We start from the raw sequence: 111,525 nt of genomic DNA on the forward strand, positions 1-111,525 counted from the left end.
CGGGAATAGCTCAGTTGGTAGAGCACGACCTTGCCAAGGTCGGGGTCGCGAGTTCGAGTCTCGTTTCCCGCTCCAAATTCACAAGAACGCCGCTCATTGAGCGGCGTTTTTGTTTGCCTGCGATTCAACGCTGCAGCCAGTGCCCAGCAAAAAGGCCCGCCAGTACACCTGCGCGGGCCTTTGTCGTTTGCCTTGCCTACAGCGACAGCAGCAACCGCCCGGCGAACAGCAGCAGGATCAGCCCCATGCAGCGCTCGAACCAGTGCCCCAGGCGCATGAACAGCAAGCGCACCCGAGAGCTGGAGAAGAACAGCGCGACGATCACGAACCACAGCGCATTCACCAGGCACATCCAGGCGCCATATAGGGCCTGGATGCTCAGTGGGGTGGTGGCGCTGACCAGGGTGGTGAAGATCGCCAGGAAAAACAGGGTCGCCTTGGGGTTGGTGGCATTGGTCAGAAACCCCGTGGTAAAGGCTCGCAGCAAGGTCTGTTGGGGCTCATCGGTGGGCGCCTCGCCGGGAAGGCTGGTCTTGGCCTTGCTGCGCAGCAGGCTGATACCCAAGTACAGAATGTAGGCGCCGCCCAGCAGCTTGGCCGCGCTCAGCAACCAGGGCGTAGCGTGCATCAGGGCGCCCACCCCCAGCAGGGTGTAGAGCACGTGCACCGAGATGCCGGCGCCGATGCCCAGGGCGGTACAGACCCCGGTCATGCGGCCAAAGCGCACGCTCTGGCGGATGGTCACGGCAAAATCCGGCCCGGGAGCGACCACCGCGAGAAAGTGAACCAGGGCCAGGGCGAGGAACTCGCCAAGATAGTTGGACAGCATGCGGACTCCGCAAAGCAGGGTGGTTGAGTGGCAGGCCGTTTTCAGTCGAGGCTGTAGCTGACCGAAAGGGTGCCTTTCTTGAGTGAGACCGCGGTGATGAGCACCGCGCCCAGTTGCTGCAGGTGGCTGACGTGGGTGCCGCCGCAACCATAGGCCGGCAGTTGGCCAAAGCTGATCTGGCGCGAACCGTCCGCCATTGTGCTATGCCGTTCCAGGTCGGCCTCTATCCACAGCGCAATCGCGTCCTGCACGCTGGCGCCGTCGATCTCCCGGGGCTGCTCTGCCGGTTTGAACGACACCCGGCCTTCACCTGGCCAGTGATGGGCCTTGATCGGTATCCAGCCCTGGCTTTGCACGAAGTGGCCGATCAGGTGCCCGGCGGAGTGCATGCGGCTGTTGAACAGGCGCGCGGCCTCATCGACCCGGGCCTCGAAAATGCCCGGCTCCAGCGGCTGGTCCAGGTAATGCACGATCTGCTCGCCTTCCTGGGCCACCCGCAGAACGGCGGCCTGGCCGATCCAGCCGGTATCGCTGGGCTGGCCGCCACCCTGGGGGTGGAAGGGCGTGGCGTTGAGGGTGACCGCGAATTGCTGTTCGTGGGGGATGCAGCTCAGGACCTCGACGGAGGTCAGTAACTGGTCATTGTCGTAATACAGGCGCCGCGTCATTTCTCTAACCCTGGAATTCAGTGTTTTTTTATTATGCGGCCTGGGCAATTGCGTGATAATCCGTTCGAAACTCAATGGACTATTGCGTCATGAGCATAAATCTACCCCTGCCTTTGCTGGCAGAAATGGCCATTTTCGTCAGGGTCGTGGAGACCGGCAGCTTCTCCGAGGCGGCACGCCAGCTGGGCTCCTCGCCTTCGGCGGTCAGCCGCAGCATCTCGCGCCTGGAAAAGGCCCTGGCCACCCGGTTGTTGCAGCGCACCACACGCAAGTTGCGCTTGAGCGACGGTGGCGAAGAGGTGTTCAAGCGTTGCAGTGAAATGGTCAGTGCGGCCCGTTCGGTGATGGAGGTCAGCGGCCAGTTCACCCACGAAGCCGAAGGCGTGGTGCGGGTCAGCGTGCCCAAGGCGGTGGGGCGTTTCGTGGTGCACCCGCACATGCCGGAGTTTCTGCGGCGCTATCCCCAGGTCGATGTGGAACTGCTGCATGAGGACCGCGATGTCGACCTGATCGACGACAACGTCGACCTGGCGATCCGCATCACCGATCGCCCGCCGCCCGGGTTGATCGGCCGCCAGCTGTTGCGCATCGATCACCTGCTCTGCGCCACCCCGCAGTACCTGGCCGAGCACGGTACGCCGGCCCATCCCCAGGACCTGCGCCAGCACAGTTGCATCTACCTGGGCGAGACCCCCAGCGATGCGCGCTGGAAATTCACCCAGGGCAGCAAGGCGGTCACGGTGGGGGTGCGCGGGCGCTATGCGGCCAACCACACCGGGGTGCGCCTGGATGCGGTGCTGCAACACCTGGGGATCGGCAGCCTGCCGTACTTCACCGCGCGCCATGCCCTGGAGCAGGGGCTGATCGTCCAGGTGCTACCGGAGTGGACCTTCCTGGCCTCCTACCACGGCGGTGCCTGGCTGCTGCATTCACCGACCCGTTACCTGCCGCCCAAGTTGCGGGTTTTCATCGACTACCTGGTGGAGTGCCTGGCCAAGGAGCCGACCCTCAACCGCCCGGGCAAAGCGGAACGCCCGCTGTAGGAGCTGGCTTGCCAGCGAATTCTCTGACAAGCCGGCGCTAAAAGGCGCACATGAAAAAGGCCCGCCGGGCGAACCGTGCGGGCCTTGGCTGCGCCGGGCGCAGTGATCAGTGCTTGCTGTCCTGGGCAGAAAGCGCCAGCAGCTGCTTTTCCTGGTTCCAGTCGAAGGGCTCGTCGTTCTGCTCGGCTTCGAAACGGCGCTCTTCCAGGGCCTGGTACAGGTCGATTTCTTCATCGGGCATGTAGTGCAGGCAGTCACCGGCGAAGAACCACAGCAGGTCACGAGGCACCAGGTGGGCGATCTGCGGGTAGCGCTGCATGATCTGGCACAGCAGGTCCTGGCCCAGGTACTGGCTTTCGATCGGGTCGATCGGCAGCGAGGCGCGCAGTTCGTCGAAGCGCTCCAGGAACAGCGCGTGGCTTTCCTCGGGCACCTGTTCGGCTTCACCTACCGCGACCAGGATGCTGCGCAGGTGGTCCAGCAGGACGAGATGATCGGCGACGATGTTGGACATGACAGGGTCCTCAAGAGCAAAACGGGCGCGGGAGTATATAGCTCCCGCGCCCGGTTTCATAATCGACCTGCCCCGAAGGCGGCCGTCTAGCGGGTCTTGCCTTCGCTCAGGGTCAGCTCCTCCTTGGCAAAATCATCCACATCGATGACCTTGCGCCGCGCCGCCTCGGCCTCGTGCAGGCTCTGGGCCTCGGCGGCCTGCAACACGCCGGCTTCCAGCGCCGCGTCGATGGCCGATTCGCCGGCAGCCGGTTTGACCTGGCCGCTTTTCAGCGCTTCGTGGAGCTTCTTGTGCAACGGGTGCACGGCGCTCAGCAGGTTGCTGGCATGTTGCAGGGCGCCCACCGGGTCGTCCTTGGATTGCGGGCGGTAGCAGCCGGCAAGCACCGCTTCCAGGGCCGGATCGCCCTGGGCACGACCGATGATCGCCGCCACTTCGGCATCCAGCTGGTCCGATGGCCCGGTATGGCGACGGCCGAAGGGGAACACCAGCACCCGCAGCAGGCAACCGAACACCCGGTTGGGGAAGTTGCTGAGCAACTCGTCCAGGGCCCGTTCGGAATGCCCGAGGCTCTCTTCCATGGCCCAGGCGAGCAGGGGGCGCAGGTATTCCGGGGAGTCCAGGTCGTGGTAGCGCTTGAGCGCTGCCGACGCCAGGTACAGGTGGCTGAGTACATCCCCCAGGCGGGCGGAAAGGCGCTCGCGGCGTTTGAGTTCGCCCCCCAGCAGCATCATCGAGAAGTCCGCCAGCAGGGCGAAGGCCGCGGCCTGGCGGTTCAGGGCACGGAAATAGCCCTGGCTGACCTTGTCTCCCGGAACGTGTTCGAAGTGGCCCAGGCCGAGGTTCAGCACCAGGGTGCTGGCGGCGTTGCTCACGGCGAAACCTATGTGCTTGAGCAGCAGGGCGTCGAACTCCTGCAGCGCCTGGTCGTGGTCTTCGCGACCGGCCAGGGCCATTTCCTTGAGCACGAATGGATGGCAGCGGATTGCCCCCTGGCCGAAGATCATCAGGTTGCGCGAAAGGATGTTGGCGCCTTCCACGGTGATGAAGATCGGCGCCCCTTGCCAGCTGCGGCCCAGGTAGTTGTTGGGGCCCATGATGATGCCCTTGCCGCCGTGCACGTCCATGGCGTGGCTGATGCACTCGCGGCCGCGCTCGGTGAGGTGGTACTTGAGGATCGCCGACAGCACCGAGGGTTTTTCCCCCAGGTCCACGGCGTTGGCAGTGAGCATGCGTGCACTGTCCATCAGCCAGGCATTGCCGCCGAGGCGGGCCAGAGCCTCCTGGATGCCCTCGAAGGCGGCCAGGGGCACGTTGAACTGCTCCCGCACCTGGGCGTACTGGCCGGTCACCAGGCTGGTGAATTTGGCGGCGCCGGTGCCCACCGCGGGCAGGGAGATCGAACGGCCCACGGACAGGCAATTCATCAGCATCATCCAGCCCTTGCCGAGCATTTCCTGGCCGCCGATGAGGAAGTCCAGGGGAATGAACACGTCCTTGCCGGAGTTCGGGCCGTTCATGAAGGCCGCGCCCAGGGGCAGGTGGCGGCGGCCGATATCCACGCCGGGGGTGTCGGTGGGGATCAGCGCCAGGCTGATGCCCAGGTCTTCCTGGTCGCCCAGCAGGTGGTCCGGGTCATGGGCCTTGAAGGCCAGGCCCAGCAGGGTGGCCACCGGGCCCAGGGTGATGTAGCGCTTTTCCCAGTTCAGGCGCAGGCCCAGGGTTTCTTCACCCTGCCATTGGCCTTTGCAGATGATCCCGGTGTCGGGCATGGCCCCTGCATCGGAGCCGGCCAGGGGGCCGGTGAGGGCGAAGCAGGGAATGTCGTCGCCCCGGGCCAGCCGCGGCAGGTAATGATTGCGCTGTTCGTCGGTGCCGTAGTGCAGCAGCAGTTCGGCCGGGCCCAGGGAGTTGGGCACCATCACGGTGGAGGCCAGGTCGCCGCTGCGGGTGGCCAGCTTCATGGCCACCTGGGAGTGGGCGTAGGCCGAGAAGCCCTTGCCGCCGAACTCCTTGGGAATGATCAGGGCAAAGAAACCGTGCTCCTTGATGTGGGCCCAGGCTTCGGCCGGCAGGTCCATGTGCTGGCCGATCTGCCAGTCGCTGACCATGGCGCACAGCTCCTCGGTCGGGCCGTCGATGAACGCCTGCTCTTCTTCGGTCAACTGGGCCTTGGGGTAGGCCAGCAAGGTATTCCAGTCGGGGCGGCCACTGAACAGCTCGCCGTCCCACCAGACGGTGCCGGCATCGATGGCATCGCGCTCGGTCTGGGACATCGGGGGCAGAACCTTCTGGAACCAGCTGAACAGCGGCGCACTGAAATACTTGCGCCGCAGATCGGGCAGCAGCAGAGGGGCGGCGACCGCTGCCAGCAGCACCCAGAAAATCAGCAGCAGCCAGCCGGGGGCGCGGCTAAAGGCGCCCATGGCCAAGAGGTAGATGGCGACCACGCCCAGGGCGGGCAGGGGGGCGGTACGGCGATGGGCCAGGTAGGCCACTGCGAGCACCAGAACCAGTATCCACAACAACAGCATATTCAATCCTCCGTGAAACCAGGGGTGAAATCACCCTCAGAGCGTAGTCGGCCTTCGACAGCGCGGGTGAGCAGGGCAGTGCGGGTGCAGCGCAAGTCTGTATCTTGCGGGTCGGGCCCGGTTGATCGTGGGGGCCATGATCTTTGGCCGATACGTCGTTATCACTGGGGCGGACGCCTCGATAGACTCAGGCTTCCTCTCGGAGGTCATGCCCATGCACGAGTACCTGCGTCCCAGCCGCTTCATCGATAGTGACCACCCGGCGGTGGTGGAGTTCGCCGAAATTCATCGCGGTGCCAGCCGCGATCCCCGACAGCAAGCCGTCAGCCTCTATTACGCGGTGCGCGAGGCCGTACGCTACAACTTCTACAGTTTCAGCCGTGATCCCCAGACCTTGCGCGGCAGCCATGCCCTGGCCACCGGCGAGAGCTATTGCGTGCCCAAGGCCACCTTGCTCGCCGGTTGTGCCCGGCATTGCGGGATACCGGCGCGCATCGGCCTGGCCGATGTGCGCAATCACCTGTCCACACCCAGGCTGCTGGAGCTGCTGCGCAGCGATGTGTTCGCCATGCACGGCTACACCGAGTTCTATCTGCAGGGTCGTTGGGTCAAGGCCACGCCGGCGTTCAACCGGCAATTGTGTGAAATGTTCGATGTGGCGCCGCTGGATTTCGACGGCCTGGAGGACAGCGTTTTCCAGCCTTTCAATCGCCAGGGCGAACAGTCGATGGAGTACCTGGTGGACCACGGGCAGTTTGCCGACGTGCCGCAGGAGCTGTTTTTCGGCCACCTGGAAAAATGCTACCCGCACCTGTTCGACGCGCAGCAGCCGCAAGTGCTGGCAGACCTGCGCGGCGATTTGAGTCGCGGCTGATCAGGCGTAGACTGCCCCGGCATTCATTACTGAGGGATGGTCATGCTGAAGATCTGGGGTCGCAAGAACTCGTCGAATGTCAGGAAGGCACTCTGGTGCGCGCAGGAACTGGGGCTCGCCTATGAGTCCCTGGACGCCGGCGGCGCCTTTGGGGTGGTGGACACCCCGGCGTACCGGGCGCTGAACCCCAATGGCCGGATTCCACTGATTGAAGACGGCGACTTCGTGCTCTGGGAGTCCAATACCATCGTGCGCTACCTGGCTGCGCGCTACGCCGCCGATAGCCATTGGTACCCGGCCGACGTGCAACTGCGGGCCAGCGCCGAGAAGTGGATGGACTGGACCACCTCGACCTTCGCTGAACCCTTCCGGCATCTGTTCTGGGGCGTATTGCGCACCCCGGCCGAGCAGCAGGACTGGGCGCAGATCAACGCCGCCAAGACCACGTGTGCCGAGCTGCTGGCGCGAGTCGATCAGGCCCTGGGCGAGCAGCCTTACCTGTCCGGGCAGGAGATCGGCGTGGGCGACATTCCCCTCGGCAGTTTCATCTACGCTTGGTTCGAGATGCCCATCGAGCGTCCTTCCATGCCCCATCTGCAAGCCTGGTATGAGCGCTTGAAACAGCGCCCGGCCTATCGCCAGGCCGTGATGACCGCGTTGACTTAATACCCACTATCGATACGGGTGACTGTACTTGCACGACGCAGGCACGCAACATGGCGGGCGTCCGGCGTCGTTGCAATCGGCTCGGGCCGCCCTTACTTATAAAATTCCCCCTTCTTGGTGCATGAATCCGATATGAGTTCCGCTCTGTCCATCCGGCAGCTAACCAAAACCTACGGCAACGGTTTCCAGGCCCTGAGTGGTATCGATCTGGATGTCGCCGAAGGTGACTTTTTCGCCCTGCTCGGCCCTAACGGGGCCGGCAAATCCACCACCATCGGCATTCTCTCGACCCTGGTGAACAAGACCAGCGGTACGGTGAGCGTCTTCGGCCACGACCTGGATCGTGAGCCGGCGGCGCTCAAGCGTTGCATCGGCGTGGTGCCGCAGGAATTCAACTTCAACCAGTTCGAGAAAACCTTCGACATCGTCGTGACCCAGGCCGGCTACTACGGCATTCCGGCGAAGATCGCCAAGCAGCGCGCCGAGCAGTACCTGACCCAGCTCGGCCTGTGGGACAAGCGCGATGTGCCTTCGCGTTCCCTGTCCGGAGGCATGAAGCGGCGCCTGATGATCGCCCGCGCGCTGGTGCATGAACCGCGCCTGTTGATCCTTGACGAACCTACCGCCGGGGTCGATATCGAGCTGCGCCGTTCCATGTGGAGCTTTCTCACCGAGCTCAACCAGAAAGGCATCACCATCATCCTCACCACCCACTACCTGGAAGAGGCTGAGCAGCTGTGCCGCAACATCGGCATCATCGATCACGGCACCATCGTCGAGAACACCAGCATGCGCCAGTTGCTCAGCCAGCTGCATGTGGAGACTTTCCTCCTCGACCTGAAGAACGACCTGAGCGTGGCGCCGCAACTGGCCGGCTATCCGACCCGGCTGGTGGACAGCCATACCCTGGAGGTCCAGGTGGACAAGGCCGTGGGCATCACCGCGCTGTTCGGCCAACTGGCCCTGCAGAACATCGAGGTGCTGAGCCTGCGTAACAAAACCAACCGTCTTGAGGAGTTGTTCGTGTCCCTGGTGGAGAAGAATCTGTCGAAGGTGGCGGTATGAGTTCGGAGTTCAAACCCAACCTGGTGGCGCTCAACACCATTGTCTATCGCGAAGTCCGGCGCTTCACCCGGATCTGGCCGCAGACCCTGCTGCCCCCGGCCATCACCATGGTCCTGTACTTCGTCATCTTCGGTAACCTGATCGGCCGGCAGATCGGCGACATGGGTGGTTTCACCTACATGGAGTACATCGTCCCGGGGCTGATCATGATGTCGGTGATCACCAACTCCTACGGCAACGTGGTATCGAGCTTCTTCGGCAGCAAGTTCCAGCGCTCCATCGAGGAGTTGATGGTCTCGCCGTTGTCGCCCCATACCATTCTCATCGGCTACACCTTGGGCGGGGTGCTGCGGGGGCTGATGGTGGGGGTCATCGTGACGCTGCTGTCGCTGTTCTTCACCACGCTGCAGGTGCACCACCTGGGCATCACGGTGCTGGTGGTAGTGCTGACCGCGACCATCTTCTCGCTGCTGGGCTTCATCAACGCAGTCTTTGCACGCAACTTCGACGATATCTCGATCATCCCGACCTTCGTGCTGACGCCCCTGACCTACCTGGGCGGGGTGTTCTACTCGATCAACCTGCTGCCGCCGTTCTGGCAGACGGTGTCCCTGGCCAACCCGGTGCTGCACATGGTCAACGCCTTCCGTTTCGGCATCCTCGGGGTGTCGGACATCAAGATCAGCATCGCCATTACCTTCATGCTGGTGGCCACCCTGGTGCTGTATATCGGTTGCGCACGGCTGCTGGTGAGCGGGCGCGGCATGCGTCAGTAAATGCCTTTAGTGCGTCATGCAAACGGCCTCCCTCGGGAGGCCGTTTTCGTTGGTCACTGCCGTTGCTGCTTGCGCCTGGACCATTGGCGCGCGACCCACCAGCGCCAATAGAGCATGGTCAGGCAATAGGCAGTGGCCCCCAGCACCAGCCCGGCCACCACCGAGCCGAGGAGGAAGGGTTGCCACAGGGTTGCCAGCTGGCTGCTGATCCACTCCCAGGTCAGCTCGTCGGGCAGGGTGCGCGGCGGCACGTTCATCAGCCAGGCCCCCAGTTGGTAGGTGCAGAAGAACACCGGCGGCATGGTGATGGGGTTGGTCAACCAGACCAGGCTGACACTGATGGGCATATTGCCGCGCAGCCAGATGGCCAGTACCGCAGCCAGCAACATCTGCATCGGAATGGGAATAAAGGCGGCGAACAGGCCCACGGCCATGGCCCGGGCCACCGAGTGTCGATTGAGGTGCCAGAGGTTGGCGTCATGCAGCAGGGTGCCGAGAAAGCGTAAGGACTTGTGTTCCCGGATGCTGGTCGGATCTGGCATGTAACGTTTGAATAAGCGCCGGGGCATAAGGCTTCTCGGTCGGGTCAGGCGACGATTATGACCGGATTCTAGTCGGCGAAAATTCAGACATTGTGACAAATGATAAAGCCGCACTGCCCATCCTCGACTAAGCCAAGAGTATGAACTCCCAAGGAGGGGCGGGCGGATGCGTAGCGCAATGCTGGCGCTGGCTGCGGGGCTGCTGGCGCTGGGTTTCATGCCGGCCTTGCCCCCAGGCTGGCTGCTGCTGTGTATGGCGATACTGGCCTTGATGCTGTTGCCGTTTCGTACACATCCGGTGGCATTTTTCCTGTTCGGTTTCACCTGGGCCTGTGTCTCCGCGCAGTCGGCCCTTGATGATCGCCTGGCGCCGCGCCTGGAGGCACAGACCCGCTGGCTGGAGGGGCGGGTGAGCGGCCTGCCGGAGCAGGCGGGCGGCGTGGTGCGTTTCGAGCTGGAAGATGCCCAGGCCCGCCGTGAGCGGCTGCCCCGGCGCATGCGCCTGGCCTGGCGTGAGGGCCCGGCGCTCAAGAGTGGCGAGCGCTGGCGGCTGGCGGTCAAGCTTCGCCAACCGATGGGTTTGTTGAATCCCCAGGGCTTCGATTACCAGGCCTGGCTGCTGGCGCGCCGTATCGGCGCCACCGGCACGGTCAAGGCCGGGCAGTTGCTGGCACCGGCCCCACAGGCCTGGCGGCAAGGCTTGCGCCAGCGCTTGCTAGAGGTCGAGGCTCAGGGACGCGGTGCGGGGCTGGCGGCGCTGGTAATGGGCGACGGTTCCGGCCTGACGCGGCAAGACTGGCAGCTGTTGCAGGACACCGGCACCGTCCACCTGATGGTGATTTCCGGGCAGCACATCAGCCTGCTGGCTGGGGTGATCTATTTCGCGGTGGCCGGGCTGGCCCGCCATGGTCTCTGGCCCGAGCGCTTGCCTTGGTTGCCCTGGGCCTGTGCCCTGGCCTGGCTCGGCGCCCTGGGCTACGGCCTGCTGGCGGGGTTCGATGTGCCAGTGCAGCGCGCCTGTGTGATGGTCGCCCTGGTACTGCTCTGGCGCATGCGCTTTCGCCATCTGCGGGCCGGCTGGCCCCTGCTGCTGGCGTTGAATGCGGTGTTGCTAGCCGAGCCGCTGGCCAGCTTGCAGGCGGGGTTCTGGCTGTCCTTTGCCGCAGTGGCAATCCTGATCTTGATCTTTGCCGGGCGCCTGGGGGCGTGGAGCTGGTGGCAGGGCTGGACCCGGGCCCAATGGTTGATCGCCATTGGCCTGCTGCCGCCGTTGCTGGCTCTGGGGCTGCCTATCAGCCTCAGCGGGCCGATGGCCAATTTGCTGGCGGTGCCCTGGGTCAGCTTTCTGGTGTTACCGCCGGCTTTGCTCGGCAGCCTGCTGCTGCCGGTGCCTTATGTGGGGGAGGGCCTGTTGTGGCTGGCCGGTGGATTGCTGGACGGGTTGTTCCACTTGCTCGGATTGATTGCCGGTGGGTGGCCGGCCTGGATGCCGCCGCAGATCCCTCTGTGGCTATGGGGCATGAATGCTCTGGGTTGCCTGTTGCTGCTGTTGCCCAGGGGCGTGCCCATGCGGGTTCTGGGTTGGCCGCTGTTGCTGCTGGCGGTCTGGCCACCCCTGGCGCGCGTGCCCGAAGGCGAGGTGGAGGTCTGGCAGCTGGATGTGGGGCAGGGCCTGTCATTCATCCTGCGTACCCGTGATCACGCCCTGCTGTATGACGCTGGCGCGCGGGTCGCCGAGTTCGACCTGGGAGAGCGAGTGGTAGTGCCGACCCTGCACAGGCTCGGCATCCGGCGGCTGGACCTGATGCTGCTCAGCCATGCCGACAACGACCATGCCGGTGGCGCCCAGGCGGTGCAGCGCGCAATGCCCGTGGGCGAGGTCCGCGGTGGCCAGCCCGACGCCTTGCCCGCGGGCCTGCAGGCAAGGCCTTGCGACAGTGGGCTGAGCTGGGTGTGGAATGGCGTGCGCTTTCGCCAGTGGCAATGGGCAGCGGCGACCGACGGCAATCAGGCTTCGTGCGTGCTCCAGGTCGAGGCTGCCGGCGAGCGCCTGCTGCTCACCGGGGACATCGACGCCCGTGCCGAGCGAGCCTTGCTCGACAGCCCGCTGGCGGTGCGGACCCACTGGCTGCAGGCCCCCCATCACGGCAGCCGCACCTCTTCATCCATGGCCTTGCTGCAACGGCTGGCCCCCGACGCGGTGCTGATTTCCCGTGGGCGGGGCAATGCCTTCGGCCACCCCCATCCTCAAGTGCTGGCACGCTATCGGCGCCTGGACATGGCAATTTATGACAGCGCCGAACAGGGCGCTCTGAGGCTGCAACTGGGGGCTTTCGGGGCGGCGCATGGCCTTCGCGAGCAACAGCGATTCTGGCGTGAGCCGCCCGCAATGCCTTAAATAACCGTGGGTTATTAAAGCCTGTGAGCATGCGACATCACGGTCTTCGGTGCGTCCGGCCCCTATGTTAGAGTGGCGCACTTTTTCGAGGGGGCTGTCACTGTGTGGGAATTGGTCAAATCCGGCGGCTGGATGATGTTGCCGATCATTCTGAGTTCCATTGCTGCCGTGGGCATCATTGCCGAGCGTCTGTGGACCCTGCGGGCCAGCCGTGTCACCCCGCCCCACCTGCTGGGGCAGGTCTGGCGCTGGATCAAGGACAAGCAGCTGAACAAGGAAAAGCTCAAGGAACTGCGCGCCGATTCGCCCCTGGGCGAGATTCTGGCGGCGGGCCTGGCCAACTCCAAGCATGGCCGCGAGATCATGAAGGAATGCATCGAAGAGGCTGCCGCCCGGGTCATCCATGAGCTGGAACGCTACCTCAACGCCCTCGGCACCATTGCCGCCATGGCACCGCTGCTGGGGCTGCTGGGCACCGTGCTGGGCATGATCGACATCTTCAGTTCGTTCATGGGCTCGGGCATGACCACCAACGCGCACATCCTCGCAGGCGGTATTTCCAAAGCCCTGATCACCACCGCCGCCGGCCTGATGGTGGGCATTCCCTCGGTGTTCTTCCACCGCTTCCTGCAACGCCGGGTCGATGAACTGGTGGTGGGCATGGAGCAGGAGGCGATCAAGCTGGTGGAAGTGATCCAGGGCGACCGCGATGTCGATCTGGCCGAGGGCAAAGCGTGAAATTCCGTCGCAAGCCCCGGGAAACCGTGGACATCAACCTGGCGTCGTTGATCGACGTGGTGTTCATCCTGCTGCTGTTCTTTGTTGTCACCACCACCTTCACCCGGGAAACCGAGCTGCGGGTCGACCTGCCGGAAGCGGTCAGCGGCTCGCCGGCCGAAGACCAGCAGGTCAAGCAACTGGATATCGCCATCAGCGCCGACGGCGTGTTTTCGGTGAACAACCAGGTCCTGCCCAAAAATGACCTGGAGACCTTGATCGAGGCCCTGCAGAAGGAGTCGGCGGGCGACACCAACCTGCCGCTGTCCATCAGCGCCGACGGCAAGACCCAGCATCAAGCGGTGATCACAGCCATGGATGCAGCCGGCAAGCTCGGTTTCAGCCACCTGCGCATGACCACCGTCGAGGCGGACCCGGCACCCTGATGGCACTTTCCGATCGCCTGCTCAATGCCTGGTACAACGGCCACCCCGCGCTGAAACTGCTGCGCCCCCTGGAATGCCTGTATCGCCGAGTGGTGACGGGCAAGCGCCAGCGCTTTCTTGCAGGTGAGGGGGCGATCTATCAACCACCTGTGCCGCTGATCGTGGTGGGCAACATCACCGTCGGCGGCACCGGCAAGACGCCGTTGATCCTGTGGCTGGTGGAGCACTGCCAGCGCCTCGGGTTGCGGGTCGGGGTGGTCAGCCGCGGCTACGGTGCCAAGCCGGCGCAACTGCCATGGCGCGTCAGCGCCGAAGATTGCGCCGCGGTGGCCGGTGATGAGCCGCTGCTGATCGTCCAGCGCTGCGGCGTGCCGCTGATGATCGACCCGGATCGCGGCCGCGCCGTACAGGCCCTGCTGGCCGCCGAGCCGCTGGACCTGATCCTCTCCGACGACGGCCTGCAGCACTACCGCCTGGCCCGTGACCTGGAGCTGGTGCTGATCGATGCCGCCCGCGGCCTGGGCAACCGCCGCTGCCTGCCTGCCGGGCCGCTGCGCGAGCCGGCGGAGCGTTTGCAGAGCGTCGACGCGGTGCTCTACAACGGCGCAGTTGATGACCGTGACGACGGGTTCGCCTTTCATCTCAAGCCCTCGGTGCTGGTCAACCTGCGCAGTGGCGAGCGCCGTGCGCTGGAGCATTTCGCCCCCGGCCAGGCGCTGCATGCGGTGGCGGGCATCGGCAATCCCCAGCGTTTCTTCAACACCCTTGAAACGCTACACTGGCGGCCTGTTCCCCATGCATTTGCCGATCACGCTCAATACAGTGCGCCGGCCTTGACCTTCACCCCGTCATTGCCGCTGGTCATGACCGAGAAAGATGCGGTCAAGTGCCGGGCTTTCGCGGCAGACGACTGGTGGTACCTGGCGGTCGATGCCCAGCCTTCGCCGGCCTTCGTCGCCTGGTTCGACACCCAGTTGATGCGCCTGCTGCCTGATCGTCTGCTGCCTTAATTCGCTTTTATCCAGGGAATCCTCATGGACACCAAACTGCTCGACATCCTCGCCTGCCCGATCTGCAAAGGCCCCCTCAAACTCAGCGCCGACAAGACCGAGCTGATCAGCAAGGGCGCGGGCCTTGCCTATCCGATTCGCGATGGCATCCCGGTGATGCTGGAAAGCGAGGCGCGCACCCTGACCACCGAAGAGCGCCTGGACAAATGAGCAGCGCCTTCACCGTTGTCATCCCGGCGCGCTACGCCTCCACTCGCTTGCCAGGCAAGCCGCTGCAACTGATCGCCGGCAAGCCGATGATCCAGTGGGTCTGGGAACAGGCGCGCAAGAGCAGCGCCGAGCGGGTCGTGGTGGCCACCGATGATCAGCGCATCGTCGAGGCCTGCCAGGGCTTTGGCGCCGAGGCGCTGCTGACCCGGGAAGATCACAACTCCGGCACCGACCGGCTGGCGGAAGTCGCCGCCCAGCTGGGCCTGGCCGCGGATGCGATCGTGGTCAACGTACAAGGCGACGAGCCGTTGATCCCGCCGTCGGTGATCGATCAGGTAGCGGCCAACCTGGCAGCCCACACCGAAGCGCGCATGGCCACCCTGGCCGAGCCGATCGAGGATGTGCAGACCCTGTTCAACCCCAATGTGGTCAAGGTGGTCAGCGACCTCAACGGCCTGGCCCTGACCTTCAGCCGCGCCACCTTGCCCTGGGCCCGGGATGCCTTTGCCCAGAGTCGTGAGCAATTGCCCGAAGGCGTGCCTTATCGCCGTCACATCGGCATCTATGCCTACCGCGCCGGCTTTCTTCACGACTTTGTCAGTTGGGGCCCGTGCTGGCTGGAAAACACCGAATCCCTGGAGCAACTGCGTGCTCTGTGGCATGGCGTGCGGATCCACGTGGCCGACGCCCTGGAAGCACCGCCTACCGGCGTCGATACCGCCGAAGACCTTGAGCGCGTTCGGCGCCTGCTGGAGGCCTGATGCGGGTTCTGTTCGTCTGCCTGGGCAATATCTGCCGCTCGCCCACCGCCGAAGGCGTGCTGCGCCGCAAGTTGCACGAGGCCGGCCTGGGTGACCAGGTGCAGGTCGCCTCTGCGGGCACCAGCGACTGGCACATCGGCAAGGCCCCGGACAAGCGCAGCCAGCAGGCTGCCTTGCGGCGCGGCTACGACCTGTCGGCGCAACGGGCGCAGCAGGTCGGCAGCGCCGATTTCGCTGCCTATGACCTGATCTTCGCCATGGACCAGAGCAACCTGCGCAACCTCAAGGCCCTGCAACCGGCCCGGGGCAAGGCCGAGCTGGACCTGTTCCTGCGTCGCTACGAGGCGGCGCTGGATGAAGTGCCGGATCCGTACTACGACGGCGAGCAGGGTTTCGAGCAGGTGCTGGACCTGATCGAGGATGCCTGCGACCGGCTAGTGGTCGAATTGAAGGGGCGGCTATGACCCTGGACATTCAGGCCGATGTGTCCCTCAAGCCGTTCAACAGCTTCGGGGTCGAGGTCAAGGCGAAGTGGTTTGCCCAGGCCCACAGCGATGACGAGGTACGCGAGGCCCTGGCCTATTGCGCTACCCACCAGTTGCCGCTGCTGGTGATCGGCGGCGGCAGCAACCTGCTGCTGACCGCGGATATCCAGGCCCTGGTGCTGCGCATGGCCACTCGTGGCATTCGCCTGCTCAGCGATGACGGGCAGCGGGTGGTGGTCGAGGCCGAGGCCGGGGAAACCTGGCATCCCTTTGTCCAGTGGACCCTGGAGCAGGGCCTGTCCGGGCTGGAGAACCTGAGCCTGATTCCCGGCACCGTCGGCGCCGCACCGATGCAGAACATCGGCGCTTATGGGGTGGAGATCAAGGACGTGTTCGCCGGCCTGACCGCCCTCGATCGGCAGACCGGCGAGCTGCGGGAATTCGACCTGGCGCAGTGTCAGTTCGCGTACCGCGACAGCCTGTTCAAGCATCAGGCCGGTCGCTGGTTGATCCTGCGGGTGCGCTTTGCCCTGAACCGTGTCGATCACCTGCACCTGGAATACGGTCCGGTGCGCCAGCGCCTGAGCGAGCAGGGCATCGAACAGCCGACGGCCAGCGATGTCAGCCGGGCGATCTGCAGCATCCGCAGCGAGAAGCTCCCGGACCCTGCCGTGCTGGGCAATGCCGGCAGCTTCTTCAAGAACCCGGTGGTGCCGGCGGCACTGGCGGCGCAGATCAAGCTGTCGTATCCGGGGCTGGTGGGTTACCCCCAGGCCGATGGGCAGGTGAAGCTGGCGGCCGGTTGGCTGATCGAACAGGCGGGCTGGAAGGGCTTTCGCGAGGCGGATGCCGGGGTCCATCGCTTGCAATCGCTGGTGCTGGTCAACTATGGCGGCGCCAGCGGCCTGCAGTTGCTGGAACTGGCGCGGCGGATCCAGCGCGATATCGCCGAGCGTTTCAGTGTCGAGCTGGAGATGGAGCCCAACCTCTATTAGCGAGAGCCGGCTTGCGGTGGATAGCAAAAAGCCTTGCCTGGCTGACGTTCGGGCAAGGCTTTTTTGTTAATTGCGGCTTAACTTAGCAGGCTAAGAATCAGCTTTCTGCTGTTCCCAAAGGCCCGGTGAAGCCTGTCTTCACAAGAGAGCCCGATTAGCCTGAGCCGATCTGCGTGCACCGTAGCGGCGGTACTGCACGGCGGATGACTCGACCCCATCACTCAGAAAATGCGGGCGTGCCCATGATTACCCTGAAGCTCAACGGTCAAGATCATCAACTGGACGTCACCGAGGACATGCCGCTGCTGTGGGCTATCCGCGACGTGGCGGGCTACAACGGTACCAAGTTCGGCTGCGGCATGGGCCTGTGCGGCGCCTGTACGATTCATATCGACGGCGACCCGGCGCGCAGTTGCATCACGCCGATAGGCTCGGTGCAGGGCAAGAACGTCAGCACCATCGACAACCTGCATACCGACCCGGTAGGGCAGGTGGTGCAGCAGGCCTGGCTGGATACGGCGGTGGCCCAGTGCGGTTACTGCCAGGGCGGGCAGATCATGTCGGCCACTGCCTTGCTCAAGGTCCACCCCAACCCCAGCGACGAGCAGATCGAAGAGGCGATGCTCGGCAATATCTGCCGCTGCGGCACCTACAACCGGATCAAGACCGCGATCCGACAGGCTTCCAGCCATCTGCAGGAGGCCAAGGCATGAACCGCCTACCGCAGGATTTTGCCCTGAGCAACCTCAGCCGCCGGGGCTTTCTCAAAGGTGTGGGGGCCACCGGGGCCCTGGTGCTGGCTGCGAGCTGGGGCTGGCAGGAGGCCTTTGCCGAGGACAAGAAATTCGGTGCCGACGGCATGCCCCACGGCTGGGTCGATGACCCCAAGGTCTACGTGAGCATTGCCAGCGACGGCAGCGTCACGGTGATCTGCAATCGCTCGGAGATGGGCCAGGGCGTGCGCACCAGCCTGAGCATGGTGGTGGCCGATGAACTGGACGCCGACTGGGCGCAGGTCAAGGTTCGCCAGGCGCCGGGTGACGAGGTGCGTTTCGGCAACCAGGACACCGACGGCTCGCGCAGCATGCGTCATTGGTACGAGCCCATGCGCCGCTGTGGCGCGGCTGCGCGAACCATGCTGGAACAGGCCGCCGCTGCGCAGTGGCAGGTGCCATTGGCGCAGTGTCGGGCGCAGTTGCACAAGGTGGTTCACCAGCCCACCGGGCGTGAGCTGGGCTATGGCGCCCTGGCCGCTGCGGCAGGCGCCCTGGCGGTGCCTGCCCGGGATAGCCTGCGCCTGAAGCAGCCCGGGGAGTTCCGCTACATCGGCAAGGAGGCCACCCGGGCCATCGATGGCCAGGACATCGTCAACGGCCGTGCGGTGTACGGCGCCGATGTGCATTTCGACGGCATGCTGTTCGCGGCGATGGCGCGGCCCCGGGTGTATGGCGGCAAGGTCAAGTCGGTGGATGACAGCGCTGCCTTGAAGGTACCGGGGGTGATCAAGGTCGTGCCCATCGACAGCCGCCCCTTGCCTTCGGAGTTCCAGCCCCTGGGCGGCGTGGCTGTGGTGGCGAGCAACACCTGGGCGGCGATCAAGGGCCGCGATGCCTTGAGGATCGAGTGGGAGGATGGTGCCAACGCTGGCTACGACTCCATCCAATACCGCAAGCAACTGGAGGCGGCGGCGCGGCAACCGGGCAAGGTGGTGCGCAGTACCGGCAACCTGGATGAGGCCCTGAAGGGTGCCGAGAGCAGCCTGGAGGCCAGCTATTACCTGCCGCACCTGGCCCAGGCGCCGATGGAGCCGATGGTGGCCGTGGCGCGATTCCAGGACGGTCGCTGCGAGGCGTGGGCACCGAGCCAGGCGCCACAGGTGACCCGCGAGCGAATCGCCGAACGCCTGGGGATCGGCTTCGAGCAGGTCACGGTGAACGTCACGCTGCTGGGCGGCGGCTTCGGGCGCAAGTCCAAGCCCGACTTCATCCTGGAGGCGGCGATCCTGGCCAAGGCCTTTCCCGGCAAGGCGGTGCGGGTGCAGTGGACCCGCGAGGACGATATCCACAACTCCTACTTCCATACCGTGTCGGCGGAATACCTCAAGGCCGGGCTGAACAAGGACGGCCTGCCGGCGGCCTGGCTGCACCGCACCGTGGCGCCGAGCATCACCGCGCTGTTCGCCCCGGGGATGAATCACGAAGGCGCCTTCGAGCTGGGCATGGGCTTTACCAACATGGCCTACGCGATTCCCAATGTGCGCCTGGAAAACCCCGAGGCCGCGGCCCATACCCGGGTCGGCTGGTACCGTTCGGTGTCGAACATTCCCCATGGCTTCGCGATCCAGAGTTTTGTCGACGAACTGGCCCACAAGGCCGGCCAGGATCCGCTGCAGTACCAGCTCAAGCTGCTGGGGCCGGATCGTCAGATCGACCCCCGAACCCTGAGCGAAGAGTGGAACTACGGCGAATCCCCCGAGCGCTACCCCATTGATACCGGGCGCCTGCGCACGGTGCTGGAAACCGCAGCCAAGGCGGCCGGCTGGGGGCGCTCGCTGCCCAAGGGACGCGGTCTGGGGCTGGCCGTGCACTACAGCTTCGTGACCTATGTGGCGGCGGTGATCGAGGTGGAAGTGAAGGACGATGGCACGCTGATCGTGCATCAGGCCGATATCGCCGTGGATTGCGGCCCGCAGATCAACCCCGAGCGTATCCGCTCGCAATTCGAAGGGGCCTGCGTCATGGGCCTGGGCAATGCGGTGCTGGGGGAGATCAGCTTCAAGGAGGGCAAGGTCCAGCAGGACAATTTCCATATGTACGAAGTGGCGCGCATGTCCCTGGCGCCGAAACAGGTGCAGGTGCACCTGGTGACGCCGCCGGGGGACGTGCCCCTGGGCGGGGTGGGAGAGCCCGGTGTGCCGCCGATTGCGCCGGCCCTGTGCAACGCGATCTTCGCCGCCACCGGCAAGCGCATACGCAACCTGCCGGTGCGCTACCAGTTGCAGGGCTGGCAGCAGGCGAGCGCCTGATGGACAGCGTCGACCTGAATGTACTGCGCAGTGTCCTGGAATGGCGGCGCGCCGGGCGCGGCGTGCTGCTGTACAGCGTGGTGCAGACCTGGGGCAGCGCGCCGCGGCCACCCGGCGCCATGCTGGCCTTGCGCGACGACGGAGTGGTGATCGGCTCGGTGTCCGGAGGCTGTATCGAGGATGACCTGATCAGCCGCCAGGGCGATGGGCGCCTGTCTCGCCACGGGCCGCCGGTGCAGCTGGTGACCTACGGCGTGACCCTGGAGGAAGCGGCGCGATTCGGCCTGCCCTGTGGCGGCACCTTGCGCCTCACCGAAGAGCGGGTTGGCGACCCGGCCTGGGTCGCCGAATTGCTCCAGCGCTGCGAGGCACACCAGATCGTGGCCCGGGAGCTGAACCTGGGCACCGGCCAGGTGCTGCTCAAGGCTGCGAACCGTGGCGATGAATTGGCGTTTGACGGGGTCACCCTGCGGGCGATCTATGGACCGCGCTGGCGCTTGCTGCTGATCGGCGCCGGGCAGTTGTCGCGCTATGTGGCGCAGATGGCCCGCTTGCTGGATTTCGAGGTGCTGATCTGCGATCCGCGCCAGGAGTTCGTGCATGGCTGGGAGGGGCAGGATGGACGTTTTGTCGCCGGGATGCCCGACGATGCGGTGCTGAGCATCGAACCCGACGAGCGCACGGCGGTGGTGGCCCTGACCCATGATCCGCGCCTGGATGACATGGCGCTGCTGACGGCGCTCGACTCCCGGGCATTTTACGTCGGCGCCCTGGGGTCCCGGGCCAACAGCCAGAAACGCCGGGACAATCTGGCGCTGCTGGGTCTTTCGGCGCAGGCCATCGAGCGCTTGCACGGGCCGGTCGGATTGCCCATCGGCAGCCATACGCCGGCGGAGATTGCCTTGTCGTTGCTGGCCGAAATCGTCGCGCTGAAAAATGGCGTCGAACCGCAGCAGAAGAAGCTGGCGGTGCGAGTGGCGGAGACGGTGAGGTGAGCCGCAAGCCTTGCGCGATCATCCTGGCGGCGGGGCAGGGCAGGCGTTTTCGCCAGGTGGCCGGGGCCGGGCAGGACAAGCTGCTGGCGCCCTGCCGCGGGCGTGACGGGGTGCAGCGGCCGGTGCTGGAGCAGGTGCTGGTGGGCCTGCCGGTGGACGTTGCCCGGCGAGTGCTGGTGACCACGGCGGATCGACCCCAGGTGGTGGAGCTGGCGCGTGCCTACGGTTGTCAGGTACTGGTGCTGGACTCCGTGGGCATGGGGCATAGCCTGGCCGCGGCAGTGGCTGCCTGCGTCGATGCCCATGGCTGGATGGTCTGGCTGGGGGACATGCCCTTTATCCTGCCCGCCACCGCCAGTCGGGTGATGGAGGCAATGACCGAGGAGGGCATCAGCGTGCCGCGGCTGGGGGATGAGTTGGGTCATCCGGTGGGCTTTGGCCGGTCTTATGGTGCAGCGTTGCAGGGCCTGTCTGGTGATCGGGGAGCCCGGCTACTGTTCGCTTCGGGGCGGGTGGTGGAAGTTCCGGTGACGGATCCGGGGGTGACCTGGGATGTGGACGTTCCGCAGGCGTTGCTGTTTCCGGATTGTCAGGTGCTCCAGGTATAAAAAAGCCCCGCCCGGTTACCCGGGCGGGGCTTTTTCATGGGCTGCTGGAATCAGACGAGAGGTTTAGGCTCGTGCTGTTCTTCCTCGGCATGCGCAGCGTGCTCGACAGCGCGCGGTGCTTGCTCGGCCACAGGGGCCGCTTCTTCCACTGCAGGTTCGGCCACTGGCGCCGGTGCAGTCTCTTCGGCTGGCGCAGGGGCGGCCTCGACCACCTCTGGCGCTTCTACAGGAGCCGGCTCGGCGGTCACCACGGCTTCAGCCGGAGCAGCAGCGGCAGCCAGCTCGGCTTCCTTCTGCAGGCGCTCGGCTTCACGCTTGCGGCGACGCACTTCGCGTGGGTCGTTCGGTGCACGGCCATTGCTGGTCAGGGTGCTGACCGGCGCGGCTTCAGCTTCGACAGCGGGTGCGGGCTCTTCGGCCACCACCGGTGCTGCAACCGGAGCCGGCTCTTCAACCTGGGCAGGCTGCTGGGCCGCTACAGGCTCTTCAACCACCACTGCTGGCTCGGCAACCGGGGCTGGCGCAGGGGCTTCCTGAACCGGCTCGATGGCCTTTTCCTCAACCACTGGCGCCTGGGCTACAGGTTCTGCTGCCGGTTGTTCGGCAACCACAGGCTGGGCTTCGACAACCACGGCCGGTTCGGCAGCCACTTCAACCTGAGCCTGCTCTTCAGCCACTGGAGCCACTTCCACTGCAGGAACCACTGGGGCTTCTACCGGCGTGGTGGCTTCAACCACTGGGGCTTCCGGAGCCTTGTCTTCTACAGCGGCAGTCGCACGTTCGGCTTGCTGGTGAGCTTCGGCTTCAGCGTTGGCGCTGATGGCGGTGCTGGCAACCGCGGCAGTTACCGCAAGGCCGGCAGCCAGATCGGCGCTGCTTGGCTCTTCGGCGTTTTCTTCCGAGCCTTCGATCACATTGCCGTTGGCATCACGTTGACGCTCGCGACGGTTGCTGCGACGACGCTGGCCGCGGGAGCGACGACGTGGACGTTCGCCTTCGGCGTTGTCCTGGCCGTCTTCCTGCAGTTGCTCTTCGTTCGGCAGCGCTTCTTCTTCGCTGGCGGCAACGGCTTGAGCCTGTTCGGCACGTGGTTGGCGCTCTTCACGTGGCGCACGTGGCTGGCGCTCTTCGCGAGGCTGGCGCGCCGGACGTTCTTCGGCAACAACGGCGGCGGTAGCAGCGGCTGCAGCTGGAGCGGCGTCCAGAGGCTCGCGCAGTTCACGCACGCGTTCTTCACGCTCGCCACGTGGCTTGCGCTCTTCACGCGGGGCGCGTGGCTGGCGTTCTTCGCGCGGTGCACGGGGTGCGCGTTCTTCGCGGGCTACCGCTTGAACTTCTTCACGGGCTTCGCGAACTTCGCGTGGCTGACGCTCTTCCCGTGGTGCGCGTTCTTCACGCGGAGCACGTTCTTCGCGCGGCTTGCGCTCTTCATCGCGGCGACCGTTACGGTTGCGGCTCTGCTGGCGGCCATTGCGACGCTGTTCTTCGTTGCTGCGAGCAGGGCGCTCGGTCACTGGCTTCTCGACCACGACCGGTGCGGCTGGCTCTTCCTTGGTAGCGAACAGGCTGACCAGGGACTTCACCAGGCCTTTGAACAGGCTTGGTTCGGCCACTGGAGCCGGTGCAGCTACAGGGGCTGCGACGACTTCGGTCGGAACCGGAGCGTTGGCGCGGGCCGGGGCAGTCTTCACTGCCGCTTCCTGGCGAACCAGGGTGCGGGTGGCGGCGGTTGGCTGGACTTCTTCGGCTTCGGCGGCGGCCGCTGCGATTTCGTAGCTGGACTGGTTGGTGTTGGCTTCCGGGCTGTCATCACGCAGGCGCTGAACTTCGAAGTGTGGCGTTTCGAGGTGATCGTTCGGCAGGATGACGATGCGGGCACGGGTGCGCAGTTCGATCTTGGTGATCGAGTTGCGTTTTTCGTTGAGCAGGAAAGCGGCGACCGGAATCGGCACTTGGGCGCGCACTTCGGCGGTGCGGTCTTTCAGGGCTTCTTCTTCGATCAGGCGCAGGATCGCCAGGGACAGCGACTCGACGTCACGGATGATGCCGGTGCCGTTGCAGCGCGGGCAGACGATGCCGCTGCTTTCGCCCAGGGATGGACGCAGGCGCTGACGGGACATTTCCAGCAGGCCGAAGCGCGAGATGCGGCCGATCTGCACGCGAGCGCGGTCGGCTTCCAGGCATTCGCGGACTTTTTCTTCCACGGCGCGCTGGTTCTTGGCCGGGGTCATGTCGATGAAGTCGATGACGATCAGGCCGCCGATGTCACGCAGGCGCAGTTGGCGAGCGATTTCTTCCGCTGCTTCCAGGTTGGTCTGCAGGGCGGTTTCTTCGATGTCGCTGCCTTTGGTGGCGCGGGCCGAGTTGATGTCGATGGACACCAGGGCTTCGGTCGGATCGATGACGATGGAACCGCCGGAAGGCAGTTCGACCACGCGCTGGAAAGCGGTCTCGATCTGGCTTTCGATCTGGAAACGGTTGAACAGCGGCACGCTGTCTTCGTACAGCTTGATCTTGCTGGCGTACTGCGGCATCACCTGGCGGATGAAGGTCAGGGCTTCGTCCTGGGCTTCAACGCTGTCGATCAGCACTTCGCCGATGTCCTGGCGCAGGTAGTCGCGGATCGCGCGGATGATCACGTTGCTTTCCTGGTAGATCAGGAATGGCGCGGAACGATCCAGGGACGCTTCCTTGATGGCGGTCCAGAGTTGCAGCAGGTAGTCGAGGTCCCACTGCATCTCTTCGCTGCTGCGGCCCAGGCCGGCAGTGCGCACGATCAGGCCCATGTCGGCGGGTGCCACCAGGCCGTTCAGCGCTTCACGCAGTTCGTTGCGCTCTTCGCCTTCGATGCGGCGGGAGATACCGCCGGCACGCGGGTTGTTCGGCATCAGTACCAGGTAACGGCCGGCGAGGCTGATGAAGGTGGTCAGGGCGGCGCCCTTGTTGCCACGCTCTTCTTTCTCGACCTGGACGATGACTTCCTGGCCTTCGCTCAGGACGTCCTTGATGTTGACGCGGCCTTCGGGGGCTTTCTTGAAGTATTCGCGGGAGATTTCTTTGAGGGGCAGGAAGCCGTGGCGCTCAGAGCCGAAATCGACAAAGGCAGCCTCGAGGCTTGGTTCGATGCGAGTGATGCGGCCTTTATAGATGTTGGCCTTTTTCTGCTCGCGGGCTCCGGACTCGATGTCCAGGTCGTAGAGGCGCTGGCCGTCTACCAGAGCAACACGCAACTCTTCGGGTTGAGTTGCGTTAATCAGCATTCTTTTCATGTAGTACCGTCGGTTTCCGGGCTGCCGGAAACGGCGTTCGGCACACACGACTTCTCACGGTCGGTGTCAGGTGCGTCAGGAGTGGTTGACCACTCGAGTGTCTAGCGAGGTTCGTCCGGGTAACTAAGAACGAAGTCGCGACTTACGCGTCCTGCTTGCTGTGGTGACTAAGGCACCGCTTAAGCAAAAGTCTGTCAGGAGGAGGAATCAACCGGCGACTGTGGACGAGATGAAGCGTCTTGATAAAGCCTAATGCTACACAGTCCGACGGTTGTGCATCTCCACCCTACACGTATCCCTGATAATTCGGGTGCTGCCGCGCGCAGAATCCGCAGCGGGTTGGCATTTACCGTGAACTCCGAAAGGGGAGGTCACGCATCATGGCTAAAGGCGTTGTTTCCGCAACTTTCGCTCGGGATCGTTTGTCGCTGACTGCACTTTGTGAACTGGCCGTTAATCGCTGCGTAAAAGGCGAGTAGTCACTCTGCTTTCTACGGGTTTCAGGCCTCATGTCACCTGCGCTTGTTACAACGCCGAACTCTTCCGTTAGATAGTGAAAACTGCGTAGGACGGCCTTGCGTCCTTATGAATTGCGTTGGTCAGGGCCGGCTGTTTGCCGCTGTTCCTCTGCCCAGCCGCTTTTGGCGGCGTTCGCGACTATAGCAGCAATCATTAAGTGCTTCAAATCCATAAAAAATTGTTATCATTCGCGCCATGACGACTACTGCCCCCTCGACTCCAGGCGTTCAATTGCTTGAGGTCTCGCCGGAATATGCCGGCCAACGTATTGATAACTTCCTTCTCGCCCGGCTCAAAGGCGTGCCCAAGACCTTGATTTACCGCATTTTGCGTAAAGGCGAAGTGCGAGTGAACAAGGGGCGGATCAAGCCCGAGTACAAGCTGCAAGCGGGTGATGTGGTGCGCGTGCCTCCCGTGCGGGTGCCCGAGCGCGACGAGCCGGTGCCGCTGGCTCAAGGGTTGCTGCAGCGCCTGGAAGCCTCGATCGTCTTCGAAGACAAGGCCCTGATTGTGATCAACAAGCCTGCCGGGATTGCCGTGCATGGCGGCAGCGGCTTGAATTTCGGGGTGATCGAAGCCTTTCGTCAGTTGCGCCCGGACGCCAAGGAGCTGGAGCTGGTGCATCGCCTCGATCGGGACACCTCCGGCCTGCTGATGATCGCGAAAAAACGCAGCATGCTGCGTCATCTGCATGCCGCGCTGCGGGGCGATGGCGTGGACAAGCGTTACATGGCGCTGGTCCGTGGCCATTGGGCCACGGCGGTGAAGCAGGTGCGTGCGCCGCTGCTCAAGAGCAACCTGCGCTCCGGCGAGCGCATGGTGGAGGTCAACGAAGAGGGCAAGGAGGCCTTGACCGTGTTCAAGGTGCTGCGCCGCTTCGGTGATTTCGCCACCATGGTCGAGGCCAAGCCGGTGACCGGGCGTACTCACCAGATTCGTGTGCACACCCTGCATGCCGGGCACTGTATTGCCGGTGACAGCAAGTACGGCGATGACGATTTCACTCGCGAGATCCGTGAGCTGGGCGGCAAGCGCCTGTTTCTCCATGCCTATATGTTGACTGTGCCGCTGCCCGATGGCGGCGAGCTGAAATTGCAGGCCCCGGTGGATGAGATGTGGGCCAAGACCGTGGAGCGCCTGAGTGCACCCTGATTACAAACTGCTGATCTTCGACTGGGACGGCACTCTGGCCGATTCCATTGGTCGGATTGTCGAGTCGATGCACGCATCTGCTGATCGTTCCGGCTTTCCTCGCCGCGATGACTACGTCGTCAAGGGCATTATCGGTCTGGGATTGCCAGAGGCGATTCGCACACTGTATCCGGAAATAGATGATGGGCAGTTGGTAGCCTTTCGTCAGCATTATGCGGATCACTACATTGCTCTCGAGGCAGAGCCTTCGCCTCTGTTTGCTGGTGTGATGCAGTCTCTCGACGCCTTTCGGGATGAGGGCTATCAGTTGGCTGTCGCCACTGGCAAGGCCCGGCGAGGGCTGGATCGAGTGTTGAAGGCCCATGGTTGGGAGGAGTATTTCGATATCACCCGGGCGGCCGACGAAACTGCCAGCAAGCCTCATCCGTTGATGCTGGAGGAAATCCTTGCTCATTGCGGGGTTGGGCCGCGGCAGGCTTTGATGGTTGGCGATTCGTCCTTTGATCTGTTGATGGCGCGCAATGCCGGAATGGATTCGGTGGCCGTGAGCTACGGTGCTCAGTCCATCGAGGCCTTGCAGGCATTCGAGCCTCGCTTGTCCATCGACCGTTTTCCTCAATTGCACGCCTGGCTGAGCCAGGGTGCCGATTAAGTTTTTGCTGGGGTAGTAGGCATGACCGACGAATGGAAGGCGCCGAGCAAGGCGGGCGCTGAAGGTGGTGATGATAAAGGCTGGAAACTGCTGGAGAAGACGCTGTTGGCCAGTGTCCAGGAACAGCGTCGCTCGCGGCGCTGGGGCATTTTCTTCAAGCTGTTGACCTTTGTTTACCTGTTCGCGGCGCTGGCGTTGTTCACGCCGCTGATGACCATGGAAAAGAATGCCACTCGTGGCGGTAGCTACACCGCGGTGATCGATGTCACGGGGGTGATTGCCGACAAGGAGTCGGCCAGCGCTGACAATATTGTCGGCAGCCTGCGTACTGCGTTCGATGATCCCAAGGTCAAGGGCATTGTGCTGCGTATCAACAGCCCTGGCGGCAGCCCGGTGCAGTCCGGCTACGTCTATGACGAGATTCGTCGTCTGCGGGCTTTGCACAAGGACACCAAGGTCTACGCGGTGATCTCGGATCTCGGGGCGTCGGGTGCTTACTACATCGCCAGCGCTGCTGACGAGATCTATGCCGACAAGGCGAGCCTGGTGGGTTCCATTGGTGTGACGGCGGCCGGCTACGGCTTTGTCGGCACCATGGAGAAGCTGGGGGTTGAGCGTCGCACCTATACCTCGGGCGAGCACAAGTCGTTCCTGGATCCGTTCCAGCCGCAAAAGCCTGAAGAGACCCAGTTCTGGCAGGGCGTGCTGGACACCACTCATCGCCAGTTCATTGCCAGCGTCAAGCAGGGCCGTGGCGATCGCCTGAAGGACAAGGAGCATCCGGAGCTGTTCTCCGGCCTGGTATGGTCGGGCGAGCAGGCGCTGCAATTGGGGTTGATCGATGGCCTGGGCAATACCAGTTCGGTGGCGCGGGATGTGATTGGCGAGAAAGAGGTGGTGGACTTTACCGTCCAGGAATCGCCATTTGATCGCTTCTCGAAGAAGCTCGGTGCCAGCGTGGCTGAGCAGATTGCCATGTGGATGGGCTTTCAGGGCCCAACCTTGCGCTGATCGGGTGTTGCTCAATAAAAAGCCGGCTTGAGTGCCGGCTTTTTTATGGCGGCTCAGGGTGTCTCTACGCCCTCGGCCAGCAGCATGTCCACGAGGCGGATCAGTGGCAGGCCTATAAGGCTGGTGGCGTCGCTGCCGGCGGTGCTCTGGAACAGGCTGACCCCCAGGCCTTCGGCCTTGAAGCTGCCGGCGCAATCATAGGGCTGTTCGGCGTGCAGGTAGCGTTCGATGCGGGTGCTGTCCAGGGTGCGCATGTTGACCGTGAACGGGACGCAGTCGACCTGGCAGTGGCCAGTCTGGCTGTTGAGCAGGGCCAGGCCGGTGAGGAAGGTCACGCTGGCGCCGCTGGCGTCCAGCAGTTGCTGGCGGGCTTTTTCGAAGGTATGGGGTTTGCCGATGATGCGCTCGCCGAGCACCGCGACCTGGTCGGAACCGATGATCAGGTGTGCTGGATGGCTGCTTGCCAGGGCGCGGGCCTTTTCCTCGGCCAGGCGTTTCACCAGGGCCGTGGCAGACTCTCCGGGACGATGGCTTTCGTCGATGTCAGGAGAGCTGCAGGTGAAGGGCAGGCGCAGGCGGGACAGCAATTCCCGGCGGTAGGCCGAGCTTGAGGCGAGTAATAAAGGCAGCATGTGCGTCTCCTGAGGCAGGCCGGGAATTCTAGCGAGGCTTGCAAGTGACGGACAGGGCTGAATTTCCTTTGACATGGCCTGGGGCATCCCTATAATGCTGCGCCTATGTTGAATGACCCGATTCCACCTCACGTTGACCCGCGCAAATTGGCTGACCGTGGCACCACCCTTCAAGGTGAGCTGCTGCTGGCCGATTTGGAGAGACTCTGCGACCCGCTTTCCGACAATGTCGGTACGGTGCAGGCTAAATTCGTTTTCGAGCGTGACGAACGTAAAGCTGTAGTTATCCACAGCTCCATCGACGTCGAAGTCAAAATGGTTTGCCAGCGTTGTCTTGAGCTGGTCACCCTGCCGATCCACAGTGAGTGCAGTTACGCTGTGGTGAAGGAGGGTGCGAATACCCAGTCGTTGCCGAAAGGTTATGACGTGCTGGAACTGGGCGAAGATCCTTTGGATCTGCAGGCGTTGGTCGAGGAAGAGCTTTTGCTTGCCTTGCCAATCGTGCCTGCTCATCATCCGGAAGAATGCCAGCAGCCGGCGGGGCTCGATGAGCCCGAACCGAGCGAGGACGAGGTAACGCGGTCCAACCCGTTCAGTGTATTGGCGCAGTTAAAGCGTGACCCAAACGTTTAGGAGTTAATCAATTATGGCTGTTCAGCAGAACAAAAAATCCCGCTCTGCCCGTGACATGCGTCGTTCCCACGATGCTCTCGAGGCTAGCACCCTGTCCGTAGAAAAGACCACCGGTGAAGTTCACCTGCGTCACCACGTATCGCCAGAAGGCGTATACCGTGGTCGTAAAGTGATCGACAAGGGCGCTGACGAGTAATCCTTGTCCGCTCAAGTCATCGCGATTGACGCAATGGGCGGGGACTTCGGTCCCCGCAGCATTGTTCAGGCGAGTATTGCTTGTCTGTCTGCTACCCCCTCGCTGCACCTGACCTTGGTTGGTCAACCCTCCCTTCTTGAAGAACTGATTTCCGGTCAAACGGCTGTGGATCGCGCGCGCCTGACGATTACCCCTGCAAGCGAGGTGATCACCATGGACGAAAAGCCTTCCCAGGCCCTGCGGGGCAAGCCGGACTCTTCGATGCGGGTGGCCCTTGAGCTGTTGCGCGATGAGAAGGTCCAGGCCTGCGTCAGTGCCGGTAATACCGGTGCGCTGATGGCGCTGTCGCGTTATGTGCTGAAAACCCTGCCCGGAATCGATCGGCCGGCGATGGTGGCTGCCATCCCGACTCAGCGTGGCTATTGCCAATTGCTGGACCTGGGAGCCAACGTCGATTGCAGTGCCGAGCACCTGTTGCAGTTCGCCATCATGGGCTCGGTTGCGGCGGAAACCCTGGGCATCGTGCGGCCGCGGGTGGCCTTGCTGAATATCGGCACCGAGGACATCAAGGGCAACCAGCAGGTCAAGCTGGCGGCGAGCTTGCTGCAGCAGGCCCGCGGCCTCAACTACATCGGTTTCGTCGAGGGCGATGGGTTGTATCGGGGCGAGGCGGACGTGGTGGTGTGCGACGGTTTTGTCGGCAACATCCTGCTCAAGTCCAGCGAGGGGCTGGCGACCATGATTGCCGCTCGTATAGAAGCCTTGTTCAGGCAGAATCTGCTGTCCCGGGCTGTTGGGGCACTGGCCTTGCCGCTGATGCGCAGGTTGCAGGCGGATCTGGCGCCGGCGCGGCACAACGGTGCGAGTTTCCTCGGCTTGCAGGGGATCGTGGTGAAAAGCCATGGTTCTGCAGGCGTTCAAGGTTTCCAGAGTGCCATTCAGCGGGCGTTGATCGAGATCCAGGAAGACCTGCCGCGCCGCTTGCATGGGCGTCTTGAAGACTTGTTGCTTTAGGCGTTTTCCCTGTGGAGTGCTTAAATGTGACCGCTCAGTTCAATTGGCCATCCAACTGTCAGTTTCTTGCGTCCACCACGGTGTGACGTCAATTCTCCGACGACAAGATCATTAGGGGCTTGTTACATGTCTGCATCCCTCGCATTCGTCTTTCCAGGACAGGGCTCGCAGTCCCTCGGCATGTTGGCCGAGCTGGGCGCGCAGTACCCACTGATCCTCGATACGTTCAAAGAAGCCTCCGATGCTCTGGGCTACGACCTCTGGGCTCTGACCCAGGAAGGTCCTGCAGAGCTGCTCAATCAAACCGACAAGACCCAGCCGGCCATCCTTACCGCGTCCATCGCCCTGTGGCGTGTATGGCTGGCCGAAGGTGGCGCGCGCCCGGCTTTCGTCGCCGGTCACAGCCTGGGTGAATACAGTGCCCTGGTCGCCGCTGGCAGCCTGACCCTGGGTGAAGCGGCCAAGCTGGTCGAGCGTCGTGGCCAGTTGATGCAGGAAGCCGTGCCGGCAGGGCAGGGCGGCATGGCTGCAATTCTCGGCCTGGAAGATGCCGATGTGGTCGCCGCCTGTGCTGAAGCCGCGCAGGGCGAGGTGGTCAGCGCCGTGAACTACAATTCCCCTGGCCAGGTGGTGATCGCCGGGGCCAAGGCGGCTGTGGATCGCGCCATCGAGGGCTGCAAGGCGCGGGGCGCCAAGCGCGCCATGCCGCTGCCGGTCAGCGTGCCTTCCCACTGTGAGCTGATGCGCCCGGCCGCCGAGCGCTTTGCCGAGTCGATCGCTGCGATCAACTGGCAGGCACCGCAGATTCCATTGGTACAGAACGTCAGCGCCGCTGTGGCCGCCGACCTGGACACCCTCAAGCGCGACCTGCTGGAGCAGTTGTACAAGCCGGTGCGTTGGGTCGAGTCGGTCCAGACTCTGGCAGCCAATGGCGCCACCGAGCTGGTCGAGTGCGGTCCGGGCAAGGTCCTGGCCGGCCTCAACAAGCGCTGCGCCGAAGGCGTGTCGACCTCTAACCTGAACACCCCAGATGCTTTCGCTGCCGCCCGTGCAGCGTTGGCCTGAACTAGGAGAAGCTTGCATGAGTCTGCAAGGTAAAGTTGCACTGGTGACCGGCGCCAGCCGTGGTATCGGCCAGGCCATCGCGCTTGAGCTGGGGCGTATGGGCGCCACCGTGGTGGGTACCGCCACGTCCGCTTCGGGTGCCGAGCGCATTGCTGCCACCCTCAAGGAAAATGGCATCCAGGGCACTGGCCTTGAGCTGAACGTTACCAGTGACGAGTCCGTGGCTGCAGTCCTGGCCAGCATCACCGAGCAGTTTGGTGCGCCGGCGATCCTGGTGAACAACGCCGGCATCACTCGCGACAACCTGATGATGCGCATGAAAGATGACGAGTGGTACGACGTGGTCGATACCAACCTGAACAGCCTGTATCGCCTGTCCAAGGGCGTTCTGCGTGGCATGACCAAGGCTCGTTGGGGTCGAATTATCAGTATCGGCTCGGTTGTGGGTGCCATGGGCAACGCAGGCCAAGTAAACTACGCGGCCGCCAAGGCCGGTCTCGAAGGTTTCAGCCGTGCCCTGGCCCGTGAAGTGGGTTCGCGGTCGATCACGGTGAACTCGGTTGCTCCAGGTTTTATCGACACCGATATGACCCGCGAACTGCCGCAAGCGCAGCGTGAAGCACTGCTGACGCAAATTCCGCTGGGTCGTCTGGGCCAGGCTCAAGAGATCGCGCAAGTGGTCGCTTTTCTGGCATCCGACGGTGCGGCATACGTTACCGGGGCTACAATCCCGGTCAACGGCGGGATGTATATGTGAGTCAAATGTGACGGATTGCTTCAAAAAAATGTCATACGAGCTGTCTAAAATCCGTTATAAAGCTGCAATCAATTTATAGGCAGATGGCCAAAGGGTTTGAGGGACAAAGCTTTCAGTTGAAAAGCTGAAAAGCCTTTCTATACACTTACCCACTGGCCAGCTGCCTGAATTTGTCCATTAGGAGTGAAAACAAGGTATGAGCACCATCGAAGAGCGCGTCAAGAAAATCGTTGCTGAGCAACTGGGCGTTAAAGAAGAAGAAGTTGTTAACACCGCTTCCTTCGTTGAAGACCTGGGTGCCGACTCCCTTGACACCGTTGAGCTGGTGATGGCTCTGGAAGAGGAATTCGAGACCGAAATCCCTGACGAAGAAGCTGAAAAGATCACTACCGTTCAAGCAGCTATCGACTACGTTACCAGCCACCAGGCTTAATCGTTTGTAGTCGTCTTTTGCTGTCATGGAAAAACCGCACTGCCGTTACGGCGTGCGGTTTTTTCTTTAGGCCTGATACAAAGTGTCGTCATTAGAAAAAGGAGAGTGCTGTGTCGCGTAGACGCGTCGTAGTCACCGGTATGGGTATGTTGTCGCCACTGGGTACGGATGTGCCAAGCAGCTGGCAGGGCATTCTGGCTGGCCAAAGTGGCATCGGTCTGATCGAACACACCGACCTTTCTGCCTATTCCACCCGTTTTGGCGGCTCGGTAAAGGGCTTCAATGTCGAGGAATACCTGTCGGTCAAAGAGGCCCGCAAACTCGACCTGTTCATTCAATACGGCCTGGCAGCCGGTTTCCAGGCGGTACGCAACGCCGGTCTGGAAGTCACCGATGCCAACCGTGAACGCATCGGCGTGGCCATGGGCTCGGGTATTGGCGGTTTGACCAATATCGAGGAAACCAGCCGCATCCTGCACGATTCCGGCCCACGACGGATTTCTCCGTTCTTCGTGCCTGGCTCGATCATCAACATGATTTCCGGTTTCCTGTCCATCCACTTGGGTGCCCAGGGGCCGAACTACGCCATTTCCACTGCGTGCACCACCGGTACCCACTGCATCGGCATGGCTGCGCGCAACATCGCCTACGGCGAAGCCGATGTGATGATCGCCGGCGGTGCTGAAATGGCTGCCTGTGGCCTGGGCATGGGCGGCTTCGGTGCGTCCCGTGCACTGTCGACCCGCAACGACGAGCCGACCCGCGCGAGCCGTCCCTGGGACAAGGGACGTGATGGCTTCGTCCTGTCCGACGGCGCCGGCGCCCTGGTTCTGGAGGAGCTGGAGCACGCCAAGGCTCGTGGGGCCACCATCTATGCGGAGCTGATCGGCTTCGGCATGAGCGGTGACGCCTATCACATGACGTCGCCTCCCGCCGATGGTGCCGGTGCTGCGCGCTGCATCGCCAATGCCCTGCGCGACGCCAAGCTCAACGTGGACCAGGTGCAGTACATCAACGCCCATGGCACTTCGACCCCGGCCGGCGACCTGGCCGAGGCCGAAGCGATCAAGAGCGTGTTCGGCGATCACGCCTACAAGCTGGCGGTCAGTTCCACCAAGTCCATGACGGGTCACCTGTTGGGTGCCGCGGGGGCGATCGAGGCGATCTTCAGTGTGCTGGCAATCAACAGCCAGGCCGCGCCGCCCACCATCAACCTGGATGAGCCGGATGAAGGCTGCGATCTCGATTTCGTGCCGCACACCGCGCGCAGCATGGACATCGACGTAGTGCTGTCCAACTCCTTCGGTTTTGGTGGCACCAACGGCTCCCTGGTGTTCCGCCGGTTCTCCGAGTGATGCACAGCTGGGTCGACGGTCAGCCGGCTGACGCACTGTCGCTCAAGAACCGCGGCCTGGCTTACGGTGATGGTCTGTTCGAGACCATTGCCGTCAAATCCGGGCGCCCGCAGCTGCTGGAGCGGCATCTGCAGCGTCTGGCCGAAGGATGCCGGCGCCTGGCGCTGACGGCGGATCAAGCCCTGATCCGCAGTGAGCTGCAGGCGTATGCGGCGGCTTTGGGGGAGGGTGTGCTCAAGCTGATCCTCACCCGGGGCGACAGTCAGCGCGGCTATGCCGCCGATCCTGCAACCGCTGCACGGCGTATTCTCCAGGGCTCCGCATTGCCGGTGTATCCCCTGGCCCATGCCGAGCAAGGCATTCGTCTGTTTCCCTGTACCACGCGCCTGGCCGAGCAGCCGCTGCTGGCCGGCCTCAAGCACCTCAATCGTCTGGAGCAGGTTCTGGCTCGTGCCGAGTGGCGTGATGCCGAGCATGCCGAAGGCTTGATGCGAGATACCTCTGGGCGAGTTATCGAAGGCGTGTTCAGCAACCTGTTCCTGGTCAGCCAGGGGCGGCTGCTGACGGCTGACCTGGGTCGCTGCGGCGTGGCCGGGGTGATGCGCGCTGAAATATTGTTTCAGGCCGAGTCATTGGGCATCCCCGCGCAAGTCGGGGATATCAGTCTCGATCAACTGCAACAGGCTGATGAAGTCTTTGTCTGCAACAGTGTCTATGGCGTCTGGCCAGTGCTTGGCTGTGCCGGGATGAGCTGGTCGGCGGGTGCGCTCACCCGTAAACTGCAGGGCATTACCCGCGCACTACTGGATGCTTGATTCGTGAGACGTAAATTACTGCTCCTGCTGGAAACCGGACTGGTCCTGGCAGGACTGCTGTTGGGTGCGAGTGCCTGGAAACTGCACTCGGCCCTGGAACAACCGCTGAACCTGAGCCAGGAACAGTTGCTCGATGTTCCCGCCGGCTCGACGCCCACCGGCACCTTCAATCGTCTGCAAGCCGAGGGTGTGCTCGATGATGCCTTCTGGCTGCGCCTGTACTGGCGCTTCAATATGGCGGGCCAGCCTCTGCACAGCGGCGAGTACCGCATGACCCCAGGCATGACCGCCGAAGGCCTGATCGGCCTCTGGCAGCGCGGTGAGGTGGTGCAGTACAGCCTGACCCTGGTGGAAGGCTGGAATTTCCGCCAGGTACGCAGCGCCCTGGCCAAGAGCGAAAAATTGCAGCAGACCCTGACGGGGCTCAGCGACAGCCAGGTGATGGAAAAGCTCGGGCATCCCGGGGTTTTCCCTGAAGGGCGTTTCTTCCCTGACACCTATCGTTTCGTTCGGGGCATGACCGACGCCGAGCTCCTGGAAAAAGCCTACGACCGCCTGGACGATGTGCTGGCCAAGGAGTGGAGCAAGCGTGCCGACGATGCGCCTTACAGCGATCCTTATCAGGCGCTGATCATGGCCTCGCTGGTGGAGAAGGAAACCGGCGTACCCCAGGAGCGTGGGCAGATCGCAGGCGTGTTCGTGCGTCGCATGCAGATTGGCATGCTGCTGCAGACCGATCCTACGGTGATCTACGGCCTCGGTGAGCGTTACACCGGCAAGTTGACCCGGGCTCATCTCAAGGAAGCCACGCCCTATAACACCTACGTGATTGCCGGCCTGCCGCCGACGCCGATCGCCATGGTCGGACGCGAGGCGATTCACGCCGCCCTCAACCCGGTGCCCGGCAAGAGCCTGTATTTTGTCGCGCGGGGCGACGGCAGCCATGTGTTCTCCGATGACCTAGATGCCCACAACAGCGCGGTGCGCGAGTTTCAGCTCAAGCGTCGCGCCGACTACCGTTCCAGCCCGGCCCCAGCCGCCACGCCAGCGGTTCCCGAAGCGGCAGGTCAGGCACCGGAGACGCCTGCAGCCCCTGGCCCGGAGACGGCTCCGGCAAGCGCCCCGCAAGCTGCGCCCGAGCCGGCTGCGACTCCGGCTCCTGCCGAGCCTGTGCCCGAGCCCGCGGCGAAAAGCCCGCAATGACATTGATTAAGGACTGCCCGTGACTGGCTTGTTTATTACCCTGGAAGGCCCGGAAGGCGCGGGCAAAAGCACCAATCGCGAGTACCTCGCCGAGCGCCTGCGCGCTGCGGGGATCGAGGTGCTGTTGACCCGTGAGCCTGGTGGCACGCCGCTGGCCGAGCGGATTCGCGATGTACTGCTGACCCCGGTGGAAGAGGTCATGAATGCCGATACCGAGCTGTTGCTGGTGTTCGCCGCGCGTGCCCAGCACCTGGCAACGGTGATTCGCCCGGCCCTGGAGCGCGGTGCGGTGGTGCTGTGCGACCGTTTCACCGACTCCACCTACGCCTACCAGGGCGCGGGCCGCGGCCTGAGCCTTGCGCGCATTGCTGCGCTGGAGGATTTCGTTCAGGGCGAGTTGCGCCCCGACCTGACCCTGGTCTTCGACCTGCCGGTGGATGTCGGCCTGGCGCGAGCCAGTGCCCGTGGCCGGCTGGATCGCTTCGAGCAGGAAGGCCAGGCCTTCTTCCAGAAGGTTCGCGAAGCCTTCCTGGCCCGCGCCGCAGCGGCGCCGCAGCGTTATGTGCTGGTGGATGCGGCGCAGCCCCTGGCCCAGGTCCAGCAGTCCCTGGACAGCTTGTTGCCGCAGTTGCTGGAGCGCGCCCGTGGCTGAAGTCTTCCCCTGGCAGGACAGCCTCTGGCAGCAATTGGCGGGGCGTACCCAGCATGCCCATGCCTACCTGTTGCATGGCCCGGCGGGTATCGGCAAGCGGGCCCTGGCCGAGCGGCTGATGGCGCGCTTGCTGTGCCAGCGCCCGGAAGGCCTGGACGCCTGTGGTCAATGTAAGTCCTGCCTGTTGCTGCTGGCCGGCAGCCACCCGGACAACTACGTGCTGGAGCCGGAGGAAGCGGACAAGGCGATCAAGGTCGACCAGGTCCGCGAACTGGTGAGCTTCGTGGTCCAGACCGCCCAGTTGGGGGGGCGCAAGGTGGTGCTGATCGAGCCGGTGGAGTCGATGAATATCAACGCCGCCAACGCCCTGCTCAAGAGTCTCGAGGAGCCTTCCGGCAACACTGTGCTGTTGCTGGTAAGCCACCAGCCCAGCCGGTTGTTGCCCACGATCAAGAGCCGTTGCGTGCAGCAGGCCTGTCCGCTGCCCAGCGAGGCCATGAGCCTTGAGTGGCTGGCCCAGGCCCTGCCTGATTGCTCCGAGGAGGAGCGGGTGGAGCTCTTGACCCTGGCTGCCGGTTCGCCGCTGGCAGCGGTCAGCCTGCAGGCCCAGGGTGTTCGCGAGCAGCGGGCGCAAGTGGTGGAAGGGGTGAAGAAGCTGCTGAAACAGCAGCAGTCGCCCACGCAACTGGCCGAATCCTGGAGTGCCATTCCCTTGTTGCTGCTGTTCGACTGGTTCTGCGACTGGTCGAACCTGGTCCTGCGCTATCAACTGACCCAGGATGAGCAGGGACTGGGCCTGCAAGACATGCGCAAGGTGCTGCAATACCTGGCGCAGAAGTCCGCCCAGGCCAAGGTGCTGAACATCCAGGACTGGATCCTCGCCCAGCGCCAGAAGGTCCTGAGCAAGGCCAACCTCAACCGCGTGCTGTTGCTGGAAGCCTTGCTGGTGCAGTGGGCGGCCCTGCCTACCCAGAATTGACCCGCAGCGCCTAGACTCAGCGTTGTTTCCGCCCGGGCGCCACAACCCGGGCCTTTCATTGATCGGATGTAGTTGTAGCCTCCTATGCTCGTAGATTCCCATTGCCACCTTGACCGCCTCGACCTCGCCGCTCATGACGGCTCCCTGGATGCCGCGCTGGCTGCTGCCCGCCAGCGGGGGGTAGGGCACTTCCTGTGCATCGGTGTCAGCGCCGACAACGCGGCGGACGTCAAGGCCCTGGCCGATCGTTATGACGATGTCGACTGCTCGGTGGGCGTGCATCCGCTGGATGTGCAGCCCGGCGCAGCGCCGGCCCTGGACTGGCTGCTGGATGAACTGAATCACCCCCGGGTAGTGGCCATTGGCGAGACTGGCCTGGACTATCACTACGAGCCGGAAGCCGCCGAGCTGCAGCAGGAATCCTTCCGCCTGCACCTGCAGGCCGCCCAGCAGACCGGCAAACCGGTGGTGGTGCACACCCGCGGCGCCCGCGCCGACACCCTGGCACTGCTGCGCGAGGCGGCATTGCCCAATGCCGGTGTGCTGCATTGCTTCACCGAAGACTGGGAAATGGCCAAGGCGGCCCTGGACCTGGGTTTCTATATTTCCCTCTCGGGGATTGTCACCTTCCGCAATGCCGATGCCCTGCGGGACGTGGCCCGACAGGTGCCGGCCGACCGCCTGCTGGTGGAGACCGATTCGCCTTACCTGGCGCCGATCCCCTATCGTGGCAAGCCCAACCTGCCGCAGTACGTGCGCGAGGTGGCGGAGTTCCTGGCGATGCTGCGGGGCGAAAGCTATGAAGCCTTTGCCCAGCAAACCACGGCCAACTTCAAGCGCCTGTTCCCCTTGGCGCGGGTCAAGGGCTGAGCCTGGGTCGTACGGTGCACTGGCGCTGAATGGCGGGCAAAAAAAACCCGGGTTCTGGGGGGTGAATCCGGGTTAAGACCATTAGGAGTAAAACTAAGGCACGCGGTCCTTCGGTACCTTGATCGGCGTTTCACTTGGGGGAGATGTCCCGCCGACAGTTGAAGTATTGATCACTATTGCATTCAGTCCAGTTGCCCCTGCTCGTTTTTTAAACAAATTTGGAATACGCGCGCTTCGCTTGAGTTCTCATTTGGGTTGCCTGTATCGCAATTTTCGACGCGATCGCTGAATATCACCTGATTTTTAGCCGATAAGACTAAAAATAGCCGCATTTTCCTGAAGGTTGCCTACATAATCTGTTGCAGTTTGCGGTACCTGTCCGGCTGGCAGTTATCAACGCCATCGATACTTTCGGATTATTCTTCCGCTCTTCTAGGGCTTCTCTGATGCTGTGGGACGGCAGTTGCATTGGCCCCCGCTGAGCGACGAATCAGCCGGGCAATGATGAAATTGCGACTTATTGAGGTCTTTGCGTCGCACGCAGGGCGTGGGGCAATCCAGGGTGCTGGTTGCGGGAAAAACCAGACTTCGCGGTCTGATCCGGAGCTTGGCGGCTGTGGAAGTTTGCTATTTGAACCCTGGCCCGGCCCCGTATTCACGGGATTTCCCTGGCTTTTGGCGCCTGTCTGGAAGGTTCTGACGGGGCGGCTTTTGCGCCAGAAACACCAGCAACGATGGATGATCCGTGCATTTTGGCGCAAGTTAGGCATAATACGCGGCTTCGATTTTGACCCCGAACAGACCTTTTCTTATGCAGAAAGAACCTCGTAAGGTCCGTGAGTTTCGTCGCCGCGAGCAAGAAATTCTCGATACCGCGCTCAAGCTGTTCCTCGAACAAGGTGAAGACAGTGTCACCGTCGAGATGATTGCGGATGCCGTGGGTATCGGCAAAGGGACCATCTATAAGCATTTCAAGTCCAAGGCGGAGATCTACCTGCGCCTGATGCTCGACTACGAGCGCGACCTGAACGAGCTGCTGCACTCGGCCGACGTCGACAAGGACAAGGAAGCCCTGTCCCGGGCCTACTTCGAATTCCGCATGCGTGACCCGCAGCGCTATCGGTTGTTCGACCGCCTGGAAGAGAAGGTGGTCAAGGGCAACCAGGTGCCGGAGATGGTCGAGGAACTGCACAAGATCCGCGCGTCCAACTTCGAGCGCCTGACCCTGCTGATCAAGGGTCGCATCAGTGAAGGCAAGCTTGAAGACGTGCCGCCGTACTTCCACTACTGTGCCTCGTGGGCGCTGGTGCATGGTGCGGTTGCGCTGTACCACTCGCCGTTCTGGAGCAATGTGCTGGAAGATCAGGAAGGCTTCTTCCAGTTCCTGATGGACATCGGTGTGCGCATGGGCAACAAGCGCAAGCGCGACCCCGACACCTCGAACAGCTAAGGCATTCAGCCGCTGTATTGCGCCATCGACAAACTGTATGGCGCAGTGTCCGAGGAATATACTCAGGCATGGGACTTGCCAAAACCTGATTTTTGGGTCAGGTTTTGCCCGGTTCTCCCTTCCTACGCCGGAGTCATCCATGATCGTTGATCGTCAAGGCAGGCGCTTTCGCAACTTGCGGATCAGTCTGACGTCTGCCTGCAACTACGCCTGTACCTACTGCGTGCCCAACGGCAAGCGGCTGGTGGCTGCCCAGGACGAGTTGTCGGCCGAGGCAATGGCTCGCGGCGTGGCGTACCTGATGGAAGCGGCGGGCATCGAGCGCTTGCGCATCACCGGTGGCGAACCCCTGGTCAGTCCCAAGCTGGAAGCCTTCATGGGCGCGGTGGGGCGCATGGGGCTGGACGACATCAGTCTGACCACCAATGGCCAATTGCTTGCGCGCAAGCTGCCGTTGCTGGTGGAGGCCGGTATCCGCCGGATCAACGTTTCCCTCGATACCCTGGATGCGACGGCTTTTCGCAGCATTGCCCGTGGCGGCGACCTGGCCACGGTGCTCGATGGCATGCAGCAAGCCCGCAGTGCCGGTTTGAAGATCAAGGTCAACATGGTGCCGTTGCGCGGGCAGAACCTGGATCAGGTGATGCCGTTGCTGGATTACTGCCTGGAACGGGGTTACGAGCTGCGTTTCATCGAGCTGATGCGCATGGGCCACCTGGCCAATGATGGCAACGCTTTCCTGCAGCAGTTTGTCAGCCTGCAACAGTTGCTGGACCTGATCGGCCAGCGCTACGAATACCTTCAGGCCGATGCGCCGGTGGATGCTACCGCGGTGCGCTACGCCATTCCCGGGCACGGTCATTTCGGCGTGATCGCCAACGAAAGCGTGCCGTTCTGCCGCACCTGTTCGCGTTTGCGGCTGTCCTCCACGGGCTGGCTGCACGGCTGCCTTTCTTCGAGCAATCGTCACTATGTCGGCAACCTGCTGGACAAGCCGCGCCATCAGGCTCTGCCGGCCTTGCAGCGGCTGCTGGTCAAGGCCTTGGGGGACAAGCAGGAGCTGGCCTTTTCCGGTGGAGCCACGGTGATGAAGATCATTGGCGGCTGAGGCGCTTTGCCGACGAATTCCCTTCCTTGGCGGAGCTGGCGCGGAAGCTGCATCCCGTGGCCATTCGCCGGTTTTCCGTCACCGGATTTTGGAGGGTAGGATGCGTAGCCTGGTTTTGCTGCTGGCCTTTTTGGCACTCGGCGGCTGCATGAATGTCAGTGATATGGGCGAAGGGGTGCGCTATCACCTGAGTGATGCGGGGGTGCTCGATCACAGTGATACACGCCGCACCAGCTCGTTCCGCATTCAACCGGATTCGTTCATTTTCATTGCCCAGGGGCATTTCGTACCGCCGGGTGGCGCTTATCCGCGGCCCAACGTGGTAGCCGAGGAAGCCTTCAACGGCTTTGTCGAGTATTTCCCCATGGTGCGTCGGGCCAAGGCGCCCGAGGGCCTGAATGAAGCCATGGCCGAAGCCCGGGAAGCGGGGGCGCACTATCTGCTCTACGCCCGTTTCGCCAAGGCCGATGACCGTATCGGTAACTCTGACGAGTGGCTGGATCAGGAAGCCGTGGACCGCCTGGGGGTGGATACCAGTACCATCCAGATCATGTTGATCGAAACCAGTACCCAGTACCTGATCGATTCCGCGCGGATTCGCAGCCGTGGCGGTTTACTGACGTTCCACGACAACAAGCCACAGGATCTGCTTGGTCCGCCGTTGCAGCAATACGCGCGCGGCCTGCTGGGCCTGAGCGACTGATTGATTGAGGGAGGAGAGCGGTATGAGTGGTCCAGGCAAGGCCAACGACCTGTTGGCGCAGATTCCCAAGGCTGAAAAAGGCCTGCCGCCGGTCCACCTGTGGAACCCCGACTTCTGCGGCGATATCGACATGCGCATCGCCCGCGACGGCACCTGGTATTACCTGGGGACGCCGATCGGCCGCAAACCCATGGTCAAGCTGTTCTCCACCATCATTCGCCGCGATGGCGATGACTATTTCCTCATCACTCCGGTGGAGAAGGTCGGCATCAAGGTCGACGACGTACCCTTCGTCGCCGTGACCCTGGAGGTCGAAGGGCAGGGCGAGGCTCAGGTGCTGCGCTTTTCTACCAACGTCGAGGAGCAGGTGGTCGCCAATGACGAGCACCCGCTGCGGGTGGTGATCGACCCCCTGACCCAGGAGCCGGCGCCTTACCTCCTGGTTCGACACAATCTTGAAGCGCTGATCCATCGCAACGTCTTCTACCAACTGGTGGAGCTGGCGCAGGCCCGCCAGATCGACGGCCAGAATTGGCTGGGGGTGTGGAGTTGCGGGGTGTTCTTTCCCATTGGTCTTGAACCCTGACGGGCGTTTCAGACGGCTGTAAGAAGATATTTCTTGCTCTGGCTCGGGCCTTTCATGTATCAAGCCGGACATGATCAAACATGTCCGATTCGATAAGAAAACAAGGGTGGTCGACGAGTTGATCCGGCGTATTGAAAGCGGCCTGTTGGAGGACGGCTTTCAACTGCCGGGCGAGCATCAGTTGGCCGAAGAGTTCGGTGTCAGCCGTGGCACCTTGCGCGAGGCCCTGGCCGAGCTCAAGCGGCGCAACTACATCGCCACGCAAAGCGGCGTAGGCTCCATCGTCACCTTCGACGGTGTTGCCCTGGATCAGCATCATGGCTGGGCCCAGGCCCTGGCCGACAGCGGTGCGCTGGTCAACACCGAGGTGCTGCGCCTGGAGGCGATCCAGCGCCCGGACCTCAAGCATCGCCTGGGCACCGACCAGTTCATCGCCCTCGATCGCCGGCGCCGCAGCACCGATGGCCGGGTGCTGTCCCTGGAGCGCTCTCTGATCCCGGCTTCCGGCGAGCTGGAAGGCCTGCCTAGGGTCGGCCTGATCGATGATTCCCTGACCATTACCCTGGCCGCCTACGGTTATATCGGCGAGCGCGGCGATCAGTGGATCGGCGCCGAGCCCTTGAATGCTGAAGATGCCCAATTGCTCGGACGTGCGCCGGGCGAAGTCTTCCTCAAGGCCCTGCGTACCACCTACGACCGCCAGGGGCGCTTTATGGAGCAGGTCGAAAGCCTGCTGGACCCGCAGCATTTTCGCATGCACCTGCAGTTCGGAGAGCCGCGGTGAATGCATTGCAGCGCGCCCTGGGCGCCTTCTACGGGCTGGCCCTGGGCGATGCGCTGGGCATGCCGACCCAATCCTTGAGCCGGGAACAGATCCAGCAGCGCTTCGGCGTCATTCGCACCCTGGAGGACGCCGGCCCGGACCAGCCGATTGCCGCGAACATGCCCCGGGGCTCCATTACCGACGATACCGAGCAGGCGATCCTGGTGGCTCGCCTGTTGGTCCGGGGGCAGGGCCGGATCGCTCCGGCGGCCCTGGCCCAGAGCCTGATCGAGTGGGAGGCGCAGATGCAGGCCAAGGGTTCCCAGGATCTGCTGGGGCCTTCCACCAAACGCGCCATTGAAATGATCCTCGCCGGGGAGTCCGTTGAAGAGGCGGGCCGCTATGGCACCACCAATGGCGCCGCCATGCGCATCACGCCGGTGGGCATCGCCGCCGATGTGGCTCGGCCCGAGACGTTTCTGCAGGCGGTGGTCGAGGCCTGCCAGGTGACGCACAACACCAGCCTGGGCATTGCCAGCGCGGCGGCGGTGGCGGCGGTGGTGTCCGCCGGAATCAACGGCCAGCCTCTGGCCGAAGCCTTGGCACTTGGTGTGCAGGTCGCCCGGCAGGCCCAGGCCCAGGGGCACTGGGTAGCGGGTGCCACCATCGGTGCTCGCTTGGACTGGACCGGCACCCTGCGTGTCGACGGCGACCGGGAAGGCTTTGCGCGGATGCTCTACGAGCTGATCGGCACCTCGGTGGCTTCCCAGGAATCGGTGGTGGTGAGTTTCGCCCTGGCCCGACAAGTGGCCCTGGGGCAATTGCCGGCCTTCGAGGCACTGTGCATGGCCGCGGGCCTTGGGGGCGACACCGACACTATCGCGGCGATTCTCGGTGCCATGCTCGGCGCTTGCCTGGGGATGGAGATCTGGCCTGGCGAACTGATCGGGCAGGTGCGAAAGGTCAATGAGCTGGACCTGCAGCCTCTGGTGGAACAGCTGCTGGCGCTGCGTTGAGCCGCCTTTAAGGTACTGGCCGCGGTGTGCGGCCATGTTGCCGATCGCTATGGAAAGCTATGACACGGCCAGGAATGCCGGGATGTTCTGTGACTTCCGAAATTGCCCAATACCCCTAACAACGGCAACAGGAGTTTTATCATGAGTTCATCCACGGCCGGATCAGGCGCCGGGCAACTGGAAACCCGCGGTATCGAGCCGGTTCCCGAGGCCGAGTGCGACGGGCACCCGCTGCAGCTGTTCTGGGTCTGGTTCGCGGCCAACATCAGTATTCTCGGCCTGCCCCTGGGGGCGACTCTGGTGGCGTTTCGCGGTTTGTCGATCTGGCAGGTGCTGCTGGTGGCCATCCTGGGGTCGGTGGGGTCGTTCGCCGTGGTCGGCCTGATCTCGGTAGCCGGCCGGCGCGGGCGGGCGCCGAGCCTGACCCTGTCCCGGGCAATCTTCGGGGTGCGGGGCAATATCGGCCCGACCCTGGTGTCGATGCTTTCACGGGTTGGCTGGGAGACGGTCAATACCACCACGGCGGCCTTTGTCCTGCTGTCCCTGAGCTCGATCCTGTTCCAGACCCCGGCCTCGGCCAAGGATGCGCCGCTGCTGACCCTGCTGTTCATCGGCATCTTCGTGCTGATGACCCTGAGCGTCTCCGGCCTGGGCCACGCCACCTTGCTGGTCATCCAGAAGTGGGCCACCTACGGCTTTGGTGCCCTGAACGTACTGGTGGGCGGTTTCCTCTGCGCCACCATCGACTGGGCGGCGGTCTTCAATGCCGCGCCGGCCCCCATGAGCGCGATGATCATCGGCGTCGGCACCATGGCCGCCGGGACCGGGATTGGCTGGGCCAGTTCCGGGGCCGATATGTCGCGTTATCAGCACCGTTCGGTAACGGCCGGGCGCCTGGTGGCCTCGGCGGCGTTTGGCGCCGGCATTCCGCTGGTGTTGCTGATTACCCTGGGCGGATTGCTGTCGGTGGGCAACGATCACCTGGCCTCGGCAGTGGACCCGATCATCGCGATCCGCGACATGCTGCCGACCTGGATGGCGGTGCCCTACCTGGTCGCGGCCTTTGGTGGCCTGCTGCTGTCCAACAACCTCTCTGTGTATTCCGCCGGCCTCACCGCGCTGACCCTGGGCCTCAAGGTCAAGCGGGTCTATGCGGTGCTGGTGGATATCGTGGCGATCTTCCTCGGCTCGATCTATTTCATGCTGATTGCCGACAGCTTCTATGGCCCTTTCATCAGCTTCATCTCCCTGCTGGCGGTGCCGATCACCGCCTGGGTGGGGATCTTCGTGGTGGACCTGATCCATCGTCATCACTACAGCGCCGATGATCTGCTCAACGTCGGCCCGAGCAGCGCCTACTGGTACCGGGGCGGCATCGAATGGCGAGCCTTTGGCGCCTGGGTGCTGGCGATTGTGCTGGGCTTCTGTTTCACCACCATCGGCACCACTGCCGAAGACGTCTGGTTCACCGGGCCCCTGGCCGATTCCTGGCTGGGGCATAACGGCCTGGGCTGGATCGTTACCTTCCTGGTGGCCGGCGGCGGTTACGCTCTACTGGGCGGTGCCCGGGACCGGCGCGCGGCCTTTGTCGAGAACGCCAATGCCTAGGTTGCTGCACACCGGCCAGGTGATAGTCGACCTGGTGATGGCGGTAGAGCGCCTGCCGGCCTCCGGAGGCGATGTGCTCGCGCAATCTGCGGGCTTCGAGGTCGGTGGCGGCTTCAACGTGATGGCCGCCGCGGCGCGCAACGGGTTGCCGGTGGTCTACCTCGGGCGCCACGGGCAGGGGCGCTTTGGCGACCTGGCGCGGGCGGCGATGCAGGGCGAAGGCATACAGATGAGCCTGGAGCCCGGCAGGGGGGCTGATACCGGTCTGTGCGTGGCCCTGACCGAAGCCTCTGCTGAACGCACCTTCATTTCCCATATCGGCGCCGAGGGCGAATTGTCGGCCGAGGATCTGGCCCGGGTCCGGGTGGAGGCGGGGGATTACCTCTATGTCAGCGGCTACAGCCTGTTGCAGGAGTGCAAGGCACGGGCCCTGCTGGACTGGTTGCTGGCGCTGCCTCGTTCGATCCCATTGATGTTCGACCCGGGGCCGTTGGCCGGTTCGGCAGATTCACCCTTGATGGCGGCGCTGTTGCCGCGGATCGACATCTGGAGCAGCAACCGCGCCGAGGCATTGCAATTGACCGGTACTTCGCAGATTGCCCAGGCGCTGGCGCAGCTCGAAAGCTGGTTGTCACCTGCGGCGTTGCTGGTGCTGCGTGAGGGCCCCCGCGGCTGTTGGGTCAGCCGCCAGGGGCAGGCGGTGCAGGTGCCGGGGTTCAAGGTGGAGGCGGTGGACAGCAACGGTGCCGGTGATGCCCACGCCGGGGTCTTGGTCGCCGGGCTCGCAGCGGGCCTCGAGCCGCTGATGGCGGCTCGTCGGGCCAACGCCGCGGCGGCGATTGCCGTCACCCGGCGTGGCCCGGCCACCGCTCCGGGCAGTGCCGAAGTGGATGCCTTGCTGGCGCGCGGCTGAGTCAGGGCGAGCAGTTGGCCGCCGGTCAGCCGGCCTTGCTCAAGGCTTCGATCAGCTCCTGCTTGCGCATGCGCGAGCGTCCCGGAATCTTCTTCGCCCGAGCTTCGCGCATCAGGCTGTCCTTGCTCTGGGTGCCCAGGGACGCCGCGCTGTTGCGGGCATGCCCGTGGCGTGTGGCCACCGCGCGCCGGGCCGACTCGCTGCGGGCCCGGGCCTTGTCTGCCGGGCTTTTGTCCCGACCGGAGCCACCCGCCCGTTCACCGCCGCCGGACTGCTTGTTCACCGTGGCCCAGGCCCGTGCTTCGGCCTGCTCCGGCGAGAGCCCGCGTTCTTCGTAGCTGGCTTCGATGGCCGCGGCCTTGCGGCGCTGGGCCAGGGTGTATTTGGCTTTGCTTCCTCGAGTCATGACATCTCTCCTCAAGGCCCTGGCGCACAGGGCCTGCTGGATTGAACCGGCGGTTACTGGCTGCTGCCTTCAGAACCTGAGCCGCCGGTGGTGGTTTTCGAGCCGGTACCGGTCTTGCCACTGTCGGGTGTGCTGGAGTCCATGGTGCCGACACCGCCCTGGCGGCCGTTGTCGTTGCCCTGAATGCGCGGGTCGGTCCCGGTCGCCGGTGGCAATGAGCCTTCGTCCATGGCCGGTGGGTTGATGTTGATCTTCGGCGTGCCCTGGGTGGCCGGGGATTTCGGGCCTTCAACCGGGTTGGTCGGGCCGGTGGCGCCGGCCAGGGCAGCAGTGGACAGCAGCCCGGCCAGGGCCAGGGCGCAGAGTTGGACCTTGATCATGGTGTCGCCTCCATTCGTTAGAGTCGTTACCTGATATTGGTCCGCTGCCGGGGCCGGTTGGTGCCTGATGATCGACGAACGGTGTTATGCACCGGCTGCCATACGCCAGTGGCCCAGGCGCCGCCAGCCCAGGCGACCAAGGCTGATCAGCCAGTTCAGCAAGGCCACGCCGAGCACCGTGAACAGCAGCGCCTGGATGCCGGCTTCGACGATGATCCGCCCGGCCAGCCAGGGAAAACCGAAAACCCCGATGAAGTACGACAGGCTGAACAGCAGCAACGCCTGGGAGGTGCAGCCGGCTGGCGCTTCGTTGGCCGCCAGGCCGTTGATCACCGAGTAGGTCAGGCCATAGCCCACCCCCAGGGTCACGGCAGCCAGCAGGTAGCTGGCGCTGCTGTCGACAGCAAATAAAAAGAGCAGGATCGACACCAGCATCAGCCCCGAGAGCAGGCAGGCAGCACGATAGGGATCGCGCTTGACCACGACCCCGGCGATCAGCAGGCGGCTGGCGATGGCGGCGCTCATGAAGCCGAGGAAGAACAGCGAGTAGTCGACGCCGCGGGAGGGGCCGTAGCTGGTCTGGAAGCTCGACAGGCCGCCGAATACGCAACCTCCCAGGCCCACCATGAGAATCGGCCAGACGGCGCGGGAGGACAGCACCTGCGCGGTGCCAACCCAGGTGATGCCAGCCGCCGCGGTGCCCAGGTGGTTGGCCTGCTGGCGCAGCCGGCCGCCCAGCCGCCAGAAGATCAGCACACCCAGCAGGCTGGCACCGGCGGCGATCAGAAAGGCGCTGGCCAGTGGGTAGCCCAGGGCACTGGCCAGGCGCCCCAGCAAGGGGCCGGAGCCGATGCCGGTCATCATGCTGCCCGACAGCAATGCGAAGTAGCGGGCCCGTTGCGCGGGCTCCACCAGCATCGCCACGATGATCGGCCCCAGGGTATAGAACACCCCCCAGCCCAGGCCCAGGGTCAGGCCGAAGAACAGCAGGCCGGGGCCGACCCCCGGGGTCAGGGCAAAGCCCAGGCTGGCCACCGCCAGCAGGCAGCCGAACACTGCCACCGAGCGCGCGGCGCCGAGGCGGTCCGAGAGGTGCCCGGAGCCGATCACCGCAACGAAGGTGCTGAGCATGGCTGTGGAAATCACCGTGCCGGCATCGTGTTCATTGCCGCCACGGCTGCCGATCAGCAGCGACAGGAGAAAGGTCGAGCCGTAGGACAGCGACAGCAGATAGCTGCCCAGGCAGAACAGGCCGAATAACGGGGCCGAGACCCGGGACTGCTGCGGGGTGCACGCCGACATGAAAGTGCCTCTTTATGCTTGAAGTCATGCCGGGCTTTCTAACATGGCGCCTCCGGGTGTTTGTTGTGTTCCTGCAGGCCTCAGGGTTAGTCGGCAGCGGAGTAAGTGCCGTGCGCAAGGAACTGGGCCGGGGGGCTTGGCATAAATGGTCGTGCATGTATTTCTGCTGCCGTTCTAATATGGCCGCCTGATTCCAACAAGAGAGCCGTCGATGACCGTAGAAATCCGTCCTGCACTGCCCAGCGATGCCCCGCAGATTCTTGCGTTCATCACCGAACTTGCCGATTACGAGCGGGCCCGCCATGAAGTGATCGCCAGCGTCGCCGATATCGAGCGCAGCCTGTTCAGCGAGGGGGCCACGGCCCATGGCCTGATCTGCCTGCGCGAAGGCGTGCCGATCGGCTTTGCGGTGTTCTTCTTCAGTTATTCCACTTGGCTGGGCAGCAACTGCCTGTACCTGGAGGACCTTTACATCACTCCGGAACAACGGGGCGGCGGGGCGGGCAAGCAACTGCTGCGGCATCTGGCGCAGATCGCCTGTGACAATGATTGCGGGCGCTTCGAATGGAGCGTGCTGGAGTGGAACGAGCCGGCGATCCAGTTCTACAAGTCCCTGGGCGCCCAGCCTCAGGAGGAATGGGTCAAGTACCGCATGGATGGCGAAGTGCTGCGCGCCTTTGCTCGCGGCTGACGCCAGCTTGCTCGTGGAGGAGCCGGCGTGCCGACGAAGGCGCACGCCATCGGCGCCCCCGGCGACCAGCCATGCTTTGACGGTGTCGAGAATCAGCCTTTCAAGGTTGCCATGTCGATCACGAAGCGGTACTTCACGTCACCCTTGATCATGCGCTCATAGGCTTGATTGATCTGGCGGATGTCGAGCATTTCGATATCGCAGGTGATGCCGTGCTCGGCGCAGAAGTCCAGTACTTCCTGGGTCTCGGCAATGCCGCCGATCAGCGAGCCGGCCAGCACCCGGCGGCTCATCACCAGCTTGCCGGCATGCAGCGCCGGGTCCACCGGTTCGATCAGGCCCACCAGGATATGCACGCCATCGAAGCGCAGGGTGTCGAGGTAGGGGTTGAGGTCGTGGGGCACTGGGATGGTGTCCAGGAGAAAGTCGAAGTGCCCGGCCACCGACTGCATCTGCGCCACGTCGGTGGATACGATCACATGGTCGGCACCCTGGCGGCGGGCTTCTTCGGCCTTGCTCGCGGAGCGGGTGAACAGGGTCACTTCGGCGCCCAGGGCCTTGGCGAACTTGATGCCCATGTGGCCCAGGCCGCCCATGCCGAGAATCCCCACCTTGTCACCGGGCTTGACTCCGTAATGCTTGAGTGGCGAGTAGGTGGTGATGCCGGCGCAGAGGATTGGCGCAGCGCTGGCCAAGTCGAGTTTCTCCGGAATGCGCACCACAAAGTGCTCGCTGACCACGATGCTGTCGGAGTAGCCGCCCATGGTGTTGCTGCCATCGACCCGGTCCGGGGTGGCGTAGGTCATGGTCGGGCCTTGCAGGCAGTATTGCTCCAGGTCGGCGGCGCAGGCCTCGCAGTGGCGGCAGGAATCCACCATGCAACCGACGCCCACCAGGTCGCCGACCTTGTGCTTGCTGACGTTGGTGCCGACGGCTGTGACCTTGCCGACGATCTCGTGGCCCGGCATCAGCGGGTACACGGCGATGCCCCATTCGTTGCGGGCCTGGTGGATATCGGAGTGGCAGACGCCGCAGTAGAGGATCTCGATGGCGACGTCGTCCGCACGCGGACTGCGGCGCTGGAAGCTCATGGGGGCGAGGGGAGTGGTGGCCGATTGGGCGGCATAACCGATGGCGGTGTACATGGTGGACCTCGCAAAAGCATTGACGATTGAGGCGTGGCATTCTCGGCGCCGGGCCCTGGGCCAACCATGGCGATTCCTCGGCATGTCATGCCTATTCCTCCGGCATTGGCGGTTTTCACGCGGCATTGGCGTACAGACCTGCGATGATGTTTTCGTCCCTTTTTCCGTGAAGTTTTCCCCATGCTGCTGACCCGCCATCTGGACGCCAACGCCACCCTGGTCTCGCTGATCCAGCCCCTTGCCAGCCGTGACGGTTTCGTTGCCACCGCCTTGCCCGGGGTCCAGGTGCTGCGGGCCAGTTGCGACGTGGCGCGGGGCCCGCAGATCTATGAGCCGAGCCTGATGATCATTGCCCAGGGCAGCAAGCTGGCCTACCTGGGCACGCGAACCCTGGAGTACGGTGCCGGGCATTACCTGATCCAGGCCCTGTCGGTGCCCTTCGAGTGCGAAACCTTCGCCTTGCCCGATGCGCCGCTGCTGGGGGTTTCCATCGCCATCGACCGGGCGGTGTTGAGCGAGCTGGTGCTGGCCATGGGCGTCACCGAAGGCCGGGCGGCTTCGGCGCAGACCCTGGAGTCGATGACCTCGGCTGTGCTCGACGACGCCATGCGTGGTTGCGTGGAACGCCTGTTGCGCTGCCTGCACGATCCTCTGGAGTGCAAGGTCATGGGCCCTTCACGGGTGCGCGAGTTGCTCTTTGCCGCTTTGCGCGGGCCCCAGGCCGATGCGCTGCGGGCACTGGTGGAGCAGCAGGGTCAGTTCGCCCGGGTTGCGGCTTCGCTCAATCACCTGCACGAGCACTACACCGAGCCGTTGAACGTCGAGACCCTGGCCCGCTGTGCCAACATGAGCACCTCGACCTTCCACGAGCATTTCAAGCGCAGCACCCTGCTGTCGCCGGTGCAGTACCTCAAGCGCCTGCGCCTGCTCAAGGCCCAGCAGTTGCTGCTGGGAGAGGGGCTGGGCGTGGCCCAGGTGGCTCATCGGGTGGGGTATCAAAGCACTTCGCAGTTCAGTCGCGAGTACAAGCGCTACTTCGAACGCAACCCGGGCGAAGAACGCGCCGCTTGAAAACATCGCCCCCCTTGTAGGAGCTGGCTTGCCAGCGAATGCGCCCTGGGCCGGAGCAAGGCTTGGGGGGCGCTTCGCCGGCAAGCCGGCTCCTACAGGTGGCGGTGTCGCTGAATCTCGGGCATGAAAAAGGCCCCCATAAAGGGGGCCTTCTTTTATCGCACCGGCTTACATGTTCGGGTAAGTCGGGCCGCCGGCGCCTTCCGGAGTGACCCAGGTAATGTTCTGGGCCGGGTCCTTGATGTCGCAAGTCTTGCAGTGCACGCAGTTCTGCGCGTTGATCTGGAAGCGCTTCTCGCCATCTTCCTGGGTGATCACCTCATACACGCCGGCCGGGCAGTAACGCTGGGCAGGTTCGTCGTACAGCGGCAGGTTGCGGCTCAGCGGGATGCTCGGGTCGGTCAGCTTCAGGTGGCAAGGCTGTTCTTCTTCATGGTTGGTGCCGGAGATGAACACCGAGCTCAACTTGTCGAAGCTGAGTTTGCCGTCGGGTTTCGGATAGTCGATCTTCACGCAGTCCTTGGCCAGCTTCAGGCAGGCGTAGTCCGGCTTGGTGTCGTGTAGGGTGAACGGCAGTTTGCCGCCGAAGATATTCTGGTCCATCCAGTTGAAGCCCGCGCCGATGATCGGGCCGAACTTGTGCATGGCCGGGCCGAAGTTGCGGCTGGCGAACAGCTCTTCATACAGCCAGCTGGCCTTGAACGAATCGACGTAGCTCTTGAGTTCGTCGGCGCCTTCGGAACCGGCGAACAGCGAGTCGGCTACCGCATCGGCGGCCAGCATGCCGGACTTCATGGCGGTGTGGCTGCCCTTGATCTTGGCGAAGTTCAGGGTGCCAAGGTCGCAGCCGATCAGCGCGCCACCCTTGAACACCATCTTCGGCAGCGAGTTCAGGCCGCCCTTGCAGATGGCGCGAGCGCCGTAGCTGACGCGCTTGCCGCCTTCCAGGTACTGCTTGAGCACCGGGTGATGCTTGAGGCGCTGGAACTCGTCGAACGGCGACAGGTAAGTGTTGGCGTAGGACAGGTCGACGATCAGGCCCACTACTACCTGGTTGTTTTCCAGGTGATAGAGGAAGGAGCCGCCAGTGTTCTCGTTGCTCATGATGTCCAGCGGCCAGCCGGCGGTGTGCACCACCAGGCCAGGCTGGTGCTTGGCCGGGTCGATCTCCCAGATTTCCTTGAGGCCGATGCCGTAGTGCTGGGCGTCGGCGTCGCTGTCCAGGTTGAACTGCTTGATCAGTTGCTTGCCGATATGGCCACGGCAGCCTTCGGCGAACAGGGTGTATTTGCCGCGCAGTTCCATGCCGGGGGTGTACATGCCCTCTTTCGGCTGGCCTTCACGGTCGACACCCATGTCGCCGGTAAGAATCCCGCGCACTACGCCGTTTTCGTCGATCAGGGCTTCCTGGGCGGCAAAGCCCGGGTAGATTTCCACGCCCAGGTTCTCGGCCTGCTGGGCCAGCCAGCGGCACAGATTGCCCAGGGAAATGATGTAGTTGCCTTCGTTGTGCATGGTCTTGGGCACAAAGAAGTCTGGAACCTTGGTGGAGGTTTCGCCGCTGCGCAGGACGTAGATGTCGTCGCGGGTGACCGGGGTGTTGAGCGGGGCGCCCAGTTCCTTCCAGTCCGGGAACAATTCATTCAGGGCCCGTGGTTCGAACACGGCACCGGAAAGGATGTGAGCACCGACTTCGGAGCCTTTTTCAACCACGCAGACGCTGATTTCCTTCCCGGCTTCAGCGGCCTTCTGCTTAAGGCGGCAAGCGGCGGACAAGCCTGCGGGGCCGGCACCGACGATGACCACGTCGAATTCCATGTATTCGCGTTCCACTAGGCTATCTCCTACTCAAGGCTCAACGGTTTTTTCTAATTGGAGGTTTGGCGTTGCATCCCCGCTTTCTCCCATCGCGCATGGGGGGGAGAAGGGGAGGACGGCCGACCTTTCTCTCTGGGCGGCGCATTATATCTACACCACTCTCAGCGTCCAATACAAACGTTTGTTTGAATTGGACGCAGCCCAGATAAATCAAAGAAGCGCGGCTTATAAACGGCTATTTTGCCGTATTGACCGGAAAAGGCGTTCCGGTCAAGATACGGTCGGTTTTGCGCTCGCCGTAGGCTGACTGTTGGTTTCAAGAGCACCTCTAAAGACAGGGCAAAGGCAGTAAAGGTGACGCGCGCGCAGCTTGAAAGTGCGCAGTCTACACGCCGCGATAATGAATGACTCGTCGGTCACCACTGACGAACGGTCATCACCCCGTGAGCAAGGTCAACCTTTTTGTGCGCCAGCGTTTTTGGAGGTGCCCTTGTGCCGATGAGCATCAACCGCCAGGTTCTCGCCTAGGCGACTTTCTTTTCACCGGAGAGTAACGAGGAATCCATGAAGGTTCTTGTAGCTGTCAAACGAGTGGTCGACTATAACGTCAAGGTTCGCGTCAAAGCGGACAACTCCGGCGTCGACCTCGCCAACGTCAAGATGTCGATGAACCCTTTCTGCGAAATCGCAGTGGAAGAAGCCGTACGCCTGAAAGAGAAAGGTGTAGCGACTGAAATCGTCGTCGTCTCCATCGGTCCTGCTACTGCTCAAGAGCAACTGCGTACCGCCCTGGCACTGGGTGCCGATCGCGCGATCCTCGTCGAGTCCGCTGAAGAGTTGAACTCCCTGGCCGTGGCCAAGCTGCTCAAGGCCGTGGTCGACAAGGAACAGCCACAGCTGGTGATCCTCGGCAAACAGGCCATCGATAGCGACAACAACCAGACCGGCCAGATGCTGGCAGCCCTGAGCGGCTACGCTCAAGGCACCTTCGCCTCCAAGGTCGAAGTGTCCGGCGACAAGGTCAACGTCACCCGTGAAATCGACGGCGGCCTGCAGACCGTTGCGCTGAACCTGCCAGCCATCGTCACCACCGACCTGCGTTTGAACGAGCCGCGCTACGCGTCTCTGCCAAACATCATGAAAGCCAAGAAGAAGCCGCTTGAAACGCTGACTCCTGATGCTTTGGGCGTTTCCACCGCCTCCACCAACAAGACCCTGAAAGTCGAAGCGCCGGCTGCACGCAGCGCGGGCATCAAGGTCAAGTCGGTGGCTGAACTGGTCGAGAAACTGAAAAACGAAGCGAAGGTAATCTGATCATGACTATCTTGGTAATCGCCGAACACGATAACAAGGCGCTGGCTCCGGCCACCCTGAACACCGTTGCCGCCGCCGCCAAAATCGGTGGTGACGTGCATGTACTGGTAGCCGGCCAGGGCGTTGGCGCCGTGGCTGAAGCCGCGGCCAAGATCGCTGGCGTGGCCAAAGTGCTGGTGGCCGACAACGCCGCCTACGCTCACCAACTGCCGGAAAACGTTGCGCCGCTGGTGGCCGAACTGGGCGCTGGCTACAGCCACATCCTGGCAGCCGCTACTTCCAACGGCAAAAACATCCTGCCGCGGGTTGCCGCTCAGCTGGACGTTGACCAGATCTCCGAAATCATCTCGGTAGAAAGCGCTGATACCTTCAAGCGTCCGATCTATGCCGGTAACGCCATCGCTACCGTGCAGTCCTCGGCTGCCGTAAAAGTCATCACCGTACGTGCCACCGGTTTCGACGCCGTTGCCGCTGAAGGTGGTTCGGCTGCAGTCGAAACCGTGGGCGCCGCTCACGATGCCGGCAAGTCGAGCTTCGTTGGCGAAGAACTGGCCAAGTCCGATCGCCCTGAACTGACCGCAGCCAAGATCGTCGTTTCCGGCGGCCGCGGCATGCAGAACGGCGACAACTTCAAGCACCTGTATGCCCTGGCCGACAAGCTGGGCGCTGCTGTCGGCGCGTCCCGCGCTGCGGTGGACGCAGGTTTTGTGCCCAACGACATGCAGGTCGGCCAGACCGGCAAGATCGTTGCGCCACAGCTGTACATCGCCGTCGGTATCTCCGGCGCGATCCAGCACCTGGCGGGCATGAAGGACTCCAAAGTGATCGTCGCGATCAACAAGGACGAAGAAGCGCCAATCTTCCAGGTAGCCGACTACGGCCTGGTCGCGGACTTGTTCGAAGCCGTACCTGAGTTGGAGAAGCTGGTCTAATCCGGCGTCTTCACTTATAAAGAGCCCGGCCTTTTGGCCGGGTTTTTTTATGTGTGTTTTTTGCCGGGGGAGGGTTTCGCCATGGATCTGCGCCGCATGAGTGGCTGGCCAGTGCTGTTGGGCCTGACGTTGTTGCCATCGTTGTCGATGGCAGCGGGCAAGTGCGAGCGTCTGGTGGTCACTGGCAGTCCCGATGCACCGCCTTACCTGTGGCGTGACCCTCAGGACCCCAAGCACTTGATGGGTGCCAGCGCCGACCTGCTGCTGCAGGTGGCCGGGGAGCTGGGGCTGAAGGTCGAGGTGCTGTATGCCGGCAAGCGCTCCGAGGCGCTGGACGAGGTACGCACCGGGCGCATGGACCTGCTCGCCGATGCACCGCTGACCTTCAATGAGCTGGAATCGCTGGACTACATCCACCCGGCGCTGGTGCAGAACGACTATCTGGTCTGGACCCGCAAGGATTCGACTCTCAGTTACACCCAGCCGGGAGACCTGGCAGGCCATCCCGGCGCCATGTCGGAAAAGGCCCGGCTGACTCAGCCCTTTGTCGCCATGGCCAAGGAGCATCTGCAACTCAAGCGCCTGCCGAATCTGACCCAGGTCTTCCAGACCTTGCTCCTGGGGGAGGTGGACTATGTGCTGGCGCCTCGCTACGCAGGCATGGCCATGGCCCAGACCCTGGGCATGACGGCGGATCTGGCGGCGTTTCCCCAGCCCATCGACAAACCGGGGCTGTTCCTTGCGCTGTCCCATAACTCCGCCTGCAATGACCCATGGTTGCGCGGACAGTTGGCCAAAAAGATGACAGAATTGCCCGCGTCCGGTCTGACGGAGACCTTGCTGCAGCGCAATTTGGAGCGCTGGAAGGCCCAGTTGCAGCAACCCGTCAGCAGCCCAAAACAGTAGGAATCTTGTGTGACTATTCGACCTCTTTTCGCCGCCATGGCTGTTCTCGCCCTGGCGGGTTGTGCAACCGATCCGGCGCCCATCGAGCAGATGCGCCTCACCGCGCAGACGCTGGAGCAGGCCAAGGCCGTGGGGGCTTCTGCCGAGGACATGCCCGAGTTGAAACTGGCCGAAGACAAGTTCTCCCGGGCGCAGGGCAACATGCAGGATGAGTCCTACAAGAAAGCGCGGATGCGCGCCGAACAGGCCGAACTGGATGCGCGCCTGGCCGAAGCCAAGGTCCTGACCCGCAAGAGCCAGGAACAGGTGAATGCACTCAATACCCGCATCACTCGCCTGCGCAAGCAACTGGGAGATGCCCAATGAATCTGTCTACCCGGATCATCGGCAGTGCAGTGCTCCTGGCATGCGCCGGACTCTATGGCTGCGCTGGCCAGCACAGCGAAGAAGCCCTGCAGCAGGCCAGTAACGACTTCCAGAAGGTCAAGGAAGACTCCAACGTGCTGCGTATCGCGCCCAAGGACGTGATCCGTGCCGGGGAGTCCCTGGCACGTGCCGATCGCCTCTCCACCTATTGGGGCAGCGGTGGCGATGTGGAGCATTACGCTTACCTGAGTCGGCGCTACAGCGAAATCGCCCGTGAGCATACCGAACAGGCACTCAACAACGAGCGTGCGGCCAAGCTCGAGCTGGAGCGCCAGCGCCTGCAACTGGCCCTGCGCGAAGCCAAGTTGCTCAGCGTGCAGCAGCAGGGCAAATGGCTGGAAGAACAGATCATCAGCCTGGCCACCACCCAGACCGATCGCGGTCTGGTGATGACTCTGGGGGACGTGCTGTTCGATACCGGCGAAGCGGAACTGAAGAACTCGGCGAACCGCACTGTGCTCAAGGTGGTGCAGTTCCTCCAGTTGAACCCCAAGCGCGTGGTGCGCATCGAGGGTTACACCGACAACACCGGCGAGCGCCAGAGCAATCTGCAGTTGTCCAAGGACCGCGCCCAAGCCGTGGCGGATGTGCTGGTGGACCTGGGTATCGATGAAAAACGCATCCAGGTCGAAGGCTATGGCGACGACTATCCGGTGGAGGCCAATGCTTCCGAGCGGGGAAGGGCGCAGAACCGTCGGGTAGAGATCGTGTTCTCCGACGAAAAAGGCCAGTTGGGCGCTTCTCGCTGAAGCTGCGCCAGTGCCACGGAAAAACCCGACGCCTTGCCCGCGTCGGGTTTTTTTATGCCTGCCAAGAGGTTCACAAAAACCCTACAGTTATGCTTTTCACTGCCCCGTGTCCTCGACTATTGTAGAAACTGTCCCAGTACACTTCTAAACTGTGCCGGTATTGTTTCACACAAGAATAAAACGCCGTGAAATCGAGTGCTGCGCCATGACCAATCTCTTGCTCTATCAACGTATCGCTCAGCAACTGGCTGAGGATATTCGCCGTGGTGTCTACCAGCCGGGGGAGCGCGTACCGTCGGTACGCAAGATGAGCTCGCAGCTCAATGTCAGCCACGCCACGGTACTCCAGGCCTACGCCAACCTCGAAGACCAGGGGCTGATTCGCGCGCGCCCGCAGTCGGGCTACTACGTGCACCAGACGCCGGCGCTGACCGCGCCAACGCCGGATATCGCCCGGGTCGAGCGCCCGGGGCTGGTGACCCGCAGCAGCATCATTCAGCAGGTGCTGGTGGAGTCCCGTCGCGAAGGTGTGTTTCCGTTGGGGGCCGCAGTGCCCAGCGTTGACTATCTGCCAGTACGGGCGCTGCACCAGCAGTTGGCCAAGGTCACCCGGTTCCACAGCCCCCGGGCATTCAGTTACATGTTTAGCCCGGGCTTCGAGCCACTGCGGCGTCAGGTGGCCATTCGCATGCGCGATGCCGGGGTGGTGGTCGACCCGTCGGAAGTGGTGATCACCCACGGCTGCGTCGATGCCCTGCAGATGTCATTGCGGGTACTGACCCGGCCCGGGGACCTGATTGCTGCGGAGTCGCCGACCTACTACGGCCTGCTGCAACTGGCGGACTTGCTGGGGCTCAAGGTCATCGAGATTCCCAGTGATCCGTCCACCGGCATGAGCCTGGAAGCCCTGCAACTGGCGGCCAACCAATGGTCGATCAAGGCCCTGGCGCTGACCACACGCCTGAGCAATCCCCTGGGTGGCACCATGCCCGAGGAGCGGCAGAAGCAGTTGCTGCGCCTGGCATCGGATTTCGATATCCAGGTGGTCGAGGACGATATCTATGGCGAGTTGATGTTCGAGGTGGGGCGTACCAAGGCCCTCAAGGCCTATGACCGCCTGGATCGGGTGATCTACTGTTCGAGCTTCTCCAAGACCCTGTCTCCCGGCGTGCGCATCGGCTGGATGATTGCCGGCAAGTACCAGCAGGAGATCCAGCGCCTGCAGACCTTCAGCACCCATTCAGCGTGCAGCGTGACCCAGATGGGGGTTGCGGCCTACCTGGAAAACGGCGGTTATGACCGGCATTTACGGTACATCCGCCAGGAATACCGGAAGAATCTCAGCGCCTTTCAGCTGGCGGTGCAGCAGTACTTCCCTGAGGGCACGCAGATCACCCGGCCCAACGGGGGCTTCATTCTCTGGGTCAGCCTGCCGGGGCGGGTCAACACCCAGGAGCTTCATGTGCGAGCCTTGCAGCAGGGCATCAGCATCGCCCCGGGGCTGATCTTCAGCAACACCGAGCAGTTCAACCACTGTGTGCGGCTCAATTGCGGTACGCCCTGGAATCGCGAGGCCGAGCGGGCCCTGATGACTTTGGGAATGCTTGCCAGCCAGTTGTGCCAGGAGGCGGCGGGCGGATTTTAATCAGTGTGGCCCTGTGCTTGTCATGGGGCCTGCAACAAGCGAGCATAGAGGACCTTTTGTCGATCTACCTGTCTTTCATGAAAGCCTTTCTACCTGCCCTCTGGTTAAGTGTCTGTCTGTTGGGAACCGCCTTCATGGCTCCTGTCCAGGCGGCTTCCTCCCAGGACAAGCCGGCTGCGGGGGCGGTCCACGCCACTAAGGCGGCCCCTGCCAAGAAGGCTCCGGCCAGCAAGGCCAAGCCTTCGGCCAGTGCCAGCAAGAGCAAGTCCGCGGCGAAGAAGGCGCCCGTCAAGCCCAAGTCCAAATGGGCCTATCAGGACATCAAGACACCGTTGCCCAGTGCCAAGGTGGACTTGAGCCTGCCGCCGGAAATGGTCAAGCACCTGCAGCCGGTGGGCAGTGTGCCGCTACCCAAGCGCGAGCCGCTGCTGCCGCAGATGTTTGGCGAGAAGCCCAAGGAAAGTAGCCCGTTCCAGCTCAACGGCCGCTTGCTCAGCAATGAAATGCAATTGCAGCTGCGCAACGAGGAACGTCGGGATATCGAAGGCGCGGCCCTGGATTTCGAGTTCAAGCAGTAAATTCTTCATCCTCTTCTGTGACGGGTTGGCTCGACACTTTGTCGGAGACTGATCAGTCACGCACGGTTGTGCGTCAAATCCGTTCTTTGAGTAATTTTAAACGGCTGTTTTAGCGGTTACTCTTGGCGGGCGTCATTCAACACTCAGCTTGTCGCAAGGAGCTTTTCCTCATGAACTGCCGTGAAGGTTGTGGCGCCTGCTGCATCGCCCCTTCCATCAGCACCCCGATTCCCGGAATGCCCCAGGGCAAGCCGGCGGGAGAACGTTGCCTGCATCTTTCTGTCGAACACCTGTGCGGGCTGTTCGGCCTGCCGGAGCGGCCGGCGGTGTGTGGGGCGTTCCTGGCGGATCCCGAGGTGTGTGGCGAAAGCCGCGAAGAAGCCATCCGCCTGATTGGCTGGTGGGAACAAGTGACCGCGGCATAGAGTGTTCTCAATGAACGGAACTTCAACAATAAGGAATAAGACAATGGGTTCGCTGCAACGAATGGCTGTGCTCTGTGGTTTAACCGTGCTGTTGTCGGCAACGGCCCACGCCGAAGACTGGCAAACCGCCAAGGATGAAGACGGCATCAAGGTCTCCTTGAGTGAAGTGGCCGGCTCCAAATACAAGGCCTACCGTGGTGTGACCACCATGAAGACCTCCATCGCCAAGCTCCGCGCGCTTCAGGAGGACGTGGCGGGCGCCTGCTCCTGGATCCACGAGTGCAAGACCCAGAAGCTGCTCAAGCACGAGGGCGATCAAAGCTGGACCTACACCCAGTTCAACACCCCGTGGCCAGTCACTGCCCGTGACTCGGTGCTGCATATCACTACCAGCGAAGCGGCCGACGGTAGCCTGACCCGCAAACTGGAGGGCGTGCCCACCTACATCCCTGAAGAGAAAGGCTTCGTGCGGGTGGCCCAGGTCGAGGGCTACTGGAAGTTCGTACCCAAAGGCGCCGACCAGGTGGAAGTGACTTACCAGGTGCACACCGAGCCGGGTGGCAGCGTGCCGTCCTGGCTGGCCAACAAGTTCGTGGTGGATGCGCCGTTCAACACCCTGAAGGCACTCAAGGCTCGCGCCGAAAAGCCTTGATCGGCTGAGTTTTGCCAGCATTATCAGGGCCGCCTTCGGGCGGCCTTGTCATTGATGTGTTCCGGCAGCGCGGTGGAACGATTGCCCGTTGCTCAGGGTCGAGATGTTGTCAGCCCACTCATGGGGCTATCGAGGAGGCACTGATGCAAAAGTGGCAAGTCACTTTCGTTGACGATCATGGTGTCCAGTCCGTCGAGCATTTCGACTGCGACCAGCAACCGACGATGGAACGTGCCGCACAACTGGTGCGGGCCAAGTTGTTGCCAGTGAGTGCCGAACTGGACCTGAACGATCTGGACGGGCGCACCGAGGATCCCACCCTCAAGAGCCTGAAAGAACAGAACAGCATTCAGATTCTCAGTATCACGCCGATCTAGAGAGGGTAGAGCGCGCTTCGCAGCAATTTCTGGCGACGTCCAGAGCAAGGCGCTAATCTGCAAACGAGATCAGCGAATTCTTCGCTAGGCTCTGATCTTGTCAGCTCCATGCTTGTTTCCTGACGACCCGCCCCGGGTCGTGATGCCGGTCCCTTTGGCCTGCGGTTCGGGAAACACGGAAAGTCTATCCATCGGTTTGAGGAGGACGTTTCATGAGCACAGCCGTTCAAGAAGACATCAGCAGCAGTGTGCTGCGCCGCATGAAAGAAGGCGGTTTCGACTTTTCACGATTCCATCCCATCGAGTTCTACGCCATTTTTCCGGATGAGGAGCGGGCACGCAGGGCGGCAGGACATTTTCGCGGTGAATCCTTGAATGCCCAGGTCAGCGTGCGTGACGACGGCGCCTGGTACCTGGAACTGAGCAAGGTGATGTACGCCACCTATGGCGGCATCGGGGATTTTGAACAGGACTTCGAGGCGGTGGTCGAGCCCCTGGGCGGCATCATTGAGGGCTGGGGAGTGAAACAGGAGATCCGTGGACGGCTGGTATAGCCTGCGCTAGATATACCGAGACAGACAATTGGCTGGCCCCTGGGCCGGCCAATTGTGTTTTCGGGGCCCGCACAAGGTAAAAAAAAGCCACCCGAGAGGGTGGCTAAAAGGGAAGACCGGTCAGGAGAGGGAACCGGTCGGGAGAGCCCGGACCCGGTTGTCATCGGCGTCATCAAGGTTGCAGCAGCGACTTCATCAGGCTTGGCGAAGTGTTTGCTCGATAGGCGCGATTATCCCCAGCGGCCAGCGGGCAGTGAAATCAACTCTGACTATGCTGGTGATAGCCAAGACCGATGCCAGCCATGGCCGGGGCAGGGGCGGTCCGCATGCATCGGTTATGCGGGCATCGGCCTTGGGCTGCAACGGACTGATTTTGGGGCGCTTGTGCCGAAGGCACAGGGCTGGCGAAGCCCGGGTGTGCAGGTGACAGGGAGTACGGCATGAACCACAGCGCTGTTGATGAAATGCATGGGGCCGACGGCCAGGTTCGCGAGCATTACCGCGAGTTCGCCCGCTGGCTGGCCAATACCCCCGACGAACTCCTGGCCCGCCGCCGTCGCGAGGCCGACCTGCTGTTCCACCGTGCCGGCATCACCTTTACCCTGTACGGCGATGAGCAGGGCACCGAGCGGCTGATTCCCTTCGACACCATTCCCCGCATCATCCCGGCCCGGGAATGGCGGATCATCGAACAAGGGTGCATCCAGCGGGTACGGGCGCTGAACCTGTTTCTGGCCGATCTCTACCACCAGCAACGAATCATCCGCGCCGGGATCATTCCCGCCGAGCAGGTCCTGGCCAATCAGCAGTACCAGCTGGCCATGCAGGGCCTGGACCTGCACGGTGATGTCTATGCCCATGTCTGCGGAGTTGATCTGGTACGCGACGGCGGCGGCCGCTACTGCGTGCTCGAGGACAACCTGCGCACCCCCAGCGGCGTCAGCTACATGCTCGAAGACCGCAAGATGATGATGCGCCTGTTTCCCGAGCTGTTCGCCGCCCAGCGCATCGCCCCCATCGACCATTACCCGAACCTGTTGCTCGATACTCTGAAAAGCTCCAGCCCCCTGGACAATCCGACGGTGGTGGTACTGACCCCGGGGCGCTTCAACAGCGCATTTTTCGAGCATGCGTTCCTGGCTCGGGAGATGGGAGTGGAGCTGGTGGAAGGTGCCGACCTGTTCGTGCGTGACGACCGGGTGTTCATGCGCACCACCGCCGGCCCGCAGGCGGTGGATGTGATCTACCGTCGTCTCGACGATGCCTTCCTCGACCCCCTGGCGTTCAACCCCGATTCCCTGCTCGGCGTGCCCGGCCTGTTGGCAGCCTACCGCTCGGGCACTGTGGTACTGGCCAACGCCATCGGCACCGGGGTGGCCGATGACAAGTCGGTGTACCCCTATGTCACCGAGATGATCCGCTTCTACCTGGACGAAGAGCCGATTCTGCAGAACGTGCCGACCTGGCAGTGCCGCCGGCCCGCCGAGTTGTCCCATGTGCTGGCCAACCTGGCGCAACTGGTGGTCAAGGAAACCCAGGGTTCCGGCGGCTACGGCATGCTGGTGGGGCCGGCGGCCACGGCGGCGCAGATCGAGGAGTTCCGCGTACGGATCAAGGCCCGGCCCGAGGCGTACATCGCCCAACCAACCCTGGCGCTGTCCACCTGCCCGACCTTTGTCGAAAGCGGCATCGCCCCGCGGCATATCGATCTGCGGCCCTTTGTCCTTTCTGGTGGTGAAACCCGTGTGGTGCCCGGTGGTCTTACCCGTGTGGCCCTGCGTGAAGGTTCGTTGGTGGTGAATTCCTCACAGGGCGGCGGGACCAAGGACACTTGGGTGGTCGAGGATTAAGGAAGCCTGCCATGTTGAGTCGAACCGCTTCGGACCTGTACTGGATGTCACGCTACCTGGAGCGCGCGGAAAACCTGGCGCGGATGCTCGATGTCAGCTATTCCCTGTCGCTGATGCCCCAGGACGGGCGCGGCGATGGCCTGCACGAGCTGGCCATGCCACTGCTGATCACCGGCACCCTGGAGGATTACCACGCCCGCCACCAGGCCTTGCACGCCGAGCAGCTATTGCAGTTCTTCGCCCTGGACCCGGCCAACCCCGCCAGTATCTACAGTTGCCTGGGATCGGCCCGGGCCTGTGCCCATGCCGTACGCGGGCGGATCACCGCCGACATGTGGGAAAACGTCAATGCCACCTGGCTGGACATCCACCAGATCGCCAGCCAGGGCCTCAGTGCCTATGGCATGAACCGCTTCTGCGAATGGATCAAGGAGCGCTCCCATCTGTTTCGTGGCGCCTCCTACGGCACCATCATGCGCAACGACGCCTTTCGCTTTATCCGCCTGGGAACCTTCATCGAGCGCGCCGACAACACCCTGCGCCTGCTGGACGCACGCTACGAGATGGCCGGCGACCAGGCCGATGCGGTGTGCGACGGCACCGCCCATGCCTATTACCAGTGGAGTGCGTTGCTGCGGGCCTTGTCTTCCTTCGAGGCCTACACCGAGGTCTATCGCGAGGCCCCCGGCGCCCGGCATGTGGCCGAGCTGCTGTTGTTGCGCGCCGACGTGCCGCGCTCGCTGCGGGCCTGTACCGAGGAGATCGACCAGATCCTCGCCAGCCTGCCCGGCGACAACGGGCGCCCGGCCCAGCGTCTGGCGGCGCAGATGGATGCACGCCTGCGCTACATCGGTATCGATCAGATTCTCGACGAAGGCCTGCACGCCTGGCTGACCGACTTCATCCCCCTGGTGCGCCAGTTGGGCAACGCGATTCACCGCTCTTATCTGGAGGCGGCATGAGACTGTCCGTGAGCCATGAAACCACCTATCGCTACGCCGATCCGTTAGGCGCCAGCATCCAGTACCTGCGCCTGACACCCCATGACAGCGAGCGCCAGCAAGTGCTCTGCTGGCAGCTGGATCTGCCACGACCGGTGCGTGCGCAACGGGACCCCTTCGGCAACATCCTGCACGTACTGACCCTGGACGAGCCCCACGAAGCGGTGATCATCGGCGCCCGTGGCCAAGTGGATATCGATGAGCTGCGCGAGGCCGAGCATGAATGCCAGTCGCCCTTGCCATTCCTGCGTTTCACCAGCCTGACCGAGGCGGATGCGCAGTTGCGCGAGTTCGCCGGCCGGCAATGCGCAAGGCGGCGTGATCGCACAGGGTTGATCGACCTGATGCTTGGGCTGCACCAGCTCATGGCCTACACGCCTGGGGCAACGGACGTGGCCACCAGTGCGGCGCAGGCTTTCGCCGGGCGCGCCGGGGTCTGCCAGGACCACACCCACGCCTTCCTTGCCTGTGCCCGTAGCCTGGGCGTTCCGGCACGTTTTGTTTCCGGTTATCTGTACCGCGAGGACAGCGGGCAATTACTTGGCCACGCCTGGGCCGAAGCCTGGCTGGAAGGCGCCTGGTACAGCTTCGATGTGACCCACCAACTGGCGCGGCCCGAGCGCCACCTCAAGCTGGCGGTGGGCCTGGACTACCTGGATGCCTGCCCGGTGCGCGGCATGCACCGGGGCGCCGCCGGTGAGCAGATGCACGCCAGGGTGCTCCAGCAGTAACACGCGTTTTCGCTAGGAGCCGGCTGCCGGCGAAGGTGCCAGAGGTGGCAAAGGCGATGTCACAAGGCTCAGGGAACCTGCTTGCGCCCCGCCATATGCCTGAGATACCCCAGCAGCAGGTCCAGCTCCTGATCCGGCAGCACGTTGTTGTTGAACCCGGGCATCTTCGCCTGGGGCCAGCGCCTCATGCTTTGCGGATCGCGGATATAGCGCTTGAGGAAATCGCCGCTGAAATACTCGGTGGGGCTGTAGGGGATATTCAGGTCCGGACCGAACTGTGAATCGCCGGCACCGTTGAGCCGGTGGCAGGCCAGGCAGTTTTTCTGGAACAGGGCAAAGCCCTGGTTGATCGGATCGGTGGCCGCCAACTGCGGATCCGGAAGCAGGGTCGGGAAGCGCTGCGCCACTGGCTCCAGGCGCTGGATGCGCGCCACCTGGAACGGCCATTGCTCCGGGCTGATATGCCCGGCGGCAGGGTCGGTCCACACCAGATAGAAAGGCCCGGCGCTGGGTTTGTCGGCAGCCAGCGCAGGCCAGGGCCGGCTCGGGTCCTCCACGGCCAGCCAGGCCTGGGCGCCCTGGCGTTCAAGCAGCGGCGCGGCGCTGAGCTCCGCGGCAAAGCCGTCCAGGGCCACGGCTTGAAGATGGTCTTCGGCCTTCAGGCCCTTGAGCAGGGTCGCCATGGGCACGGCGCGGTACTGCATGTCGCGCTTGTAGGACACATCGTCCTTGATGGTAATGGTCTGGGCCTGGGGGTGCCTTAGCAGTTCTTCGGTCTGCCAGGGGTGGCTGGCGGAGCCCAGGTCGATCAGCAGTTGCGCGGCGTGCAGCGGGCTGCTCAGCAGCAGGGCAGCGCCAAGGAGGAATACTTTCAATTGATGGCCGTCGGGTCGTCGTCAGTGGGTTCGTCGCCGGGAAGCACGTCGTCCGGTCGCGACACATGGTCGAACAGGGCGTCCCGGAGCTCTTCGTAGTTGCCGCCGTTCACGATACCGAAATAGCCGTGCTTGACCAGCGTGTCTTCGGCTTCAAGGGCGTGCTGGTTGGTGTCGCTGTAGATCACCACGGTGGCGTTTGGGTCCAGCACCACTTTGCGCAACTGATAGGCCAGGCCCTCGGCGCTGATGCCGGTGCCATCCTCCAGTTCGAGATTGACCTGCAGCGAGTTGTGCACATTGCCGGCGGCAAAGTCGCTCTCGTTGCGCAGATCGAGGATCAACGCTCCATCATTGATTTCGTCCACCGCGCGGTTGACGTCGATGATTCCGGCGTGAGCGTGAAAGGCGCTCAGGAGTGTGGCGAGTGCAATCCAATGGCGCATGAGTCTTCCCCTTGGTGTTCCTCAGGAAGACTGGCACACAAGTCCGGGCCCCGGTAGGAACCGGGGACAATTTTCCGTCTCGTTGATCGAGCAGCCACAGATCAGCCGATCACTTTGGTGAGATTCGGCAAGATCAACAGCAGTGTGGTTGCGAAAAGAATGAGCCCCGCCTGACGTACTTTCGAATGCTTGAACATGGCTGAATGCCTTTTGTTGTTATTCCTGAGCGTCAATGCATGCCGGTGGGTGAACTCCATTACGAGTCACTATGAACCGGCTATGTGTCCTTTTTCTTACTTGCCCCAGTGCAGAATCCGTCTGGAACTTCCTACAGTTTCTACCTTAGGGGCCTTGAATCCTCTGGCTTAGATCCAATTCATATGAATTTATATTTCTGATTTATTAAAAGGCTATATATCGGCCCGGGCGTGCCTTGGCCGCCCTCTGGCTAGACAGCTCGCGACCCTTCATCGGCAGAGCCCTTAGCTGCCTACCGTTCGTCTGAGCGTCGGCGTCAAGGCGGCTGAGCGCATCGGTCATTGAATCCGACGCTGCCGCGCCTAAGGTGGGAGCTCGACATTTTCCCCTGCACAGCGGTTCGAGGACGTCATGACCCAAGCTTTGATATTCGATGCGTTACGCACGCCCCGCGGCAAAGGCAAGGCCGATGGCGCCCTGCACAGCGTGAAACCGGTGAACCTGGCCGCGGGCCTGTTGCGCGCCCTGCAGCAGCGCTGCGAGCTGGACACCAGCCAGGTGGACGACGTGGTCCTGGGCTGTGTGACGCCGATCGGTGATCAGGGCGCCGATATCGCCAAGACCGCGGTCCAGGCTGCGGATTGGGACGTAAGCGTGGCCGGGGTGCAGATCAATCGCTTCTGCGCTTCCGGGTTGGAGGCAGTCAACCTGGGGGCGATGAAGGTGCGTTCCGGGTTCGAGGAACTGGTGGTGGTTGGCGGCGTCGAGTCCATGTCGCGGGTGCCCATGGGCAGCGACGGCGGGGCCTGGGTGCTGGACCCGGAGACCAACCTGCACAGCCATTTCACCCCCCAGGGGATTGGCGCCGACCTGATCGCGACCCTGGAAGGCTTCTCCCGGGAGGACGTCGACCGCTTCGCCCTGCACTCCCAGCAGAAGGCCGCCCGCGCCCGGGCTGGCGGGGCCTTTGCCAAATCCCTGGTGCCGGTGCAGGACCAGAACGGCATCGTGCTGCTGGACCATGACGAGTTCATTCGCGCCGATTCGACCCTGGAGGGCCTGGGCAAGCTCAAGCCGAGTTTCGAGATGATGGGGCAGATGGGCTTCGATGCCACGGCGCTACGGGTCTACAGCCATGTGGAGCGGATCGACCATGTGCATACCCCCGGCAACAGCTCGGGCATCGTCGACGGCGCGGCGCTGATGCTGATCGGCTCCGAAGCCAAGGGCCGCGAGCTGGGGCTCAAGCCCCGGGCGCGGATCGTGGCCACGGCGGTCACCAGCACCGACCCCACCATCATGCTCACCGGCCCGGCGCCGGCCACCCGCAAGGCCCTGGCCAAGGCCGGGCTGCGGGTCGAGGACATCGACCTGTTCGAAGTCAATGAAGCCTTCGCCTCGGTGGTGCTCAAGTTCATCAAGGACATGGCCATCGACCCGGCCAAGGTCAATGTCAACGGCGGCTCCATCGCCATGGGCCACCCGTTGGGGGCCACCGGCTGCGCGATCCTCGGCACCTTGCTCGATGAGTTGGAAACCCGGCGCCAGCGCTATGGCCTGGCAACCCTCTGTGTCGGCGGCGGCATGGGTATCGCCACCATCATCGAACGCCTCTGAGCCCCGACTTCAAGGAATCCCTTTCATGACCGATGCCATCCGTTACGAAAAAGGCCAGGACCAGATCGTCGTCCTGACCATCGATATGCCGGGCCAGAGCGCCAACACCATGAATGCCCTGTACCGCGACGCCATGGCCGGTGCCGTGGCGCGCTTGCAGGCCGAGCAGGAATCGATTGCCGGGGTGATCATCACCTCGGCGAAAAAGACCTTCTTCGCCGGCGGTGACCTCAATGAGCTGATCAAGGTCGGCAGGCCCGAGGCCAAGGCTTTCTACGACATGGTGCTGGCCCTCAAGGACCAGCTGCGAGCCCTGGAAACCCTGGGCAAGCCGGTGGTCGCTGCAATCAATGGCGCGGCCCTGGGCGGCGGCTGGGAAATCTGCCTGGCCTGCCATCATCGCGTTGCCCTGGACGATAAATCGGTACAGGTCGGCCTGCCGGAAGTCACCCTGGGCCTGTTGCCCGGCGGCGGCGGGGTGGTGCGCATGGTGCGCATGCTGGGCCTGGAAAAGGCTCTGCCCTATCTGCTGGAAGGCAAGAAAGTGCGCCCGCAGCAGGCGTTGCAAGCAGGCCTGATCGATGCCCTGGCGACGGACCGCGACGACCTGCTGGCCAAGGCTCGGGCCTGGATCCTCGCCAACCCGGGCGCGCAGCAGCCCTGGGATGTGCGCGGCTACCAGATCCCTGGTGGCACGCCGTCGAACCCGAAGGTTGCGCAGATGCTGGCCATCGCCCCATCGATTCTGCGGACCAAGACCCAGGGTTGCTTCCCCGCGCCGGAAAAGATCCTCTGCGCTGCCGTCGAAGGCGCCCAGGTGGATTTCGACACCGCGCAACTGATCGAGACCCGTTACTTCACCGAGCTGACCACAGGCCAGGTGGCGAAGAACATGATCGGCACCTTCTGGTTCCAGCTCAACCAGATCAATGCCGGCAGCTCACGGCCACAGGGCATGCCGCCGCAGGTCACGAAAAAACTCGGGGTGCTTGGCGCCGGCATGATGGGCGCGGGCATTGCCTATGTCAGTGCGGTGGCGGGTATCGAGGTGGTGCTCAAGGACATCAGCTCCGAGGCGGCCGAGAAGGGCAAGGCCCACTCGGCGGCGCTGCTGGAGAAAAAGGTGGCTCGCGGGCAGTTGAGCCGCGAGCAGCGGGACGCCACCCTGGCGCGGATCCGCACCACCGCCGAGGATGCCGACCTGGCCGGTTGCGACCTGATCATCGAGGCGGTGTTCGAGGATCGCGAGCTCAAGGCCAAGGTCTCCCGGGCTGCGCAGCAGGTGGTCGGCGGTGACGCGGTGATCGCCTCCAACACTTCGACCCTGCCCATCACCGGTCTGGCTACGGCAGTGCCGAACCCGGACAAGTTCATCGGCCTGCATTTCTTCAGTCCGGTGGAAAAGATGCCCCTGGTGGAAATCATCAAGGGTGCGAAAACCAGCGATGAAACCCTGGCCCGGGGCTTCGACTTTGTCTTGCAGATCAAGAAGACCCCGATCGTGGTCAATGACAGCCGCGGCTTCTTCACCTCCCGGGTGTTCGGCACTTTCACCAACGAAGGCATCGCCATGCTCGGCGAGGGCATCGCGGCGCCGATGATCGAGACCGAAGCGCGCAAGGCCGGGATGCCGGTGGGGCCGCTGGCGATTTCCGACGAGGTTTCCCTGAGCCTGATGAGCCATATCCGCCAGCAGACCGCCAAGGACCTGCAGGCCGAGGGCAAGCCGGCCATCGAACATCCGGCATTTGCCGTGATCGACCTGCTGCTCAACGAATACAAGCGCCCGGGCAAGGCGGCCGGTGGCGGTTTCTACGATTATCCGGCTGGTGCCCAGAAGCATTTGTGGCCGCAGTTGCGCACGCGCTTCTACAAGGCCGACGGGCAGATCTCGCCCCAGGATGTGCGGGATCGCCTGCTGTTCGTCCAGGCCATCGAGACCGTGCGTTGTGTGGAGGAGGGAGTGTTGCACTCCACGGCGGACGCCAACATCGGCTCGATCTTCGGCATCGGCTTTGCCGCCTGGAGCGGGGGCGCCCTGCAGTTCATCAATCAGTACGGGATGCAGGATTTTGTCGCCCGTGCGCAGTACCTGGCCGAGCAATATGGCGAACGTTTCCGGCCGCCGACGCTGCTTCTGGAAAAGGCTCGCCTGGGCCAGTTGTTCTGACACCGACAGGCGCTCAATGAGCTGATCCGGGGCTTGCCTTGCCGTGGTATTTCAAGGCAGGCTCTGGACTGTTCATTATTGCCATCGCCTTGTCAGGAATTTTTTATGTCGCTACGCATCTGCATTCTTGAAACCGATATCCTGCGTCCCGAACTGGTCGATCAATATCAGGGTTACGGGCAGATGTTCCAGCGCCTGTTTTCCCAGCAGCCCATCGCTGCCCAATTCAGCGTCTACAACGTGGTCCAGGGGGAGTACCCCAGCGATGACCTGGAATTCGACGCCTATCTGGTGACGGGCAGCAAGGCCGATTCGTTCGGCACCGATCCCTGGATCCAGACCCTCAAGACCTACCTGCTGGGGCGCTACGAGCGTGGCGACAAGCTGTTGGGCATCTGCTTCGGCCATCAGTTGCTGGCATTGCTGCTGGGGGGCAAGAGCGAGCGCGCGAGCCAGGGCTGGGGTGTCGGTACCCACAGCTACAAGCTGGCGGCCAAGGCGCCGTGGATGAGCCCGGTGGTGGAGGAGCTGACGCTGCTGATCAGCCATCAGGACCAGGTTACCGCCTTGCCGGAGAACGCCACGGTGATCGCCTCCAGCGATTTCTGTCCGTTCGCGGCCTACCATATCAATGATCAGGTGCTGTGCTTCCAGGGCCACCCCGAGTTCATCCACGACTATTCCCGCGCCTTGCTGGACCTGCGCCAGGAGTTTCTCGGCGAGCAGATCTACCAGAAGGGCGTGGCCAGCCTTGAGCACGACCATCACGGCACCACTGTGGCGGAGTGGATGATGCGTTTCGTCGCTCACAAGCCCGAGGCTGCCTGAACCCGGCCATGGCCCTGCCGCAAGGCGCAGGGCCGTCGCCCCTTCAGAGCCAGCCGGAACGCTTGAAGCTGGCCCAGAGGCCGACGCAACCCACGCTGATAAAACCCAGGACGCCAAAGTAGCCGTAGTGCCAACTCAGCTCCGGCATGTTCTGGAAGTTCATCCCGTAGATCCCCGCCACCGCCGTCGGAAACGCCAGGATCGCGGCCCAGGCGGCGAACTTGCGTTGCACGATGCTTTGCCGTGAAGCCTCCAGCAGTACGCCGATCTCGATGGTCTGGCTGGCGATATCGCGCAGGGTCGAGAGGTCTTCCATCTGCCGGGTGACGTGAATCTGCACATCCCGGAAGTACGGCCGCATGTTCTTGTCGATAAAGGGAAAGCTGAGCTTCTGCAGTTCTTCGCTGATCTCCACCATGGGCGCTACATGCCGGCGCAGGCGCAGCACGTCGCGGCGCAGGCCGTGCAGGTGCTGGATGTCCCGTTCGTTCAGCGAGTCGCAGAGGACGTTGCGCTCCAGCTCGTCAATTTCCGCGTGGATGGCTTCGCTGACCGGCTGGTAGTTCTCGGTAACGAAGTCCAGCAGGGCATAGAGCACGAAGTCTTCACCGTGCTCCAGCAGCAGCGGGCGCGCCTCGCAGCGCTGGCGCACGTAGCCATAGGAGGCCGAGTGGCCGTTGCGCGCGGTGATGATGTAGCCGTTGCCGGCAAAGATGTGGGTTTCGATGAACTCCAGCTTGCCCTGCTCGCGCACCGGCGAATAGGTGACGATGAACAGCGCGTCGCCGAAGGTTTCCAGCTTCGGCCGGCTGTGCTTTTCCAGGGCATCCTCGATGGCCAGTTCATGCAGGTTGAACTGGCGCTGCAGATTGGCCAGCTCGTGGGCGTTGGGTTCCTCCAGGCCGATCCAGACGAAGTGGCCGGGCTTGGCGGCCCAGGCGGCCCCTTCGTCGAGGCTGATATCCGTGACTTTCTTTCCGCCGCTGTAGACGGCGGCAGCAACAACTCTACCCATGGTTCCGGTTCACTTCTTCTTATCAAGGGGCGGTGACAGATCAGGTGCAGCTTAGCCTGCAATGCTCCATCAGAGTCACTGGCCGCGAGGGAGTTCGCGGACAAATAAAAGCCCGCGCAAGGCGGGCTTTTTGTGGCGCCGGGGTCAGGCGGCCTGCAGTTGGCGGTCCATGCTGGCGATGCACTCGCGCATCTGTTCGCGGCACTGGGCGATCAGCAGGGGCATGTCGTCCAGGGTCAGCCCGGCCGTGGGGATGGCGGGCAGCGAGCGGATCAGGATTTTGCCGCTGTTCCAGCGATCCAGGCGCATGTGCTTGATGTAGCTGCTGACGCACACCGGGACTATGGGCACGCCTGCGGCGATGGCCATCTGGAATGCACCTTTCTTGAAGGGCAGCAGCTCTTCCCCGAGGTTGCGGGTGCCTTCCGGGAAGACCCAGATCGAGGTGTCCTTGTGCTGCAAGGTGTGGGTGGTGGTGAGCATCGAGCGCCGGGCCTTGTGCGGGTTGCCACGGTCGATCAGCACGTTGCCTGCCAGCCAGAACAGCTGGCCGAACAGCGGCACCCATTTCAGGCTCTTCTTGCCGATGCACACGGTCCTTCGCGGTACCACGTTGCCGAATACGAACAGGTCGTAGTTGGACTGGTGGTTGGCGATGATCACGCAGCCCTGGGGTTTGTCCATCAGCGGGCCGACCTCGGCCTTGACCCGCAGGCGCAGGATGCACATCGCCGGCCAGGCGTAGAGGCGGGCGCACAGGCGGCTGTTGTCCGGGTTGAATGGGCGGCACAGGCCGAGCAGCAGGCCCAGGCTGCCTGCCAGAATAAAGTGCAAGCCCATCAACGACATACGAAGCAGATACAGCATCTAAACGGCCCACCCGGGGACAAAAGGTGGCGCAGTGTACGGATGTGCACTGTTTTCGGCAATTACCGTTCTCAGCCGGGAGATGGGCGATGTTTAAGTACATGTTTCCAGCAATGGCTGGCGATGGTGATCTAGAGCGGTCGCGGCTTGTTGGCAAGGCATGCAGTAAAAAGCCCGGCGCGAAGGCCGGGCTGGTTCAGGTAGCAAATCCGCGGGTTTCAGCCCAGGTGCTCCTGGTCCTGGATGATCGCGTTGTCCAGGGCATCCAGCAGTGCCTTGCGCACCTTCAGCTTGGTGTTCTTGTGCGCCACCATGTTGATCTTCTTCAACTGGCGTGCAGCGGCCAGGGCGGCGCCTTGCAGTTCATCGGGCGCTACCACCTTGTCGAGGAAGCCGGCATCTACCGCGCTTTGCGGGTCGAACATCTCGCCATTGATTACCGAGCGATGCAAAGCCGAGCGACGCAGGCGGTCACGGGCCAGCTCGATACCCGCGTGGTGCATGGTCATGCCGATCTGCACTTCATTAAGGCCGATGCTGAAGGGGCCTTGGACACCGATGCGATAGTCCGCCGACAGCAGCAGGAACGCGCCCTTGGCCACCGCGTGCCCCGGGCAAGCGACGATCACCGGGTAGGGGTGGGAAAGCAGGCGGCGGGCCAGGGTCGAACCCAGGGTTACCAGAGCCACGGCCTCCTTGGGGCCGGCAGTCATGACCTTGAGGTCATAGCCGCCGGAGAGAATCCCCGGCTGGCCGGTGATGATTACCACCGCGCGATCGGCAGTAGCCTGATCCAGCGCCGCATTAAAGGCGGCAATCACGTCCGGGGAGATGGCATTGACCTTGCCATTGCTCAAGGTCAGGGTCGCGATACCGTCTTCGAGATGGTAGGAAATCAACTCACTCATGACGCAATTCCTTGTATTGAAGTGCTGCAGAAGTTACCCACCACGGTAGCTGCGGTAAAGCGCCATGACTGACTGGTGAGTCAGCCCCAAGGCCGCTAAGGGCCCTGCATCACACAGCAGGTAACGCATGGTTTCTTCTATAGGGTTGTGGGCAAGGCTGAAGAATGGCCGGTTTGCCTTATTGCATGGGGGGCTGCATTGCCCTTGGCCGGGGATCGAGCTTAAGCGCATGAAAATTCTGAAAAAAAAGTTTGCCATCTGAAAAGCTATCGACTACATTAGCGCGCCTCGACAGACTGAATCGGTTTGAAGAGATACGGTGAAGTGTCCGAGTGGCTTAAGGAGCACGCCTGGAAAGTGTGTATACAGGAAACTGTATCGAGAGTTCGAATCTCTCCTTCACCGCCACATTCTACAAACACAAACCCCTGATTTTCTTAGAGAAAGTCGGGGGTTTGTGGTTTTTGGTGTCTGAAAAATGTCCCGATGGAACGGGTAGGGGGAGTTGTGTTGGGTTGACCCGGGGCAGCCTGTTGCAGGCTCTGGTGCGCGCTCATTCGGCAAGCCACGCACCAGCTACGTCTGAAGGGTTACCACTGGCCGCTTATGAGGCAGCCGACGATTTCCCAACCGCTGTATTCCCACCAGGAATATCGGCTATCGGAGCAGCTTCTGGCCAGGCTGGCCATCTGGATTTCGCTCGCTGCTTTTTGGGTTCCGAAAGGGGTGTCAGTAGAAACTGTCACCTGATTGACGGTCTGCGGAGCCATGATCGGGGTTGGATGTACGGAAGCGTTCGCGACAGTTGCGGTGAAAGCGATCGTCGCGGATACGGCCAGAGCAGTTATGGACTTTTTCATGTGCGAATCCTTTCAGTCATCTGACAAGCGGCTTATACCTGAGCCTGACCTGCCTTTATCAATAGCCTGAACAGATCGGGCGCTCGCATGGTGTGACGCCAGGAAAGCCTAGCACCGCGCTATCTCTCGCACAGTCGCTCAACGGCACTATTGACAAAAATATAAAAAACTGCGTTTTTTAGATGATGGTGGCTGGTGAAGTAACGAAGAGCTTGAGTGCATGCTTCTAGACTGGTTTTTAAAGCTGTATTGCCAGCTGTAGTAACCCGATGACAACCGGCCCATTTTCAGCCTTTGCGTGCGGTTGGGAGGTGGAGCGATCCATTGTCGCCCATGGCATGCAGCCACTCGTCGGCGTCTGCCTGCTTTGAACAGCGGGTCGGCAAATGACTGTCTAGTCTGAAATGCCGTGACGAGCAGTATTTTCCAGGCAATCAGGAGCTTGCCGGTACTGGTCGGTTGTTGGAGGGAGCTGGGTATGAGGAGTCTTGCTTATATTGAAGACAACGGGGATGAGTTCCCAATCAACAACTTGGTGCGTTGCGGTCAGGCTGCATTCGAAGCAGAGGTTGAGTCTTCTGGCACAGTTGTCAGCAAGAGAAAGGCGGCGGCGGTGCCTGTAGCCAGCAACAAGATGTTTTTCCCCAGGGCGTTGCCGAAGAGAAGGTAACGCAGGATGCAGGCGGCCCCGCTTTATGCGGGGTTTTTTATTGCCTGGAGATTTTTCAGGGGAAAGGTCGGCGGGGGCCCATTGTTCGGTGGGGAGCTTTATGGATTATTTATTAAGATTTTTTTCTATATGTTTAGGAATTTTCTTATCTCAATTTGTTATAAGTGACGATATGTTCCTTATCCCGATTCAAACGGGGCTGCGCATCCAGCGATGATGCCTTTTATATGAAACGCGATAAGGAAATAAACGTGAAAGCCATTTTCAAACTCCTCGCATTGTCCACTCTCGTTGCCACCGCCGCAGGTTGCACCAGCTACAACATCAGCCAGCCATCTTCGCCAATCGACAGTCAGGTCAAGGCTGACCTGAAGGCGGATGTAGCAGTGGGCGAAGCGATTTCCGGTCAATCGTCGGTCAACATCCTGTTTGGTTTCCTGAAGTTCGGTGGCGATAGCCAGTTTGCCGACGGTGTGGCTTACGGTGGTGACGGCGGTGGTGCACTGGGTGGCCTGGGCCTCGATCCGGTCAGTGCGGTCAAGTCCGCTGCGGCTTTCAAGGCAGTCAAATCTTCGGGCGCCGACCTGATCGTTGCTCCGCGTTATGAAGTGAACGAAGAAAACTACTTCGTCTTCAAGAAAGTCTCGGTCACGGTCAAAGGCAATAAAGGCAGCATCCGCAGCATTCGTTGAGTGCAACTGCGTTCGAGCCTCTGTGGCGGAGATCGGGGCGTTGCACTGGCAACGTTCCAAGGCGTTGCCTGCCAGCGGCCCGGTCTGAACATTTTCGGTAAGGTGAGCTGAAGATGCCTCGGGATGGATGAAGCCCAAGGTCTGTTGGTGTTGCTCCCACTGACAGGCGCTTTTCACATAATCTTCACATCTGCCTGAGTAGGCTCGAACCATCCGTTAAAAGCAGCATCCCTAGCCCGTTCCCCAGCGGGCTTTTTTTTGCGCGGGGATAAAACTCTTTTAAAATCAGCTGTCCAAGGCACCTGGGAGCAACCCGGGTGCGGCCGCGATAGCTCGAATTGGCCAGCGTGGCACTGGGCTTTCTTGTCAGTCCGACAGTCTTTCTTTGAGGTTCAAGTCATGCGTTTAACTCTACCTGCCCTGGTTGTGGGGCTTCTGCTGGCTCAAGGCGCTATGGCCGGCGATGGCACTGCGGCCATTGGTGGCGGGCTTGGCGGCGCGTTGGGCAATGTGGTCGGGCAGAAGCTCGGTGGCAGTACCGGTGCGGCAATCGGCGCGGGTGTTGCCGGTGCGGCAGGCAGTGCGGCCGGGGCGCGCAAAGGCAGCCGGGCCAAGGCGGCCATCGGTGGTGGCCTGGGTTCGGCCGGTGGCTCGCTGATCGGTAATCGCCTGGGCGGTAGCACCGGCTCGACCGTCGGTGCCGGTATCGGCGGCGCGGCCGGTGGCGCCCTGGGTAGCAGCATGGGTCACAAGAAGCGTCACTGATTCTGCCTTGCCTGAAGAAAACCCGGCCCTGCGCCGGGTTTTTTGTGTGGCTTGCCCCAGGCTTCGCCATACTCATGGCTCTGAGTCCCGATGTTCAAGGAGACGATCATGCCCCGCGAGACGCCAGGCCAGGCACAGCCCGCTTCCGACGAGCCGGAGGTGATCAACGACCCCGGGAATGAAGACCCCGGTTCATTGCAGGACGATGCACGCGTACCTCTGCAAGAGGCGCCGGAAGGCGACAAGAGCCCGCCTGGTGCAGCCGACTAAGGTCCGCAGCAACCGCCGTCCAGCCCCCTCGGTTGCTCCCGACCCAAGCCCACCGCTATGCTGCTGAATCCTTTAATTGATGAATTGCCAAGAATAACTGGCCGTACCTGAGCCGCTCCCTGGAATGTACTTTTGCTAACGGATCAGATGCGATGAATGCACAGTTGAACGATTTGGGGCCGATCAAGGCCGTCATTTTCGACATGGACGGCTTGCTCCTGGATACCGAGGGCATCTACACCGAGATCACCCAGTTGATCGCCGAGCGTTATGGCCGCACCTACGATTGGACCATCAAGCAGAACATCATCGGCCGGGGAGCCGGCGACCTGGCGCGTTATGTGGTCCAGGCCCTGGACCTGCCCATCAGCGCCGAAGTGTTCCTGGTGATGCGCGAACCGTTGATGCGTGAGCGCTTTCCCCGCGCCCAGGCCATGCCCGGGGCCCAAGAGCTGGTGCGGCACTTGAAGGAACACCAGATCCCCATTGCCGTGGGCACCAGTTCGTCGCAGATGTCGTTCGGCGAGAAAACCACCCGCCATGGCGACTGGTTCGCGCTGTTCGACACCATCGTCACCGCCGACGATCCGGAAGTGACGGCGGCCAAGCCGGCGCCGGATATCTTCCTCACGGCTGCCCGTCGCCTGGGGGTGGCCCCGGCCGAGTGTCTGGTGTTCGAGGATTCGCCATTTGGCGTGACCGCTGCCAGGGCCGCGGGCATGAGCGTGATCGCAGTGCCCGATCCGGCCATGGCCGATAGCAAGTTTGCCCACGCAGATGCGATCCTGCGATCGTTGAAGGCCTTTCAGCCCGCAGCGTGTGGCTTGCCCAGGCTGGATTGGCCAGCATAAACCCGTGCCTGCCCAGGCGCTGCGCTGGAGCTCCTGGGCCGTTCTACCTTAATGGCTGCGTGCTGCAGACAGGTCGATTTCCAGGGCCATGATGCTCAGCCCCTCACTGAGCCTGGAGGGGCCGAGGCGCCGAATATTGAACTTTCTCTTGATCAGCAGGCGTGCGATTGCACTCGGCGAAACCGTCAGTAGTTTGCGTGCCCCCAGAGACTTGGCGTACTCGAAGGCTTCAAGTAGCAGCGACATTGACTGGGAGGAAGAGTAGGCATTCAGAACATCGGTCTCTTTATCGAGCGATACAGCGGCGAACCTGGACAACTCCCAGACATGAGTTTGAGAGGGCGGCTGATCTGAACCCAGCAGGTCGGGAAATACTTCCGATAATAGATAAGGGCGGGTTGTGGGTAGTAGGCGTGCTGTACCCACAATGGCACCTGTTTCATCTTTGGCCGCGAGGTAAAGTGTGTCATCCCGGTCAAACTCGTCGAGTTCCAACTGGTCGGGGCAATCCAATGGCCAGCCGAGCTTTTCGACAAATACCTTATAACGATAAGAAGCAATGTCCTGCTTCAGCTGCGAGCCTAATGCTTTACCATTTCCGGAAAAAATACGCATCATAGATCCTCGGCGTTCAAGTCGAGCGTGATCGTAAATTAGCCAGTAAAGCCGGGTACCTACCATTATTGGTAGGTAGGTGGCTTTTTTTGTCGGGCAAAGGCTTTGCGGTATTAGTGCTGGTCGCCGGACAGGAGGTATGGGCAGCCGGCGCCAGCATGGCTCAAGAGCAGAAGGGTTCCTGAGGCTGAGGTGCAAAAGGGGAATGTGAAGGCAGAGAAAGTTTTCGGTTTGGGTTTGTTTTATTATTTTCTATTATTGTTATTTAGATCAGTAGTCCTGTGAGGAAGGCTTGGACAACGGCCGCAGTTTTATTGGCAGCACTTAGTTTTAGAATGGAGTTCTTGATATGAAAGTTTACCGTGTTTTCTGAAATGGCCAGCAAACAGGATATTTCAAATGAGGTCTTCCCGCTGCCGGTCCACTTTAGAACTTCTTTCTCACGGGAGGTCAGCTTAACTTCGTAGGGGTTGGCAAGACGTGTGCTGATCCGGTTTGAAAGTGTGATGTGAGCCACACTTACCAGCCAGCGCATTTTTATTTCGTTGGCATCCAGTTCCTGGCGGGTGATGGGTTGTGACGATCGACTGAGTGATAGCATGCTGGCTGCACCGGCAGCATTGGTACTTGACTGCGACCATCCAACTTTAAGTCCAGCTGCCCGTGCTTCTTCCCAAAATACAGGTGCTTCGCGAAACACCGCGTCCTCCCATATGATCGGTGCCTGGGATTGTCTACCTTGCGCCACTACTGGATCAGTGGCCAGGTAGTTTTCAGTGTCGTAGCGCCTCTGCCATTGGCGAGGATAGTTGTTGAACATCACGACTTTCTCCTCGGGAAAAATCACCTGTAGCCCGTAAGCACAGTACTCGAACTCAAGCGTTGTAGCCGCATCTTGAATCCGCTTGACTATTTGAGCTTCGGAAAGTTTCAGGTCCGTTATCATCAGTAAGTCATCTTGCCAGCTTTTCATAAATACCCTCCTTGTATAGTCACCTTTCGTACTGCGGTGACATCGAGTTGCGTCGCGAATCTGACCAGTTCTACGATGGAAATCAAGTTTATAAATATGAAACATGCGTAGATGTAAGTTTGGCGTCAGAAAAAAGATGTGGCAATGGGCGCTTGCCAGCAACTTGTTCGATGGCGTCTTGCCGGAATAGAAAGAGTAAAGACTTCGTCTCGCTGAGTACCTACCAATAGTGGTAGTTACAGATGAGCGGTAATGTCTCTAGATTGTTGAAGGACGGACGGGCTGCGCTGTTTGAACGCGCCGGCAGTCTAGATGAGCTCCACAGGGAATATAAAAATCAATGGAGAGAACTGCCCGTGCTTAAGAAGGTACTTGTCAATGTTGAGGCAACGCCATCGTGCCCAGCAGCATGCAGTATGTGCCCCCGCTCAGTGATCAAGGACTATGGTTTTATTTCGCTGGAGACCATGGATAAGATAGTTTCGCAGATAGACCCTTCCTACGTCTGGGAACTGGACTTGGCGGGCAGAGGGGAGCCGACCATTCATCCAGAGTTTCATGAGCTCTTGCGAATGATGCGTCGCTCCGGAGTCTTGACTGACGTGACAACAACGGCAGTCACTTTCAATCAGCGCAATATAGATGCCTGTGTACAAAACGTTGATGTCATCAGGCTGTCTGTCAGTTCTATTCAGAAAGAGGTTTTCGATAAGGTTCACATTGGCCTGAACCACGAGAAAATCTGGCGCAACATTGCCGCGTTGGCCGAGGCCGCGGCGGATAAGGTCATTGTCCATTTGACTGGCGGCCCGGCAATCTATAGCACATTGCCAGCGACCGTCGCACATTTGCGTAGCCTGGGTTTCAAGCGGATCTATCTGTTCCCGCTCTGGAACCGAGGGGGGGATATCAACGCCAAACTCGAAAGTGAATACCGTCAGAAACTTGTGCGCGAGTTGGGTTTGAACCTGTCTGAGAGCGAGTACAAAACAGGCATGGGCAAGGTCAAGTTCATGCTGAATGCCCTGCTGGGTACCCTTGAAAATAGAAATTTTTGTGCAATTGGCGATGGCAGCGTCAGTATCAGTTATACCGGCGAGATACTCGGTTGTTTCCAGGATTTTGGGCACGTATCAAATATTGGTCATATTGATGATGACAACCTGAAGAAGATTGTGAAAAGCAGGGTGAAACAGTTGGGCAATATGGAGATTTGTCAGGGCTGTAATTCACGCAAGGCGGTTTTCAAGCTGCCAATGTTCTTGGCTAACTAAATAGCTTTCTGCACTGTTGTACAGGGATGACGCGCCGTGAGTATGCAGGAAACCGATTTCTTATTGCTGAATTGTTGTAACTTACCGTGGCGTCCGATATATCCGTATGCCTTTGTTCAGATTAGTGAGATTGCTCGGCGATTCGATATCAGGGTCACACGTATTGATTTGCTATACGTTGAACATTGGTACGAATATCTTAAAAACGTGATAAAGACCCAGCGTCCGAAGATGATTGGTATACATCTGCGGCAAGGGGACTCCCTTGATCTTTCCAATTATGATGCCGTAGATGGCGAGCCTGGGAATTACTTTAGAACCTATTACCCCGTTGAAGACAGCCGGCGCCTGATTCGCCTAGTAAGGGAGTTGACGGATGCACCTATCATCATGGGTGGCTTTGGTTTTACCACTCATGCCAGAAAGTTGGCTAACTATCTGGAAATCGATCTCGGCTTGCAGGGCTGTCCAGACGGCTTCTTTCGCTCCTTCAACGACACTCTCTCCGGCCGAAACCTGGGGGCTGTGCCTGGTCTGATTCACAAGAACGGGGCTGAGTACCTATATAACGATGTCGGTTTCTACAAGCCAGCCGAAGTGACCGAGTACCGGCTGGATATCGTTAACGAGATCAAGGCCTTTTACGGCCCGGCATTACAGTCGAAAACCCCACCGACCATTGCTGTAGAGGTTTCGCGTGGATGCCCGTTCCAGTGCTATTTTTGTGTTGAACCTGACGTCAAGGGCAAGCGGATTGACAAGCGTAATCTGGATGTGGTCGAAGCCGACCTGGAGTTTCTATTAAAAAACGATCTCTATGACTTCTGGTTTATCTGCTCTGAACTGAATATCGGTGGTGCTGGTTTCGCCTTGGAGCTGGCCGAGCGGGTGATTCGTCTTAATGAGCGTTATAAGAAGCGCCAGATTAAATGGTCAGGATATTCGCTGCCTTCGCTGGGTCACGATGAGCTGAAGACGATGATGCGTGCCGGTTACACCGGCGCCATGAACGATATTCTTTCGTTGGACGAAGATAACCTGAAGCGGGCGAAGGTGCCGTACAAGAGAGAGCAGGCCGTTACCTTTCTCAAAAGCCTGTCTTCGATACGTGCGGAAATTCATGAGGAAAGAACGCGAAAGCTGGAAGAGCAGGCGAAGTTTACCGCCAGTGCGCCAATTGAGTACTCCAATCTCATCTCGTTCTTTCTGGGGAATGCGCATGCGGACAGATACACCATTGCTCGTACGTTGGCATTTCTCGAAGAAAGTGGACTGACAAACAAGTACGAGGCGGGGTATGTGATTCCCAGTACTCGGGTATTTGGCATAGGTCGGACTCAGGGTTTTGTTGCAAGTGATACCACTTACTCCTTTGGTCGTGATGGTGTTATCGCCACGGACTCCAAATGGCCGACCTTTCATTTTCCAGAGTTTCTGGTAAGTGCTCTGGGAGATCGAGAACGGATATACAGTTTTTTCAACTACGTCTCCAACACCCTGATGTGCCAGGCTCATCGTAAAGATAAGTCGTTCAGCCAATTTATAGCGCTCTATCTGGAGCAACATCTTGATGACTGCTCGGCGTATTGGACGGACTTGGCAAAATTGCTTGGCAGGGATGACCAGGGGCGACTCTTGCCCAGCGACATCAAGGCGTTGCTGAGTCGTGAGGCAACTGATGACAGAGCATTGCAGGAAGATGTTTATCACGCTTGGCTGCTTGAGTTGTTTGGGCGAAATTCAAGCAGCATTCAGCCGGTTATATCATTTTTCGGTAAACAGCACTTTTCCGGTGTGAAGCCTGTATCCAGTGACTATGTGTTCACGCAGTTGTTTTATGCGCGTTTCTCCAATGCTGGAGAGTGGATTAAACTTGCAGAACATCTAGCACCTGATAGCAAAGGTTATGCCGCGCTGTTTGTGCGGTATATCGAGTATGCAATAGGTCTTGTATTCAGGCACGAATATAAGGATCTGTTGTTTGAGCTTTGATCTGGCCTGGCAGGGAGCCTATGCAATGTTGGCAAATGCAGTTTCCAACCTTCGATTGATCGAGACATTGAGTGAAAAAGTTCCTGCCTGGGCACTTCGTGGCCTGCAAGGGAGCTATCACTGGCAACTTGAGTCTGGAGTTCATCTGGGCTGCATGGAAGTTTCTGAAACACTGAGCTGGTCGTTTGCCGCGCAGGAGTACCAACCACGCGCCACTATCGTGCTCAGTGATATGACTCTCCAGGCTTTGGCAAACAAGGTCGATGATCCGCTGACGCTGTTCAATACCGGGAAGTTGTTGATTAGCGCAGACAACGACCACTCCGCTATTTCTGTCGATGTGATGAAGCTGTTGAATTTTATTTTCAACAATGCCTTGGTTGACACTCAGCGCATTGCTCAACTGGGGATCCGTAGCACTCAAGGAAAGGATTTTCCGTTTTGCCAGGTGATCGCTGATGAAAGGGATATCGAACCTTATTTATGTCGTGGAGAACCGGTCATTGTGCGCAATGCGGCAGTTTCATGGCCGATCTTCTCGATGCCTGTCGGGCATATAGTCAATCGGGTGGGTAACTTGGATGTGAGTCTTCTTCTTGAAGAATACGATCTGGAAAATGCTCAGCCACCCAAGTACCGGAAAACCTCGTTTGCGGAATATGTAGAGTCTTTATATGCCGTACAAGCGTCTGCCAGCGGTTATATGGCGGCCAATACCGTACCGCCTGCGTTGGACGATACCTACTGTTTTCCGAGTGTTTTCGCGCGCGAGGTATTCAATACACCAAGATGGTGGATAGGCCCTGCCAGTACCGGGCTGAGATTGCATCGGGATATGGTGGATAACTTTCTGGTGCAATTGAAAGGGCGCAAAAAAATACGTCTTTTTGCTCCAAGTGAAACAAAATTTCTCTACCCGGCCAGTGTCGGTGGGAATTTGATGTATGAGCCCAGTCGCGTGGATCCGGAAAACTACCTGGCTGAGAAGTTTCCGGATTATCAACAATCGGTATCCACTGTTTGCGAGCTTCGGCCTGGCGATATGTTGTATTTGCCGGCCGGTTGGTGGCACCACGTCCTGAATCTGGAAGTGTCCTGGTCGCTTAACTTCTTTGCTGTAAATGGTGAGCCAAGAGTCTTATCTGTAAATCGTGATAACTATGAGAGTGTCCAGCTATGAGTAATTTGAAAGACTTGAGGAAGGGCGATTTGCCGCAAGCGACGGAAGCGGCACTCCTGGTTGATTCTGGCTTTGATGTGGTACCGGGCAGCGATGATGTTTCTCCCGAGTTCAATGACCCTTCCTACATGTTGAAGGACCCCCTGGGCCTGACCACGCGGGCGTTGGAAAAGTACGGGAATATTGTTTACCTGCGGGGCATCAACGGCTACCTCATCGCCGATGCGCCCTTTATCGAAAGCATGCTGATTGGTGACGAGCGGTTTTTTTCCAAAAGCGCCGAGACCATGGAAAAGATCAGCCCGGCTATTGGCAATGGGCTGTCGACGCTGATCGGAGACGAATGGAAGCGTCAGCGCAAGATCGCCAATCCTTCTTTCAGCAAGCGCAGCGTTGACGCTTTCGGCAACGTATTTCACGAATGCATCAACGAGATGTTCGATGAGTGGGATGCTCGTTCCGAAGGTGTTCTCGATGCAACTCAGGAGATGAAAAAGCTTACCCTGCGGATTGTCATCAAGTGTCTGTTCTCCACGGACATTCTGCGTTTTTCCAGCGATGTCACCGCGGCCCTCGAGGTCTTGCAGGAGTATTCGCTGCTGAAGTTGTGGTCACCTGCGAGCATCAGCGCCGCCGATGAGCAGGCGTATGAGAACGCCAAGAAGAAAATCGACGCGATCATCTACACCATCATCCACGACCGTCGTCAGAACAAGAAGGTCCAGCACAACGACCTGTTATCGATGTACATGTCTGCGGTGTACGAAGACACCGGGGAGGGGATGACGGATATCCAACTCCGGCATGAAGTCATGAACCTGTTTCTGGCCGGTCATGAAACCACCGCGAACGGCGTGGCATTCGCCCTCTATCTACTGGCGAACAACTCACGAGAACAACAGAAGCTGCATGAGGAAGTCGAGGCTGAACTCGGCAATGCACTCTGCACCCTGGAAGATTTGAAGCGCCTCGATTACACCGACTGGGTATTCAAGGAGTCCCTCAGGCTCTATCCGTCTTCCTGGGGCATGAGCCGAGTGGTGCTGGAAGACTATCAGTACAAGAACTATCTGTTTCCCAAGGGCGCGGACTTCATCGTTGCCCAGTGGGGCCTGCATCGCAATCCGGAATATTGGCAAGAGCCTTTGAAGTTTGACCCGGAACGCTTTGCACCGGAACGCATCAAGCATGTGCACAAGTATGCCTACCTGCCGTTTGGCGCGGGCGCTCGAAAGTGCATCGGCATCCATCTGGCCGAGGGCGAGGGGAAGACGATTCTGGTGCGTATTGCGCAACGTTATGAGTTGCGCGCAGTGAATGGGAATGAACCGACATTGAAAGCCCGGTTGTTCATGACTTCCGAACCGGGCGTGTGCCTAGAGTTTATCAAGCGCAACTGAGGTGTTTTATGCAGACCATTGCTTTTGCGGTGCCTTTACCCGGTGACAAGAAAGAGCGTTTCCTGAAGTTTGCCCAGTTGATCCGCAATGAACGCAATGCCGATTTTCGCCAGTTTCTGGAGCGCCTCGATACGGTTGAGGAGAACTGGTTCCTGCAGCCTTTTGGCGAGATGGAGCTTTTTATCTGTTATTTGGCGGCGCCAGATTTGAATGCGGCATTCGCAAAGTTGGCGAGCTCCCAGCATCCCTTTGACAAGTGGATAAAGCAGGAAAACAAGGAAATCTTTGGCATGGACTTCGAGTCCCCCAGTGATGACCCGATGCCTGAAGTACTGCTGCAGTGCAAAGTTGAACCCATTCATTCACAAAGTTGGTAATAAAGATGAGCCTAACCTTATTTCGTGAGAGCTATCTGACTGCGGTCCGTACTAAAGACTACAAGTCTTTGGCATCTTTGTACGCGGCAGATGCCATTCGCAAATCTCCCGGACAGCCTGACCGCATCGGCGTGATGCAGATCCTCGAGCACTACCAGGAGTGGCAGGGCACGTTCGCCGACATGCAACTGGCCGACCGCATCCTGTTTCTCAAGGACAATGTGCTCATCGCCGTGTGGGGCTGGAAGGGGCGGCACGTCCAGGCCTACATGGGCGTTGAGCCGAGCAACAAGGAGGTTGGCCTGATCGCCGCCAGCCTGTTCTGGTTCGACAGTGATTTCCGCGTGACCAAGGAGCACACCTACGAGGACCCCTACACCCTGCTGATCCAGCTCGGCGTGATCAACGATCAGGGGCGCAGCGTGCCGTCACTGACCGAGCCGTGCGAGATCTATGACTGCAAGACGCTGAAGCCGCGCTTCGAGAACCTGGCCAAGATGCGCCACTACAACGAGCTGCTGCTGAGCAAGCAGTTGGAGCCGTGGCTCGACTGCATGAGCGACGACATCGAATGGGATGACCAGATGGTCCCCGGGTTGGCCGTGGGCAAGGACCATTCGCGGGACGACTTCGTGATGCTGGCCGAAGCCTTCCCCGATGCCTCCATCAACATGACCAACATGTGGTCGGTAGGGGACTTCGTGATTCACCAGGGGATCTTCACCGCGACGCACAAGGGGCCTCTCAAAGGTATTCCGGCGTCCAACCGGGTGGTCAACGTGGACAACATGGATATTGCCTACTTTGACGGCAATGTGATCCGCAAGGGCTGGACCTTCGGCAATACCCTGGACATGGGGTCGCAAATGGGGATGGGTAAATGACTGCGCGCCGCATGAAGTTGATCGGCAACGAAAACAGCGCCTGCACCCGCAGTGTGCTGATGGTTCTGAAGGAAAAGAACACGCCGGTGGAGTTTGTCAGCATCGACCTGGGGACCGGTGCGCACAAGTCGGACGAGCACTTGAGTCTTAACCCGTTCGGCAAGGTTCCGGTGCTGATCCACGGTGACCTGACCCTTTATGAGTCGCAGGCTATCAACCGTTATCTGGAGGCGATCCTACCCGGTATTTCGTTGATTCCGCAGGGCCGGCAAGACATTGCGCGGATGGATCAGTGGCTCAGCGTGGACTCCAGCTATTTCACGCCCCAGGCCTATGCCCTGGTCTGGCAAAAGCTGTTCCTGCCCATGTACGGCGGACAGACTGACCAGGCGGTGGTCAAGGAGGCCGAGGAGAAGTTGAACGCCATCTACGCCGCCATGGATCGCGCCATTGGCGAGGAGGGGCGATTCCTGGTGGGGGACTCGCTGTCCCTGGCCGACCTGGCGTTTGTCCAGTACACCGATTACATCCTTAAAGCGCAGAGCGAAAGCATCGTATTCAACTATGAGAACGTTCGTCGCTGGTGGTATGGCCTGACTCAGCGCGAGTCTTACAAAGACCCGCTCTCGGTCATTCTCTGAATCATGCATGGCGTGCCACGGCACGCCATGCCCACCCTCGGTAGCAGATAGCAACACGGAGATTGTGCGATGAGCACTTCAGCCAGAAGTCGTCGTTCGGTAGTGCTGTGGATGTATGAAAACGACAACGGCCATATTCCCAAGCAAATGCTTCGTGAGTTGCTTGAGGAAAAAGGCTTTGTGGTTTTTTCCGATTTCGACATGCGCCAATGCCATGTCATTTCCGGGAAGGTCTATACCGCCTGTGGGCGCTGCCTAAGTGAGTTCGATGCCCTGTTTCATATGAACGCCGATGAGCAGTCGCCGTATCAGGCCGATATTCTTCGGGCGTTGCAAGACGGTGGCGTAGTGGTGGTGAACGAGTGTGTTTCATTCTTCAACTGTCGCGATAAGTTCAAGGCCAACCAGCTGTTGCGCATACATGGAGTGAACGTACCCGACTCCGCCTTGTTGGGTAGCCAGATTGATGATGCGGTCATCCACCAACTCTTTGCGCGCTGGGGCAGCCTGGTCTACAAGCCCCGCTCGGGCCATGGGGCCGTGGGTGTGATGCGCTTTGTGGAGGCTGAACAGTTCATCGACTTCATCCAGGCGACGGCGCACTTTCTCGGTGATTACTACGTTGAGCAATACATCGAGTTTGGCGATTACGATTGTCGGGTCGAGATCTTCAATGGCGAGTTGATGGGCGGTTACAGCCGCAAGAAGAAACACAGCTTCAAGACCAATATTTCCGCGGGCGGTGAAATGACGCCGCGCATCCTGGGAGGCGAAGTTGAAGTTGCGCTCAAGGCCGCCCAGGTGTTGGGAATCAATGGGACGATCGTCGACATGGTCCAGTCGAGCGCGGACCGCAAGTTCTATGTCCTCGAGGTCAATCCCTTGCTGGGCATCTTCGTCGAATCGGCCATGCGTGCCGGCACCAAGATGCCCGATACCGAGCCGGACCAGCGTTACTCCTATGACCGACTGAAGCTGGACTCGATTGCCAGCTACCTCGATGCGCTGCCTGCGCGCCAGTCACTGACACCGACGCCATGAAACCTGGGCACTGCGCGTAGGCGCGGTGCAGGTACCTATTCAGGGAATTGAATGATGCAGCCCGTTATTCTCATCAGCGCCGCACGCCAGCGGCTGGCTATCAATCACTCCGCTGCCTTGGCGATGAATGTTCTCAATTGCAGTTTCACCGAGCTGCTGATCAGCCTGGGCTGTGTTCCGCTGGTGGTGGTGCCGGGGATGCCCGTTGAGGCGTTGGAACGCCTGTTCAGCATGGCCGACGGGCTGTTGCTGGGCTCCGGTCAGGACCTTTGTCCTAGCCATTACGGCGAGGATTGCGAGGTCAGCTATTCGGCGCTGGTATCCGGGATTGGCGAGCCTTACAAGCGGCCGCTGATGCTCAGTCCCGACAAGGATCGTGACGTACTGGAGTTGGCCTTGTACCGGCAGGCCAGGTCTCGACAGCTACCGATTCTCGGAGTCTGCCGAGGCCTGCAATTGATCAACGTTGCCGAAGGCGGCTCGCTGTATCAGGAGATCCCCGATCGAGGGATCGAGCACGCGATCGACCCCGATGGCTGGATCAACTATCACCCTGTGGACGTCGATCCGCAGAGCCGGCTCTATCGAATTATCGACAAGCGCAGTTTCAGCGTTTCGTCGGTGCACCACCAAGCGATCAAGCGCCTGGCGCCGAGCTTGAAAGCCTGCGCGAGGGCTGCCGATGGGGTGATCGAGGCGGTCGAGCTGGCCAGTCACGAGCATTTCGTCCTGGGGCTGCAGGGGCATATAGAAAAGACCCTGCTCAATCATCCCGAGCACCTGCAGATATGGAAAACATTCGCCAGTGAGGCTGCCACAAGGAGTCGGCAACATGTCAATTGAACACTTCCAGGTGCCCCTTTATCAGCCCTTGATGAAGCGCCTCGACTCATTCTTCGAGGTGGGCGACTCCGCCGGTATTCCGCTGCTGGACAAGAAGGCAATCATTTCCGGGTTTCCTGGAAACTTCATGACCCAGGCGATGCGTGTCGGCATCGAGGGCGGCGATGTCGAGTTTGCCAATACCTCCGGGAGCAGCTCCCAGATTCTCCAGATCATTCGTTACAAGGGCTGGTGGGGGCGTGAGTTCACGCGCGCCTATCAGCGGGTGGCGGACATGGTTGGTTATTCGATGGAGCACGACAGGAAAGCGGTACTGACGACGGCGGCCTGTTCCGCGGTGTCGTGTTTTCTTGACGACCCGGACTACCAGCAGCGTATCCATAATGGGGTGCTAAGCCTGAATACGCATCCGGACCCTACGCGCTGGACGCTCACCGATGTCCAGCGCATCGATGCGGAACTGCGGATGTTTGCGCCAAAGCTTCTGGAGATAGATCCGACCTATCTCGCGATCTTCCTCAGCAAGCGTGCGCAGTACCGGATTACTGAGCCTCTGTACATCCCTGACTACATCGCGGCTTCCTACGAGTACATGACCGCCAATGTTCGCCGGCTCATCGAGAGCGCCTATGGTTTGCCAGTTCTGAGCATGTATGGCTCGACGGAGCTGGGCGTACTGTTCATGCAGAACCGCAGCGGCACTTTTGTCCGTTGTGGCCACGACACATTGGTCGAACTCAAACCGTACCTGGCCCGGCGCAATCTGTTCGAGTTGATTGTCACGTCCTGGAAAAACCCGCTGATGCCTTTGTTGCGCTATGCCACCGGGGATCTTGTCGAAGTGCCGGAAGGCGAGTGGTCGAATAAGGTCTTCGGCGCCGTGGATGACATTCCTTTGCTGAAGCTGCATGGCCGTATCAGGGACTGCCTGGTGACCGATGATGGGGAGCTCAAGACCCTCGCCGATCTTGATGAGCTGTTTGCCGTTTCCGCGCCTTGGGTCCGGCAGTATCAACTGCAGGTGACCGAGCACAAGGTCACGCTGTTTTACGTTTCCGATGTCCAGGAACACGACGCCGCCCTGGCGGTCGTCGAGCGGTGCCTGCGTGGCTGGTTTGGCCGCATGCGTACTGTTGAGTCAATGGCCGTTCCAAGCATTGCGCCACAAGCCTCGGGAAAGTTCGCGATTATCAAATAGCGGGTCCGTGAAGAGTCGTCCCTCACTAAAAAAGAGAGAATGTTATGCAAGCCTTGGATGTGAAATGCATGGTGTTGCCGGATGCGCGCAGTGACTTTCCGTTCTTTCGGGATAATCAGCGGATCTACCTGGACAGTTCATCCACCTCGTTGAAACCCGCGTCGGTGATCAGCGCCATCACTGATTTTTACCTGCATGCCGGTAGCAATGTCGGGCGCTCCAATCATCAGTATGCTCAGCTGTCCACCCAACTGTTTGAGTCGTCGCGCAACAAGCTGGCCTGCTTTCTGGGGTGCAGCGCCGATGAAGTGATCTTTACCGCCAATTGCACGGACTCGATCAATCTGCTCGCCCATGGGCTGGCGTTGGGCAATGGCGACCATGTCGTGGTCTCGCCCCTGGAGCACCATTCCAATCTCCTGCCCTGGTTGTCCAGGTGTCGAGTCACGGTTGCCCGTCTGGATCAGAACGGTTGTATCGACCTGGATCATCTGGATTCGTTGCTTGCCGCCGATCCGGCCCGTCTGGTCGCGGTCTGCCATGCATCGAATGTCACCGGCAATGTGCAACCCGTCAGGCAGATCTGTCAGATCGCCCGGGCAAGGGGGGCTTTGAGCCTGCTGGACGCGGCGCAGACCGTTGGCCATATCCCGGTCAATGTCGGCCAGATCGATTGTGATTTTCTCGCCCTTTCCGGGCACAAGATGTTTGGCCCCTCGGGGGTTGGCGCGTTGTACATGCGGCGAGATCTGCAGGCGTCGATGCAGAGCTATCGCTATGGCGGCGGCATGGTCAACAAAGTGGAGCAGGGCGATGTCAGTTATCAATCCGGCCCCGGTCGGTTCGAGGCCGGCACGCCGAACATTGAAGGGGCCATCGGACTGGGGGCGGCGGTCGACTATATAAACAGCTTGGGCGGGCAGTGGGTTCAAGACCACGATGAGGATCTGGAGCGCTATTTCCTGTCGCAGATTCAATCGGTGCGCAATATTGAAATCGCCTTCCCCATCGGGCCGCAGCACTTGCCGATTTTTCCTCTGGTTGCCGTCGGCAAGGTGGATATCGGATTTGTCTCGCGGATTCTTTCCGATCGTTACGACATTGCACTGAGTTCCGGCTACCAATGCAACCAGCCGCTCTACCGCAACAGTGGAATTAATGGCGCCTTGCGGGTCTCGATGCATCTTTACAACAGTCGCAAAGATATCGATACGTTGGTGATGGCACTCACTGATCTCCAGGATCTGCTGGCTTAGTAGGAGGGAATCAATATGGCCGCTGAATTGCTGGAAGTATTGGGCGCAAGAGCCATCACCAAGGAAGATTGTATTGCCTATTTTCATCGGCATATCAAACGCCGGACTTCGGCATTGATCGGACTTGAATACGAGTTGATCCTGATTGATAAGGCGACTTCCCTGAGTGTGCCGTTTTTTGGCTTGCGCAGCCTGTCGAGCATCTTCAAGGGCTTGCTGGGATATGGCTACTCGCCAGTTTATGACGACGGCTTGATTATCGGTTTGAGGCGCGGCGGCACGGTCATCAGCCTGGAGCCTGGTGGCCAGGTAGAGTTCTCTTCATCGGCGTTGCGTCTGGTGTCCGATGTTGTTATCGAACTCGAAGTGTTTCTGCGGGAACTGGATCGGGTCTGCCAGGGCCTGGCCATTTCGTTGCTGCCCATCGGTTATCGGCCCTACGGGGGCGTGGCGTCGGTGGCGACGGTGCCGCGTACTCGCTACTTGCACATGATGCCTATCCTGGAAAAGGTCTCGGGGGCCTCGGCCGGGCAGAAGATGACGGCCTCGATGCAGATTTCCGTCGACTACTTCTCCGAGCAGCATGCGGGCAAGTTGTTGCAGTTGGGGGTTGCCTGTCAGCCTTACATCGTCGCCTTGTTCGCTAACTCTCCGTACTTTTCGGCGGTCACCAGCCGCTATAAGAGTCATCGGATGCATGCCTGGACCCAATTCGATCAGCAACGCTCCGGTATTCCCGAGTTCATGTTGCATGCACACTTCAGCGCCCATGCCTTTGAGCACTATGTTGACTGGGCCCTGGAGAAACCACTGCTGTTCATCCAGCGGGAAGGGCAGTTGATCCACATGAACGACCTGAGTTTTCGCGACTACATGCGCCTGGGGGCTGCCTCGGGCGCTGCGACGCTGCAGGATTGGATCATGCATCTGGGTACTCTCTACCCTGAGGCTCGGCTGAAGAACATTGTCGAGTTTCGCTCGGCCGACACCTGTGCACCTCACTTCGCCGCTTCACTCGCGGCCTTTTGGAAGGGCCTGGCCTATAGCGAAGAGGCGCTTGATGCCGCGTTGGACATGCTCGGCGCGCAGACGCCCTCCGAGTTGAATCGCAAGTATGCCCAGGCCGCGGAGTTCGGCATGGCCGGGGTCGATGGGGCGGGGAACTCGCTTGCCGAAGGGATTGGACGCTTGGTCGGGCTGGCCGCTCAGGGGTTGCAGTACCAGGGAGCAACCAAGCTCGAGAGCGGTTATCTGCAAGCGCTGAACGAGATGATAGCAACTGGGCAATCTGCGGCAGATCTAATGCTCAACAAGGGCGTGCCTATATGCTTGGGCGCAAACCCGAAAATAGCTTATTCGAACATTAAGTGCGTCTCCTAAAGCAATCTGCCGCGCGTTGCGAATGGTAGTCGACTGTAATATATTCCGCCCTCGTAAATGAGTGCGTGCGGCATTTTTCAGGAGTTGTTCATGAAGACGGAAAGTATCAGGAAGATAGAAAATAAATGGCTCGCTCGCTGGGAAAATGAAAAGCATTACTCCGTTGAACTAGATACTTCTCTGCCTAAATATTATTGCCTTGACATGTTTCCTTATCCTTCGGGTGCCGGTCTGCATGTTGGGCATCCGCGCGGATATATTGCGACTGATGTATATAGTCGTTTTAAACGAATGGCTGGTTTCAATGTTTTGCATCCCATGGGTTTCGACTCTTTCGGATTACCCGCGGAACAGTATGCAATCGAAACCGGACAGCACCCAAGAGTGACCACTGACAAGAACATTGCCACGTTCAAGTCGCAGTTGAGAAAACTGGGTTTCTGTTATGACCCGGACCGCGAGATCAAGACTTCCGATGCTCAGTACTATCACTGGACGCAGTGGATATTCTCCCAACTGTTCGACAGTTGGTTCTGCCTCGATACCCACCAGGCCCAGCCTGTCGATGCCCTGATCCGGCGTTTTGAACAATCCGGCAATGCCGGGGTGAATGCCTGGTCTGATTCGCGGACCACAACCATCAGCGCGCAACAGTGGGCCGCTTTCTCGCCTTTGCAGCAGTCGGAGTTCCTGATGAACTACCGATTGGCGTATCGCGCCGACTCTTATGTGAACTGGTGCCCGGCCCTGGGCACGGTGCTGGCCAACGACGAAATCAAGGACGGTTTCTCCGAGCGGGGTGGCCACCCGGTTCAGAAAAAGATAATGAAGCAGTGGATGCTGCGAATTTCCGCGTATGCCGATCGCCTGCTGGAGGGGCTCGATAGCCTGGATTGGCCGGAAGCCTTGAAGGACATGCAGCGCAACTGGATCGGCAAATCCCAGGGCGCGGAAATTGATTTCCAGGTGCGTGATTCTCAGACCGCGATCAAGGTCTTCACGACCCGCCCCGATACGCTGTATGGCGCAACGTTCCTGGTGCTGGCGCCTGAGCATGAGGCCGTCGAGGCAATCACTTCAGCGTCTCTCAAGCCCGCAGTGGCCAATTACCGCGAAGAAGTGGCCTTGCGCTCCGAGCGCGAACGGATGGCCAAGGCCGAGCGGATCACCGGCCAGTTCACCGGCGCCTATGCCGTCCACCCCTTGACCGGCGAAAACCTGCCGATCTGGATTGCCGACTACGTCCTGGCCGATTACGGCACGGGCGCCATCATGGCGGTACCTTCCGGGGACCAACGGGATTTCAACTTTGCCCAGGCCTTCGATCTGCCTGTGGTGCATATCTATGAGGGGGCAGAGCAGGCTGACAAGCCGTTCCTGATCAATGAAGGCCGCCTGATCAACTCTCAGGAAGCCACGGGCATGCTGCGTGCCGAGGCCACCGAGTGGATTCTGCAGCGCCTGGTGGCGACCGGAACCGCCAAGCGCACCTTCAATTACCGTATCCGCGATGCGATTTTTGGCCGTCAGCGCTATTGGGGCGAGCCGATCCCGGTGTATTACGACGAGCAGGGCATTGCTCGAGTGGTTCCCGAGCAGGACCTGCCGGTGACCTTGCCCGATATCGAGGCCTTCCTGCCGACCAGCGAGGGCGAGCCCCCCTTGGAGCGAGCCAGTAGCTGGCGCTACGGCGGCTTTAAGTATGAAACCACCACCATGCCGGGTTGGGCCGGGTCGAGTTGGTACTTCCTCAGGTACATGGATCCGACCAACAGCCATGAGCCCGTGTCGAAGGAGGCCCTGGCCTACTGGCAGGCCGTGGATCTGTATGTCGGCGGATCCGAGCATGCCACCGGCCACCTGCTGTACTCGCGCTTCTGGACGCATTTCCTCAAGGATCGCGGATTGCTGAGTTTTTCCGAACCCTTCAAGCGGGTCCTGTGCCAGGGCATGATCCTCGGCGTCTCGGCGATCATCTATCGGGACAAGACGACCCATGAGTTCGTCTCTGCCGATCTCAAGGACGGGCGGGACGTGCAGCCGCTGTATGTCGATATCAGCATGGTGAATGACAAGAACCAGGTGGATATCGACGCTCTTCGCACATGGCGCCAAACCTACACCGAAGGCACGTTCGTCTGCTCCAAAGGCGTGTTCCTGTGTGATCGCCTGTCGGAAAAGATGTCCAAGTCCAAGTACAACGTGGTCAACCCCGATGACCTGATCGAGGTCTACGGGGCCGATACCTTCCGCCTGCATGAAATGTTCCTCGGGCCGATCGACCAGACCGCCATCTGGTCGACGCAATCCATCGATGGCCCGCACAAGTTCCTGCAGAAGGTCTGGCGCCTGTTTCTGGACGAGCAGGGCGCGGTGATCGTGGATGACCTTGAGCCCGGCGACGAGGAACTCAAGGCGGTGCACACGGCGATTGCCAAGGTGGGGCGTGCCACCGAGGATATGTCCTACAACACTGCGATTGCCGCTCTGATGATCTGCGTGAACCAGCTCAGCGTGTTGCAGTGCCATAAGCGTGGCGTGCTGGAGCTGTTGCTCAAGCTGTTGCACCCCTATGCGCCGTTCATTACTGAAGAGCTATGGTCCGAGGCGCTGGGGCACTCGCGGTCGATCCTTGATTGCGGCTATCCCGTCGCCGACGAAAGTGTGCTGTATGAGGCGCAGTTTGAATGCCCGGTCTCCATCAATGGCAAGTTGCGTACTCGCATCATGCTGCAGCGGGGGATGACGGAAGAGGCGGTGAAGGCCCAGGTGCTGGAGGATGCAACGGTACAACGCTGGCTGTCTGGCGGGCGCTTGCTGAAGTTCATCTTTGTTCCTGATCGAATCATCAACATCGTATGCGCCGCGAACCCTGATTGATCCTGCGCACCGGTTGCACGGTGGTCGGGCCGGGGCGTAGAGCCCCGGCCCGGTTTTTTTATGCGGGTGAGGATCAGGCGCCGAAGCCACCGTCGATGGTCAGGCTGGCGCCGGTGATATAGCCCGCTTCGGCACTGGCCAGGTAGGCGACGAAACCGGCGACTTCCTCGGCATGGCCATAGCGACGGATAGCCATCAGGTCCATCAGGCTCGCGGCGAAGTCACTGTCCGCCGGGTTCATGTCGGTGTCCACCGGGCCGGGCTGGACGTTGTTGATGGTGATGCCCCGCGGGCCAAGGTCCCGGGCCAGGCCCTTGGTCAGGCCCACCAGCGCGGCCTTGCTCATGGCGTAGGGGCCGCCACCGGCGAAGGGCATACGGTCGGCGTTGGTGCTGCCGATGTTGATGATGCGGCCACCTTCGCCCATGTGTCGTGCGGCTTCCTGGGTGGCGATGAATACGCTGCGCACATTGATGGCCAGGGTCCGATCGAAGTCCTCCAGCTTGAACTCGTCCAATGGCGCAATGGCCAGCACCCCGGCGTTGTTGACCAGGATATCGAGTCGGCCAAAGGCCTTGACGCTGTCATTCACTGCGCGGCGGATGGCCTCGGCGTCTGCGCTGTCGGCGTGGATCGCCAGGGCCTTGCCACCCTTGGCGATGATGCTGTCCTGCAGGGCCTGGGCCTTGCTCGCCGAACTGACGTAGGTAAAGGCGACGCTGGCGCCTTCTGCCGCCAAGCGCTCGACAATGGCTGCGCCGATGCCGCGGGAACCGCCTTGGATCAAGGCTACTTTGCCGCTGAGGTCATATGTGCTCATGTGCTTCTCCAGAGATTCAAGGCCGGGTGCCTTTGTGCTTGGAGCGAGTATCTGCCGCGGATTAGCCTCTGTGTAGCCGGTAATCCCTATACTCTGTGTAAACCAAAAGTTTAGAGTGGCCTCTATGGAAGCCTTTAGCAGTATCGAATGTTTTGTCCGCAGCGCTGAAGTCGGCAGCTTTGCCGAGGCGGCGCGGCGGCTCGGCCTGACCCCGGCGGCGGTGGGCAAGAGCGTGGCCAAGCTGGAAACCCGGGTTGGTGTGCGCCTGTTCCAGCGCAGCACTCGACGCCTGACCCTGACCGAGGCCGGCCGCCTGTTTCTCGCGGAAGTTGCCGACAGCCTGCAGACCATCCAGAACGCGGTCAGCACCCTGGCCGATGCCCAGGGGCGCCCGGCGGGGACGCTCAAGGTCAGCATGGGCACGGTGTTTGGCGGGCTGTACATAGTGCCGATGCTCGGCGCCTTTTTGCGCCGCTACCCGGATATTCATCCCGACTGGCATTTCGACAACCGCCAGGTGGACCTGATCGGCCAAGGTTTCGATGCGGCCATTGGCGGCGGTTTCGAATTGCCCCAGGGAGTGGTCGCCCGGCGGCTGTCGCCGGCTCACCGGGTGCTGGTGGCAAGCTCCGATTACCTGCGGGGGCGGGCACCGATCAACGGGCCCGAAGACCTGCGGCATTGCCGGGGGATTCTTATCCGCTCCCCCCAGACCGGGCGCATCCGCACCTGGCAGATGACCGGTCGGGGAGGGCTGATGTGCCCGCTGGAGCTCAAGGCCAGCATGACCATGAGCGATTCCGAGGCCGCCTGCATCGCCGCGGCCCAAGGGCTGGGCCTGGCCTTGGTGAGCATGCCGTTTGCCGTCAATTACCTGCGTTCCGGGGCCTTGCAGCGGGTGTTGCCAGACTGGTACGTGGACGATGGCTTTACCTCGATCTACTACGCCGAGCACAAGATGCTCCCGGGCAAGACGCGGGCCTTCGTCGACTTCGTCATTGAGCAGTTCGCCGAGCAAGGCCTGGCTCAGGCCTTCAGCGCCTTGTAGGAACCGGCCTGGCGACGAGTCTATGTACCGCCGGCCTCAGCGCCCCGCCCGCAAGGGCCAGCCCAGCACTCGCTTGGGCCGGGGCGTGGCATAGGTGCGTACCTTGGAGGTGGATAGCCCCAGACGCACCAGGGACTCGGCAATGGTCACTGCTGCCGTTACTCCGTCCACCACCGGCACCCCGGTGCGCTGGCGAATCTGTTCATCCAGGCCGGCCATGCCCCCGCAGCCCAGGCAGATGACTTCGGCCTTGTCCTCGGTCACCGCCCGTTCGGCCTGGCGCACGATGGCTTCCACGGCGCGCAGCGGGTCTTCCTCCAGCTCCAGTACCGCCAGGCCGCTGGCCCGCACCGAGGCGCAGCGGTCATAAAGGCCGGAGAGCTTGAGCCGGTCTTCGATCAGCGGCACGGTGCGGTCCAGGGTGGTGACCACCGAGTAGGCGTGGCCAAGGAACATGGCAGTGCTGGCGGCGGCGTCGGTGATGTCCACCACTGGCACGTTCAGCAGTTCCTGCAAGCCTTCGCGGCCGTGCTCGCCGTAGCCGGCCTGGATCACCGCGTCATAGGGCTGGTCGTAGGCCAGCACCCGGTCCATTACGGCGATGGCCGCCAGGTAGCTTTCGAAGTTGCCTTCCACCGATTCGGCGCCGAAGTAGGGAGTCAGGCCGATGATCTCGGTGCCCGGCGCTGCCACGCTTTGTGCCTGGTGGGCGATGGCCTGGGTGATGGAGTCGGTGGTGTTGACGTTGACCACGAGAATTCGCATGAGGGTTCCTTGCAGGTTGGGCAGTTCAGGCCCGGCGCGCCGGGCCGGGCAGGTTCAATGGCTGACGTTGTCCACGGCGATGCTTTCGCCGCTGACGTCCGCGTAGCCGGGCTGGCGCTTGGCGATGATCAGGTAGAGCATCCCGGCGATGCCGGCGCCGATCAGCCAGGAGAATGGTGAGACGCTGGCAAAACCCGGCACCAGGGCCAGCACGATGGCGATCAGCGCCGCGGGAATAAAGGCCGCCACTGCCCGCAGGTTGACCCCGCGGCTGTAGAAATAGGCGCCTTGCGGGTCTTCGCTATAGAGCTGCGGCACGTTGACCTGGGCTTTGCGCAGGATCCAGTAGTCCACCATGATCACCCCGTACAGCGGGCCGAGCAGGGCGCCCAGGCCGGAGAGGAAATACACGATCACCAGCGGGCTGTTGTACAGGTTCCACGGCAGGATCAGCACCGCCAGCGCCGCGCTGATCAGCCCGGCGCGGCGGAAGGTCAGGTACTTGGGCGCCAGGTTGCTGAGGACGAAGGCCGGGGCGACGAAGTTGGCCATGATGTTCACCGCCACGGTCACGATCAGAAAGGCCAGGCAGCCCAGGACCAGGAACAGTGTGTTGGGGATCGAGGCGATGATCTCCGTGGGGCTTTCGATGACCCGGCCATTGATCTGGAACTGCGCGCCGCACAGCAGCACGGTGATGGTGGCGAACACCAGGATGTTCACCGGCAGGCCCCAGAAGTTGCCGACCTTGATGGTCTTGCGGCACGGCGAGGAGCGGGCAAAGTCGCAGAAGTTGAGGATCAGGGTGCCGTAGATTGCCAGCCACAGGGCGCCGCCGGCGAAGATCTGCCGCCACATTTCGCTGCCGGTCAGAGGTTCGCGGATCGACCAGGCGATCTGCCCGTCGGCCTGGGTGTACATCCAGGCGGCCAGGCAGGCCACGGTCAGCAGGATGATCGGCCCGGCGAAGGCTTCGTAGCGCCGGATCATTTCCATGCCATAGGCGAGGATCGCCAGTTGCACCAGCCAGATCACCAGGAAGCAGGCCCAGCCCAGGGTCGAGAGGCCGAGGATCGAGTTGTGGTCGTAATCGGCGAAGCCCGGATGGATGGCCGTGAGCAGCACGCGAAACACCACCGAGGCCAGGTAGGTCTGGATGCCGAACCAGGCGATGGCGATCACTGCCCGGATGAGTGCCGGAATCTGCGCGCCATGGATGCCGAAGCTGATGCGGCTGATCACCGGGAACGGCACCCCGGTCTTCTGCCCCATGTAGCCGGACAGGTTCATGAAGAAATACACCAGCGCCGCGCCTATCCCCAGGGACAGCAGGATCTGCCAGCCGCCCAGGCCCAGGGCGTAGAGGCCGATGGCGAAGGAGTAGTTGGCGATGTTGTGCACATCGTTGGTCCACAAGGCGAAGATGCTGTAGCCACCCCAGCGCCGGCCTTCGACCTTGGTCGGTGCCAGGTCGAGGTTGTGCAGGCGTGGGCTGAGCGCGATGGGGGCCGCATCGGCGACCGGTTGTTGGACGTTGTGCGAATGCAGCGAGGAGGGCAGATCCAGTGCGATGTTGTTGGAAGGGCTGGTACGCATTCCGGCATGCTCCTGACTCCGGCCCTGGATGACTGTGCTTGAGCGAGGGGGCTCGACAATCTTCGTCACAGGGTAAGGAATCACTGGGTTCGGGGCATCTGCAGCTTGAGTCGTGGGTCAGGCGTGCGGACGGTTAGTGTATGTATGTTTTGGTTTTTTTGTATACAAAACATAAATCCACTAAAGCCACTTCTGTGCCAATTTCACGACTATGAAATTGGCTGCTGATTTCGTTTTGTTATGGGTTATTCCTAACCTTCTGAAAAGACGAGATTAAAAATTGACCGTTTGAACAGGTATTTATTTTTCGCCAGGCACGGCTTGGCGCCCAATGGATATCGGCGCAGGAAAGGCTTGTAACCTTTTGGGGCGGGGAATCTTTGAAGTGCACACAAAAATGGCACCGACGGTGACATTCTTGTGTACAGGTTTTGCTGCGGGTTGGCTTTCAGTGCGGGCGTCCTTCAGGCGCGCCCGCAGGGAAGGGGGTCAGGCTTTGCTGATGATGTTGCCGGCGTGCAGGCCGCATTCTTTCTGAGTGGCTTCCTCCCACCACCAGCGGCCTTCGCGCTCGTGCTGGTTGGGCAGTACCGGGCGGGTGCAGGGCTCGCAGCCGATGCTGATGAAGCCGCGTTCATGCAGGCTGTTGTAGGGCAGTTCGAGCATGCGGATGTAACCCCAGATCTCCTCGCTGCTCATTTGTGCCAGTGGGTTGAACTTGTACAGGGTGCGCTCCGGCGTGGAGAAGGCTGTGTCGACTTCCAGCACCGCCACCTGGCTGCGGGTACCCGGGCTCTGATCACGGCGCTGGCCGGTGGCCCAGGCGCTGACGGTGGACAGCTTGCGCCGCAGTGGTTCGATCTTGCGGATACCGCAGCACTCGCCATGGCCGTCCTTATAGAAGCTGAACAGGCCCTTTTCCTTGACGAAGGGTTCGAGCTTGCTGTGGTCCGGCGAGATCAGCTCGATCTGGATCTTGTAGTGTTCACGCACCTGATCGATGAAACGGTAGGTTTCCGGGTGCAGGCGGCCGGTATCCAGGCTGAACACCTTGACGTTCTTGTTCAGCTTCCAGGCCATGTCCACCAGCACCACATCCTCGGCACCGCTGAAGGAAATCCACAGGTCATCGCCGAACTGGGCAAAGGCCAGTTTGAGAATGTCCTGGGCAGACTTGTTGGCATAGGTCGCGGCGAGTTCAGCGACGTCGAACGATGGGGTCATCAGGGCGGTTTCCTACAGGTCGGTGGCGCTGTGCGCTCTATAGGGGGGCGATCTTAACAAAATCCACACCGCCCTGGCGCGCTCCTCTGCGTTGCGCCTGTGCAGGCGAATCGCTAGAGTTCGGCAGTCCTTTTGCTCGCTCAATTTAAATAATCAGAACCAATGGGAGTGTCTTGTGGAAATTGCCTGTCTCGATCTGGAAGGTGTACTGGTCCCGGAAATCTGGATCGCCTTTGCCGAAAAAACCGGGATTGAATCCCTCAAGGCAACCACCCGGGATATTCCCGACTACGACGTGCTAATGAAACAGCGCCTGCGGATTCTCGACGAACACGGCCTGAAGCTTTCGGATATCCAGGAAGTGATCGCCACCCTCAAGCCACTGGACGGCGCGGTGGAATTCGTCAACTGGCTGCGCGAGCGCTTCCAGGTGGTGATCCTTTCCGACACCTTCTATGAATTTTCCCAGCCCCTGATGCGCCAGCTGGGCTTTCCGACCCTGCTTTGCCACCGCCTGATCACCGATGACGGCGGCCGGGTGACCGGCTATCAGTTGCGCCAGAAAGACCCCAAGCGCCAGTCGGTGCTGGCCTTCAAGAGCCTGTACTACCGGGTGATTGCGGCGGGGGATTCCTACAACGACACGACGATGCTCGGTGAGGCGGATGCCGGCATCCTGTTCCACGCCCCGGACAACGTGATCCGCGAGTTCCCGCAGTTCCCGGCGGTGCACAGCTTTGCCGAGCTGAAGCAGGAGTTCATCAAGGCTTCCTATCGTCCCCTGAGCCTGTAAAACCGTTCTTGTAGGAGCCGGCTTGCCGGCGAAGGGGCCTCTGGATTTTGCGCAAATCCTGCCGACGCCTTCGCTGGCAAGCCAGCTCCTACGGGTGGGAGAACGGCGCGCGCTTGTAGGAGCCGGCTGGCCGGCGAAGAGGCCCTAAAGCCCCTGCAGCGTTTCCAGCAACACCCGCACCTTGGTGATGGATTCCTGGTATTCCTCCTGCCAGTCGGAATCCGCGACTATTCCGCCGCCGCCCCAGCAACAGATCTGCCCATCCTTGGCCAGCAGGCTGCGGATGGCGATCGAACTGTCCATTTCTCCGCGCACGTCCAGGTACAGCAGCGAACCGCAGTACAGCGCACGCCGCGTGGGTTCCAGCTCGTCGATGATCTGCATCGAGCGGATCTTCGGCGCGCCGGTGATCGAGCCGCCGGGAAAGCTGCCGGCGATCAGGTCCAGGGCGTCCTTGCCGTCCGCCAGCTCGCCAGTGACGCTGCTCACCAGGTGGTGCACGTTGGGGTAGCTTTCCAGGCTGAACAGCTCCGGTACCCGTACCGAGCCTATGCGGCAGGTGCGCCCCAGGTCGTTGCGCAACAGATCGACGATCATCAGGTTTTCCGCCCGGTCCTTTGGGCTGGCCAGCAGCTCGGCGGCATTGGCCGCGTCTTGCGCCGCATCCCGGCCGCGGGGGCGGGTGCCTTTGATCGGGCGGGTTTCCACCCGGCCCTGGCTGACGTGGACGAAGCGCTCCGGCGACAGGCTCAGCACCGCACCGCCTTCCGGCAGCCGCTGGAAACCCGAGAACGGGGTCGGGCAGGCGGCGCGCAGGGCGCAATAGGCCGCCCAGGGATCACCCTGGTACTGGCCGCGAAAGCGCTGGGCGAAGTTCACCTGATAGCAGTCGCCGGCCTGGATGTAGTGCTGGATGCGCTGGAACGCCTGGCGGTAGTCCTCGGCGCTCAGATCAGCCAGCATGGCGCCGGTCAGCTTGAATGCCGGCTGCGACGCGGGCAGCGGCTGGCTGAACAGTTGAATCAGGCGCTGGCGCTCGGTGTCATCCAGGCTGGGGTGGAACACCAGCTGGCTGGTGCCTGCCTGGTGGTCGTTGATCAGCGCCCAGGCATACAGGCCAAAGCGTGCGTCGGGCAGTTGCAGGTCATCCCGGGCCTGGCTTGGCAGGCGCTCCAGATGGCGGCCGAAGTCATAGCTGAGGTAGCCGATCAGGCCGCCGGCGAAGGGCAGTTCATAAGGAGCGGGTAGTTGCGCCGGGCCCAGTTGCCCCAGGTTGTCCCGCAGGCGCTGGAGAAAGCCCCTGCCGCTTTCTGCGGCGGCCACGGTCAACTGCGCCAGGGGCCAGGCGCTGAGCAGGTCATAGCGCCCGCGCTCGGCGCTGGGCCGGCCGCTGTCCAGCAGCACGGCGCCGGGGGCGTGCTCGATTGCCGCGAAATACTCGGCGGGGTTGGTGCGGTAGGGGAGCGGGTGTACGGAACAGGTCAACATGCGGGGCAAATCAGCCATCGGAGCGCGGTTGGCGATTGTATGCCTCTGCAGGAGTTGCTCCTAGAGGGGATGTCGGTGTTTGCCCGGTTCGTGGCGTATTCACCGACCTGTAGCTGCTGCCGCAGGCTGCGAAAAGGTCCGCAGGACCTTCCGTTCGCACCCTGCGGCAGGCGCTATCAGCCTTCCACGGCAGGGATATGGCCAAACAGTTCCTGGGCGAAGCGTACCCGCTCCTCGACGCCTTCCTCGATGCCCTGGGCCTTGAGCTCCTCAAGGTGGGCTTCGATGGCGTGGGTGCGCTGGGTCAGGCCGCAATCGTTGGCGATCTGGATGTTCAGCCCGGGACGGGCGTTGAGTTCGAGAATCAGCGGGCCCTTGTCCTGGTCCAGGACCATGTCCACGCCGATGTAGCCCAGGCCACAGAGTTCGTAGCAGCCAGCCGCCAGCTTCATGAAGCCGTCCCAGTAGGGCAGTTGCACGCCGTCCACCGCGTTGGTGGTGTCCGGGTGCTTGGTGATGATGTTGTTCAGCCAGGTACCGCGCAGGGTCAGGCCGGTGGCCAGGTCGACCCCGACGCCGATGGCGCCCTGGTGCAGGTTGGCCTTGCCCCCGGACTGGCGGGTCGGCAGGCGCAGCATGGCCATCACCGGGTAGCCCATGAGCACGATGATGCGGATGTCCGGCACGCCTTCATAGCTGATGCTCTTGAAGATCTGGTCCGGGGTCACCCGGTACTCGATCAGCGCCCGGTCGCGGTGGCCGCCCAGGGAATACAGGCCGGTGAGGATGCTGGAGATATGGTGCTCGATCTCTTCGTGGCTGATGATCTTGCCCGACACCGTGCGATAACGGCCCTCGAAGCGGTCGGCGATCACAATGATCCCGTCACCTCCGGCGCCCTGGGCCGGCTTGATCACGAAGTCGTTGCGCCCTTTGAGGATCTCGCCGAGCTTGTCGATTTCCTTCTCGGTGGAGATCACCCCGTACAGTTCCGGCACATGGATACCGGCCTTGATCGCCCGTTCCTTGGTGATGATCTTGTCATCGACGATGGGGTACAGGCTGCGCTTGTTGTACTTGAGCACGTAGTCGGCATTACGCCGGTTGATGCCCATGATTCCCCGCGCTTCCAGGGCTTTCCAGGTCTTCCACAGGCCGAACATCAGGAGTCGGCCTTGACGAAGGCTTTGAAACGCACCAGCTCCGTCAGGCGGTAGCCGCGGTAGCGACCCATCGCCAGCATGAAGCCCACCAGGATCAGCAGCATCGCCGGGAAGGTAAAGACGAAGTAGGTGAGTTCCGGCACGCTCATGATCAGGTGCGCCAGGGAGGCGGCGAACAGGGTGCCGATGGCGACTTTCATCGCATGGCCGCCGCCGCGCTCTTCCCAGGTGATGGACAGGCGTTCGATGGTCATGGTCAGGATCACCATCGGGAACAGCGCCACCGACAGGCCGCGTTCCAGGCCCAGCTTGTGGCTGAACAGGCTGATGGCGGCGATCAGCACCACGACGAAGGTCAGTACCACCGAGAGTCGCGGCAGCATCTGCAACTTCAAGTGTTCGAGGTAGGAGCGCAAGGACAGCCCGAGCGCGGTGATTACCGTGAACAGCACGATGCCAAAGCCCAACTGGGTCTCGCGGAAGGCCAGGGCGATCAGCACCGGGGTGAAGGTGCCGAGGGTCTGCAGGCCGATCAGGTTGCGCAGCACCAGGATCACCAGCACGCCGATGGGGATCATCACCATGATCATGAAGGTCTGCTGGGTCTGCAGCGGCAGGCCGTACAGCGAGTATTCGAGGAAGTTGGCGTCGGTGTTCTCGTCGGTCAGCTTGGCCAGGCGAATGGCGTTCATTTCGCTGTTGTTGAGGCTGAAGGTGACGTTGGCTTTCTTGCCGCCATCGACGGTGATCAGGTTGTCGTCGCCGGTCCACCACAGCAGGCGGTCGCTGGGCATGCCCTGCTCACCGGTTTCCGGGTTGAAGTACAGCCAGTCGGTGCCGTTGAAGCTGCGCAGCCAGAGCTCCGGGGTCTGCGGCTGGTCGGCCACCAGGCGGATGGTGTGGACCTTTTCCACCGGCACGTGGGCGATGGACAGCAGCAGCTCGACAATCTTCGCCTTGTTGGTGCTGGACGGATCGCCGGCCAGCAGCAGCTTGGCGTTGTCGTCATTGGCGTTGTTGACCCGCTTGATGGCTTCGCTGATGAAGGTCTCGACGTCCGCCGAATGCTGGCGGATCGGCGCCAGCAGGGCGTCGGCGGCGATCTTTTCCGGGCCTTCCACGGCCATGCTGTCACGGAAGGTCGGGCCCTTGACCTTGGCTTTCTCGGCGCTGTAGCGCTTGGTCAGCACCAGGCGGTAGTACAGGGTCTGGTTGCCCTTGGCCCGGCGCGCCGACCAGGTGACCTTGCGGTTGCCGTCGACGCGGTTCACCGCCACCCCGTAGTTGTTGGAAATGAAGCTCTCGTTGAGGCTCACGTAATCGCGGCTCAGGGGCGGCACGAACATCTGGATCTTGATCGGGTCCTTGCCGTTGGCGACGAACTCGACCTTGGCATCGATGTTCCACAGATCGTCGGTAGCGTCTTCGGTCACCGGAATGCCGAGCACGAAGATCTGATAGGCCGTGATCGAAATGCCCAGCACCACCAGGATGGCGATCAGGACTTTCAGATGAAGGGTAAGAGAGCGCATTGGAATTACTCTGCGGTATGAGCGTCGGTGGCGCAGGCGGGTTTGCCAGCAGCGTATTTAAGACTGGGGTCGACCAGCGCATCGAAGCGTTTCAGGGCTTCGGAGCCGATCAGGAGCGGGTATTGGAATGCGCTGCGGTCGGTCAAGTTCACTTCGATGCTGCGCAGGGCGCTGCCCATGCAGACATCCAGGGCGATGACCGGCCGTGCGGTGTAGTTCTTGTCCTCATCGGGGTCGTAGTCGCCGGCACGGCGCTTGATCTTGCTGACCCGGGCCAGAGGCCGTTCGATGGGATGGGAATGGGCGGCGTCGATCGCCAGGTAGAAACGCACCCAGGACTCGCCATTGCGCTTGAAGCGCTTGATGTCGCGGGCACTCAGGGAAGCGGTCTTGGCCCCGGTGTCGAGCTTGGCCGCGACCTCCAGGTCGATGCCGGACAGCCGAGCGTATTCATTCAAGCCGTAGACAGTCTTGCCGGCGGCGGCGCTGATGCCGGGCAGGGCAAGCAGGCAGAGCAGTAGGGGAAGGGCCTTGAGTCTCATAGATCCTGATGGGCATGGGTTCTTCAGTTCAAGGCGACCGGCATTGCTGCGCAAGCTCCCTCGTATGCGTGCCATAAAAAGATGACAGGCCAATGCGGGCGGCATTCTAGCATGCTGGTTTTATGGCGCCAGCGCCGGGGGCGGGCCTTTTGTCTTGTCCTGGCGCTTAGGGTTATTAGACGATTGTCGACAATCTCTATTTTTCCTTTGACTGTTTTCGGTGTATTGGCTAATTTTTGCCTCATTGATTTTAAAGGTGTCGACAATATGCTGGGTCAACTCGAACACCCGATGCAGGCACAGGACGATTCTGAAACCCTGTCCGAAAACGTCTTCCGGCGGATCCAGGCGGCCATCGTCAAGGGCGAGATCGCCCCAGGCAGCAAGATCTCCGAGCCTGAACTGGCGCGCACCTACGGCATCAGTCGCGGCCCGCTGCGCGAGGCCATCCACCGCCTGGAAGGTCAGCGCCTGCTGGTGCGGGTGCCCCATGTCGGCGCCCGGGTGGTGTCCCTGAGCCATGCCGAGCTGATCGAACTCTACGAAATCCGTGAGTCCCTGGAAGGCATGGCCTGTCGCTTGGCGGCCGAGCGCATGACCACCGAGGAAATCGACGAACTGCGCCGGGTGCTCGATACCCACGAACGCGATGCGGCGTTCCAGGCCGGCGTCGGCTACTACCAGCAGGAAGGGGACTTCGACTTCCACTACCGGATCATCCAGGGCGCCGGCAACCGCACCCTCACGCAGATGCTCTGCGGCGAGCTGTATCAATTGGTGCGCATGTACCGCATCCAGTTTTCCGCGACCCCCAATCGCCCGCACCAGGCCTTTGCCGAACACCACCGGATTCTCGATGCCATTGCCGATCGCGACGGCGAACTGGCCGAGTTGTTGATGCGCCGCCACATCGGCGCCTCGAAACGCAATATCGCGCGTCACTACCAGGACAGCGCCCATCAGACAGCCACTCCACGAGGTGAGTCATGAGTTCCAACAAGAGCACTCCAGGCCAGCGTTTCCGCGATGCGGTCGCCAGCGAACAGCCGTTGCAAGTGGTCGGCGCGATCAACGCCAACCATGCCCTGCTGGCCAAGCGCGCCGGTTTCAAGGCCATCTACCTGTCGGGCGGCGGGGTCGCTGCCGGCTCCCTCGGCGTGCCTGACCTGGGCATTACCGGTCTGGACGACGTCCTCACTGATGTGCGTCGTATCACCGACGTCTGCGACCTGCCGCTGCTGGTGGACGTGGACACCGGTTTCGGGTCGTCGGCCTTCAACGTGGCGCGTACCGTCAAGTCGATGATCAAGTTCGGCGCCGCGGCGATCCATATCGAAGACCAGGTCGGCGCCAAGCGCTGCGGTCACCGCCCTAACAAGGAGATCGTTTCCCAGCAGGAAATGGTCGACCGCATCAAGGCCGCGGTGGATGCCCGTACCGATGACAGCTTCGTGATCATGGCGCGCACCGACGCCCTGGCGGTGGAAGGCCTGGAGTCGGCCCTGGAACGCGCCGCGGCGTGCATCGAGGCCGGCGCCGACATGGTGTTCCCGGAAGCCATCACCGAGCTCGAGATGTACAAGATCTTCGCCGATCGGGTGAAAGCCCCGATCCTGGCCAACATCACCGAATTCGGCGCCACACCGCTGTACACCACCGAACAGTTGAAATCCGTGGATGTTTCCCTGGTGCTGTACCCGCTGTCGGCGTTCCGTGCCATGAACAAGGCCGCAGAAAACGTCTACACCGCGATCCGTCGCGACGGTACCCAGCAAAATGTGATCGACACCATGCAGACCCGCATGGAACTGTACGAGCGCATCGATTACCACAGCTTCGAGCAGAAGCTCGATGCGCTGTTCGCGCAGAAGAAAGGCTGAATCAATCCCTGTGGGAACGAGCTTGCTCGCGATGGCCGTCAGCGATAACGCGCAGCCCCTGATTCGCTGGGGCGCGCGGGCTCGGATCGCGAGCAAGCTCGCTCCTGCACTGTCGGGGGAGCCCCGACCCGTGAAGTTGCCAAGTCCCTAACAAATTCAAGATTGGAGAGAGCAATGGCCGAAGCAAAAGTATTGAGTGGTGCAGGTCTGCGCGGCCAGGTGGCCGGGCAAACCGCGCTGTCCACCGTGGGCCAGGCCGGTGCCGGGTTGACCTACCGCGGCTATGACGTGCGCGAACTGGCGGCCGATGCGCAGTTCGAGGAAGTCGCCTACCTGTTGCTGTACGGCGACCTGCCGACTCAGGAACAACTGGCCGCCTACAGCGCCAAGCTGAGCAAGCTGCGCGACCTGCCACAGGCGCTGAAGGAAGTGCTGGAGCGCATACCGGCCCAGGCCCATCCGATGGATGTGATGCGTACCGGTTGCTCGTTCCTGGGCAACATCGAGCCGGAGAAGGACTTCTCCCAGCAGCACGACGTCACCGACCGCCTGCTGGCGGCCTTCCCGGCGATCATGTGCTACTGGTACCGCTTCAGCCACGAAGGCGTGCGCATCAATTGCGTCAGCGACGAGCAGACCATCGGTGGCCACTTCCTGCACCTGCTGCATGGCAAGAAGCCCAGTGACTTGCACGTCAAGGTGATGAACGTCTCGCTGATCCTCTATGCCGAGCACGAATTCAATGCCTCCACATTCACCGCCCGGGTCTGTGCCTCGACCCTGTCGGACCTCTATTCCTGTGTCACCGCGGCCATCGGTTCGCTGCGCGGCCCGCTGCACGGCGGCGCCAACGAAGCGGCCATGGAGCTGATCGAGCGCTTCCAGAGCCCCGAGGAGGCGACTGCCGAGTTGCTGCGGATGCTCGAGCGCAAGGACAAGATCATGGGCTTTGGCCATGCGATCTACAAAGACAGCGACCCGCGCAACGAGGTGATCAAGGGCTGGTCGCAGAAGCTGGCTGACGAAGTCGGTGACAAGGTGCTGTTCCCGGTGTCCGAAGCCATCGACAAGACCATGTGGGAGCAGAAGAAACTCTTCCCCAATGCCGATTTCTACCACGCCTCGGCGTACCACTTCATGGGCATCCCGACCAAGCTGTTCACACCGATCTTCGTCTGCTCGCGCCTGACCGGCTGGGCCGCCCACGTGTTCGAGCAGCGTGCCAACAACCGCATCATCCGTCCAAGCGCCGAGTACATCGGCGTTGAACAGCGCAAGTTCGTGCCAATCGAGCGCCGCTGACCGGGAGGGCGCCGGTACTGTTGATTGAATGCACCGCAGCACCTGCAGGAGCGAGCCTGCTCGCGATAGCGATGGTTCAGCCGACGCGATGTCGGATCTGATTCAGTCATCGCGAGCAAGCTCGCTCCTACAAGGGATAGATGCCCATTCAACACGGTGCCAGGCGCTCCCTTTGAAACTACCGTGACCGAGCCCTGACCATGAACAGTGAATTTCGCAAGACGCTGCCCGGCAGCCAACTGGACTATTTCGACGCCCGGGCGGCGGTCGATGCGCTTAAGCCAGGCGCCTACGACAGCCTGCCCTACACCTCCCGCGTACTGGCGGAAAACCTGGTGCGCCGTTGTGATCCGGCAACCCTCAACGCTTCCCTCGGCCAACTGATCGAACGCCGCGACGACCTGGACTTCCCCTGGTTCCCGGCCCGCGTGGTGTGCCACGACATTCTTGGCCAGACCGCACTGGTGGACCTGGCCGGCCTGCGCGACGCCATCGCCGACCAGGGCGGTGACCCGGCGCTGGTCAACCCGGTGGTGCCGACCCAGTTGATCGTCGACCACTCCCTGGCGGTGGAGTGCGGCGGTTTCGACCCGGACGCCTTCGACAAGAACCGCGCCATCGAAGACCGGCGCAACGAAGACCGGTTCCACTTCATCAACTGGACCAAGAAGGCCTTCAAGAACGTCGACGTGATCCCGCCCGGCAACGGCATCATGCACCAGATCAACCTGGAGAAAATGTCCCCGGTGATCCAGGTGCTCGACGGTGTGGCCTTTCCTGATACCTGCGTCGGCACCGACAGCCACACTCCCCACGTGGATGCGCTGGGGGTGATCGCCATCGGCGTGGGCGGCCTGGAAGCCGAGAGTGTCATGCTCGGCCGCGCCTCGTGGATGCGCCTGCCGGACATCATCGGCGTCGAGCTCACCGGCAAGCTG

At 61.5% G+C, this 111,525-nt stretch carries 110 protein-coding genes and 1 tRNA gene (1 of these 111 only partly in view); 83 read left to right on the plus strand and 28 right to left on the minus strand.

Annotated features, from left to right (window positions below):
- Positions 1-196: 196 nt before the first annotated feature.
- Both AC1RL5_RS27335 and AC1RL5_RS27340 read right to left on the minus strand, forming a co-directional pair.
- A complete protein-coding gene (locus AC1RL5_RS27335) occupies positions 197-829 on the minus strand; it encodes a LysE family translocator (RefSeq protein ID WP_015634690.1) in 633 nt (210 codons plus the stop codon).
- A gap of 41 nt (positions 830-870) precedes the next feature.
- Positions 871-1,497 (minus strand): alanyl-tRNA editing protein, encoded by a 627-nt coding sequence (locus AC1RL5_RS27340; protein ID WP_072451646.1) that lies wholly within the window; start codon positions 1,495-1,497, stop codon positions 871-873.
- An 89-nt stretch (positions 1,498-1,586) separates the two neighbouring features.
- On the opposite strand from AC1RL5_RS27340, the gene AC1RL5_RS27345 reads away from it, so the two are divergent.
- On the plus strand, positions 1,587-2,540 hold the full coding sequence (locus AC1RL5_RS27345; protein ID WP_011060091.1) for a LysR family transcriptional regulator: 954 nt from the start codon (positions 1,587-1,589) through the stop codon (positions 2,538-2,540).
- A gap of 106 nt (positions 2,541-2,646) precedes the next feature.
- Here AC1RL5_RS27345 and AC1RL5_RS27350 read toward each other — a convergent pair whose 3' ends face one another.
- Both AC1RL5_RS27350 and AC1RL5_RS27355 read right to left on the minus strand, forming a co-directional pair.
- Positions 2,647-3,054 (minus strand): PA2817 family protein, encoded by a 408-nt coding sequence (locus AC1RL5_RS27350; protein WP_011060092.1) that lies wholly within the window; start codon positions 3,052-3,054, stop codon positions 2,647-2,649.
- Between the two features lie 86 nt (positions 3,055-3,140).
- On the minus strand, positions 3,141-5,588 hold the full coding sequence (locus tag AC1RL5_RS27355; protein WP_019095143.1) for an acyl-CoA dehydrogenase: 2,448 nt from the start codon (positions 5,586-5,588) through the stop codon (positions 3,141-3,143).
- Positions 5,589-5,802: 214 nt separating this feature from the next.
- Here AC1RL5_RS27355 and AC1RL5_RS27360 point away from each other — a divergent pair, with 214 nt between their 5' ends.
- From AC1RL5_RS27360 to AC1RL5_RS27375, 4 genes are all read left to right on the plus strand, one after another.
- Entirely contained in the window at positions 5,803-6,462 is a 660-nt protein-coding gene (locus tag AC1RL5_RS27360) for a transglutaminase-like domain-containing protein (RefSeq protein ID WP_492589907.1), read from the plus strand.
- Between the two features lie 42 nt (positions 6,463-6,504).
- Positions 6,505-7,128, plus strand: a complete 624-nt coding sequence (locus AC1RL5_RS27365) for a glutathione S-transferase family protein (protein ID WP_093406482.1) — start codon at positions 6,505-6,507, stop codon at positions 7,126-7,128.
- A gap of 132 nt (positions 7,129-7,260) precedes the next feature.
- The gene (locus AC1RL5_RS27370; protein WP_011060096.1) at positions 7,261-8,193 is read left to right on the plus strand and encodes an ABC transporter ATP-binding protein; all 933 of its coding nucleotides are present in this window, start codon (positions 7,261-7,263) and stop codon (positions 8,191-8,193) included.
- Positions 8,190-8,969 (plus strand): ABC transporter permease, encoded by a 780-nt coding sequence (locus AC1RL5_RS27375; RefSeq protein WP_011060097.1) that lies wholly within the window; start codon positions 8,190-8,192, stop codon positions 8,967-8,969. Before AC1RL5_RS27370 ends, AC1RL5_RS27375 begins: the two co-directional genes overlap by 4 nt.
- A 53-nt stretch (positions 8,970-9,022) precedes the next feature.
- Here the strand turns inward: AC1RL5_RS27375 and AC1RL5_RS27380 are convergent, their stop codons facing one another.
- Positions 9,023-9,538, minus strand: coding sequence for a DUF2062 domain-containing protein (locus tag AC1RL5_RS27380; RefSeq protein ID WP_015634695.1), 516 nt, complete (start codon positions 9,536-9,538; stop codon positions 9,023-9,025).
- A 139-nt stretch (positions 9,539-9,677) separates the two neighbouring features.
- Here AC1RL5_RS27380 and AC1RL5_RS27385 point away from each other — a divergent pair, with 139 nt between their 5' ends.
- The 12 genes from AC1RL5_RS27385 to AC1RL5_RS27440 all read left to right on the plus strand — a co-directional run bounded on the left by AC1RL5_RS27385 (position 9,678) and on the right by AC1RL5_RS27440 (position 21,161).
- On the plus strand, positions 9,678-11,909 hold the full coding sequence (locus AC1RL5_RS27385; RefSeq protein ID WP_492589909.1) for a DNA internalization-related competence protein ComEC/Rec2: 2,232 nt from the start codon (positions 9,678-9,680) through the stop codon (positions 11,907-11,909).
- Between the two features lie 102 nt (positions 11,910-12,011).
- On the plus strand, positions 12,012-12,647 hold the full coding sequence (locus AC1RL5_RS27390) for a MotA/TolQ/ExbB proton channel family protein (protein ID WP_011060100.1): 636 nt from the start codon (positions 12,012-12,014) through the stop codon (positions 12,645-12,647).
- A complete protein-coding gene (locus tag AC1RL5_RS27395; RefSeq protein WP_011060101.1) occupies positions 12,644-13,072 on the plus strand; it encodes an ExbD/TolR family protein in 429 nt (142 codons plus the stop codon). Before AC1RL5_RS27390 ends, AC1RL5_RS27395 begins: the two co-directional genes overlap by 4 nt.
- Entirely contained in the window at positions 13,072-14,082 is a 1,011-nt protein-coding gene (gene lpxK / locus AC1RL5_RS27400) for a tetraacyldisaccharide 4'-kinase (RefSeq protein WP_093406471.1), read from the plus strand. Before AC1RL5_RS27395 ends, lpxK begins: the two co-directional genes overlap by 1 nt.
- 24 nt (positions 14,083-14,106) lie before the next feature.
- Positions 14,107-14,292 (plus strand): Trm112 family protein, encoded by a 186-nt coding sequence (locus AC1RL5_RS27405; protein WP_011060103.1) that lies wholly within the window; start codon positions 14,107-14,109, stop codon positions 14,290-14,292.
- Positions 14,289-15,053 carry a 3-deoxy-manno-octulosonate cytidylyltransferase gene (gene kdsB / locus AC1RL5_RS27410; protein ID WP_011060104.1) on the plus strand — a complete coding sequence of 255 codons (765 nt, stop codon included), beginning with the start codon at positions 14,289-14,291 and terminating at the stop codon, positions 15,051-15,053. The genes AC1RL5_RS27405 and kdsB overlap by 4 nt, the downstream gene beginning before the upstream one ends.
- Positions 15,053-15,517 carry a low molecular weight protein-tyrosine-phosphatase gene (locus tag AC1RL5_RS27415; protein ID WP_015634698.1) on the plus strand — a complete coding sequence of 155 codons (465 nt, stop codon included), beginning with the start codon at positions 15,053-15,055 and terminating at the stop codon, positions 15,515-15,517. The genes kdsB and AC1RL5_RS27415 overlap by 1 nt, the downstream gene beginning before the upstream one ends.
- Entirely contained in the window at positions 15,514-16,533 is a 1,020-nt protein-coding gene (gene murB / locus AC1RL5_RS27420) for a UDP-N-acetylmuramate dehydrogenase (protein WP_492589911.1), read from the plus strand. Before AC1RL5_RS27415 ends, murB begins: the two co-directional genes overlap by 4 nt.
- A gap of 242 nt (positions 16,534-16,775) precedes the next feature.
- Positions 16,776-17,246, plus strand: a complete 471-nt coding sequence (locus tag AC1RL5_RS27425) for a (2Fe-2S)-binding protein (protein WP_011060107.1) — start codon at positions 16,776-16,778, stop codon at positions 17,244-17,246.
- Positions 17,243-19,558: a xanthine dehydrogenase family protein molybdopterin-binding subunit gene (locus AC1RL5_RS27430; RefSeq protein WP_492589913.1), complete on the plus strand. Its 2,316-nt coding sequence runs from the start codon at positions 17,243-17,245 to the stop codon at positions 19,556-19,558. Before AC1RL5_RS27425 ends, AC1RL5_RS27430 begins: the two co-directional genes overlap by 4 nt.
- Positions 19,558-20,553: an XdhC family protein gene (locus AC1RL5_RS27435; RefSeq protein WP_232644432.1), complete on the plus strand. Its 996-nt coding sequence runs from the start codon at positions 19,558-19,560 to the stop codon at positions 20,551-20,553. The genes AC1RL5_RS27430 and AC1RL5_RS27435 overlap by 1 nt, the downstream gene beginning before the upstream one ends.
- A complete protein-coding gene (locus AC1RL5_RS27440; protein WP_207238969.1) occupies positions 20,550-21,161 on the plus strand; it encodes a nucleotidyltransferase family protein in 612 nt (203 codons plus the stop codon). The genes AC1RL5_RS27435 and AC1RL5_RS27440 overlap by 4 nt, the downstream gene beginning before the upstream one ends.
- A gap of 50 nt (positions 21,162-21,211) precedes the next feature.
- Here AC1RL5_RS27440 and rne read toward each other — a convergent pair whose 3' ends face one another.
- On the minus strand, positions 21,212-24,430 hold the full coding sequence (rne, locus tag AC1RL5_RS27445) for a ribonuclease E (RefSeq protein ID WP_093406457.1): 3,219 nt from the start codon (positions 24,428-24,430) through the stop codon (positions 21,212-21,214).
- Between the two features lie 714 nt (positions 24,431-25,144).
- On the opposite strand from rne, the gene rluC reads away from it, so the two are divergent.
- From rluC to sppA, 3 genes are read left to right on the plus strand one after another with little or no spacing between them, the layout of a single operon-like run.
- A complete protein-coding gene (gene rluC, locus AC1RL5_RS27450) occupies positions 25,145-26,101 on the plus strand; it encodes a 23S rRNA pseudouridine(955/2504/2580) synthase RluC (protein WP_011060111.1) in 957 nt (318 codons plus the stop codon).
- Entirely contained in the window at positions 26,091-26,753 is a 663-nt protein-coding gene (locus tag AC1RL5_RS27455; RefSeq protein WP_072451638.1) for an HAD-IA family hydrolase, read from the plus strand. The genes rluC and AC1RL5_RS27455 overlap by 11 nt, the downstream gene beginning before the upstream one ends.
- 21 nt (positions 26,754-26,774) lie before the next feature.
- The gene (gene sppA / locus AC1RL5_RS27460; RefSeq protein ID WP_492589915.1) at positions 26,775-27,764 is read left to right on the plus strand and encodes a signal peptide peptidase SppA; all 990 of its coding nucleotides are present in this window, start codon (positions 26,775-26,777) and stop codon (positions 27,762-27,764) included.
- 53 nt (positions 27,765-27,817) lie between these two features.
- Here sppA and AC1RL5_RS27465 read toward each other — a convergent pair whose 3' ends face one another.
- Positions 27,818-28,396 (minus strand): Maf family protein, encoded by a 579-nt coding sequence (locus AC1RL5_RS27465; RefSeq protein WP_041116791.1) that lies wholly within the window; start codon positions 28,394-28,396, stop codon positions 27,818-27,820.
- 105 nt (positions 28,397-28,501) lie between these two features.
- Here AC1RL5_RS27465 and AC1RL5_RS27470 point away from each other — a divergent pair, with 105 nt between their 5' ends.
- The 20 genes from AC1RL5_RS27470 to AC1RL5_RS27565 all read left to right on the plus strand — a co-directional run bounded on the left by AC1RL5_RS27470 (position 28,502) and on the right by AC1RL5_RS27565 (position 46,515).
- On the plus strand, positions 28,502-29,029 hold the full coding sequence (locus tag AC1RL5_RS27470; RefSeq protein WP_011060115.1) for a YceD family protein: 528 nt from the start codon (positions 28,502-28,504) through the stop codon (positions 29,027-29,029).
- Positions 29,030-29,042: 13 nt separating this feature from the next.
- Positions 29,043-29,225, plus strand: a complete 183-nt coding sequence (gene rpmF, locus AC1RL5_RS27475; protein WP_003179396.1) for a 50S ribosomal protein L32 — start codon at positions 29,043-29,045, stop codon at positions 29,223-29,225.
- Positions 29,226-29,228: 3 nt separating this feature from the next.
- Positions 29,229-30,239: a phosphate acyltransferase PlsX gene (plsX, locus tag AC1RL5_RS27480; protein ID WP_072451636.1), complete on the plus strand. Its 1,011-nt coding sequence runs from the start codon at positions 29,229-29,231 to the stop codon at positions 30,237-30,239.
- Positions 30,240-30,365: 126 nt separating this feature from the next.
- On the plus strand, positions 30,366-31,304 hold the full coding sequence (fabD, locus tag AC1RL5_RS27485) for an ACP S-malonyltransferase (protein ID WP_011060117.1): 939 nt from the start codon (positions 30,366-30,368) through the stop codon (positions 31,302-31,304).
- Positions 31,305-31,320: 16 nt separating this feature from the next.
- Positions 31,321-32,061: a 3-oxoacyl-ACP reductase FabG gene (fabG, locus tag AC1RL5_RS27490; protein ID WP_093406453.1), complete on the plus strand. Its 741-nt coding sequence runs from the start codon at positions 31,321-31,323 to the stop codon at positions 32,059-32,061.
- Positions 32,062-32,257: 196 nt separating this feature from the next.
- A complete protein-coding gene (gene acpP / locus AC1RL5_RS27495; RefSeq protein WP_003175607.1) occupies positions 32,258-32,494 on the plus strand; it encodes an acyl carrier protein in 237 nt (78 codons plus the stop codon).
- A 110-nt stretch (positions 32,495-32,604) separates the two neighbouring features.
- A complete protein-coding gene (fabF, locus tag AC1RL5_RS27500; RefSeq protein ID WP_011060119.1) occupies positions 32,605-33,849 on the plus strand; it encodes a beta-ketoacyl-ACP synthase II in 1,245 nt (414 codons plus the stop codon).
- A complete protein-coding gene (gene pabC, locus AC1RL5_RS27505) occupies positions 33,849-34,664 on the plus strand; it encodes an aminodeoxychorismate lyase (RefSeq protein WP_093406449.1) in 816 nt (271 codons plus the stop codon). The genes fabF and pabC overlap by 1 nt, the downstream gene beginning before the upstream one ends.
- A 3-nt stretch (positions 34,665-34,667) precedes the next feature.
- Positions 34,668-35,867, plus strand: coding sequence for an endolytic transglycosylase MltG (gene mltG / locus AC1RL5_RS27510; protein WP_072451633.1), 1,200 nt, complete (start codon positions 34,668-34,670; stop codon positions 35,865-35,867).
- Positions 35,868-35,886: 19 nt separating this feature from the next.
- A complete protein-coding gene (tmk, locus tag AC1RL5_RS27515) occupies positions 35,887-36,519 on the plus strand; it encodes a dTMP kinase (RefSeq protein WP_011060122.1) in 633 nt (210 codons plus the stop codon).
- Entirely contained in the window at positions 36,512-37,498 is a 987-nt protein-coding gene (locus AC1RL5_RS27520; protein ID WP_011060123.1) for a DNA polymerase III subunit delta', read from the plus strand. Before tmk ends, AC1RL5_RS27520 begins: the two co-directional genes overlap by 8 nt.
- 84 nt (positions 37,499-37,582) lie before the next feature.
- A complete protein-coding gene (locus AC1RL5_RS27525) occupies positions 37,583-38,368 on the plus strand; it encodes a TatD family hydrolase (RefSeq protein WP_011060124.1) in 786 nt (261 codons plus the stop codon).
- An 811-nt stretch (positions 38,369-39,179) separates the two neighbouring features.
- Complete coding sequence (locus AC1RL5_RS27530; RefSeq protein ID WP_011060125.1) at positions 39,180-39,818, plus strand: TetR/AcrR family transcriptional regulator; 639 nt, start codon at positions 39,180-39,182, stop codon at positions 39,816-39,818.
- Positions 39,819-39,957: 139 nt separating this feature from the next.
- Positions 39,958-40,926, plus strand: a complete 969-nt coding sequence (locus AC1RL5_RS27535) for a GTP 3',8-cyclase MoaA (RefSeq protein ID WP_492589917.1) — start codon at positions 39,958-39,960, stop codon at positions 40,924-40,926.
- A gap of 100 nt (positions 40,927-41,026) precedes the next feature.
- Positions 41,027-41,629: a DUF4823 domain-containing protein gene (locus AC1RL5_RS27540; protein WP_011060127.1), complete on the plus strand. Its 603-nt coding sequence runs from the start codon at positions 41,027-41,029 to the stop codon at positions 41,627-41,629.
- Positions 41,630-41,651: 22 nt separating this feature from the next.
- Positions 41,652-42,215, plus strand: coding sequence for a DUF1285 domain-containing protein (locus tag AC1RL5_RS27545; RefSeq protein WP_492589919.1), 564 nt, complete (start codon positions 41,652-41,654; stop codon positions 42,213-42,215).
- Positions 42,216-42,285: 70 nt separating this feature from the next.
- Positions 42,286-42,999 (plus strand): GntR family transcriptional regulator, encoded by a 714-nt coding sequence (locus AC1RL5_RS27550; protein ID WP_011060129.1) that lies wholly within the window; start codon positions 42,286-42,288, stop codon positions 42,997-42,999.
- The gene (locus tag AC1RL5_RS27555; RefSeq protein ID WP_015634714.1) at positions 42,996-43,994 is read left to right on the plus strand and encodes an ADP-ribosylglycohydrolase family protein; all 999 of its coding nucleotides are present in this window, start codon (positions 42,996-42,998) and stop codon (positions 43,992-43,994) included. Before AC1RL5_RS27550 ends, AC1RL5_RS27555 begins: the two co-directional genes overlap by 4 nt.
- A gap of 141 nt (positions 43,995-44,135) precedes the next feature.
- Positions 44,136-45,602 (plus strand): purine-cytosine permease family protein, encoded by a 1,467-nt coding sequence (locus AC1RL5_RS27560; RefSeq protein WP_041116809.1) that lies wholly within the window; start codon positions 44,136-44,138, stop codon positions 45,600-45,602.
- Entirely contained in the window at positions 45,595-46,515 is a 921-nt protein-coding gene (locus AC1RL5_RS27565) for a PfkB family carbohydrate kinase (RefSeq protein ID WP_492589921.1), read from the plus strand. The genes AC1RL5_RS27560 and AC1RL5_RS27565 overlap by 8 nt, the downstream gene beginning before the upstream one ends.
- A 25-nt stretch (positions 46,516-46,540) precedes the next feature.
- Here AC1RL5_RS27565 and AC1RL5_RS27570 read toward each other — a convergent pair whose 3' ends face one another.
- The 3 genes from AC1RL5_RS27570 to AC1RL5_RS27580 all read right to left on the minus strand — a co-directional run bounded on the left by AC1RL5_RS27570 (position 46,541) and on the right by AC1RL5_RS27580 (position 48,603).
- Positions 46,541-46,921, minus strand: a complete 381-nt coding sequence (locus AC1RL5_RS27570) for a Rho termination factor N-terminal domain-containing protein (protein ID WP_019094643.1) — start codon at positions 46,919-46,921, stop codon at positions 46,541-46,543.
- Positions 46,922-46,974: 53 nt separating this feature from the next.
- Positions 46,975-47,301, minus strand: coding sequence for a hypothetical protein (locus AC1RL5_RS27575; protein ID WP_011060134.1), 327 nt, complete (start codon positions 47,299-47,301; stop codon positions 46,975-46,977).
- An 84-nt stretch (positions 47,302-47,385) separates the two neighbouring features.
- Positions 47,386-48,603 (minus strand): MFS transporter, encoded by a 1,218-nt coding sequence (locus AC1RL5_RS27580; protein ID WP_492589923.1) that lies wholly within the window; start codon positions 48,601-48,603, stop codon positions 47,386-47,388.
- Positions 48,604-48,814: 211 nt separating this feature from the next.
- On the opposite strand from AC1RL5_RS27580, the gene AC1RL5_RS27585 reads away from it, so the two are divergent.
- Positions 48,815-49,294, plus strand: coding sequence for a GNAT family N-acetyltransferase (locus AC1RL5_RS27585; RefSeq protein WP_011060136.1), 480 nt, complete (start codon positions 48,815-48,817; stop codon positions 49,292-49,294).
- Between the two features lie 92 nt (positions 49,295-49,386).
- Here the strand turns inward: AC1RL5_RS27585 and AC1RL5_RS27590 are convergent, their stop codons facing one another.
- Entirely contained in the window at positions 49,387-50,439 is a 1,053-nt protein-coding gene (locus tag AC1RL5_RS27590) for an NAD(P)-dependent alcohol dehydrogenase (RefSeq protein WP_103406985.1), read from the minus strand.
- A gap of 180 nt (positions 50,440-50,619) precedes the next feature.
- On the opposite strand from AC1RL5_RS27590, the gene AC1RL5_RS27595 reads away from it, so the two are divergent.
- The gene (locus tag AC1RL5_RS27595) at positions 50,620-51,510 is read left to right on the plus strand and encodes an AraC family transcriptional regulator (RefSeq protein ID WP_011060138.1); all 891 of its coding nucleotides are present in this window, start codon (positions 50,620-50,622) and stop codon (positions 51,508-51,510) included.
- 168 nt (positions 51,511-51,678) lie between these two features.
- Here AC1RL5_RS27595 and AC1RL5_RS27600 read toward each other — a convergent pair whose 3' ends face one another.
- Positions 51,679-53,343, minus strand: coding sequence for an electron transfer flavoprotein-ubiquinone oxidoreductase (locus AC1RL5_RS27600; RefSeq protein WP_011060139.1), 1,665 nt, complete (start codon positions 53,341-53,343; stop codon positions 51,679-51,681).
- Between the two features lie 549 nt (positions 53,344-53,892).
- Between AC1RL5_RS27600 and AC1RL5_RS27605 the strand changes: the two genes are divergently transcribed.
- The 14 genes from AC1RL5_RS27605 to AC1RL5_RS27670 all read left to right on the plus strand — a co-directional run bounded on the left by AC1RL5_RS27605 (position 53,893) and on the right by AC1RL5_RS27670 (position 65,468).
- A complete protein-coding gene (locus tag AC1RL5_RS27605; protein WP_015634720.1) occupies positions 53,893-54,642 on the plus strand; it encodes an electron transfer flavoprotein subunit beta/FixA family protein in 750 nt (249 codons plus the stop codon).
- Between the two features lie 2 nt (positions 54,643-54,644).
- A complete protein-coding gene (locus AC1RL5_RS27610) occupies positions 54,645-55,574 on the plus strand; it encodes an electron transfer flavoprotein subunit alpha/FixB family protein (protein WP_011060141.1) in 930 nt (309 codons plus the stop codon).
- An 81-nt stretch (positions 55,575-55,655) separates the two neighbouring features.
- Positions 55,656-56,480, plus strand: a complete 825-nt coding sequence (locus tag AC1RL5_RS27615) for a substrate-binding periplasmic protein (protein ID WP_492589925.1) — start codon at positions 55,656-55,658, stop codon at positions 56,478-56,480.
- Positions 56,481-56,489: 9 nt separating this feature from the next.
- Entirely contained in the window at positions 56,490-56,846 is a 357-nt protein-coding gene (locus AC1RL5_RS27620) for a DUF4398 domain-containing protein (protein WP_011060143.1), read from the plus strand.
- Positions 56,843-57,655 carry an OmpA family protein gene (locus AC1RL5_RS27625; protein ID WP_011060144.1) on the plus strand — a complete coding sequence of 271 codons (813 nt, stop codon included), beginning with the start codon at positions 56,843-56,845 and terminating at the stop codon, positions 57,653-57,655. Before AC1RL5_RS27620 ends, AC1RL5_RS27625 begins: the two co-directional genes overlap by 4 nt.
- 205 nt (positions 57,656-57,860) lie before the next feature.
- Positions 57,861-59,300 carry an aminotransferase-like domain-containing protein gene (locus tag AC1RL5_RS27630; RefSeq protein ID WP_492589927.1) on the plus strand — a complete coding sequence of 480 codons (1,440 nt, stop codon included), beginning with the start codon at positions 57,861-57,863 and terminating at the stop codon, positions 59,298-59,300.
- Positions 59,301-59,377: 77 nt separating this feature from the next.
- Positions 59,378-59,878, plus strand: a complete 501-nt coding sequence (locus AC1RL5_RS27635) for a translation initiation factor 2 (protein WP_072451729.1) — start codon at positions 59,378-59,380, stop codon at positions 59,876-59,878.
- A gap of 170 nt (positions 59,879-60,048) precedes the next feature.
- Positions 60,049-60,303, plus strand: coding sequence for a YkgJ family cysteine cluster protein (locus AC1RL5_RS27640; protein WP_011060147.1), 255 nt, complete (start codon positions 60,049-60,051; stop codon positions 60,301-60,303).
- 43 nt (positions 60,304-60,346) lie between these two features.
- Positions 60,347-60,955: an START domain-containing protein gene (locus AC1RL5_RS27645; RefSeq protein WP_011060148.1), complete on the plus strand. Its 609-nt coding sequence runs from the start codon at positions 60,347-60,349 to the stop codon at positions 60,953-60,955.
- A 143-nt stretch (positions 60,956-61,098) separates the two neighbouring features.
- Positions 61,099-61,332, plus strand: coding sequence for a hypothetical protein (locus tag AC1RL5_RS27650; protein WP_015634724.1), 234 nt, complete (start codon positions 61,099-61,101; stop codon positions 61,330-61,332).
- Positions 61,333-61,544: 212 nt separating this feature from the next.
- Positions 61,545-61,886, plus strand: coding sequence for a ribonuclease E inhibitor RraB (locus AC1RL5_RS27655; protein WP_011060150.1), 342 nt, complete (start codon positions 61,545-61,547; stop codon positions 61,884-61,886).
- A 440-nt stretch (positions 61,887-62,326) separates the two neighbouring features.
- Positions 62,327-63,736, plus strand: a complete 1,410-nt coding sequence (locus AC1RL5_RS27660) for a circularly permuted type 2 ATP-grasp protein (RefSeq protein ID WP_093406420.1) — start codon at positions 62,327-62,329, stop codon at positions 63,734-63,736.
- Between the two features lie 11 nt (positions 63,737-63,747).
- The gene (locus tag AC1RL5_RS27665) at positions 63,748-64,698 is read left to right on the plus strand and encodes an alpha-E domain-containing protein (RefSeq protein ID WP_011060152.1); all 951 of its coding nucleotides are present in this window, start codon (positions 63,748-63,750) and stop codon (positions 64,696-64,698) included.
- Positions 64,695-65,468: a transglutaminase family protein gene (locus tag AC1RL5_RS27670; protein ID WP_492589929.1), complete on the plus strand. Its 774-nt coding sequence runs from the start codon at positions 64,695-64,697 to the stop codon at positions 65,466-65,468. The genes AC1RL5_RS27665 and AC1RL5_RS27670 overlap by 4 nt, the downstream gene beginning before the upstream one ends.
- 68 nt (positions 65,469-65,536) lie before the next feature.
- Here AC1RL5_RS27670 and AC1RL5_RS27675 read toward each other — a convergent pair whose 3' ends face one another.
- Positions 65,537-66,343: a c-type cytochrome gene (locus AC1RL5_RS27675; protein WP_492589931.1), complete on the minus strand. Its 807-nt coding sequence runs from the start codon at positions 66,341-66,343 to the stop codon at positions 65,537-65,539.
- Positions 66,340-66,789, minus strand: a complete 450-nt coding sequence (locus tag AC1RL5_RS27680; RefSeq protein ID WP_011060155.1) for a rhodanese-like domain-containing protein — start codon at positions 66,787-66,789, stop codon at positions 66,340-66,342. The genes AC1RL5_RS27675 and AC1RL5_RS27680 overlap by 4 nt, the downstream gene beginning before the upstream one ends.
- 609 nt (positions 66,790-67,398) lie before the next feature.
- Here AC1RL5_RS27680 and AC1RL5_RS27685 point away from each other — a divergent pair.
- From AC1RL5_RS27685 to AC1RL5_RS27695, 3 genes are all read left to right on the plus strand, one after another.
- Entirely contained in the window at positions 67,399-68,604 is a 1,206-nt protein-coding gene (locus AC1RL5_RS27685) for an acetyl-CoA C-acetyltransferase (protein ID WP_011060156.1), read from the plus strand.
- 25 nt (positions 68,605-68,629) lie between these two features.
- Positions 68,630-70,774, plus strand: a complete 2,145-nt coding sequence (locus AC1RL5_RS27690) for a 3-hydroxyacyl-CoA dehydrogenase NAD-binding domain-containing protein (protein ID WP_103406989.1) — start codon at positions 68,630-68,632, stop codon at positions 70,772-70,774.
- A 105-nt stretch (positions 70,775-70,879) separates the two neighbouring features.
- Positions 70,880-71,602 (plus strand): amidotransferase, encoded by a 723-nt coding sequence (locus AC1RL5_RS27695; RefSeq protein ID WP_015634730.1) that lies wholly within the window; start codon positions 70,880-70,882, stop codon positions 71,600-71,602.
- Positions 71,603-71,645: 43 nt separating this feature from the next.
- Here AC1RL5_RS27695 and AC1RL5_RS27700 read toward each other — a convergent pair whose 3' ends face one another.
- From AC1RL5_RS27700 to AC1RL5_RS27710, 3 genes are all read right to left on the minus strand, one after another.
- Positions 71,646-72,617, minus strand: coding sequence for a magnesium and cobalt transport protein CorA (locus AC1RL5_RS27700; RefSeq protein ID WP_019093266.1), 972 nt, complete (start codon positions 72,615-72,617; stop codon positions 71,646-71,648).
- Between the two features lie 144 nt (positions 72,618-72,761).
- Positions 72,762-73,484, minus strand: a complete 723-nt coding sequence (locus tag AC1RL5_RS27705; RefSeq protein WP_011060160.1) for a lysophospholipid acyltransferase family protein — start codon at positions 73,482-73,484, stop codon at positions 72,762-72,764.
- A gap of 218 nt (positions 73,485-73,702) precedes the next feature.
- Positions 73,703-74,392, minus strand: coding sequence for a crotonase/enoyl-CoA hydratase family protein (locus AC1RL5_RS27710; RefSeq protein WP_072451618.1), 690 nt, complete (start codon positions 74,390-74,392; stop codon positions 73,703-73,705).
- Between the two features lie 318 nt (positions 74,393-74,710).
- Between AC1RL5_RS27710 and AC1RL5_RS27715 the strand changes: the two genes are divergently transcribed.
- Positions 74,711-74,800 (plus strand) — tRNA-Ser (locus AC1RL5_RS27715).
- A 182-nt stretch (positions 74,801-74,982) separates the two neighbouring features.
- Here the strand turns inward: AC1RL5_RS27715 and AC1RL5_RS27720 are convergent.
- Positions 74,983-75,252 (minus strand): hypothetical protein, encoded by a 270-nt coding sequence (locus AC1RL5_RS27720; protein ID WP_072451617.1) that lies wholly within the window; start codon positions 75,250-75,252, stop codon positions 74,983-74,985.
- A gap of 897 nt (positions 75,253-76,149) precedes the next feature.
- Here AC1RL5_RS27720 and AC1RL5_RS27725 point away from each other — a divergent pair.
- The 4 genes from AC1RL5_RS27725 to AC1RL5_RS27740 all read left to right on the plus strand — a co-directional run bounded on the left by AC1RL5_RS27725 (position 76,150) and on the right by AC1RL5_RS27740 (position 78,500).
- A complete protein-coding gene (locus AC1RL5_RS27725) occupies positions 76,150-76,614 on the plus strand; it encodes a hypothetical protein (protein WP_219737412.1) in 465 nt (154 codons plus the stop codon).
- A 399-nt stretch (positions 76,615-77,013) separates the two neighbouring features.
- A complete protein-coding gene (locus AC1RL5_RS27730; protein ID WP_015634733.1) occupies positions 77,014-77,379 on the plus strand; it encodes a glycine zipper domain-containing protein in 366 nt (121 codons plus the stop codon).
- Positions 77,380-77,487: 108 nt separating this feature from the next.
- Positions 77,488-77,649 carry a hypothetical protein gene (locus AC1RL5_RS27735; RefSeq protein ID WP_011060168.1) on the plus strand — a complete coding sequence of 54 codons (162 nt, stop codon included), beginning with the start codon at positions 77,488-77,490 and terminating at the stop codon, positions 77,647-77,649.
- A 152-nt stretch (positions 77,650-77,801) separates the two neighbouring features.
- Positions 77,802-78,500, plus strand: coding sequence for an HAD-IA family hydrolase (locus AC1RL5_RS27740; RefSeq protein ID WP_492589933.1), 699 nt, complete (start codon positions 77,802-77,804; stop codon positions 78,498-78,500).
- A gap of 48 nt (positions 78,501-78,548) precedes the next feature.
- Here AC1RL5_RS27740 and AC1RL5_RS27745 read toward each other — a convergent pair whose 3' ends face one another.
- Positions 78,549-79,115 (minus strand): acyl-homoserine-lactone synthase, encoded by a 567-nt coding sequence (locus tag AC1RL5_RS27745; protein ID WP_072451728.1) that lies wholly within the window; start codon positions 79,113-79,115, stop codon positions 78,549-78,551.
- A gap of 265 nt (positions 79,116-79,380) precedes the next feature.
- Complete coding sequence (locus tag AC1RL5_RS27750; protein WP_072451613.1) at positions 79,381-80,088, minus strand: autoinducer binding domain-containing protein; 708 nt, start codon at positions 80,086-80,088, stop codon at positions 79,381-79,383.
- A gap of 242 nt (positions 80,089-80,330) precedes the next feature.
- Here AC1RL5_RS27750 and AC1RL5_RS27755 point away from each other — a divergent pair, with 242 nt between their 5' ends.
- The 13 genes from AC1RL5_RS27755 to leuS all read left to right on the plus strand — a co-directional run bounded on the left by AC1RL5_RS27755 (position 80,331) and on the right by leuS (position 96,434).
- Positions 80,331-81,362, plus strand: coding sequence for a radical SAM protein (locus tag AC1RL5_RS27755; protein ID WP_077933626.1), 1,032 nt, complete (start codon positions 80,331-80,333; stop codon positions 81,360-81,362).
- Positions 81,363-81,398: 36 nt separating this feature from the next.
- Positions 81,399-83,354 (plus strand): radical SAM protein, encoded by a 1,956-nt coding sequence (locus tag AC1RL5_RS27760; RefSeq protein WP_141323324.1) that lies wholly within the window; start codon positions 81,399-81,401, stop codon positions 83,352-83,354.
- Complete coding sequence (locus AC1RL5_RS27765) at positions 83,344-84,534, plus strand: cupin-like domain-containing protein (protein ID WP_145713132.1); 1,191 nt, start codon at positions 83,344-83,346, stop codon at positions 84,532-84,534. The genes AC1RL5_RS27760 and AC1RL5_RS27765 overlap by 11 nt, the downstream gene beginning before the upstream one ends.
- Entirely contained in the window at positions 84,531-85,934 is a 1,404-nt protein-coding gene (locus AC1RL5_RS27770; RefSeq protein WP_204378527.1) for a cytochrome P450, read from the plus strand. The genes AC1RL5_RS27765 and AC1RL5_RS27770 overlap by 4 nt, the downstream gene beginning before the upstream one ends.
- Before the next feature lie 8 nt (positions 85,935-85,942).
- Positions 85,943-86,311, plus strand: coding sequence for a hypothetical protein (locus AC1RL5_RS27775; RefSeq protein ID WP_072451611.1), 369 nt, complete (start codon positions 85,943-85,945; stop codon positions 86,309-86,311).
- Between the two features lie 5 nt (positions 86,312-86,316).
- Positions 86,317-87,195, plus strand: coding sequence for a nuclear transport factor 2 family protein (locus AC1RL5_RS27780; RefSeq protein ID WP_072451610.1), 879 nt, complete (start codon positions 86,317-86,319; stop codon positions 87,193-87,195).
- Positions 87,192-87,836, plus strand: coding sequence for a glutathione S-transferase family protein (locus AC1RL5_RS27785; protein WP_123576686.1), 645 nt, complete (start codon positions 87,192-87,194; stop codon positions 87,834-87,836). The genes AC1RL5_RS27780 and AC1RL5_RS27785 overlap by 4 nt, the downstream gene beginning before the upstream one ends.
- Positions 87,837-87,905: 69 nt before the next feature.
- Complete coding sequence (locus AC1RL5_RS27790) at positions 87,906-88,877, plus strand: ATP-grasp domain-containing protein (protein WP_220223925.1); 972 nt, start codon at positions 87,906-87,908, stop codon at positions 88,875-88,877.
- Positions 88,878-88,928: 51 nt separating this feature from the next.
- Entirely contained in the window at positions 88,929-89,720 is a 792-nt protein-coding gene (locus tag AC1RL5_RS27795) for a gamma-glutamyl-gamma-aminobutyrate hydrolase family protein (protein WP_220223926.1), read from the plus strand.
- Entirely contained in the window at positions 89,710-90,918 is a 1,209-nt protein-coding gene (locus tag AC1RL5_RS27800; RefSeq protein ID WP_093406400.1) for a phenylacetate--CoA ligase family protein, read from the plus strand. Before AC1RL5_RS27795 ends, AC1RL5_RS27800 begins: the two co-directional genes overlap by 11 nt.
- 44 nt (positions 90,919-90,962) lie before the next feature.
- On the plus strand, positions 90,963-92,174 hold the full coding sequence (locus AC1RL5_RS27805; RefSeq protein WP_072451605.1) for an aminotransferase class V-fold PLP-dependent enzyme: 1,212 nt from the start codon (positions 90,963-90,965) through the stop codon (positions 92,172-92,174).
- A gap of 15 nt (positions 92,175-92,189) precedes the next feature.
- Positions 92,190-93,554, plus strand: coding sequence for a glutamate-cysteine ligase family protein (locus AC1RL5_RS27810; RefSeq protein ID WP_093406390.1), 1,365 nt, complete (start codon positions 92,190-92,192; stop codon positions 93,552-93,554).
- Between the two features lie 90 nt (positions 93,555-93,644).
- Positions 93,645-96,434 carry a leucine--tRNA ligase gene (gene leuS / locus AC1RL5_RS27815; protein ID WP_492589936.1) on the plus strand — a complete coding sequence of 930 codons (2,790 nt, stop codon included), beginning with the start codon at positions 93,645-93,647 and terminating at the stop codon, positions 96,432-96,434.
- Between the two features lie 73 nt (positions 96,435-96,507).
- Here the strand turns inward: leuS and AC1RL5_RS27820 are convergent, their stop codons facing one another.
- Complete coding sequence (locus tag AC1RL5_RS27820; protein ID WP_011060170.1) at positions 96,508-97,254, minus strand: 3-oxoacyl-ACP reductase family protein; 747 nt, start codon at positions 97,252-97,254, stop codon at positions 96,508-96,510.
- Between the two features lie 124 nt (positions 97,255-97,378).
- Here AC1RL5_RS27820 and AC1RL5_RS27825 point away from each other — a divergent pair, with 124 nt between their 5' ends.
- Positions 97,379-98,302, plus strand: a complete 924-nt coding sequence (locus tag AC1RL5_RS27825; protein ID WP_093406385.1) for a LysR family transcriptional regulator — start codon at positions 97,379-97,381, stop codon at positions 98,300-98,302.
- Positions 98,303-98,338: 36 nt separating this feature from the next.
- On the opposite strand, the gene AC1RL5_RS27830 is transcribed toward AC1RL5_RS27825, so the two are convergent.
- The 3 genes from AC1RL5_RS27830 to AC1RL5_RS27840 all read right to left on the minus strand — a co-directional run bounded on the left by AC1RL5_RS27830 (position 98,339) and on the right by AC1RL5_RS27840 (position 101,887).
- Positions 98,339-99,067, minus strand: coding sequence for an aspartate/glutamate racemase family protein (locus AC1RL5_RS27830; RefSeq protein ID WP_019093271.1), 729 nt, complete (start codon positions 99,065-99,067; stop codon positions 98,339-98,341).
- A gap of 54 nt (positions 99,068-99,121) precedes the next feature.
- Positions 99,122-100,663, minus strand: coding sequence for an NCS1 family nucleobase:cation symporter-1 (locus AC1RL5_RS27835; RefSeq protein WP_123576682.1), 1,542 nt, complete (start codon positions 100,661-100,663; stop codon positions 99,122-99,124).
- 489 nt (positions 100,664-101,152) lie between these two features.
- Entirely contained in the window at positions 101,153-101,887 is a 735-nt protein-coding gene (locus tag AC1RL5_RS27840; RefSeq protein ID WP_011060174.1) for a phosphoadenylyl-sulfate reductase, read from the minus strand.
- Between the two features lie 175 nt (positions 101,888-102,062).
- Between AC1RL5_RS27840 and thrH the strand changes: the two genes are divergently transcribed.
- The gene (thrH, locus tag AC1RL5_RS27845; RefSeq protein WP_123576680.1) at positions 102,063-102,680 is read left to right on the plus strand and encodes a bifunctional phosphoserine phosphatase/homoserine phosphotransferase ThrH; all 618 of its coding nucleotides are present in this window, start codon (positions 102,063-102,065) and stop codon (positions 102,678-102,680) included.
- Positions 102,681-102,824: 144 nt separating this feature from the next.
- Here thrH and pabB read toward each other — a convergent pair whose 3' ends face one another.
- The 4 genes from pabB to rloA form a co-directional block, all read right to left on the minus strand.
- Positions 102,825-104,168: an aminodeoxychorismate synthase component I gene (pabB, locus tag AC1RL5_RS27850; RefSeq protein WP_011060176.1), complete on the minus strand. Its 1,344-nt coding sequence runs from the start codon at positions 104,166-104,168 to the stop codon at positions 102,825-102,827.
- 176 nt (positions 104,169-104,344) lie between these two features.
- Positions 104,345-105,331, minus strand: a complete 987-nt coding sequence (locus AC1RL5_RS27855; protein ID WP_492589938.1) for an alpha-L-glutamate ligase-like protein RloC — start codon at positions 105,329-105,331, stop codon at positions 104,345-104,347.
- The gene (gene rloB / locus AC1RL5_RS27860; RefSeq protein ID WP_011060178.1) at positions 105,331-106,863 is read right to left on the minus strand and encodes an osmotic stress tolerance membrane protein RloB; all 1,533 of its coding nucleotides are present in this window, start codon (positions 106,861-106,863) and stop codon (positions 105,331-105,333) included. Before rloB ends, AC1RL5_RS27855 begins: the two co-directional genes overlap by 1 nt.
- A 5-nt stretch (positions 106,864-106,868) precedes the next feature.
- Positions 106,869-107,405 carry a retropepsin-like aspartic peptidase RloA gene (rloA, locus tag AC1RL5_RS27865; RefSeq protein WP_011060179.1) on the minus strand — a complete coding sequence of 179 codons (537 nt, stop codon included), beginning with the start codon at positions 107,403-107,405 and terminating at the stop codon, positions 106,869-106,871.
- A 267-nt stretch (positions 107,406-107,672) separates the two neighbouring features.
- Between rloA and AC1RL5_RS27870 the strand changes: the two genes are divergently transcribed.
- The 4 genes from AC1RL5_RS27870 to acnD form a co-directional block, all read left to right on the plus strand.
- Positions 107,673-108,395, plus strand: coding sequence for a GntR family transcriptional regulator (locus AC1RL5_RS27870; protein ID WP_065363437.1), 723 nt, complete (start codon positions 107,673-107,675; stop codon positions 108,393-108,395).
- On the plus strand, positions 108,392-109,285 hold the full coding sequence (prpB, locus tag AC1RL5_RS27875) for a methylisocitrate lyase (protein ID WP_011060181.1): 894 nt from the start codon (positions 108,392-108,394) through the stop codon (positions 109,283-109,285). Before AC1RL5_RS27870 ends, prpB begins: the two co-directional genes overlap by 4 nt.
- A 174-nt stretch (positions 109,286-109,459) precedes the next feature.
- Entirely contained in the window at positions 109,460-110,587 is a 1,128-nt protein-coding gene (prpC, locus tag AC1RL5_RS27880; RefSeq protein ID WP_011060182.1) for a bifunctional 2-methylcitrate synthase/citrate synthase, read from the plus strand.
- Positions 110,588-110,787: 200 nt separating this feature from the next.
- Positions 110,788-111,525, plus strand: partial view of a Fe/S-dependent 2-methylisocitrate dehydratase AcnD gene (gene acnD, locus AC1RL5_RS27885; protein WP_011060183.1) — the 5' end (the start) only. 1,857 nt of this gene lie beyond the right edge of the window; only the first 738 of its 2,595 coding nucleotides appear in the window; its start codon is at positions 110,788-110,790; its stop codon lies beyond the right edge, outside the window.

This window comes from Pseudomonas sp. GW822-FHT06D10 (genome assembly GCF_058799535.1).

What these genes read in the sequence shown, in the direction of transcription:
- AC1RL5_RS27705 (WP_011060160.1), bottom strand. Translation starts at nt 73,484, where the DNA reads ATGCTGTATCTGCTTCGTATGTCGTTGATGGGCTTGCACTTTATTCTG.
- AC1RL5_RS27710 (WP_072451618.1), bottom strand. Translation starts at nt 74,392, where the DNA reads ATGAGTGAGTTGATTTCCTACCATCTCGAAGACGGTATCGCGACCCTG.
- AC1RL5_RS27690 (WP_103406989.1), top strand. Translation starts at nt 68,630, where the DNA reads ATGACCGATGCCATCCGTTACGAAAAAGGCCAGGACCAGATCGTCGTC.
- AC1RL5_RS27380 (WP_015634695.1), bottom strand. Translation starts at nt 9,538, where the DNA reads ATGCCCCGGCGCTTATTCAAACGTTACATGCCAGATCCGACCAGCATC.
- AC1RL5_RS27665 (WP_011060152.1), top strand. Translation starts at nt 63,748, where the DNA reads ATGTTGAGTCGAACCGCTTCGGACCTGTACTGGATGTCACGCTACCTG.
- AC1RL5_RS27785 (WP_123576686.1), top strand. Translation starts at nt 87,192, where the DNA reads ATGACTGCGCGCCGCATGAAGTTGATCGGCAACGAAAACAGCGCCTGC.
- AC1RL5_RS27465 (WP_041116791.1), bottom strand. Translation starts at nt 28,396, where the DNA reads ATGCTGCCTTTATTACTCGCCTCAAGCTCGGCCTACCGCCGGGAATTG.
- AC1RL5_RS27610 (WP_011060141.1), top strand. Translation starts at nt 54,645, where the DNA reads ATGACTATCTTGGTAATCGCCGAACACGATAACAAGGCGCTGGCTCCG.
- rluC (WP_011060111.1), top strand. Translation starts at nt 25,145, where the DNA reads ATGACGACTACTGCCCCCTCGACTCCAGGCGTTCAATTGCTTGAGGTC.
- AC1RL5_RS27805 (WP_072451605.1), top strand. Translation starts at nt 90,963, where the DNA reads ATGCAAGCCTTGGATGTGAAATGCATGGTGTTGCCGGATGCGCGCAGT.
- AC1RL5_RS27350 (WP_011060092.1), bottom strand. Translation starts at nt 3,054, where the DNA reads ATGTCCAACATCGTCGCCGATCATCTCGTCCTGCTGGACCACCTGCGC.
- AC1RL5_RS27580 (WP_492589923.1), bottom strand. Translation starts at nt 48,603, where the DNA reads ATGTCGGCGTGCACCCCGCAGCAGTCCCGGGTCTCGGCCCCGTTATTC.
- AC1RL5_RS27525 (WP_011060124.1), top strand. Translation starts at nt 37,583, where the DNA reads ATGCTCGTAGATTCCCATTGCCACCTTGACCGCCTCGACCTCGCCGCT.
- AC1RL5_RS27650 (WP_015634724.1), top strand. Translation starts at nt 61,099, where the DNA reads ATGCAAAAGTGGCAAGTCACTTTCGTTGACGATCATGGTGTCCAGTCC.
- AC1RL5_RS27740 (WP_492589933.1), top strand. Translation starts at nt 77,802, where the DNA reads ATGAATGCACAGTTGAACGATTTGGGGCCGATCAAGGCCGTCATTTTC.
- prpB (WP_011060181.1), top strand. Translation starts at nt 108,392, where the DNA reads ATGAGTTCCAACAAGAGCACTCCAGGCCAGCGTTTCCGCGATGCGGTC.
- acpP (WP_003175607.1), top strand. Translation starts at nt 32,258, where the DNA reads ATGAGCACCATCGAAGAGCGCGTCAAGAAAATCGTTGCTGAGCAACTG.
- AC1RL5_RS27720 (WP_072451617.1), bottom strand. Translation starts at nt 75,252, where the DNA reads ATGAAAAAGTCCATAACTGCTCTGGCCGTATCCGCGACGATCGCTTTC.
- AC1RL5_RS27645 (WP_011060148.1), top strand. Translation starts at nt 60,347, where the DNA reads ATGGGTTCGCTGCAACGAATGGCTGTGCTCTGTGGTTTAACCGTGCTG.
- AC1RL5_RS27635 (WP_072451729.1), top strand. Translation starts at nt 59,378, where the DNA reads ATGAAAGCCTTTCTACCTGCCCTCTGGTTAAGTGTCTGTCTGTTGGGA.
- kdsB (WP_011060104.1), top strand. Translation starts at nt 14,289, where the DNA reads ATGAGCAGCGCCTTCACCGTTGTCATCCCGGCGCGCTACGCCTCCACT.
- rloA (WP_011060179.1), bottom strand. Translation starts at nt 107,405, where the DNA reads ATGAGACTCAAGGCCCTTCCCCTACTGCTCTGCCTGCTTGCCCTGCCC.
- AC1RL5_RS27430 (WP_492589913.1), top strand. Translation starts at nt 17,243, where the DNA reads ATGAACCGCCTACCGCAGGATTTTGCCCTGAGCAACCTCAGCCGCCGG.
- AC1RL5_RS27375 (WP_011060097.1), top strand. Translation starts at nt 8,190, where the DNA reads ATGAGTTCGGAGTTCAAACCCAACCTGGTGGCGCTCAACACCATTGTC.
- AC1RL5_RS27605 (WP_015634720.1), top strand. Translation starts at nt 53,893, where the DNA reads ATGAAGGTTCTTGTAGCTGTCAAACGAGTGGTCGACTATAACGTCAAG.
- AC1RL5_RS27625 (WP_011060144.1), top strand. Translation starts at nt 56,843, where the DNA reads ATGAATCTGTCTACCCGGATCATCGGCAGTGCAGTGCTCCTGGCATGC.
- AC1RL5_RS27530 (WP_011060125.1), top strand. Translation starts at nt 39,180, where the DNA reads ATGCAGAAAGAACCTCGTAAGGTCCGTGAGTTTCGTCGCCGCGAGCAA.
- AC1RL5_RS27540 (WP_011060127.1), top strand. Translation starts at nt 41,027, where the DNA reads ATGCGTAGCCTGGTTTTGCTGCTGGCCTTTTTGGCACTCGGCGGCTGC.
- AC1RL5_RS27800 (WP_093406400.1), top strand. Translation starts at nt 89,710, where the DNA reads ATGTCAATTGAACACTTCCAGGTGCCCCTTTATCAGCCCTTGATGAAG.
- murB (WP_492589911.1), top strand. Translation starts at nt 15,514, where the DNA reads ATGACCCTGGACATTCAGGCCGATGTGTCCCTCAAGCCGTTCAACAGC.
- prpC (WP_011060182.1), top strand. Translation starts at nt 109,460, where the DNA reads ATGGCCGAAGCAAAAGTATTGAGTGGTGCAGGTCTGCGCGGCCAGGTG.
- fabD (WP_011060117.1), top strand. Translation starts at nt 30,366, where the DNA reads ATGTCTGCATCCCTCGCATTCGTCTTTCCAGGACAGGGCTCGCAGTCC.
- AC1RL5_RS27585 (WP_011060136.1), top strand. Translation starts at nt 48,815, where the DNA reads ATGACCGTAGAAATCCGTCCTGCACTGCCCAGCGATGCCCCGCAGATT.
- AC1RL5_RS27870 (WP_065363437.1), top strand. Translation starts at nt 107,673, where the DNA reads ATGCTGGGTCAACTCGAACACCCGATGCAGGCACAGGACGATTCTGAA.
- AC1RL5_RS27810 (WP_093406390.1), top strand. Translation starts at nt 92,190, where the DNA reads ATGGCCGCTGAATTGCTGGAAGTATTGGGCGCAAGAGCCATCACCAAG.
- AC1RL5_RS27780 (WP_072451610.1), top strand. Translation starts at nt 86,317, where the DNA reads ATGAGCCTAACCTTATTTCGTGAGAGCTATCTGACTGCGGTCCGTACT.
- AC1RL5_RS27435 (WP_232644432.1), top strand. Translation starts at nt 19,558, where the DNA reads ATGGACAGCGTCGACCTGAATGTACTGCGCAGTGTCCTGGAATGGCGG.
- AC1RL5_RS27770 (WP_204378527.1), top strand. Translation starts at nt 84,531, where the DNA reads ATGAGTAATTTGAAAGACTTGAGGAAGGGCGATTTGCCGCAAGCGACG.
- AC1RL5_RS27735 (WP_011060168.1), top strand. Translation starts at nt 77,488, where the DNA reads ATGCCCCGCGAGACGCCAGGCCAGGCACAGCCCGCTTCCGACGAGCCG.
- AC1RL5_RS27835 (WP_123576682.1), bottom strand. Translation starts at nt 100,663, where the DNA reads ATGCGTACCAGCCCTTCCAACAACATCGCACTGGATCTGCCCTCCTCG.
- pabC (WP_093406449.1), top strand. Translation starts at nt 33,849, where the DNA reads ATGCACAGCTGGGTCGACGGTCAGCCGGCTGACGCACTGTCGCTCAAG.
- AC1RL5_RS27345 (WP_011060091.1), top strand. Translation starts at nt 1,587, where the DNA reads ATGAGCATAAATCTACCCCTGCCTTTGCTGGCAGAAATGGCCATTTTC.
- pabB (WP_011060176.1), bottom strand. Translation starts at nt 104,168, where the DNA reads ATGTTGACCTGTTCCGTACACCCGCTCCCCTACCGCACCAACCCCGCC.
- AC1RL5_RS27355 (WP_019095143.1), bottom strand. Translation starts at nt 5,588, where the DNA reads ATGCTGTTGTTGTGGATACTGGTTCTGGTGCTCGCAGTGGCCTACCTG.
- fabG (WP_093406453.1), top strand. Translation starts at nt 31,321, where the DNA reads ATGAGTCTGCAAGGTAAAGTTGCACTGGTGACCGGCGCCAGCCGTGGT.
- AC1RL5_RS27795 (WP_220223926.1), top strand. Translation starts at nt 88,929, where the DNA reads ATGATGCAGCCCGTTATTCTCATCAGCGCCGCACGCCAGCGGCTGGCT.
- AC1RL5_RS27545 (WP_492589919.1), top strand. Translation starts at nt 41,652, where the DNA reads ATGAGTGGTCCAGGCAAGGCCAACGACCTGTTGGCGCAGATTCCCAAG.
- AC1RL5_RS27750 (WP_072451613.1), bottom strand. Translation starts at nt 80,088, where the DNA reads ATGAAAAGCTGGCAAGATGACTTACTGATGATAACGGACCTGAAACTT.
- AC1RL5_RS27830 (WP_019093271.1), bottom strand. Translation starts at nt 99,067, where the DNA reads ATGCGAATTCTCGTGGTCAACGTCAACACCACCGACTCCATCACCCAG.
- leuS (WP_492589936.1), top strand. Translation starts at nt 93,645, where the DNA reads ATGAAGACGGAAAGTATCAGGAAGATAGAAAATAAATGGCTCGCTCGC.
- rloB (WP_011060178.1), bottom strand. Translation starts at nt 106,863, where the DNA reads ATGCGCTCTCTTACCCTTCATCTGAAAGTCCTGATCGCCATCCTGGTG.
- AC1RL5_RS27415 (WP_015634698.1), top strand. Translation starts at nt 15,053, where the DNA reads ATGCGGGTTCTGTTCGTCTGCCTGGGCAATATCTGCCGCTCGCCCACC.
- AC1RL5_RS27340 (WP_072451646.1), bottom strand. Translation starts at nt 1,497, where the DNA reads ATGACGCGGCGCCTGTATTACGACAATGACCAGTTACTGACCTCCGTC.
- lpxK (WP_093406471.1), top strand. Translation starts at nt 13,072, where the DNA reads ATGGCACTTTCCGATCGCCTGCTCAATGCCTGGTACAACGGCCACCCC.
- AC1RL5_RS27840 (WP_011060174.1), bottom strand. Translation starts at nt 101,887, where the DNA reads ATGACCCCATCGTTCGACGTCGCTGAACTCGCCGCGACCTATGCCAAC.
- AC1RL5_RS27360 (WP_492589907.1), top strand. Translation starts at nt 5,803, where the DNA reads ATGCACGAGTACCTGCGTCCCAGCCGCTTCATCGATAGTGACCACCCG.
- sppA (WP_492589915.1), top strand. Translation starts at nt 26,775, where the DNA reads ATGACCGACGAATGGAAGGCGCCGAGCAAGGCGGGCGCTGAAGGTGGT.
- AC1RL5_RS27595 (WP_011060138.1), top strand. Translation starts at nt 50,620, where the DNA reads ATGCTGCTGACCCGCCATCTGGACGCCAACGCCACCCTGGTCTCGCTG.
- AC1RL5_RS27700 (WP_019093266.1), bottom strand. Translation starts at nt 72,617, where the DNA reads ATGGGTAGAGTTGTTGCTGCCGCCGTCTACAGCGGCGGAAAGAAAGTC.
- AC1RL5_RS27535 (WP_492589917.1), top strand. Translation starts at nt 39,958, where the DNA reads ATGATCGTTGATCGTCAAGGCAGGCGCTTTCGCAACTTGCGGATCAGT.
- AC1RL5_RS27685 (WP_011060156.1), top strand. Translation starts at nt 67,399, where the DNA reads ATGACCCAAGCTTTGATATTCGATGCGTTACGCACGCCCCGCGGCAAA.
- AC1RL5_RS27590 (WP_103406985.1), bottom strand. Translation starts at nt 50,439, where the DNA reads ATGTACACCGCCATCGGTTATGCCGCCCAATCGGCCACCACTCCCCTC.
- AC1RL5_RS27565 (WP_492589921.1), top strand. Translation starts at nt 45,595, where the DNA reads ATGCCTAGGTTGCTGCACACCGGCCAGGTGATAGTCGACCTGGTGATG.
- AC1RL5_RS27745 (WP_072451728.1), bottom strand. Translation starts at nt 79,115, where the DNA reads ATGCGTATTTTTTCCGGAAATGGTAAAGCATTAGGCTCGCAGCTGAAG.
- AC1RL5_RS27755 (WP_077933626.1), top strand. Translation starts at nt 80,331, where the DNA reads ATGAGCGGTAATGTCTCTAGATTGTTGAAGGACGGACGGGCTGCGCTG.
- AC1RL5_RS27730 (WP_015634733.1), top strand. Translation starts at nt 77,014, where the DNA reads ATGCGTTTAACTCTACCTGCCCTGGTTGTGGGGCTTCTGCTGGCTCAA.
- AC1RL5_RS27470 (WP_011060115.1), top strand. Translation starts at nt 28,502, where the DNA reads ATGTTGAATGACCCGATTCCACCTCACGTTGACCCGCGCAAATTGGCT.
- rne (WP_093406457.1), bottom strand. Translation starts at nt 24,430, where the DNA reads ATGAAAAGAATGCTGATTAACGCAACTCAACCCGAAGAGTTGCGTGTT.
- AC1RL5_RS27615 (WP_492589925.1), top strand. Translation starts at nt 55,656, where the DNA reads ATGGATCTGCGCCGCATGAGTGGCTGGCCAGTGCTGTTGGGCCTGACG.
- AC1RL5_RS27825 (WP_093406385.1), top strand. Translation starts at nt 97,379, where the DNA reads ATGGAAGCCTTTAGCAGTATCGAATGTTTTGTCCGCAGCGCTGAAGTC.
- AC1RL5_RS27405 (WP_011060103.1), top strand. Translation starts at nt 14,107, where the DNA reads ATGGACACCAAACTGCTCGACATCCTCGCCTGCCCGATCTGCAAAGGC.
- AC1RL5_RS27670 (WP_492589929.1), top strand. Translation starts at nt 64,695, where the DNA reads ATGAGACTGTCCGTGAGCCATGAAACCACCTATCGCTACGCCGATCCG.
- AC1RL5_RS27855 (WP_492589938.1), bottom strand. Translation starts at nt 105,331, where the DNA reads ATGTTCGGCCTGTGGAAGACCTGGAAAGCCCTGGAAGCGCGGGGAATC.
- AC1RL5_RS27660 (WP_093406420.1), top strand. Translation starts at nt 62,327, where the DNA reads ATGAACCACAGCGCTGTTGATGAAATGCATGGGGCCGACGGCCAGGTT.
- AC1RL5_RS27655 (WP_011060150.1), top strand. Translation starts at nt 61,545, where the DNA reads ATGAGCACAGCCGTTCAAGAAGACATCAGCAGCAGTGTGCTGCGCCGC.
- AC1RL5_RS27570 (WP_019094643.1), bottom strand. Translation starts at nt 46,921, where the DNA reads ATGACTCGAGGAAGCAAAGCCAAATACACCCTGGCCCAGCGCCGCAAG.
- AC1RL5_RS27425 (WP_011060107.1), top strand. Translation starts at nt 16,776, where the DNA reads ATGATTACCCTGAAGCTCAACGGTCAAGATCATCAACTGGACGTCACC.
- rpmF (WP_003179396.1), top strand. Translation starts at nt 29,043, where the DNA reads ATGGCTGTTCAGCAGAACAAAAAATCCCGCTCTGCCCGTGACATGCGT.
- AC1RL5_RS27695 (WP_015634730.1), top strand. Translation starts at nt 70,880, where the DNA reads ATGTCGCTACGCATCTGCATTCTTGAAACCGATATCCTGCGTCCCGAA.
- AC1RL5_RS27775 (WP_072451611.1), top strand. Translation starts at nt 85,943, where the DNA reads ATGCAGACCATTGCTTTTGCGGTGCCTTTACCCGGTGACAAGAAAGAG.
- AC1RL5_RS27680 (WP_011060155.1), bottom strand. Translation starts at nt 66,789, where the DNA reads ATGCGCCATTGGATTGCACTCGCCACACTCCTGAGCGCCTTTCACGCT.
- AC1RL5_RS27365 (WP_093406482.1), top strand. Translation starts at nt 6,505, where the DNA reads ATGCTGAAGATCTGGGGTCGCAAGAACTCGTCGAATGTCAGGAAGGCA.
- AC1RL5_RS27550 (WP_011060129.1), top strand. Translation starts at nt 42,286, where the DNA reads ATGATCAAACATGTCCGATTCGATAAGAAAACAAGGGTGGTCGACGAG.
- AC1RL5_RS27370 (WP_011060096.1), top strand. Translation starts at nt 7,261, where the DNA reads ATGAGTTCCGCTCTGTCCATCCGGCAGCTAACCAAAACCTACGGCAAC.
- AC1RL5_RS27630 (WP_492589927.1), top strand. Translation starts at nt 57,861, where the DNA reads ATGACCAATCTCTTGCTCTATCAACGTATCGCTCAGCAACTGGCTGAG.
- AC1RL5_RS27575 (WP_011060134.1), bottom strand. Translation starts at nt 47,301, where the DNA reads ATGATCAAGGTCCAACTCTGCGCCCTGGCCCTGGCCGGGCTGCTGTCC.
- AC1RL5_RS27820 (WP_011060170.1), bottom strand. Translation starts at nt 97,254, where the DNA reads ATGAGCACATATGACCTCAGCGGCAAAGTAGCCTTGATCCAAGGCGGT.
- AC1RL5_RS27725 (WP_219737412.1), top strand. Translation starts at nt 76,150, where the DNA reads ATGAAACGCGATAAGGAAATAAACGTGAAAGCCATTTTCAAACTCCTC.
- AC1RL5_RS27560 (WP_041116809.1), top strand. Translation starts at nt 44,136, where the DNA reads ATGAGTTCATCCACGGCCGGATCAGGCGCCGGGCAACTGGAAACCCGC.
- AC1RL5_RS27790 (WP_220223925.1), top strand. Translation starts at nt 87,906, where the DNA reads ATGAGCACTTCAGCCAGAAGTCGTCGTTCGGTAGTGCTGTGGATGTAT.
- AC1RL5_RS27385 (WP_492589909.1), top strand. Translation starts at nt 9,678, where the DNA reads ATGCGTAGCGCAATGCTGGCGCTGGCTGCGGGGCTGCTGGCGCTGGGT.
- AC1RL5_RS27640 (WP_011060147.1), top strand. Translation starts at nt 60,049, where the DNA reads ATGAACTGCCGTGAAGGTTGTGGCGCCTGCTGCATCGCCCCTTCCATC.
- AC1RL5_RS27335 (WP_015634690.1), bottom strand. Translation starts at nt 829, where the DNA reads ATGCTGTCCAACTATCTTGGCGAGTTCCTCGCCCTGGCCCTGGTTCAC.